Source organism: Thermus igniterrae ATCC 700962, assembly GCF_000376265.1.
GTDB lineage: Bacteria > Deinococcota > Deinococci > Deinococcales > Thermaceae > Thermus > Thermus igniterrae.
Genome location: NZ_AQWU01000069.1, coordinates 1 through 85808, shown reverse-complemented (window position 1 = coordinate 85808; position 85808 = coordinate 1). Strand labels below are relative to the sequence as shown.

General features: G+C 68.7%; 86 protein-coding genes and 2 pseudogenes. 56 read left to right on the top strand and 32 right to left on the bottom strand.

Annotated features, from left to right (window positions below):
• Positions 1-885, bottom strand: an 885-nt coding sequence (cobT, locus tag B128_RS12365) for a nicotinate-nucleotide--dimethylbenzimidazole phosphoribosyltransferase (protein WP_040683610.1), incomplete at its 3' end; no start/stop codon positions are given.
• Between the two features lie 20 nt (positions 886-905).
• Between cobT and B128_RS0109560 the strand changes: the two genes are divergently transcribed.
• The 10 genes from B128_RS0109560 to B128_RS0109515 all read left to right on the top strand — a co-directional run bounded on the left by B128_RS0109560 (position 906) and on the right by B128_RS0109515 (position 9108).
• A complete protein-coding gene (locus B128_RS0109560; RefSeq protein WP_018112050.1) occupies positions 906-1418 on the top strand; it encodes a histidine phosphatase family protein in 513 nt (170 codons plus the stop codon).
• Complete coding sequence (gene cbiB, locus B128_RS0109555; protein WP_018112049.1) at positions 1415-2260, top strand: adenosylcobinamide-phosphate synthase CbiB; 846 nt, start codon at positions 1415-1417, stop codon at positions 2258-2260. Before B128_RS0109560 ends, cbiB begins: the two co-directional genes overlap by 4 nt.
• Before the next feature lie 57 nt (positions 2261-2317).
• The gene (locus B128_RS0109550; protein ID WP_018112048.1) at positions 2318-3310 is read left to right on the top strand and encodes a pyridoxal phosphate-dependent aminotransferase; all 993 of its coding nucleotides are present in this window, start codon (positions 2318-2320) and stop codon (positions 3308-3310) included.
• A gap of 4 nt (positions 3311-3314) precedes the next feature.
• Positions 3315-3644 (top strand): nucleotidyltransferase domain-containing protein, encoded by a 330-nt coding sequence (locus B128_RS0109545; protein ID WP_018112047.1) that lies wholly within the window; start codon positions 3315-3317, stop codon positions 3642-3644.
• Positions 3619-4002, top strand: a complete 384-nt coding sequence (locus B128_RS0109540) for a HEPN domain-containing protein (protein WP_018112046.1) — start codon at positions 3619-3621, stop codon at positions 4000-4002. Before B128_RS0109545 ends, B128_RS0109540 begins: the two co-directional genes overlap by 26 nt.
• The gene (locus B128_RS0109535) at positions 3992-5902 is read left to right on the top strand and encodes a cobyric acid synthase (protein ID WP_018112045.1); all 1911 of its coding nucleotides are present in this window, start codon (positions 3992-3994) and stop codon (positions 5900-5902) included. The genes B128_RS0109540 and B128_RS0109535 overlap by 11 nt, the downstream gene beginning before the upstream one ends.
• A 78-nt stretch (positions 5903-5980) precedes the next feature.
• On the top strand, positions 5981-7141 hold the full coding sequence (locus B128_RS0109530; protein WP_018112044.1) for an acyl-CoA dehydrogenase family protein: 1161 nt from the start codon (positions 5981-5983) through the stop codon (positions 7139-7141).
• Complete coding sequence (locus B128_RS0109525) at positions 7138-8118, top strand: phosphotransferase family protein (RefSeq protein WP_018112043.1); 981 nt, start codon at positions 7138-7140, stop codon at positions 8116-8118. Before B128_RS0109530 ends, B128_RS0109525 begins: the two co-directional genes overlap by 4 nt.
• Complete coding sequence (locus B128_RS0109520; protein ID WP_026175159.1) at positions 8111-8461, top strand: DUF6285 domain-containing protein; 351 nt, start codon at positions 8111-8113, stop codon at positions 8459-8461. The genes B128_RS0109525 and B128_RS0109520 overlap by 8 nt, the downstream gene beginning before the upstream one ends.
• Positions 8458-9108 (top strand): histidine phosphatase family protein, encoded by a 651-nt coding sequence (locus B128_RS0109515; protein WP_018112041.1) that lies wholly within the window; start codon positions 8458-8460, stop codon positions 9106-9108. Before B128_RS0109520 ends, B128_RS0109515 begins: the two co-directional genes overlap by 4 nt.
• A gap of 177 nt (positions 9109-9285) precedes the next feature.
• On the opposite strand, the gene B128_RS0109510 is transcribed toward B128_RS0109515, so the two are convergent.
• A complete protein-coding gene (locus B128_RS0109510) occupies positions 9286-9732 on the bottom strand; it encodes a c-type cytochrome (protein WP_026175158.1) in 447 nt (148 codons plus the stop codon).
• A 206-nt stretch (positions 9733-9938) separates the two neighbouring features.
• On the opposite strand from B128_RS0109510, the gene B128_RS0109505 reads away from it, so the two are divergent.
• The 6 genes from B128_RS0109505 to B128_RS0109480 are packed head-to-tail and all read left to right on the top strand — an operon-like array spanning position 9939 to position 16289.
• Positions 9939-11216: an ABC transporter substrate-binding protein gene (locus B128_RS0109505; protein ID WP_018112039.1), complete on the top strand. Its 1278-nt coding sequence runs from the start codon at positions 9939-9941 to the stop codon at positions 11214-11216.
• On the top strand, positions 11217-12080 hold the full coding sequence (locus B128_RS0109500) for an ABC transporter permease subunit (protein ID WP_018112038.1): 864 nt from the start codon (positions 11217-11219) through the stop codon (positions 12078-12080).
• Positions 12077-13147: a branched-chain amino acid ABC transporter permease gene (locus B128_RS0109495; protein WP_018112037.1), complete on the top strand. Its 1071-nt coding sequence runs from the start codon at positions 12077-12079 to the stop codon at positions 13145-13147. The genes B128_RS0109500 and B128_RS0109495 overlap by 4 nt, the downstream gene beginning before the upstream one ends.
• Positions 13144-14802 carry an AMP-binding protein gene (locus B128_RS0109490; protein WP_018112036.1) on the top strand — a complete coding sequence of 553 codons (1659 nt, stop codon included), beginning with the start codon at positions 13144-13146 and terminating at the stop codon, positions 14800-14802. The genes B128_RS0109495 and B128_RS0109490 overlap by 4 nt, the downstream gene beginning before the upstream one ends.
• Positions 14789-15553, top strand: coding sequence for an ABC transporter ATP-binding protein (locus B128_RS0109485; protein WP_018112035.1), 765 nt, complete (start codon positions 14789-14791; stop codon positions 15551-15553). The genes B128_RS0109490 and B128_RS0109485 overlap by 14 nt, the downstream gene beginning before the upstream one ends.
• Positions 15546-16289 carry an ABC transporter ATP-binding protein gene (locus B128_RS0109480; RefSeq protein WP_018112034.1) on the top strand — a complete coding sequence of 248 codons (744 nt, stop codon included), beginning with the start codon at positions 15546-15548 and terminating at the stop codon, positions 16287-16289. Before B128_RS0109485 ends, B128_RS0109480 begins: the two co-directional genes overlap by 8 nt.
• Here the strand turns inward: B128_RS0109480 and B128_RS0109475 are convergent.
• From B128_RS0109475 to B128_RS0109440, 8 genes are read right to left on the bottom strand one after another with little or no spacing between them, the layout of a single operon-like run.
• Positions 16286-17848, bottom strand: a complete 1563-nt coding sequence (locus B128_RS0109475; RefSeq protein ID WP_018112033.1) for a thiamine pyrophosphate-dependent enzyme — start codon at positions 17846-17848, stop codon at positions 16286-16288. The genes B128_RS0109480 and B128_RS0109475 overlap by 4 nt on opposite strands.
• A gap of 8 nt (positions 17849-17856) precedes the next feature.
• Complete coding sequence (locus B128_RS0109470; RefSeq protein WP_018112032.1) at positions 17857-18615, bottom strand: SDR family oxidoreductase; 759 nt, start codon at positions 18613-18615, stop codon at positions 17857-17859.
• Positions 18615-20222, bottom strand: a complete 1608-nt coding sequence (locus tag B128_RS0109465) for a long-chain fatty acid--CoA ligase (RefSeq protein ID WP_018112031.1) — start codon at positions 20220-20222, stop codon at positions 18615-18617. The genes B128_RS0109470 and B128_RS0109465 overlap by 1 nt, the downstream gene beginning before the upstream one ends.
• 33 nt (positions 20223-20255) lie before the next feature.
• Entirely contained in the window at positions 20256-20609 is a 354-nt protein-coding gene (locus tag B128_RS0109460; RefSeq protein WP_018112030.1) for a PaaI family thioesterase, read from the bottom strand.
• Positions 20606-21073, bottom strand: a complete 468-nt coding sequence (locus B128_RS0109455) for a MaoC family dehydratase (protein WP_018112029.1) — start codon at positions 21071-21073, stop codon at positions 20606-20608. Before B128_RS0109455 ends, B128_RS0109460 begins: the two co-directional genes overlap by 4 nt.
• Positions 21073-21843: an SDR family NAD(P)-dependent oxidoreductase gene (locus tag B128_RS12360; RefSeq protein ID WP_018112028.1), complete on the bottom strand. Its 771-nt coding sequence runs from the start codon at positions 21841-21843 to the stop codon at positions 21073-21075. The genes B128_RS0109455 and B128_RS12360 overlap by 1 nt, the downstream gene beginning before the upstream one ends.
• A 28-nt stretch (positions 21844-21871) precedes the next feature.
• On the bottom strand, positions 21872-23008 hold the full coding sequence (locus tag B128_RS0109445; protein ID WP_018112027.1) for an acyl-CoA dehydrogenase family protein: 1137 nt from the start codon (positions 23006-23008) through the stop codon (positions 21872-21874).
• On the bottom strand, positions 22995-23570 hold the full coding sequence (locus B128_RS0109440) for a TetR/AcrR family transcriptional regulator (protein ID WP_018112026.1): 576 nt from the start codon (positions 23568-23570) through the stop codon (positions 22995-22997). Before B128_RS0109440 ends, B128_RS0109445 begins: the two co-directional genes overlap by 14 nt.
• Positions 23571-23664: 94 nt before the next feature.
• On the opposite strand from B128_RS0109440, the gene B128_RS0109435 reads away from it, so the two are divergent.
• Positions 23665-24354 carry a gamma-glutamyl-gamma-aminobutyrate hydrolase family protein gene (locus B128_RS0109435; protein WP_018112025.1) on the top strand — a complete coding sequence of 230 codons (690 nt, stop codon included), beginning with the start codon at positions 23665-23667 and terminating at the stop codon, positions 24352-24354.
• Here the strand turns inward: B128_RS0109435 and lysA are convergent.
• The gene (gene lysA / locus B128_RS0109430; protein ID WP_018112024.1) at positions 24351-25514 is read right to left on the bottom strand and encodes a diaminopimelate decarboxylase; all 1164 of its coding nucleotides are present in this window, start codon (positions 25512-25514) and stop codon (positions 24351-24353) included. The genes B128_RS0109435 and lysA overlap by 4 nt on opposite strands.
• Before the next feature lie 32 nt (positions 25515-25546).
• Between lysA and nagA the strand changes: the two genes are divergently transcribed.
• Positions 25547-26623, top strand: a complete 1077-nt coding sequence (gene nagA, locus B128_RS0109425) for an N-acetylglucosamine-6-phosphate deacetylase (protein WP_018112023.1) — start codon at positions 25547-25549, stop codon at positions 26621-26623.
• On the opposite strand, the gene nikC is transcribed toward nagA, so the two are convergent.
• The 4 genes from nikC to B128_RS0109405 form a co-directional block, all read right to left on the bottom strand.
• Positions 26620-27444, bottom strand: a complete 825-nt coding sequence (gene nikC, locus B128_RS0109420) for a nickel transporter permease (protein WP_018112022.1) — start codon at positions 27442-27444, stop codon at positions 26620-26622. The genes nagA and nikC overlap by 4 nt on opposite strands.
• Positions 27437-28444, bottom strand: coding sequence for an ABC transporter permease (locus B128_RS0109415; RefSeq protein ID WP_018112021.1), 1008 nt, complete (start codon positions 28442-28444; stop codon positions 27437-27439). The genes nikC and B128_RS0109415 overlap by 8 nt, the downstream gene beginning before the upstream one ends.
• Positions 28445-28493: 49 nt before the next feature.
• The gene (locus tag B128_RS0109410; protein WP_026175157.1) at positions 28494-30056 is read right to left on the bottom strand and encodes an ABC transporter substrate-binding protein; all 1563 of its coding nucleotides are present in this window, start codon (positions 30054-30056) and stop codon (positions 28494-28496) included.
• Between the two features lie 75 nt (positions 30057-30131).
• Complete coding sequence (locus tag B128_RS0109405) at positions 30132-30923, bottom strand: SDR family NAD(P)-dependent oxidoreductase (RefSeq protein ID WP_018112019.1); 792 nt, start codon at positions 30921-30923, stop codon at positions 30132-30134.
• 99 nt (positions 30924-31022) lie between these two features.
• On the opposite strand from B128_RS0109405, the gene B128_RS0109400 reads away from it, so the two are divergent.
• The 12 genes from B128_RS0109400 (at position 31023) to B128_RS0109330 (ending at position 48882) form a co-directional block, all read left to right on the top strand.
• Positions 31023-32447 carry a CoA-acylating methylmalonate-semialdehyde dehydrogenase gene (locus B128_RS0109400; RefSeq protein WP_018112018.1) on the top strand — a complete coding sequence of 475 codons (1425 nt, stop codon included), beginning with the start codon at positions 31023-31025 and terminating at the stop codon, positions 32445-32447.
• A gap of 4 nt (positions 32448-32451) precedes the next feature.
• Positions 32452-33609, top strand: coding sequence for a M20 family metallopeptidase (locus tag B128_RS0109395; protein WP_018112017.1), 1158 nt, complete (start codon positions 32452-32454; stop codon positions 33607-33609).
• A 31-nt stretch (positions 33610-33640) separates the two neighbouring features.
• A complete protein-coding gene (locus B128_RS0109390; RefSeq protein ID WP_018112016.1) occupies positions 33641-35119 on the top strand; it encodes an ABC transporter substrate-binding protein in 1479 nt (492 codons plus the stop codon).
• Positions 35120-36055, top strand: coding sequence for an ABC transporter permease (locus tag B128_RS0109385; RefSeq protein ID WP_018112015.1), 936 nt, complete (start codon positions 35120-35122; stop codon positions 36053-36055).
• Positions 36048-36845: an ABC transporter permease gene (locus B128_RS0109380; RefSeq protein ID WP_018112014.1), complete on the top strand. Its 798-nt coding sequence runs from the start codon at positions 36048-36050 to the stop codon at positions 36843-36845. The genes B128_RS0109385 and B128_RS0109380 overlap by 8 nt, the downstream gene beginning before the upstream one ends.
• A 17-nt stretch (positions 36846-36862) precedes the next feature.
• Positions 36863-38248, top strand: a complete 1386-nt coding sequence (locus B128_RS0109375) for an endo alpha-1,4 polygalactosaminidase (protein WP_156822419.1) — start codon at positions 36863-36865, stop codon at positions 38246-38248.
• 376 nt (positions 38249-38624) lie between these two features.
• On the top strand, positions 38625-40691 hold the full coding sequence (locus B128_RS0109370) for a dockerin type I repeat-containing protein (protein WP_245537241.1): 2067 nt from the start codon (positions 38625-38627) through the stop codon (positions 40689-40691).
• A 782-nt stretch (positions 40692-41473) separates the two neighbouring features.
• On the top strand, positions 41474-43423 hold the full coding sequence (locus B128_RS0109350; protein ID WP_020397795.1) for a hypothetical protein: 1950 nt from the start codon (positions 41474-41476) through the stop codon (positions 43421-43423).
• A 4-nt stretch (positions 43424-43427) separates the two neighbouring features.
• Entirely contained in the window at positions 43428-45539 is a 2112-nt protein-coding gene (locus tag B128_RS0109345) for an Agd3-related carbohydrate-binding protein (RefSeq protein ID WP_018112009.1), read from the top strand.
• Positions 45520-46941, top strand: a complete 1422-nt coding sequence (gene pelF, locus B128_RS0109340; RefSeq protein ID WP_018112008.1) for a GT4 family glycosyltransferase PelF — start codon at positions 45520-45522, stop codon at positions 46939-46941. Before B128_RS0109345 ends, pelF begins: the two co-directional genes overlap by 20 nt.
• Entirely contained in the window at positions 46938-48200 is a 1263-nt protein-coding gene (locus tag B128_RS0109335) for a hypothetical protein (RefSeq protein ID WP_018112007.1), read from the top strand. The genes pelF and B128_RS0109335 overlap by 4 nt, the downstream gene beginning before the upstream one ends.
• The gene (locus B128_RS0109330; RefSeq protein ID WP_018112006.1) at positions 48181-48882 is read left to right on the top strand and encodes a hypothetical protein; all 702 of its coding nucleotides are present in this window, start codon (positions 48181-48183) and stop codon (positions 48880-48882) included. The genes B128_RS0109335 and B128_RS0109330 overlap by 20 nt, the downstream gene beginning before the upstream one ends.
• Here B128_RS0109330 and B128_RS0109325 read toward each other — a convergent pair.
• Positions 48863-49660, bottom strand: a complete 798-nt coding sequence (locus tag B128_RS0109325) for a glycoside hydrolase family 191 protein (RefSeq protein ID WP_018112005.1) — start codon at positions 49658-49660, stop codon at positions 48863-48865. The two genes, B128_RS0109330 and B128_RS0109325, sit on opposite strands and share 20 nt — an antisense overlap.
• A 383-nt stretch (positions 49661-50043) precedes the next feature.
• On the opposite strand from B128_RS0109325, the gene B128_RS0109320 reads away from it, so the two are divergent.
• The 10 genes from B128_RS0109320 to B128_RS0109275 are packed head-to-tail and all read left to right on the top strand — an operon-like array spanning position 50044 to position 58135.
• On the top strand, positions 50044-50853 hold the full coding sequence (locus tag B128_RS0109320; RefSeq protein ID WP_026175156.1) for a cyclase family protein: 810 nt from the start codon (positions 50044-50046) through the stop codon (positions 50851-50853).
• Positions 50847-51395: a peroxidase-related enzyme gene (locus tag B128_RS0109315; protein WP_018112003.1), complete on the top strand. Its 549-nt coding sequence runs from the start codon at positions 50847-50849 to the stop codon at positions 51393-51395. The genes B128_RS0109320 and B128_RS0109315 overlap by 7 nt, the downstream gene beginning before the upstream one ends.
• On the top strand, positions 51392-52165 hold the full coding sequence (locus tag B128_RS0109310; protein WP_018112002.1) for an ABC transporter ATP-binding protein: 774 nt from the start codon (positions 51392-51394) through the stop codon (positions 52163-52165). Before B128_RS0109315 ends, B128_RS0109310 begins: the two co-directional genes overlap by 4 nt.
• Positions 52152-52925: an ABC transporter permease gene (locus B128_RS0109305; protein WP_018112001.1), complete on the top strand. Its 774-nt coding sequence runs from the start codon at positions 52152-52154 to the stop codon at positions 52923-52925. Before B128_RS0109310 ends, B128_RS0109305 begins: the two co-directional genes overlap by 14 nt.
• Positions 52922-53911: an ABC transporter substrate-binding protein gene (locus tag B128_RS0109300; RefSeq protein ID WP_018112000.1), complete on the top strand. Its 990-nt coding sequence runs from the start codon at positions 52922-52924 to the stop codon at positions 53909-53911. The genes B128_RS0109305 and B128_RS0109300 overlap by 4 nt, the downstream gene beginning before the upstream one ends.
• A 25-nt stretch (positions 53912-53936) precedes the next feature.
• The gene (locus tag B128_RS0109295; RefSeq protein WP_018111999.1) at positions 53937-54896 is read left to right on the top strand and encodes a TRAP transporter substrate-binding protein; all 960 of its coding nucleotides are present in this window, start codon (positions 53937-53939) and stop codon (positions 54894-54896) included.
• A complete protein-coding gene (locus B128_RS0109290; RefSeq protein ID WP_018111998.1) occupies positions 54893-55378 on the top strand; it encodes a TRAP transporter small permease in 486 nt (161 codons plus the stop codon). Before B128_RS0109295 ends, B128_RS0109290 begins: the two co-directional genes overlap by 4 nt.
• Positions 55375-56676, top strand: a complete 1302-nt coding sequence (locus B128_RS0109285; RefSeq protein ID WP_018111997.1) for a TRAP transporter large permease — start codon at positions 55375-55377, stop codon at positions 56674-56676. The genes B128_RS0109290 and B128_RS0109285 overlap by 4 nt, the downstream gene beginning before the upstream one ends.
• Entirely contained in the window at positions 56677-57366 is a 690-nt protein-coding gene (locus tag B128_RS0109280; protein ID WP_018111996.1) for an MBL fold metallo-hydrolase, read from the top strand.
• A 16-nt stretch (positions 57367-57382) separates the two neighbouring features.
• Positions 57383-58135, top strand: coding sequence for a LamB/YcsF family protein (locus tag B128_RS0109275; protein ID WP_018111995.1), 753 nt, complete (start codon positions 57383-57385; stop codon positions 58133-58135).
• 5 nt (positions 58136-58140) lie between these two features.
• Here the strand turns inward: B128_RS0109275 and B128_RS0109270 are convergent, their stop codons facing one another.
• The 7 genes from B128_RS0109270 to B128_RS0109240 form a co-directional block, all read right to left on the bottom strand.
• Positions 58141-59124, bottom strand: a complete 984-nt coding sequence (locus tag B128_RS0109270; protein ID WP_018111994.1) for a TAXI family TRAP transporter solute-binding subunit — start codon at positions 59122-59124, stop codon at positions 58141-58143.
• 64 nt (positions 59125-59188) lie between these two features.
• On the bottom strand, positions 59189-59962 hold the full coding sequence (locus tag B128_RS0109265; protein ID WP_018111993.1) for an NAD(P)-dependent oxidoreductase: 774 nt from the start codon (positions 59960-59962) through the stop codon (positions 59189-59191).
• A gap of 1 nt (position 59963) precedes the next feature.
• The gene (locus B128_RS0109260) at positions 59964-60626 is read right to left on the bottom strand and encodes a 4-carboxy-4-hydroxy-2-oxoadipate aldolase/oxaloacetate decarboxylase (RefSeq protein WP_018111992.1); all 663 of its coding nucleotides are present in this window, start codon (positions 60624-60626) and stop codon (positions 59964-59966) included.
• Positions 60623-61333: a PIG-L deacetylase family protein gene (locus B128_RS0109255; protein ID WP_018111991.1), complete on the bottom strand. Its 711-nt coding sequence runs from the start codon at positions 61331-61333 to the stop codon at positions 60623-60625. Before B128_RS0109255 ends, B128_RS0109260 begins: the two co-directional genes overlap by 4 nt.
• Entirely contained in the window at positions 61330-62241 is a 912-nt protein-coding gene (locus B128_RS0109250; RefSeq protein ID WP_018111990.1) for a DUF6282 family protein, read from the bottom strand. Before B128_RS0109250 ends, B128_RS0109255 begins: the two co-directional genes overlap by 4 nt.
• Entirely contained in the window at positions 62238-62894 is a 657-nt protein-coding gene (locus B128_RS0109245) for a GntR family transcriptional regulator (RefSeq protein WP_018111989.1), read from the bottom strand. The genes B128_RS0109250 and B128_RS0109245 overlap by 4 nt, the downstream gene beginning before the upstream one ends.
• Positions 62895-62896: 2 nt before the next feature.
• Positions 62897-63886: a catechol 2,3-dioxygenase gene (locus B128_RS0109240; RefSeq protein ID WP_018111988.1), complete on the bottom strand. Its 990-nt coding sequence runs from the start codon at positions 63884-63886 to the stop codon at positions 62897-62899.
• A gap of 147 nt (positions 63887-64033) precedes the next feature.
• Here B128_RS0109240 and B128_RS0109235 point away from each other — a divergent pair, with 147 nt between their 5' ends.
• Genes B128_RS0109235 through B128_RS0109215 form a run of 5 tightly spaced genes read left to right on the top strand, consistent with a single transcriptional unit; the run spans position 64034 to position 69945 of the window.
• Complete coding sequence (locus tag B128_RS0109235) at positions 64034-65497, top strand: aldehyde dehydrogenase (RefSeq protein ID WP_040683609.1); 1464 nt, start codon at positions 64034-64036, stop codon at positions 65495-65497.
• Positions 65498-65509: 12 nt separating this feature from the next.
• Positions 65510-66709: an amino acid ABC transporter substrate-binding protein gene (locus B128_RS0109230; protein WP_018111986.1), complete on the top strand. Its 1200-nt coding sequence runs from the start codon at positions 65510-65512 to the stop codon at positions 66707-66709.
• Positions 66710-66714: 5 nt separating this feature from the next.
• Positions 66715-67590, top strand: coding sequence for a branched-chain amino acid ABC transporter permease (locus tag B128_RS0109225; protein ID WP_018111985.1), 876 nt, complete (start codon positions 66715-66717; stop codon positions 67588-67590).
• Entirely contained in the window at positions 67587-69254 is a 1668-nt protein-coding gene (locus tag B128_RS0109220; protein ID WP_018111984.1) for a branched-chain amino acid ABC transporter ATP-binding protein/permease, read from the top strand. Before B128_RS0109225 ends, B128_RS0109220 begins: the two co-directional genes overlap by 4 nt.
• Positions 69247-69945 carry an ABC transporter ATP-binding protein gene (locus B128_RS0109215; protein ID WP_018111983.1) on the top strand — a complete coding sequence of 233 codons (699 nt, stop codon included), beginning with the start codon at positions 69247-69249 and terminating at the stop codon, positions 69943-69945. The genes B128_RS0109220 and B128_RS0109215 overlap by 8 nt, the downstream gene beginning before the upstream one ends.
• Here the strand turns inward: B128_RS0109215 and B128_RS12885 are convergent.
• The 8 genes from B128_RS12885 to B128_RS0109175 are packed head-to-tail and all read right to left on the bottom strand — an operon-like array spanning position 69942 to position 76052.
• Positions 69942-70118 carry a tautomerase family protein gene (locus tag B128_RS12885; protein ID WP_018111982.1) on the bottom strand — a complete coding sequence of 59 codons (177 nt, stop codon included), beginning with the start codon at positions 70116-70118 and terminating at the stop codon, positions 69942-69944. The two genes, B128_RS0109215 and B128_RS12885, sit on opposite strands and share 4 nt — an antisense overlap.
• A 10-nt stretch (positions 70119-70128) precedes the next feature.
• Positions 70129-70905 (bottom strand): 2-keto-4-pentenoate hydratase, encoded by a 777-nt coding sequence (locus B128_RS0109205; RefSeq protein ID WP_026175155.1) that lies wholly within the window; start codon positions 70903-70905, stop codon positions 70129-70131.
• A 2-nt stretch (positions 70906-70907) separates the two neighbouring features.
• The gene (locus B128_RS0109200) at positions 70908-72416 is read right to left on the bottom strand and encodes an aldehyde dehydrogenase (RefSeq protein ID WP_018111980.1); all 1509 of its coding nucleotides are present in this window, start codon (positions 72414-72416) and stop codon (positions 70908-70910) included.
• A gap of 9 nt (positions 72417-72425) precedes the next feature.
• The gene (locus B128_RS0109195) at positions 72426-73136 is read right to left on the bottom strand and encodes a 2-keto-4-pentenoate hydratase (RefSeq protein WP_018111979.1); all 711 of its coding nucleotides are present in this window, start codon (positions 73134-73136) and stop codon (positions 72426-72428) included.
• Positions 73133-73327 (bottom strand): tautomerase family protein, encoded by a 195-nt coding sequence (locus B128_RS0109190; protein ID WP_018111978.1) that lies wholly within the window; start codon positions 73325-73327, stop codon positions 73133-73135. The genes B128_RS0109195 and B128_RS0109190 overlap by 4 nt, the downstream gene beginning before the upstream one ends.
• Positions 73328-73336: 9 nt before the next feature.
• A complete protein-coding gene (gene dmpG / locus B128_RS0109185; protein ID WP_018111977.1) occupies positions 73337-74380 on the bottom strand; it encodes a 4-hydroxy-2-oxovalerate aldolase in 1044 nt (347 codons plus the stop codon).
• On the bottom strand, positions 74377-75297 hold the full coding sequence (locus B128_RS0109180; RefSeq protein WP_018111976.1) for an acetaldehyde dehydrogenase (acetylating): 921 nt from the start codon (positions 75295-75297) through the stop codon (positions 74377-74379). Before B128_RS0109180 ends, dmpG begins: the two co-directional genes overlap by 4 nt.
• Positions 75270-76052, bottom strand: coding sequence for an IclR family transcriptional regulator (locus tag B128_RS0109175; RefSeq protein ID WP_018111975.1), 783 nt, complete (start codon positions 76050-76052; stop codon positions 75270-75272). Before B128_RS0109175 ends, B128_RS0109180 begins: the two co-directional genes overlap by 28 nt.
• Positions 76053-76248: 196 nt before the next feature.
• Here B128_RS0109175 and B128_RS0109170 point away from each other — a divergent pair, with 196 nt between their 5' ends.
• From B128_RS0109170 to B128_RS0109125, 11 genes and pseudogenes are all read left to right on the top strand, one after another.
• Positions 76249-76635, top strand: coding sequence for a carboxymuconolactone decarboxylase family protein (locus B128_RS0109170; RefSeq protein ID WP_018111974.1), 387 nt, complete (start codon positions 76249-76251; stop codon positions 76633-76635).
• A complete protein-coding gene (locus B128_RS0109165; RefSeq protein WP_018111973.1) occupies positions 76635-77606 on the top strand; it encodes a catechol 2,3-dioxygenase in 972 nt (323 codons plus the stop codon). The genes B128_RS0109170 and B128_RS0109165 overlap by 1 nt, the downstream gene beginning before the upstream one ends.
• A 103-nt stretch (positions 77607-77709) precedes the next feature.
• A complete protein-coding gene (locus B128_RS0109160; protein ID WP_018111972.1) occupies positions 77710-78900 on the top strand; it encodes an ABC transporter substrate-binding protein in 1191 nt (396 codons plus the stop codon).
• A gap of 5 nt (positions 78901-78905) precedes the next feature.
• Complete coding sequence (locus tag B128_RS0109155; protein WP_018111971.1) at positions 78906-79769, top strand: branched-chain amino acid ABC transporter permease; 864 nt, start codon at positions 78906-78908, stop codon at positions 79767-79769.
• Positions 79766-80719 (top strand): branched-chain amino acid ABC transporter permease, encoded by a 954-nt coding sequence (locus B128_RS0109150; protein WP_018111970.1) that lies wholly within the window; start codon positions 79766-79768, stop codon positions 80717-80719. Before B128_RS0109155 ends, B128_RS0109150 begins: the two co-directional genes overlap by 4 nt.
• Positions 80700-81206 (top strand): annotated as a pseudogene (locus B128_RS13465) (ABC transporter ATP-binding protein); the annotation flags it as partial. The gene B128_RS0109150 and the pseudogene B128_RS13465, both read left to right, overlap by 20 nt.
• 87 nt (positions 81207-81293) lie before the next feature.
• Positions 81294-82172 (top strand): ABC transporter ATP-binding protein, encoded by an 879-nt coding sequence (locus B128_RS13460; RefSeq protein WP_425425105.1) that lies wholly within the window; start codon positions 81294-81296, stop codon positions 82170-82172.
• A 12-nt stretch (positions 82173-82184) separates the two neighbouring features.
• On the top strand, positions 82185-83522 hold the full coding sequence (locus B128_RS0109140) for an aromatic ring-hydroxylating dioxygenase subunit alpha (protein WP_018111968.1): 1338 nt from the start codon (positions 82185-82187) through the stop codon (positions 83520-83522).
• A gap of 10 nt (positions 83523-83532) precedes the next feature.
• Positions 83533-84045, top strand: a complete 513-nt coding sequence (locus B128_RS0109135) for an aromatic-ring-hydroxylating dioxygenase subunit beta (protein WP_018111967.1) — start codon at positions 83533-83535, stop codon at positions 84043-84045.
• Between the two features lie 8 nt (positions 84046-84053).
• Positions 84054-84308, top strand: coding sequence for a hypothetical protein (locus B128_RS0109130; protein WP_018111966.1), 255 nt, complete (start codon positions 84054-84056; stop codon positions 84306-84308).
• Positions 84301-85497 carry a 4-hydroxybenzoate 3-monooxygenase gene (locus B128_RS0109125; RefSeq protein ID WP_018111965.1) on the top strand — a complete coding sequence of 399 codons (1197 nt, stop codon included), beginning with the start codon at positions 84301-84303 and terminating at the stop codon, positions 85495-85497. The genes B128_RS0109130 and B128_RS0109125 overlap by 8 nt, the downstream gene beginning before the upstream one ends.
• Before the next feature lie 91 nt (positions 85498-85588).
• Here the strand turns inward: B128_RS0109125 and B128_RS12355 are convergent.
• Positions 85589-85808 (bottom strand): annotated as a pseudogene (locus tag B128_RS12355) (transposase); the annotation flags it as partial.

Sequence of the window (85808 nt, the reverse complement as noted above, 5' to 3'; positions counted from 1 at the left end):
GGGCCAGAGGCCTAAGGCCTCGAGGACGGCCCGGTGCCCAGGCTCCCGGGAGAGGTGGCCGGCGAAGAGGTGCTCCCGCACCCCGGGCTCCAGCCTCCAGGCCAAAAGGGCTCCCGCGGAGACGGGAAAGCCGTCCAGCACCAGGGGAAGCCCCGCCCGGTACCCCTCCAGGTAGACCCCGGCGATGGCCACAAGCTCAAGCCCTCCCACCTCCGCCGCCACCCCCAGGGGGTCCAGCCCCGGCTGGAGACGGGCCAGGGCCCGGGCCACCGCCTCCCGTTTGCGCCTCAGGCCCTCTTCCCCTATCCCCGTACCCCGGCCCACCACCGCTTCCGGAGGAAGGCCCAGGAGGGCGGCGGTGAGGGCAGCGGCCGCGGTGGTGTTGCCGATGCCCATGTCCCCAGCGGCCAGCAGGGTAGCCCCCTCCTCCACGGCCTGCCGGGCCGCCTCACGGCCCGCCTCCAGGGCCCTTTCTGCCTCCTCCCGGGACATGGCGGGCTCCGCCGCCAGGTTCCCCGTGCCCTCCCGCACCTTGCGCCTCAAGAGCCTGGGGTGCTCGGGAAGCTCCCCCTTCACCCCCACGTCCAGCACCAGGACCCGGCAGTCCGCCACCAGGGCGAACTGGTTGATGGCCGCCCCACCCCGGAGGAAGTTGAGCACCATCTGCCGGGTGACCTCCTGGGGGTAGGCGGAAACCCCTTCGGCCACCACCCCGTGGTCGGCGGCGGCCACCACCACCGCCCCGGGGCCCAGCTCGGGCTTCAGCCGGCCCTGGATTCCTGCCAGCCGCAAGGCCACCTCCTCCAGGCGGCCCAGGGACCGGGGAGGCTTGGTGAGCTGCCCCATGCGCTCCTCAGCCTGGCGCAGCACCTCTTCCCGCAGCATGGGCATAGCATATAGGGCAGATGGAGCTCTGGCTGGTGCGCCACGGGGAGACCCTCTGGAACCGGGAGGGGAGGCTCTTGGGGTGGACCGACCTCCCCCTCACCCCCCTGGGGGAGGCCCAGGCCAGGGCCCTGAGGGGAAAACTCCCTCCCCTTCCCGCCTACAGCTCCGACCTAAGGCGCGCCCTGAGGACGGCGGAGCTGGCAGGCTTCCAAGCGGTGGCCACCCCGGCCCTGAGGGAGATCCACTTCGGCCTCCTGGAGGGCGCCTCCTGGGAGGGGCTGGAGCCCCTTTACAAGGAGGCCATGCTCCGGTTCCAGGGCTTTGCCCCCCCTGGGGGGGAGGCCCTCGAGGCCTTCCAGGAACGGGTATTTGGCTTCCTAGAAAGCCTGAAAACCCCCGCCGTCCTCTTCACCCACGGGGGGGTGGTGCGGGCTGCCCTCAGGGCCCTGGGGGAGGATGGGCTCATCCCCTTAGGAAGCGCCGTGGCCCTGGACTGGCCCCACAGGGTCCTGGACCACTTCCAGCCATGAGCCTCCTCCCGGCCCTCCTCCTGGACGCCCTCTTGGGCGAGCCCCCGGCCCGCTTCCACCCTGTGGTCCTCATGGGGCGGTACCTGGCCTGGGCCTGGCCCCGGGTGCGGGGGTTCTGGTCCGGGGCCCTGTACTGGACCCTGGGGGCCTGCCTCTTCACCCTTCCTGCCCTCTGGCTGGACCTTCTCCTCCGCCCCCTGGCCCTGGGATGGCTTCTCCTGGGGGTACTCCTCAAGCCCCTCTTCAGCCTGAGGATGCTCCTCTGGGAGGTGTGGGCGGTGGAACGGGCCCTCGAGGAGGACTTGCAAGGGGCCCGGCAACGCCTGAAGAACCTGGTGAGCCGGTCCACGGAGGACCTCTCCCCCGAGGAGGTGCGGGAAGCCGCCCTGGAGAGCCTGGCGGAAAACCTCTGCGACAGCGCCATCGCTCCCTTCCTCTACTACGCCCTCCTGGGCCTTCCCGGGGCCGCCCTGTACCGCTACGCCAACACCGCCGACGCCATGTGGGGGTATCCGGAGCATGGGAAGCGGGGAACCTTCGCCGCCCGGGCCGACGACCTCCTGAACTGGCTTCCCGCCCGCCTCACCGGCCTCCTCCTCTGCCCCGTGGGGCTTTGGCCAAGGCTTTTGGAGGAGGCCCGCAAGACCCCTTCCCCCAACGGCGGCTTCCCCATGGCCGCCCTGGCCCTGCGCCTGGGGGTGCGCCTGAGGAAACGGGGAGTTTACGCCCTGAACCCCGGGGCCCCCTCCCCCACCCCCAGGGAGACCGCACGGGCCCTTTGGCGCGTGGGGGGGCTGGGGTATGGTCTGGGCCTTCTGCTGACTGCCCTTGGGCGGGGGTAGCCCCTTTATGGCCCGGGCCAAGGTTTCCCCAAAAAAGCGCCCATAGGATGTGGGGAAATGATTGACGACGTGCTCAAGCCCATCCATGGAGGCCCGGACGGGGGTCCCGAGCCCCTTTACGACTTTTCCACCAACGCCAACGCCCTAGGCCCCAACCCCGTCATCCTGGCCCACCTGCGCCGCGCGGACCCCAGCCGCTACCCTGACCCCCTCTACCGCCGCCTACGCCAGGCCCTGGCCGAGGCCCACGGGGTGGCCCCGGAACAGGTGGCGGTGGGCACGGGCACCAGCGAGCTCATCCACCGCCTGGCCCGCTGGAACTACCTGCGGGGGCCCATCCTCCTCCTGCCCCCCACCTTCAGCGAGTACGCCCGGGCCGCCCGGGCCCTGGACCTGCCCCTGTGGGAAGCCCGGAACCCGGAGGAGTTCCTGCACCTACTCCCCAGGAGCTCCCTGGCCTTCCTCTGCGTACCCAACAACCCCACGGGGGAGGTCTACCCCTTCCTGGAGGAGGCCAGCCGAAGGGCAGGGGGAGCCTTGGTCCTGGACCTGGCCTACCACGACCTGATGGAAGACCCCCCACCCCTTCCCCAAAGGGCCTGGCGGCTCTACAGCCCCAACAAGGCCCACGGCCTCACCGGGGTGCGGGCCGGGTACCTGGTGGCCCCCTTAGACCTCACCCACTTTCAGCACCTGGCTCCCTCCTGGCCGGTCTCCGTCTACGGGGAGGCCCTTCTCCTAGGCCACCTGGACCCAGAGGCCAGGGCCTGGCTGGCGGAAAGCCGAAGCACCCTCCACCGCCTGCGCCGGCTTCTGGCCCAAGGGCTTAGGGGGCTTGGCCTCGAGGTGCGGGAAAGCCCGGCCAACTTCCTCCTGGTGCGGGTGGGAGAGGCCACGGCCGTGGCCCGGGCCCTGCGGGAAAGGGGGATCAGGGTACGGGACGCCACCAGCTTTGGCCTGCCCCAGTGGCTTAGGCTTTCCGCCCAGCCCGAAGAGGCCATCCAGGTCCTCATAGAGGCCCTGGAGGCGGTGCTGGCCCGGGTAGACTGAGAGGGTGGAGGCGGGGCTTCTGGCCTACCTGGAGGAGGCGGCGCGTCGGCTGAAGGGGGCTTTGGACCTCGAGGCCCTCTACCCCTTTGGCTCCCACGCCCGGGGCACCGCGGACCGCCGCTCGGACCTGGACCTCCTGGTGGTGGCCCGCACGGACCTGCCGCCTTTGGCCCGCATCGGCCTGGTGCTGGAACTCCTCCACGATGCTCCCCTGCCCGTAGAGGCCCTGGTCCTCACCCCGGAGGAGCTGGCCGAGCGCCGGGAACTGCCCTTCCTCCAGGGTGTCCTGCGGGAGGCAAGGCCCATCTATGAGCGAGGAAAAACGCCGGCTTGAGGGAAAACGCTGGCTCCTCCAGGGGGAAGGGGTCCTCCTGGAAGCGGGAAAATACGCCCAGGCGGCCTTCCTTGCCCAGCAAGCGGGAGAAAAGGCCCTGAAGGGTCTTTGGGTCACCCTGGGACTGGATCCCTGGGGGCACAGCCTGGCCCGGTTCATCCGCAAGCTACCTGGGGAGGTGGGAGCACGGCTCTTCCCCCTCCTCCCCGTGGCCCTGGCCCTGGACAAGCTCTACATCCCTACCCGTTACCCGGATGCCCTCCCCGGCCTTACCCCCAAGGAGGCCTATACCCGGGAGGAGGCAGCAGAGGCCCGGACGCTTCTGGAGGCCATCCAGGAGGTGCTCCGTGAGGGGTAAGGCCCTGGCGGTCTGGGGTACGGGGAGCGGGGTGGGGAAAAGCCTCCTTACCGCGGGCCTCCTGCGCCACTTCCGCCGGCTTGGGCTGCGGGTGGCCCCCTTCAAGGCCCAGAACATGTCCAACCACGCCCGGGTGGTGGCTGGGGGGGAGGTGGCCAGCGCCCAGTGGCTCCAGGCCCTGGCGGCGGGGGTGGAGCCTGACCCCCGCATGAACCCCATCCTGGTGAAGCCCTTCGGGGAGAGGGGGGCCCAGGTGGTGCGCCTGGGGCGGGTGGACCCCTTCCTCTCCCGGCTTCCCTGGCGCGAACGCAGGCCCCACCTGGAGGCCCCCGTGCGCCAGGCCTTGGAGAGCCTCCTGGCGGAGTACGAGCTGGTGGTGATAGAGGGGGCGGGAAGCCCGGTGGAGCGGAACCTCTGGCCCGACCTCCCCAACCTGCAGGTGGCGGAGTGGGCGGGGGCCAAGGCCATTTTGGTGGCGGACGTGGACCAGGGAGGGGCCCTGGGGGCCCTCTTCGGCACCTGGGCCCTTCTGGAAGGGCACCGGGAGCGGCTTCTGGGCTTCGTCTTCAACAAGTTCCGCGGGGACCTTGCCCTCCTCACCCCGGCCTATCCCCTTCTGGAGGCCTGGACCGGGGTGCCCGTGCTGGGAACCCTGCCCATGCTTCCCCTGGAGTTTCCCGAGGAGGACGGGTTCCGCCACCAGCCCCGGGTTGGCGAGGGGCCCAAGGTGGCCATCCTCTGCTACCCCCATGCCTCCAACCTGGACGAGTTCTGGCCACTGGCCGAGCTGGCCCGCCCCGTCTATGCCCGGACCCCCGAGGAGGCGGAGGGGGCTGAGCTCCTCATCCTCCCGGGAAGCCGGCTACCCGCCCGGGACCTCCCCTGGCTTGGGCGCTTCCTCCCCCTCCTGAGGCGGCACCTGGGGGAGGGCCGGCCGGTGCTGGCCGTGTGCGGTGGGGCGGAGATGCTGGCCCAAGGCCTCCTGGACGAGGAGGGGGTGGAGGAAAGGGGGGAGTTCCCTGGCCTAGGCCTCCTCCCCTTCCGGGTGCGCATGGAGCGGGAGAAGACGGTGCGGCGCACCCGGGTGGGGTTCGCGGGGCTTTGGGGCTTCTGGGGGCGGCTCAATGGCCTCGAGGTGGAGGGGTACGAGATCCACCACGGCCAGGGCCTGCCCCTGGTGCACCAGGAGGGAAGCCTCCTGGCCACCTGGCTCCACGGCCTCCTGGAAAACCCCGGGGTGCAAAGGGCCCTCTTCGGCCGGGAGGCCCGGGGGCTGGAAGGAGCCCTGGAGGAGCTGGCCGACGCGGTGGAGGCTCACCTGGACCTCAGGCCGGTGCACCGGAGCCTGGGCCTTGCGGGAGGCCAGGCCAGTCCCAAGCCCCTGGGCCTCCCCGACCCCTCCCCTCCCCCGGGCCTGGTCCTCCTCCTGGGAGGAGCCAGAAGCGGCAAGAGCCGCTTTGCCCAGCGCCTGGCCGGGCCCTTCGCCACCCTCATCGCCACCGCCGAGGCCAAGGACGAGGAGATGGCGGAGCGGATCGCCCGGCACCAAAGGGAGCGCCCCCCCACCTGGGAGACCCTGGAGGAGCCGGTGGACCTGGTGGGGGCCCTGCGGGCGGCCCGGCACGCCACGGTGGTGGTGGACTGCCTCACCCTCTGGGTCTCCAACCTTTTGGAGCGGGGGCTGGACCCCCTCGAGGCCGCCGAGGGGTTCCTCGAGGCCGTCCGGAAAAGCGGCAAGCGGGTGATCCTGGTCTCCAACGAGGTGGGAATGGGCATCGTCCCCGCCAATCCTTTGGCCCGCCGGTACCGGGACCTTCTGGGGGGGGTGAACGCCCGCCTGGGCGAGGAGGCGGAGGCGGTCTACCTCCTGGTGGCGGGCATACCCGTGCGGCTCCGGTAAGGCCGAGCCGCCTTGCCTGCTACGTGCTAACCTGAGGCCGTGGCCCAAACCGAGTTCGGCCCCTAGGGGAGGTGGGAAATGGACTTCCATCTGGACCGGGAGACGGAGGCGCTTAGGGAGCGGGTTCGGGCCTTCATAGAGGAGGCCGTCATCCCCCGGGAACAGGAGGCCGCCCGGCACCTGGAAGGCCTCGAGGCCCTCACCCTGGAGCTCCAGAGGGAGGCCAAGGCCCGGGGGCTTTTCCTTCCCCACATGCCCAAGGCGCTGGGGGGGCTCGGCCTCAGCTGGACCCAGCTGGCCGTCATCCTGGAGGAAGCGGGCAGAAGCCTCCTCGGCCCAAGGGCCCTGAACGCCGCAGCCCCCGATGAGGGCAACATGCACCTCCTCCACCAGGTGGCCACCCCCGAGCAGAAGCGCCGCTACCTCTACCCCCTTTTGGAAGGGGAGATCCGCAGTGCCTTTGCCATGACCGAACCCATGGGGGCGGGCGCAGACCCTTCCCTCCTCAAGGCCACCGCCCGGCGCAAGGGCAGGGGTTTCGTGCTGGAGGGGCGGAAGTGGTACACCACCGGGGCCCGGGGGGCCGCTTTCTTCATCGTTCTGGCCCGGGCCGAGGAGGGACCCACCATGTTCCTGGTGGACCGGGAGAACCCCGGCCTCAAGCTGGTGCGCACCATCCCCACCATGGACCACTGGTCCCTGGGGGGCCACGGGGAACTCCTCCTGGAAGGGTGCGAGGTGCCGGAGGAGGCGGTGCTGGGGGAGGTGGGCAGGGGGTTTGACTATGCCGAGCTTCGCCTGGACCCCGCCCGCCTCACCCACTGCATGCGCTGGCTGGGGGTGGGGGTGAGGGCCACGGAACTGGCCCAGGAGTACGCCCTGAGGCGGGACTCCTTCGGGAAAAAGCTGGCCGAGCACCAGGGGGTGCAGTTCATGATCGCCGACAGCCACATTGAGCTCCACGCGGCCCGCCTCATGGTCTGGCACGCCGCCTGGAAGCTGGACCAGGGGGAGCGCATCCGCCACGAGGCCTCCATGGCCAAGGTCTTCGTGGCCGAGGCGGTGGGCCGGGCCGTGGACCGGGCGGTGCAGATCACGGGTGGCCTGGGCATCAGCGAGGACATACCCCTTTCCATCTTCTACCGGGAGGTGCGGCCCTTCCGTATCTACGACGGGCCCAGCGAGGTGCACCGGGCCTCGGTGGGCAAGCGGGCCCTCTTTAAGGGACTGAGGCCATGAAGGAGGCCCTGGAAGCCTTCCTCAAAGCCCTCCTTGGCCCGGGGGAGGTGGTGGCCCTAAGGCGGCTCACGGGAGGGGCCTCCAAGGAGGCCTGGGCCGTGGACTACCAGGGACCGGAGGGCATGCGTCCCCTCTTCCTGCGCCGGGCTGGGGGCGGGGTGATCTACCACGGTACCCTGCCCTTGGAAAAGGAGTTCCGCCTCCTGGAGCTGGCCCACCGCCATGGGGTGCCGGTGCCCCGCCCCGTGGGCTATCTGGCCGAAGTGGAGGGGCGGGAGGCCTTCCTCATGGAACGCCTGGAAGGGGAGTCCATCGGGACCCGGGTGGTCCGGCGTCCCGAGCTGGCCCGGGCCCGGGCCACCCTGCCCCTGGCCATGGCCGAAGCCCTGGCCAGGATCCACGCCATCCCCCTGGAGGCGGTGGACTTCCTGCCTAGGCCGGGGGACCAGGAGCCCTGGCAGGCGGCCCTGGCCTCTGCCTACCAGGACCTGGACGCCTTAGAAGAGCCCCACCCCGCCCTGGAGTGGGGCCTGCGCTGGCTGGCCGACCACCCGCCCCGGCCCCTGCCCCGGGTCCTGGTCCACGGGGACTTCCGCATCGGCAACCTCCTGGTGGACCAGGGGGGCTTGGTGGCCGTGCTGGACTGGGAGTTTGCCCACATCGGGGACCCCCGGGAGGACCTGGCCTGGCCCCTGGTGCGGGCCTGGCGCTTTGGGGAAGACGGCAGGCGGCTGGGGGGTGTTGGGGAGGTGGCCCCCTTCCTGGAGCGCTACAACGCCCTCACCGGCATGGGGATCGGGGAGGAGGAGCTCTTCTGGTGGGAGGTCCTGGGCAACATCCGCTGGGGGCTTGGGGCCCTGAACCAGGCAAGGCGGCACCTGAGGGGGGAGGAGCGGAGCGTGGAGCTGGCCATCCTGGGCCGGCTGGCGGCGGAGATGGAGTACGAGATCCTTTACCTCTTGGAGCGCCATGGATAGGCCGAATTTGGCAGAGATCCTGGAGGCGGTGGCGGAGTTTCTGGAGCGGGAGGCCCTGCCCCACCTGGCAGAGCCTCGGACCCGCTTCTTGGCCCTGGTGGCCCTCAACGCCCTGGGGGTGGCCCGCCGGGAAGTCCTGGAGGGGGAAGCCCTGGTCCGGGAGGACCTCGAGGCCCTGAAGAAGCTCCTAGGAAGAGAAGGGGCGCGGGAGGAGCTTCTGGCCGAGCTTTCCCAGCGCATCCGCCAAGGAACCCCTCCTCCCGGGACCTTCCCCTTCCTCAAGGCCCATGTGCGGCGCAAACTCCTCATAGCGAACCCCAAGTACCTGGAGCGGTACCCGTGAGGAGGCGGCTCTTCCTCCTGCGCCACGGCGAGGTGGACTACTTCCCCGGGGGGCGGCCCGTGCCCCCGGAGGGGGTGGGGCTCACCGAGAGGGGCCGGGCCCAGGCCGAGGCGGTGCGCTCGCTTCTGCTGGGGGTGCCCATAGACCGGGCGGTGCACACCGGGCTACGGCGAACCCGAGAGACCGCGGAAATCGTCCTGCGGGGGAGGGAGGTGCCCTTGGAGGCCTGGCCTGAGTTCCAGGAAATCCGGCCGGGCCGGCTTAAGGACCTGGAGAATCCCGAGGAGGCCTTCCGTAGGGCCTTCCGGCCCTATAGCCTCGAGGACCGCTTCCTGGGCGGGGAGCCCTACGGGGAGTTTCTGGAGCGGGTCCTAGCCGCCTACCGGCGCCTCCTGGACGAGCCCTGGGACACCCTCCTCCTGGTGGCCCACGGCGGGGTCGTGCGAGCCATTCTCTCCTATGCCCTCCTGGGGGAAGGGCGGCTCCTGGGAGGCCTCGAGGTCCATCCCTGCGGCCTCTCCGTCCTGGACATTGGGGAGCCCACCCTGTTGCGGGTGCATAACCTCACCGCCTACGACCTCCTTCCCCAAAACCGGCGAAGCACCATGGAGGAGCTGTGGGAGGCGTGGCGTGTGGGGAGGGGTTAGTTCCTTAGCGCAGGATTTGCCTGGGGATGGTTGGGGAAGCAGGGGTCAGAGGGCATTACTTGTGTTTATTTTCACGATTAAATCTGCTTGTGCTAAAAGTCTCACCAAAAGGGCACAGTCCCCAAAGTCCGGGCGCAAAACACGACCCGGTCCCCTCCCCAGCCCAGGCCAACAACCCTAAAGCCCAAGGGCCCGCCGCATGGCGTAGACCCTGTCCGGGGTCAGGTTCTGGGCCCGTTCCCTCTTCACCTCCTCCGGGGTGAAGGGCTTGAAGCCGGCGGGAGGCTTATTGCCGAGGCTGGTGGCCAAGTAGTTCAGAATGGAGGCGATCTGATTGTCCTTGAGCTGGGGGCCCCATGGGGGCATGGCCGCGTTGTAGACCTGCCCCTTTACCCGGATCTCCCCCTGTAGGCCGAAAAGCACCACGCGGATCAGGTAGGCCCGCCCATCCTTCCTGGCCAGGATTTCCTGCACGTGGCCCGCCAGCGGGGGAAAGGCGCCTGGCATCCCTTGGCCGTTGGCTTGATGACACGTGGCACAGTACTGGTTGTAAAGGGCCTGGCCGCTTTGCCCCATGGCCAACCCCCCAAGGAGGGCCAACAGCGCCACTCCCAGCTTGTACATGGCTACCCCCAGGGACATTTTAGCGGAACCCCATGGTCCCCCGGACCAAAAGGCACCTAAACCCTTGACAGGCTGACGCGCAGGGGTTAGCCTGGTACCAACCGACTGGTCAGTAACAACCCAGGTCGTCCTTTGCGTCCCCCCTTCGACATGGGCCCAGCAGGTGGGCGTTCCAAGAAGAAAGGAGGCTGAGGCGAATGGTTCGGATGGCGGCTTTGGTCCTGGGGCTAGTCCTGGGAGGGGGTAGCCTGGCCCAGGTTCTGCGCATCGGCGTGGTGGGCCCCATGGCCTTCGTGCAGGGGGAGCACACCTGGTACGGGGCCACCCTGGCGGCGGAGGAACTCAACCGGGCCGGGGGGGTGCTGGTGGGCAACCAGCGCTACCGGATTGAACTGGTGCGGGTGGACACCAACGAGATGACCAGCGTTACCGATGCCGCTACCGCGGTGGAGAGGGCCATCACCGCCCAGCGGGTGGACTTCCTCATCGGGGGCTTCCGCAGCGAGGCCGTGCTGGCCATGACCGAGGTGGCCGCGGACTACAAGAAGCCCTTCATCATCACCGGGGCTGCCCTGGATGGCATCCTGGCCGGCCGGGTGGACCGCAACTACGAGCGCTTCAAGTACCTCTTCCGGGTGAGCCCCACCAAGTCCAGCGACCTGGCCCGCACCTCCCTCCTCCTCCTGGGGGAGGTGATCCAGGCGGTGCGGCGCGACCTTAGGATTGAGCGGCCCAAGGTGGCCATCCTGGCGGAGCGGGCCGCCTGGGCTGACCCCCTGGTGGAGACGGCCAGCCGGCTCATCGCCGCCCCCCCACCCCAGGGGTACGGGGCCGAGGTGGCAGGCACCTGGCGACCCTCGGCCACGGCCACCGACGTCACCCCCGAGCTCACCGCCATCCAGCGGGCCGGAGCCCAGGTGATCTTCACCGTGCTCTCCGGCCCCGTGGGGGTACCCTTCGGACGGGACTGGGGCCGGCTGAAGATCCCCGCCGCCGCCGTGGGCATCAACGTGGAGGCGCAGCAGGAGACCTGGCTCAAGGCCACGGACAACCTGGGGGCCTACGTGGCCACCCTGAACACCCTGGCCCCGGCCGTGGCCATCACCCCCAAGACCATTCCCTTTATCACCAACTTCCAGGCCCGCTTCAAGCAGTTCCCCATCTACACCGCCAGCGGGGCCTACGGGGCACTTTACATCCTGGCCGAGGCCCTGAACCGGGCGGGCACCACCGCGGCGGATGCGGTGGTGCGGGCCCTCGAGGCCACCGACTACACGGGTCCCGCGGGGCGCATCGTCTTTGACAAAACCCACGACGTCACCTGGGGCCCCGGGTACACCACGGGGCTTGGGGTGCAGTGGGTGGAGGGCCGGATGCAGGCCTTCTGGCCGCGGAACTGGCGGGTGGGGGACCGGGTGGTGAGCTACGCGGGGGTGCGGCCCTACCAGCTTCCCCCCTGGGTGGTGGAGGCCTGGAGGCGGTAGATGCTCTCCGCCATCCTGGTCAATGGCCTGGTCCTGAGTGGCATCTACGGCATGCTGGCCCTGGGGTTCGCCCTCACCTACGGGGTGGCCCGCATCCTGAACCTGGCCCACACCGCCTTCTACATGGCGGCCGCCTACGGGCTCTTCTTCTTCCTGGGGCGGATGGGCTTTGCCCCCGCCGCCCTGCTGGCCTCCTTGCTGGTGCTTCTCATCGCCCTGGCGGCCTACAAGCTCCTTCTGGAACCCCTGCGGGAGCACGAGGCCACGGTCCTCATCGTCACCATTGCCCTGGCCCTTCTCCTGCAGGAGGCGGTGCTCCTCCTCTTCGGGGCGCACTTCCGCTCCGTGCCCGCCCTCCTGCCGGGGTTCGTGGAGGTCTTCGGGGTGCGGGTGGCCCAGCAGGCCCTTTTGGCCCTCCTCTTCGCTGGGGTGGTGCTCCTCCTGGCCTGGGCCCTCCTCAAGGGGACGCGGCTTGGCCTGGGAATCCGGGCGGCGGCCCAGGACCAGGAGGCGGCGGAGCTGGTGGGCATCAGCCTCTCCCGGGCGGGGAACTGGGCGGTAGGGCTTGGGGCCTTCCTGGCCGCCCTGGCCGGGCTGGCGGTGGCCCCCATGGCCACCCTCGAGCCCCACATGTGGAACGCCCCCCTGCTGGTGGTCCTGGCCGCGGTGGTCCTGGGGGGGCTGGGGAGCCTGCCCGGGGCGCTTTTGGGGGCGGTGGTCCTGGCCTTCGCCGAGGTGACGGTGGTGAACCTGGTGCCGGGCGGGGCCTTTTTGCGCACGGCGGTGGCCCTTCTCATCCTGGTGCTGGTCCTGGTCTTCCGGCCTGAGGGACTCTTTGGGACGGCCTTCGCGGAGGAGCGATGACGAGTCCCTTGCGCATCTGGTCCCTTCCCTGGGCCCTGCGCTACCTGAAGCACGAGGTCCTGGCCCTGCCGGGGCGTACCGCGGCGCTCCTCTTTGTCCTCTTCCTCCTCCTCTTCCCCCTCTTCAGCCAGGACCCCTACCTCCTCAGGGTCCTCACCCTCACCGCCCTCTTCGCCCTATATGCCGCAAGCTGGGACCTGCTTTCCGGGTACACCGGCCAGGTGAGCCTGGGGCACGCCTTCTTCTTTGGCCTGGCCGGCTACGCCTCCGCCATCCTGGGCCGGGAGCTGGGCCTTCCCCCGGCCCTCACCATCCCCTCGGGGGCCCTCCTGGCCACCCTGGCGGGGGTCCTGGTGGGCCTCCCCTCCTTGCGGCTTCGGGGGCCCTACCTCTCCCTGGTCACCCTGGCCTTCCCCATCATCGCCACGGGGCTCATCTTCCTCTTTCCCCGCTTCACTGGCGGGGAGCTTGGCCTTTCGGGCCTTCCCCGCCTAGGGCAGAGCCGGCTGGAGGAGTACTACCTGGTGGTGGGGATCTTCCTCCTTTCGGTCCTCTTCCTGTGGAAGCTGGCGGGCTCGAGGGTGGGCCTCTTCTTCCACGCCATCCGGGAGGACGAGGTGGCGGTGCGCATGGTGGGGGTGAACACCGTGCGCTACAAGCTCCTGGCCTTCGCAGTGAGTGCCTTCTTCGCGGGGCTTTCTGGGGGGCTCCACGCCCACTACCTGCGGGTGGCGGGGCCGGACAGCCTCTCCCTTTTCAACTCCATCCAGCCGGTGATCTGGTCCGTCTTTGGCGGCATCGCCACCATCTACGGCCCGGTGGCGGGGACCTTTCTCCTCTTTCCCTTCCTGGAGGCCCTGCGGGTGGCCGAGGAGCTCCGCATGCTGGCCTTCGCCCTCCTCATCCTCCTGGTCATGCGCTTCCTGCCCCAGGGGGTGGTCCGGGGGGTCCTGGAGCGGCTGGAGGAGGAGTGCCCCCGGTGCAAGGTGAAAAACGCCTTCACCCGCAAGGCCTGCCGGGCCTGCGGCGTGCCACTCCACCTGGAGGCTAGGGAGGTCAAGCCATGACCCAGACCCTCTACTGGCAAAGGCCCTGGCTCCGCTTCTACCCCCCCGGAACCCCCGAGGGGGTGGAGGTGCCCGAGGGGAGCGTGGGGGAAAAGGTGGCCGAGGCCTTCGGGGCTAGGGCGAAAGAGGTGGCCCTCATCTACTACGGGCGGGCCTACCGCTACGGGGAGCTTCTGGAGGGCATCCAGCGCTTCGCTGGGGGGCTTAGGGGCCTGGGGCTCAAGCCAGGAGACCGGGTGGGGCTCTACCTGGCCAACAGCCCCCAGTTCGCCATAGCCTACCTGGGCATCCTCTGGGCCGGGGGGGTGGTGGTGCCCGTAAGCCCCCTTTACACCTCCCACGAGCTCCGCCACCAGCTCACGGACTCGGGGGCCCGCTTCCTGGTGGTGCAGGATGCCCTCCTGGAGAACGCCCTGAAGGCGGGGGCAAGCCTGGAGGGGGTGATCGTGGCCTCCCCCAGGGAGGCCCTGCCCTCCTGGCAGCGGCTTTTCGTGCGCCCCCTGCCCGTACCCCAGGCGCCGGGCATCCTCCCCTTCGCCCACCTCCTGCGGGCCGCCCCGGCGGCCCCCGAGGCCCGGGGGGGCGAGGACCTGGCCGCCCTGCCCTACACGGGGGGGACCACAGGCCTGCCCAAGGGGGTGGAGATCACCCACCGGAACATCCTGGCCGCCCACCGCATGGTCCAGAGCCTGAACCCCTTCACCCAGAGGAGCACCATCCTGGCCTTCCTGCCCTTCTACCACATCTACGGCCAGGTGGTCCTCCTCCTGGGGGGGCTCCTCTCGGGGGCCCGGCTGGTGGTCTTCTCCACCCCGGACCCCGACTGGATCCTCGAGGCCATGGTGCGCTACCGGGCCACCCACTTCTTCGGCGTCCCCTCCCTCTACGAGGTCCTGCGGGATCACCCCAAGAGCCACTGGGTGGACTGGAGGCGGCTTCAGGTGGTGGTGAGCGGGGCCGACACCCTGCACGAGGCCACGGCGGAGGCCTTTGCCAGGCGCACGGGCCGGGAGATCGCCGAGGGGTACGGGATGACGGAGACCACCTCGGTGAGCCACATCAACCCCCGGGACCGGGTCAAGCGGGGTTCCTTCGGCATCCCCCTCCCCGGCATCCAGGCCCTGGTAGTGGACCCCGATACCCTGGAGCCGGTGCCCGTGGGGGAGGTGGGGGAGCTGGCCCTGGCCGGGCCCAACGTGACCCGGGGGTACTGGCGGCGGGAGGAGGAGAACGCCCGGAGCTTCTTCACCCAAAAGGGGGTGCGTTTCTTCCGCACCGGCGACCTGGTGCGCATGGACGAGGAGGGGTACTTCCACTTCTACGACCGGGCCAAGGACATGATCAAGTACAAGGGCCGGCCGGTCTTCCCCCGGGAGATTGAGGAGGTTCTGCGGGGCCACCCCCTGGTGAAGGCCGCGGGGGTGGTGGGGGTGCCCGACCCCAGGGTGGGAGCCTACCCCAAGGCCTACGTGGTCCTGGAGCCCGAGGCCCGGGGCAAGGTGACGGAGGAGGACCTCCTGGCCTTCCTGGCGGAGAGGCTTGCCCCCTACAAGCTTCCCAAGGAGATTGAGTTCCGGGGCGAGCTCCCCAAGACCGACGTGGGCAAGGTCTCCCGAAGGGAGCTGAGGGAGGAGGTGGAGGGTGGGGCTGCTTGAGGCCCATGGGCTTTCCAAGCGCTTTGGGGGCCTCCAGGCCCTCTACAAGGTGGACCTGAGGGTGGAGGAGCGGGAGATCGTGGGCCTCATCGGCCCCAACGGGGCGGGCAAAACCACCCTCCTGCGGCTCCTCCTGGGCATCCACCGCCCGGACGAGGGCCGGGTGGTCTTCAAGGGGCAGGAGATCACCCACCTGCCCACCTGGGAGCGGGTGGAACTGGGCTTGGCCGCCACCTTCCAAAACCCCAGGCCCCTAAGGCGCCTGCCGGTGATCGCCAACGTGCTGGTGGCCGCCTACGGCCCCCGGGGAGGGAGGAAGGGGGACTGGGTGAAGCGGGCCGAGGCCCGGGCCCTGGACGCCCTGGAGTTCGTGGGCATCGCCGACAAGGCCAAGGAGCCCGCCTCGGTGCTCTCCCAGGGGGAGCTGAAGCGGCTGGAGATCGCCCGGGCCCTGGCCACGGAGCCCGAGCTCCTCATCCTGGACGAGCCCTTTGCCGGCCTTACCCCGGTGGAGACCGAGCTTCTGGCCAAGTCCCTGGCCCGCCTGCGGAAGGGAGGGCGGTTCGGCCGGCTCCACAGCGAGGGGTGCGCCATGGTGATCATTGAGCACAAGCTCTCCGAGCTCTTCAAGATTGCCGACCGGGTGGTGGTGCTCAACTTCGGCGAGGTACTGGCCGAGGGGACGCCGGAGGCCATAGCCCAGGACCCGCGGGTGATGGAGGCCTACCTGGGGGAGGGGGCCTATGCTTGAGGTGAAGGGGCTTTCCCTCCTCTACGGCAAGGCCCAGATCCTCTTCGGGGTAGACCTGGAGGTGCGGGAAGGGGAGCTGGTCTGCCTGGTGGGGCCCAACGGGGCGGGCAAGACCAGCTTCCTCCGGGCCATCTCCGGGCTGGTGCGCCTCGAGGCCTGGCTCCACCGGGGCACCAAGGCGGGGGACATCCGGCTTACGGGGGAGGTGCGCTTCCTGGGGCAACGGATAGACGGCCTACTCCCCCACCAGATCGCCCGGCTGGGCCTGGTGCTCTGCCCGGAAAGGCGGCGCCCCTTCAAGGAGCTCACCGTGGAGGAAAACCTCCTGGCGGGAGGGCTTCTCCTGCCCAAAGGAGAGGTGAAGCGGCAGCTTGGCTTTGTCTACGAGCTCTTCCCCCGGCTGGCGGAAAGGCGGGGGCAACGGGCCGGCAACCTCTCCGGGGGCGAGCAACAAATGCTGGCTATCGGCCGGGCCCTCATGGGCCGTCCCCGGCTGCTGGCCATCGACGAGCCCTCCACCGGCTTAGCCCCCAAGGTGCGGGCCCTTGTCTTTGAGCAGATCGCCCGCATCCGCCAGGAGGGGATCACCGTGCTCCTGGTGGAGCAGGAGGCCGCCCGGGCCCTGGCCCTGGCCGACCGGGCCTACGTGCTCTCCAATGGCCGCCTGGTGCGCCAGGGGCCGGCGGCAAGCCTGCTAGAGGACCCCCAGTTCCAGCGCACCTACCTTGGCCTCTAGAAGACGGGAACCGGGGTGGGGTCCAGGAGGACCTCCAGGAGGAAAGGCCCCCGGGAAAGCTCCGAAAGGGCCTCTTCCAGCTCCGCCTGGGTCCCCACCCGCCGGGCTTCTACCCCGAAGGCCTGGGCCAGGAGGGCGAAGTCCACCCCCGTAAGGGCTAGGCCCGGGACCTCCGCCCCCCGCCCCGGGTAGAGACCTTCGGCCAGCCCCTTGAGGATGCCGTAGCCCCGGTTGTTGAGGACCACGAAGACCACGTCTAAGCCCTCCTCCCGGGCAGTGTAGAGGGCCTGGGGGGCAAAGAGAAAGGACCCATCCCCCACCAGGGCGGCCGCGGCCTCCCCCGCCAAAGCCGCCCCCACCGCGGCCGCCGGGGCGTAGCCCAGGCCTCCGCTGGCGGCGTGCAGGTACCCTCCCCCCTCCCGCCTCAGGGCCCGGCGGAAGGGGGGGCTTAGGGAGATGGCCTCGTCCACCAGGAAGCGGCCCGACAGGGCCTCGGCCAGCCGGGCCACCGCGTAGAGGGGGTTCAGGCCCAAAGGCCCCTCAGCCGGAGGCAGGGAGGGCGGAGGCAAGGGAAGAAGGGACCCCTCCCTGGGGACCACCCCCTGGGCCAGGCGGCGGAGGGCCTCGGCCACGTCCCCCAGGTAGACCTCCTGGGCCTCGGCCTTGGCCGCCTCCCAGGGGTCGTCGGTGAGGAGGAGGACCCGGGTGCCCTGGGGCACGGGGGAAGCGGGGGAGTAGGGATAGCGGAGGAAGCAGGGCGCCCCCACCACCAGGACCAGGTCGTAGGGGGCCAGGAGGGCCTGCAGGCGGGCCGCCACCGGGGGCAGGACGCCGCGGTAGAGGGGGTGGTGGGTGGGAAAGGGGTGCCGGGGGCTGATGGGGTCGGAGAAGACTGGGGCCTTAAGGGCCTCGGCTAGGGCCAGGGCGGCCCGGCGGGCGCCCGGGGTGTCCGCCCCCGCCCCCAGGACCAGAGCCGGGTGCTGCGCCTGGGAAAGGGCTTCTGCCAGCCCCTCCAGCCCCTGGGGAGGGCCGGGAGGGTGCAGGGCCTTGAACCTGGGGGGCGGGGCCTCCTCCTCCCAGAGGTCCATGGGGAAGACCACCACCACCGGCCCCCTCGGGGGGGTGAGGGCCAGGTGGTAGGCCCTCTCCAGGGCCTCGGGCACGTCCTCAGCCCGCTCCACGGCCAAAGCGGCCTTGGCCACGGGTCTAGCCATCTCCACCAGGGGCCCGGCCAGGAGGGGCTCATGGAAAAGGTGGCGCCGGTCCTGCTGGCCCACGGTGACCAGGAGGGGGGATCGGTTCTTCCAGGCGGTGTACAGGGCCCCCATGGCGTTGCCCAGGCCGGGGGCCGCGTGGAGATTCACCATGGCCGGCCTGCCGCCCGCCTGGGCGTAGCCGTCGGCCATGGCCACCACCACCCCCTCGTGGAGGCCGAGGACGTACCGGGCGGTGCCCTCGAGGCCCAGGAGGAAGGGAAGCTCGGTGGAACCGGGGTTGCCGAAGACCAGGGAGAAGCCCCGCTCCCGAAGCCAGAGGTGGGCGCTTTCCCGGGCCCGCATCCTGCCCCCTAGAGGGCCGTGGCCCCCCCGTCCACGGGGAGGATGGCCCCGGTGATGTAGTCCGAGGCGGGGCTAGCGAGGAAGAGCACCGCCCCCCCCAGCTCCCCCGGCTGCCCGGGGCGGCCCAGGGGGAGGGTGGCCTTCAGGTAGGCCTCCGCCCGGGGGAGGACCTTCTCCGTCATGCGGGTGGGGAAGAAACCCGGGGCCAGGGCGTTGACCCGGATGCCCCACCGCCCCCACTTCACGGCCAGGTCCCGGGTGAGGGCGATGAGCCCCCCCTTGGAGGCGGAGTAGCCCACCGCGTCCAGGACCTCGGGGAACTCCCCCTTGAGCCCGGCCACCGAGGCGATGTGGAGAATTTTGCCGTAGCCCCGCTCCTTCATGCGCCGGGCCGCGGCCCGGCTGGCCAGGAAGGCCCCCACCAGGTTCACCTCCAGGACCTCCCGCACCTTCTCCGTGGGCATCTCCAGGCTGGGGGCTCCCCAGCTGATGCCGGCGGCGTTCACCAGGATGGAAAGGGGGCCAAGCTCACGCTCCACCTCCTCCACCACCGCCTCCAGCCGGGCCTCGTCCCGCACATCCCCCTCCAGGTAGAGGGCCTCCCCCAGCACCTTGCGGGCCTCCTCAAAGAAGGCCGCCCGCCGGGCCAGCACGGCCACCTTGGCCCCCGCCTCCCTCAGGGCCAGGGCGGCCTCGAGACCAAGCCCCCGGGACCCCCCGGTCACCAGGGCCACCCGGCCGTCCAAGCGAAACTTTTCCAGAAACATCAGACACCTCCCTGAAAGAAGTCCTTGTACTGCTCCCTCAGAGCCCGCTTGAGGAACTTTCCGGCGCTGGTCCTGGGGATCTCCTCCACGAAGACGTAGGCATCGGGAAGCTGCCACCTGGCAAATCCCGCCTGGAGGAGGTGGGCCTGGAGCTCCTCCTCCGAAGGCCTCTCCCCCCGGGGCACCACCACGGCCAGGGGACGCTCCTGCCACCTGGGGTGGGGGATGGCCACCACCGCCGCCTCCTTCACCTGGGGGTGGCCCATGAGGGCGTTCTCCAGGTCCACGCTGGAGATCCACTCCCCCCCGGATTTGATGAGGTCCTTGAGGCGGTCCTTGATCTCCAGATAGCCCTCCTCATCCCAGACGGCGATGTCCCCGGTGCGGAACCAGCCGTCCCCCGTGAGGGCAGTGCGGCTGGCCTCCGCGTTCTGGTAGTAGCCCGCAGTGATCCAGGGGCCTTTAAGCTGGACCTCCCCCATGGTCCTGCCATCCTTGGGCACGGGCCGTCCCTCCTCGTCCGCCACCCGCAGGCGGATGAGGGGGATGGGCAACCCCGTTTTGGCCTTTAGGGAGATTTTCTCCTCCTCCGAGAGGCCCTGGAGGTGGCTCTTGAGGAAGTTCTGCACCACCACCGGGGAGGTCTCGGTGAGGCCGTAGCCCTGGCGCACCTCCACCCCCATGGCCTCAAAGCGGGCAATGAGGCTCCGGGGGGCCGCCGAGCCCCCCACCACCAGGCGCTTTAGGGTCCTGAGGCGGTGGCCGGTGGCCTCCAGGTGGTCGGCCAGGGCCAGCCAGACCGTGGGCACCCCGGCGGTGAAGGTAACCCCCTCCGCGTCAAAGAGCTCCACCAAGGAGGCGGGGTCTAGCTTGGGCCCAGGCAGGACCTGCTTGGCCCCCACCAGGGTGGCGGCGTAGGGCAGGCACCAGGCGTTCACGTGGAACATGGGCACCACCGGCAGGACCACGTCCGCCTCCGAGAGGGCGGTGCCGTCCGTGAGGTTGGCCGCCAGGCTGTGGAGGACCAGGGCCCGGTGGCTGTAGACCACCCCCTTGGGCAGGCCGGTGGTCCCGGTGGTGTAGGCCATGCCGCAGGCGGCCCGCTCGGGCACCCGCACGGGGTCCAGCTCCTCCCCCAACAGGGCCTCGTAGGCCAGGTACCCCTCGGGGGCGGTTTGGTCCATGACCACGTAGTGGGCCACGGTCCTGAGCTCGGGCCTTAAGGCCTCCACCAGGGGGAGGAGCTGGGGGTCAAAGAGGAGGACCCTGTCCTCCGCGTGGTTCAGGATGTAGGCGATCTCCTTGGGGGAAAGGCGGGGGTTGGCGGTGTGGAGCACCGCCCCCATGCCGGGCACGGCGAAATAGGCCTCCAGGTGGCGGAAGTGGTTGAAGCCCAGGGTGGCCACCCGGTCCCCCACCCCCACGCCCAGGGCGCGGAGCCCCCCCATGAGCCGGCGGGCCCGGCGGTGGACCTCCGCGTAGGTGGTGCGGTGCACCTCCCCCGTGTGGAGGCGGGAAACCACCTCCTTCCTGGGGAAAAGCTCCGACGCCCTTTCCAGGAAGTCCCAGAGGTTGAGCTCCTCCGCCATCATGGTGCTCGGGAACATCTTGGCCTCCTTGAGGTTGAACCCAGTATACTCTCAGCCCACCCGGTAGAAGACCCCCTTGGCGTAGGCCACCCGCTCCTCCCCCAGCCAGGCCTCCCCTACGGCGTGGAAAAGCCGGTTCCCCGCGTGGATGACCCTTCCCCGGGCCAAAAGCACCCCCTCCCGCACCGGGCGCAGGTAGCTCACGGAAAGCTCCGCGGTCACCACCCGCACGCCAAGCCCCTCCACCGCCTGGCCCAGGGCGCTGTCCAGAAGGGCCGCCAGGATGCCCCCGTGGACCAGCCCCTGGCCCTGGAGAAACTCCTCCCGCACGGGAAGGCGGAGCTCCGCCTCGCCCCCCTCCCGCCGCAGGACCTCCGCCTGGAACCAGCGGGCGAAGGGGCTCATGCCCCACCCGCTTCCGCAGGAACAGGCCGCCTGCGGATCATGGTCACGAACTCCCCCTCCTGCACCACCTCGCCCCGCTGGTTCAGCACCCGCACCCGTTGCACCACCACCCCGCGGTCGGGCTTGGAGGTCTCGTGCTTCTCCAGGATCTCGCTCTCCCCCCGCACGGTGTCCCCGATGAAGACGGGCTTGAGGAACTTGTAGTTGCGGATCTCCATCCAGGCGATCACCGTGCCCTCAAAGTGCCCTGAGCGCTGGCGCAGGCCGGTGAGCATGGAGAGCACCAGAAGCCCGTGGGCGATGCGCTGGCCGAAGGGAGTGGTCTTGGCGAACTCCGCGTCGGTGTGGATGGGGTTGTAGTCCCCCGAAACCCCGGCGAAGTTCACCACGTCCGCCTCCGTCACGGTACGGGCTGGGGTCTGGAACCGCTGGCCGACCTCAAAGTCCTCGAAGTACATGGGCATCACACCACCTCCTTGCCACCAAACCCCGGGGGAAGCCCCGGGGGTCCCACAATGGAACGGCCCCCGTCCACGAAAAGGGCCTGGCCGGTGATGAAGCTGGCCTCATCGGAAAGGAGGAAAAGGGCCGCCTGGGCCACCTCCCAAGGCCGCCCCGAGCGCTTGAGGGGGGAGGCCTCCACCTCCTGGGCCCAGGACCACGGGGGAAGCCCCGCGGTCATGCGGGTTTCAATGAGGCCGGGCACCAGGGCGTTCACCCGGATTCCCTTCCGGGCCAGCTCCAGGGCCAGGGTGCGTACCAGGCCCACCACTCCCATCTTGCTGGCCGCGTAGTGGGCCACGCCCAGGGCCCCCAGGGCGGCCACCGAGCCGGTGAGGACCAGGCTGCCCCCCGCCATCACCTCCCCAGCCTTCTTGGCCACCAGGAAGCTTCCCGTGAGGTTGACCCTGAGGACCTCCTCCCACGCCTCCAGGGACATCTTCCAGAGGAGGCGGGAGCGGGCCACCCCGGCGAAGTGGGCCACCCCGTCCAGACGGCCGAACTCCTCCAGGGCTTCGGCGAAGGCCTTCTCCACCCCTTCAGGGTCAGCCACGTCCGCAGGGACGGCCAGGGCCTCCGCGTCAAGGGCTCCCACCGCTTCCGCCAGGGGGTCGGCCTCGAGGTCCACCCCCACCAGCCGAGCCCCCTCCTTTGCGAAGAGCTCCAAAGCCGCCCGCCCAATCCCGTGGGCCGCCCCCGTGACCAGGATGACCTTGCCCTCTAGCCGTCCCATGAGCGCATCCGATGCCCGGCCTCCTGCTTCAGGCAAACCCCTTCATCCCCGTGAGGTGCGCCCCGATGATGAGCCGCTGCACCTCGCTGGTGCCCTCGTAGAGGGTGAGGATGCGGGCATCCCGGTAAAGCCGGGCCACCTCGTACTCCTCCAGGAAGCCGTACCCCCCGTGGACCTGGATGGCCCGGTAGGCCACCCGGTTGGCGGCCTCGGAGGCGTAGAGCTTGGCCAGACTGGCCTCCAGGGTGTACCGCTCCCCCTTCTGCTTCTTCCAGGCCGCCTGGTAGGTGAGGAGGCGGCTGGCCTCGAGGTCCAGCTTCATCTCCGCCAGATGGCCTTGGACGAGCTGGAAGGAGGCCACAGGACGGCCAAACTGCTCCCGCTCCCGGGTGTACCGCAAGGAGAGGTCCAGGGCCCGCTGCATAAGCCCCACCGCCCCCGCCGCCAGGGAGATGCGCCCGGTATCCAGGGTGGCCATGGCAATGCGGAAGCCCTCCCCTTCGCGTCCCAGCACCCGATCCTCGGGCACCCGCACCCCGTCCAGGAAGACCACCCCGGTGTCCGCCGCCCGAAGGCCCAGCTTGCCCTTCAGGGGCTGGGTCCTCACCCCGTCCCCCCGTTCCACCAAAAAGCAGGTGATGCCCCGGGCCCCGGCCTGGGGATCGGTCTTGGCGAAGATGAGGAAGACCTCGGCCACGTTGGCGTGGGAGATGAAGGTCTTCTGCCCCTCCAGCACGTAAAAGGCCCCGTCCCGATGGGCCCTGGTCCGAAGGCTTGCCGCATCCGAGCCCGAACCCGGCTCCGTGAGGCCGAAGGCCCCGAGGATCTCTCCCCGGGCCAGCCTGGGAACGTAGCGCCGCTTCTGCGCCTCCTTGCCAAAGGTGAGGAGGGGGGTGAGGACCAGGCTCTGCTGCACGGAGAGGATAGAGCGAAGGGAGGAAACCCCTCCAAGCTCCTCCAGGAGGGCGATGTAGGCCCAAAAGTCCAGGCCCGCCCCCCCTAGCGCCTCGGGGACGAAGACCCCCAAAAACCCCAGCTCCGCCATCCGCTCCACCAGGGGCCAGGGGAAGGCCTCCTTGGCCTCGTACTCCCAGAGAAGAGGCCGTGCCTCTTCCAAAAACCGCCGGGCCAGCTCGCGGATCTCCCTGTGCTCAGGTACTTCCATCTTCAAGCCCCCTCAGGATCAGGTCAAAGTACCCCCGGGCCACCTCCTCAGCCCGCATGGGCCCCCCGGGGCGGAACCAGCGGATCATCCAGTTGAGCATGGAAAGCACCGCCCGTCCCGCCAAGGCCACGTCCACGGGGCGGAAGACCCCCTGGGCCATCCCCCGCCGCAGGATTTCCCGCAGGTTAGCCTCGTGCCGGTCCCGCAGGGCCACGGTCCTGGCGCGGTTTTCCGGGGAGAGGCTCTTGATGCCTTGGAGCATGGTGACGAAGAAGGCGTAGTTCTCCTCAAAGAAGCGGGCGTGGGCCTCCATGAACTGGCGGAGGGCCTCCCGGGGGTCCTCGGTCCCGAGGGCCTTCTCCCCTGCCCTGAGGAGGCCCTCCAGGGCCAGGAGGCTGATCTCGGCCAGGATCTCCTCCTTGCTGCGGAAGTGGTGGTACAAAGCCGCCTTGGAAAGGCCCAGGGCCTGGGCAATGTCCTGAACGCTGGTGGCCTCGTAGCCCTTCTCGGTGAAGAGCTTTGCGGCCTCCTCCAGGATGCGGTCGCGGGTGGTGGTCACCATGGCTCACCGACCGGTCGGTAAGCACACCATACCCTCATCCCACCCCTCCCGTCAAGGAGGCAGGTCCCGGAGCCGTCTGGACTAGACTGAGGCAATGCGCCGCATTGGGGTGGCCACCCAGTCCCGCCTGAGCGAGGGCGTCATGAGGGCAAGGTTTTGGGGCGTGCTGGAGCCCTACCTGGAAACCCTGGCCGCCCAGGGCCTGGCCTATGTCCTCCTGCCCCCGCAACCCCCAGAGGCCCTGGAGCGCATCCTGCCCCATCTGGACGGCCTCCTCCTGCCCGGGGGCGGGGACCTGGACCCCCTCCTCTACGGGGAAGAGCCCCATCCCAGGTTGGGGGAGGTGAGCCCGGAACGGGATGGCCACGAGCTTTTCCTGGCCCGGTACGCCGCCAGCCAAGGCCTCCCCACCCTGGGGGTCTGCCGGGGTCTGCAGGTGATGAACGTGGCCCTGGGGGGAAGCCTCTACCAGGACCTCGAGGCCCAAGGGCCCAACAGGGTACAGCACTTCCAAAAAAGCCCTCCTCCGGCCCTGGCCCACACCGTGCGCCAGGTGGGACCAAGCCCGCTGAACACCCTCTTCCCCGAAACCTTCCGGGTCAACTCCTATCACCACCAGGGGATCAAGGCCTTGGGCCAGGGACTGAAGCCGCTAGCCGCGGCCCCAGACGGTTTGGTGGAAGCCGTGGCCCTGGAGGGACACCCCTTCTTCCTGGGGGTGCAGTGGCACCCGGAGCTCTTGCGGGAGCACTGGGGCCTCTTTGGCCTCCTGAAGCAGGCCTAGCCCTCATTTGCCCAGAGGCTTTCTAGTGCATCCCTCTCCCGCAACACCTCCCACCCCTCCCCCGTCCAGAGGAGCTCCTTGGGCCTGGGGGTGTCCAGGTAGGTGAGGGCCATGCTCCCCCCGTAGGCCCCGGCCTGCAGGAGGGCGAGGGCATCCCCCTCCTTGGGCACGGGAAGGCGCACGCCCCGGGCCAGCACGTCCCCCGCCTCGCAGGCGGGGCCTGCCAGGTCAAACTCCCCTTCCGCTTGGGAAGCGTATAGGGGCAGGACCGGGTGGCGGGCGCCATACAGGGCGGGGCGGAGCAGGGCAGTCATCCCCCCGTCCAGGAGGAGGTAGCGCCGCCGGGTCTCCTTCAGGCCCACCACCCGCACCACCAGCACCCCGGCCTCGGCCAGGAGGAAGCGGCCCGGCTCCAGCCAGACCTGGGCGCCGTACAGGCGGGCAAGCGCCTGCATGGGGTGGGAGAGGGCCTCGAGGTCCAGCCCCAAGCCAAACCCACCCCCAAGGTCCAGCACCGCCACCGGCCCCACCTGGGGGAAGAGGGCCTCCAGCACCCGGTAGCCCTGGAGGAAGTCCTCCACCCTGTCCAGGGCCGAGCCCAAGTGAAGGTGGAGCCCCAAAAACCCAAGCCCCCGCTGGCGAATGGCCTGCACAAGCCCCGGCACCGCCTCGGGCAGGACGCCAAACTGGCTCTCCCCCCTGCCCGTGGCCAGGTGGCCGTGGGTGCGCACGGGAAGGTCCGGGTTCACCCGGAGGAGGACCCGGGCCTGGGGCAGGTGGCGGGCCACCCGCAAAATGTCCCCCTCCGAGTCCAGGACCACCACCGGCGAACGTTCCCGCAGGGCCAAAAGGGCCTCCACGGGTTTCACCGGGCCATTCCAGACCACTTCCTCGGGTCCAAACCCCGCCCGGTAGGCCCGCAAAACCTCGCCCAAGGAGACCGCTTCCGCCCCCAGGCCCAAACCCCGAAGCCGGCGGAGCAGGCCCAGGCGTGGGTTGGCCTTTAGGGCGTAGAGGAGGCGGGCGAAGGGGAAGGCCCGCCGCATGCGGGCCACCTGGACCACCACCCGGGTCCAGTCGTAGGCGTAAAAGGGGGTGGACTGGTCCGGGAGAAGCCTCCGCAGGGCCTCTAAGAACCTGGGGTCTAGAGAAGGCTCCATTCCCTTAGCCTAGGGGATAGGCTAGCGAAAGGATGGCCGGGGTGCTAGAAGGCCTGCTTCTCCTCCCCCAAGGATGGATGCGGGGCCGCATCCGCTTCACCGAGCGCATAGAGGCCCTGGAGGAAGCCCCTGTGGAAGGCCCCCTCATCCTCCCCGGCTTCCTGGACCTCCACGTGCATGGGGGCGGAGGATACGAGGTAATGGCCGGCAGGGAGGGCGTGGAGGGCACCGCCGCCTTCCACCTCCGCCACGGCACCACCGGCCTCCTCCCCACCACCCTCACCGCACCCCTACCCCACCTGGAAAGCGCCCTCCTGGCCATCCAGGAGGCCATGAAAGGCCCCCTGGGCGAGGCCATCCTGGGCGCCCATCTGGAAGGCCCCTTCCTCAACCCCAAGCGCCTGGGGGCCCAGCCCCCCTTCCCCCTTCCCCCAGACCCGGAGGTGGCCCAGCGCCTCCTCTCCCTCGCCCCCGTGCGCGTCCTCACCCTGGCCCCCGAGCTCCCCGGGGCCCTGGACCTCATCCGCCTCCTGGCCGAGAGGGGAGTCCGGGTCCAGCTGGGCCACACCGCCGCCACCTACGGGGAGGCCCTGGCCGCCCTGGAGGCGGGGGCCTCCGGCTTCACCCACCTCTACAACGCCATGACCGGCCTGCACCACCGGGAGCCCGGGGTGGTGGGCCTGGCCCTGGAGCGGGGAGCGTGGGCGGAGCTCATCCCCGATGGCCTCCACGTGCACCCCGCCGTCCTCCGGCTGGCCCTCAGGGCCATCCCCGGGCTCTACTTCGTCACGGACGCGGTGGCGGCCGCGGGCATGCCCGACGGGGAGTATCCCCTGGGGGAGGGGCGGGTGGTCAAGCGGGGGGAGGGGGTGTGGCGGGGGGATTCCCTGGCGGGGAGTGCCCTCACCATGGACGAGGCCCTGCGGCGGCTGGTGGCCTGGGGGGTTTCCCTGGAGGAGGCGGCCTGGCGGCTCAGCCTCTACCCCGCCCGCTACCTGGGCCTTCCCGACCGGGGGGAGATCGCCGTGGGCAAGCGGGCGGACCTGGTGGTGCTGGACGAAGACCTGCGGGTCCAGGCCGTCTACCTGGGGGGGAGGCGGGTGGGCTAGCGCCCCCTGGGGTCCAACACGTCCCTCAGCCCATCCCCCAGGAGGTTGAAGGCCAGCACGGCGAGAAGGATGCCCACCGCGGGTGCGGTGGCCGCCCAGGGGGCCTCGGCCATGTAGTTGCGGGTCTCGGCCACCATGGCCCCCCACTCCGGGGTAGGGGGCTGGGCTCCAAAGCCGATAAAGGAAAGGCCCGCCGCCGTTAGGATGGCCGCCCCCACCTCGTAGCTGGCCTGGACTAGAACAGGGGTGAGGGCGTTGGGCAACAGGTGGCGCAGGAGGATGCGGCCTGAACCCGCCCCCAGGGCCCTGGCCGCCTCCACAAACTCTCGCTCCCTCAGGGCCAGGACCTGGGCCCGAACCAGGCGGGCGTAGATGGGCCAGGTGACCAGGGCCACGGCGATCACCGTGTTCACCAGGTTGGGCCCCAGGGCGGCGGCGATGGCCATGGCCAAAATGAGGGAAGGAAAGGCAAAAAAGATGTCGGTGAGCCGCATGAGGAGGTTGTCCCACCTCCCCCCAAGCCCCCCCGCCAGCAGGCCCACCGCCGTACCCAGGAGGCTGGCCAGGAAGACCACCCCAAAGCCAACCCCCAGGCTGATGCGGGCCCCATGGACCACCCGGGCCCAGACGTCCCGCCCCAGCTGGTCCGTGCCCAAGGGGTGCTCAGGGCTAGGGGGTTTCAGGCGCTCCAGGAGGTTTTGCTCCAGGGGGTCCTTGGCCAAGGAAGGCCCGAGGAGGGCAAGGAGAAGAAGGGCAAGGAGAAGCCCCAACCCCAGGACCGCCCCGGGGTTGCGGAAGAAGCGGCGCAGGAGCTTACGCATAGCGGATCCTCGGGTCCAAGAGGGCGTAGAAGAGGTCCACCAGGAGGTTCAGGAGGGAGTAGACCAGCCCCACCAAAAGGGTCACCCCCATGACCGCCGGGAAGTCCAGGCTGGTGGCCGACTGGGTGACGTACCGCCCCAATCCCGGCCAGGAGAAGATGGTCTCCGTGAGCACGGCCCCGGAGAGCAACCCCCCCATGAGCCCACCCAGAAGGGTGAGGACAGGGAGGGCCGCGTTTTTAAGGGCGTGCCGGAAGACCACCTGCCTCTCGGCAAGACCCTTGGCCCAGGCGGTACGGATGTAGTCCTGGGAGAGCACCTCCAGCATGGCCGCCCGCACCATGCGGGCCAGGAGGGCGGCAGAGGCTGAGCCCAGGACGAAGGCGGGCAGGACCAGGTGGTGGAGGGCATCGCGGAAGGCCACCCAGTCCCGGGCCAGGAGGGCATCCAAGGTGACCATGCCGGTCACCGGGGGTGGGGGGATGAGATAGGGGTCCAGCCGGCCAGGTCCGGGAAGTAGCCCCAGCTTCCGGTGGAGCAACTCCAGGAGGAGGATGGCCAGGAAGAAGACCGGGGTGGAGCCCAGGAGCAGGGCCATGAGGCGCACCAGCAAGTCCGGGGCGCGGTTTTGCCGCAAGGCGGCCCAGATCCCGGCGGGCAGGCCCAAGCAAACGGCGACCAAAAAGGCCGCCAAGGAGAGCTCCAGGGTGGCGGGGAAGAACTCCTTAAGGTCTTCCGCCACGGGGCGGCCCGTGCGCAAGGAGCGCCCCAGGTCCAGTTGTAAAAGCCGTTGCAGGTAGAGGCCGTACTGCACCAGGAGGGGCTTGTCCAAGCCGTAGCGCTCCCGGAACTCCCGGATCTGCTCCTCACGAGCATTTTCGCCTAGGGCGGCCACCGCCGGGTCAATGGGGATGACCTGGGCGATGACAAAGGTGACGAAGGTGATCCCTACCCCCACGAAGAGGACCAAAAAAAGCCTTTTCAGGATATAGGCGCCCATAGGAAAAGCCCGCGGCAGGAGGCCACGGGCTTCACTATACCCCAAAGGCCTAGGGCTGCTTGCCCACCTGCCACAGGGGAACGGACATCATGGGGTTCTTCAGGAACCCCTCCACTTTGGCGGAGAGGCCTATGGGAAGGGCAGGCTGGTAGAGGACCACATAGGGCCCCTCCCGCAGGACCTTCTCGGTGAGGATTTTGTAGAGGGCCCTGCGCTTTTCGGGATCGGCCTCGAGGGCCGCCTGCCGGGCCAGCTTGGCCGCCACCTCGTCATTGTAGCTGTTGCGCCAGGCCAGGGAGCGGGCACCAAAATCCGACCAGGGGGTGGCGTTGCCATCGGGGTCGGGGAAGTCGGGGCTCCAGCCCGCCAGGACCATCTGGTGGTTCTGGGCCCGGTAGGTGGCCAGAAGCTCGGCGTTGGCGATGGTGCGGATCCTGGCCCGCAGGCCGGCCTTGGCCATGTCGGCCTGGAGCTTAGCGGCCACGTCCGGGCAGGGGACCCCACCGCCACAGATACCGGTGCTGGCCAGAAGCTCAAACTCCAGCCCCTGGGGGTAGCCCGCCTCCGCCAGGAGCCTCCTGGCCCGTTCGGGGTCGTACCGGTAGGGCGTCGTGGGGTTGTGGCCGAGGAGGCCCTTGGGGATGAAGGTCTGGACCTTGATGGCGTTGCCCTGCAAAAGCCCCTGGACCAGCTCGTCCTGGTTCACCGCCCAGCGCACCGCCTCCCGCACCTTGGGGTTGGCAAAGGGGCTTCCTGCCTTCATGTTCATGGCCAGGTACTGGAGGCGCAGGGTCTCGGCCCGCACCACCTTGAAGCGGGGGTTGGCGGCGATGGCCCGCAGGGCCTCAGGGGTGAGCCCCTCGGCGATGTCTATTTCGCCGGACTCCAGGGCCGTACGGAGCACCGCCGGCTCCTGGATGTAGCGCAGGACCACCCGCTGGACCTTGGGCTTAACCCGGGCGTGGGGGTTGGCCTCGAGGATCACCTGGTTCCCCCGGTCCCAGCGCACCAAGCGGTAAGGCCCGGAGCCCGCGGAGTTGTTGGTGAGGAAGTCCTTGCCGAAGTCGCCTCCCTTGGCGTTCTTTTGGGCCTCCTCCGAGTCCACGATGCCCCCGATGGTGAAGGTGAGGATGGAGAGGAAGGACTGGGGGGAGGCGGTCTTGGGGATGCGCACCTCCACGGTATAGGGGTCCAGGGCCTTGGTGGCGCCAGGCTTGAGCTGGGCGATGTCGGTGAAGAGGAAGGAGCCCGGGCCCTTCAAGGCCAGGGCCCGCTCAAAGCTGAAGACCACGTCCTTGGCCGTTACCTCCCGCCCCGTGGAGAACTTGCTTCCCCGACGGAGCTTGAAGGTGAGGACCCAGTCCGTGGTCCCACGCTCCACCCGCCAGCTCTCGGCCAGGCCCGGGCGGAGGGTGGAAAGGTCGTTGCCCTCAAAGCGCACCAGGGTCTCATAGAGATTGTCGGCGATCATCACCCCGGTGAACTCGTAAACCACCTGCGGGTCCAGGGTGATGAGGTCCGTCCAGTCCCCGCCATAGACCAGGACCTGGGTCCGGTCCTGGGCAAAGGCCAACCCCAAAAGCATCGCAAACCCCAAAAGCCAACGCCGCATACCGCCTCCTCTCCGGGTTGAAGACCCTTGTGGCCAATCCTACGTTTTCCCCAGAAGCAGGGTCAAGACCTAGGCTCAAAGGGGTGGGGTGAACCGCCCGTCCACCGCCGTCCACCCTCCGTCCACCAGGAAAAGGGTGCCGGTGACGTAGCTGGAAGCGGGGGAGGCCAGGTAGACCACGGCCATGGCCACCTCCTCGGGCTTCCCCCAGCGGCCTAGGGCCGTCTTCCCTGCATACGCCCGGTACCAGTCGGGATGGGCCTTGATGGGAGCGGTGAGGGGGGTCTCAATGGGCCCCGGGGCCACGGCGTTGGCCCTGACCCCGTAGGGCCCAAGCTCCGCGGCCAGGGCGCGGATAAGCTGCAGGATTCCCGCCTTGGTGGCGGCATAGACCCCCTGGCCCGGCTCCACCACCAGGGCCCGGATGGAGGCGAAGGCGATGAGGCTACCCCCACCCTGGGCCCGCATGGCCCTGCCCCCGGCCTGGAGGAGACGGAGGGTACCCTTCAGGTTTAGGTCCACCACCCGGTCCACCTCCTCCTCGGTGTAGTCCAGGAGGGGCTTGCGCACGTTGATGGCCGGGGTGGAGACCAGGGTGTCCAGGCGGCCGTGGGCCTGCACCACCCCCTCCACCAGGCGGGCCGCGGCCTCCTTGTCCCCCAGGTCCATGGGGTGGGCCTCCGCCTGGCCCCCGGCCTCCAGGATGGCCTTCAAGGCCTCCTCCAAGCCCTTCTCGTCCCGGTCCGCCAGCACCACCCTGGCCCCGAAGGCGGCCAGGGCCTCGGCCGAGGCCCGGCCGATCCCCGAGGCCGCCCCCACCACCAGGGCCACCTGGCCCCTGAGGTCAAAAAGGCTCCGGTAGTCCATAGACTTTGCCCCCATACTACGCCCCCCCACTCCAGGTGCAAAGGCCCGGCTTGCAATCCCCAGTCCTCAGGAGGAAGATGGGGACCAAAGGAGGAAAGCATGCTCAAAAACCTCATGGGTGGCACCTGGCGGGAGGCTTCCCGGCCCACCCTGCCCGTCTACAACCCCGCCACCGGGGAGGTGCTGGAGGAGGTGCCCCTGTGCGGGGAGGAAGAGGTGGCGGAGGCGGTGGCCGCGGCGGAAAGGGCCTTCACCACCTGGAGCCGCACCCCGCTTCTAGAGCGGGTCCGGCTCATGTTCCGCTTCAAGGAGCTTTTGGAGGGGCACTTTGAGGAGCTGGCCCGCCTGGTCACCCTCCACCACGGCAAGACCCTGGAGGAGGCCCGGGGAGAGGTGCGGCGGGGCATTGAGGTGGTGGACTTTGCCCTCTCCGCCCCCACCCTCCTCCAGGGCCGCACCCTGCGGGAGGTGAACCCTGGGATAGACCAAAACCTCTTCCACTACCCCCTGGGCGTGGTGGCCGGCATCCCCCCCTTCAACTTCCCGGTGATGATCCCCCTCTGGATGTTCCCCATCGCCGTGGTGGCGGGGAACACCTTCGTCCTCAAACCCTCGGAGCGCACCCCCCTGGGAGCGGTGCGCCTGACGGAGCTCTTCCTGGAGGCGGGCTTCCCCGAAGGGGTCCTCAACCTGGTCCACGGGGGGAAGGAGGCGGCGGAGGCCCTGGCGGCCCACCCCGGGGTGAAGGCGGTGCAGTTCGTGGGCTCGGAAGGGGTGGCCCGCCGCATCTACGCCCTGGCCGCCCAGCACGGCAAACGGGTCTCCGCCGCCGGGGGGGCCAAGAACCACCTTATCGTCCTCCCCGACGCCGACCTGGACCTGGCCATCCCCGCCATCCTCAACTCCGCCTTCGGCAACGCCGGGGAAAGGTGCCTGGCGGGGAGCGTGGCCGTGGGGGTGGGGGCGGTGGGGGAAGAACTTCTGGAGCGGGTGGTGGAGGCGGCCCGGAGGCTTAAGGTGGGCCCGGGCTGGGAGGAGGGCGTGCAGGTGGGCCCCCTGATCCGGGAGGAACACCGCAAGAAGGTGGTGGGCTACATCCAAAGGGGCCTCGAGGAGGGGGCCAGGCTGGCCCTGGACGGGAGGGGCGTGGAGGGCCCGGGCTTCTTCCTGGGCCCCACAGTCCTGGACCGGGTCTCCCCGGGGATGGCCGTGGGGCGGGAGGAGATCTTCGGCCCGGTCCTGGGGGTAAGCCGCGTGGGGACCCTGGAGGAGGCCATCGCCCAGGCCAACGCCGTTCCCTACGGCAACATGGCCTGCCTTTTCACCGCCAGCGGCCGGGCGGCCCGGGAGTTCCGGGAAAGGGTCCAGGCGGGCATGGTGGGGGTGAACGTGGGCGTGGCCCAGCCCTTCGCCTTCTACCCCTTCTCCGGCTGGCGGAACTCCTTCTTCGGCGACCTCCACCCCCACGGGCCCGATGCCTTCCTCTTCTACACCCAAAGAAAGGTGGTGGTGGAAAGGTGGTGAGGGGATGAGCCGCGCCCTCCTGGCGGCGGAGGCGGTGGAGGCTAAGGAGGTCATGGCCCTGGCCCAGGCCCTGGTGCGGATCCCCAGCCACTACCCGGGGCCGGGGGAGGAAGGGGTGGTGGCCTTCCTGGAAGAGTACCTGCGGGCAAGGGGCCTAGCCCCCTTTCGGCAAGGGGTGGCCCCGGGAAGGCCCAACCTGGTGGCGGACCTGGGGGAAGGGAAAGGGGGGCTTATCCTCGAGGGCCACACGGACGTGGTCACCCCCGGGGAGGAGGCCCTCTGGACCCATCCCCCCTACGCCGGGGTGGTGGAAGGAGGGCGCCTCTACGGCCGGGGAGCCTGCGACATGAAGGGAGGCCTGGCCGCCCTGGTGGGGGCCCTTTTGGCGGTGAAGCGGGTCCTGGGAAAGCCCAGGCGCCCCCTGCGCCTGGCCGCCCTGGTGGACGAGGAGGGAATGATGCAGGGGGTCAAGACCTTCGTGCAAGGGGGCCTGGCCCGGGGTTTCCGGGGAGCGGTGGTGGCCGAGCCCGAGGAGATGGAGGCCTGCCTCTGGCAGAAGGGAGCCCTGCGCCTCAGGCTCCGCTTCCCCGGGCGCATGGCCCACGGGGCCATGCCCTACGCCGGGGACAACCCCATCCCCAAGGCGGCCCGCTTCCTGGTGGGGCTTGCGGAGCAGGAAGGCCGTTGGCAGGAGGCCTTCTCCCACCCCTATTTGGGCCTTCCCTACCTCACCCCCACCCGCTTCCTGGCCAGCGCCGGGGAGGGGCAGCTCAACGTGATCCCACCCTGGGCGGAGGTGGCCCTGGACGTGCGCACCGTGCCGGGGATGGACCACGACCATCTGGTAGCCGAGGTCCGCCGGCTTGCCGGGGTGGAGGTGGAGGTCCTCGAGGACCGCCCCCCCGTGGAAACCCCTCGGGAAGACCCCCTGGTCCAGGCGGCGGAGGAAGCCCTCCAACTCCTGGGCCTTCCCTTCCGCCTGGGCGGGGTGCCCGGGGCCACGGACGGCACCTTCCTAAGGGCCTGGGCCGGCCTGCCCGTGGTGGTCATGGGTCCGGGGAAGAAGACCCTTCCCCACCAGACGGACGAGTGGGTGGACCTGGAGGAGGTGGTTCAGGCGGCCCGGGTCTACGCCGCCTTGGCCGTGCTCTTCCTGGAGTAGGCGTGGTAAGTTTAGGCCAAAGGAGGTCCCCATGCGAAAGTGGCTGGCTTTGGTGCTGCTGTTGGGCCTAGCCCTGGCCCAGACCCGGGGCGGGGAGCTAAGGGTGGCCATCCTGGCCGAACCCCCGGTCCTGGACCCCACGGCTTCCACCAGCCAGGAGATTCCCCGGATGCTCTACGACAACGTCCTCCAGGGCCTGGTGAAGTTCAATGAGAAGGGGGAGATCGTGCCCGCCCTGGCGGAGCGCTGGCAGGGAAGCCCCACGAGCCTCACCTGGACCTTCTACCTGCGCAAGGGGGTACGCTTTCACAACGGGAGCCCCTTCACCGCCGAGGACGTGGTCTTCAAGTTCACCCGCGCCCGGGACCCCAAGTCCGGCCACACCCACCCCGAGTACTACCAGGACATCCAAAGCGTGGAGGCCAAGGACCCCTACACCGTGGTCTTCCGCCTGCGCCAGCCCAACCAGGACTTCCTCTTCAACCTGGCCCGCCCCGACTCCGTCATCGGGCCCAAAGGGCGGGTGGAGGAGCAGCGCACGAACCCCATCGGCACCGGACCCTTCCGCTTCGTGGCTTGGGAGCGGGGGGTGGGGGTGCGGTTGGAGCGCTTTGACGGCTATTACGAGCCCGGCCTTCCCTACCTGGACCGGGTCTTCTTCCGCTTCCTCCCCGACCCGAACGCCCAGCTCGCCGCCCTCCGGGCCGGGGACATCCACGTGATCGGCCTGGGGGTGAGCCCGGAAAACGCCCTGGTGTTGCAGCGGGACCCCGCCTTCAAGGTGGTCACGGGCTTCACCACCACGGAGATCACCGTGGGCATGAACAACAGCCGCCCCCCCTTCAACGACCTCCGGGTGCGCCGGGCCATGCAGCACGCCGTGGACAAGAAGGCCCTGGTGGAGGGGGTGATGCTGGGCTATGGCACCCCCATCGGCAGCCACCGCTCGCCGGGAGAGCGGTGCTACGAAGACCTCTCCGGCTTCTACCCCTACGACCCCGCCCGGGCCCGGGCCCTTTTGCAGGAGGCGGGGTACGGGCCCAATAACCCCTTGCGCTTCACCTTCACCTTGGCGGCCCCTTACCCCTATGAGCGGCGGCTCGGGGAGGCCATCGCCGCCCAGCTGGGCCAGATCGGGGTCCAGGCCCGGCTGGAGGTGGTGGAGTGGGCCACCTGGCTTTCCCGGGTCTTCCGCGGGGCGGACTACCAGATGACCATCATCGGCCACTCCGAGCCCCACGACATCGGGATATACGCCAACCCGAGCTACTACTTCCGCTACGACTCCCCTCGCTTCCGGGAGCTTTACACCCAGTACCTGCGCACCCCCGACCCCAACCGGGCCTGTGAGCTCATGAAGGAAATGCAACGCCTCCTGGCCCAGGACGCGGTGAACGTCTGGGTGATGAACGCCCCCTACATCGCCGCCATGCGCCGGGAGGTGATGGGCTGGTGGCAGAACCAGCCCACCCCGAGCCTCAACGTGACCCGGGTCTACCTGGCGCGCTAGATGCGGGGCTTCCTCTTAAGGCGCCTCCTCCTCGCCCTGGCCACCCTTTGGCTTGCCGCCACCTTGGTCTTCGCCTCCCTCCTCCTCCTGCCTGGGGATCCGGTGCAGGCCATCCTGGGCCTCGAGGCCTCCCCCGAGGCCCGGGCGGCCCTGGAGAGGTCCTTGGGTCTGGACAAGCCCCCCCTGGCGCGCTACCTGGACTGGCTCGGGGGGCTTGCCCGCATGGACCTGGGGGAGTCCATCCGCTACGGCAAGCCCGTGGCGGAACTCCTAGAGGAGCGGCTTTCCCTGTCCTTGGCCCTGGTCTTCCTGGGGCTTTTGGGGGCCTTGGCCTTGGCCCTCCCCTTGGCGCTCCTTGCGGTGCGCTTTCCCCCTTTGGACCTTGCCCTAAGCGGCCTTGTGACCGTCCTGCAGTCCCTCCCCACGTTCTTTTTGGGGGTGGTCTTCCTTTACCTCTTCGCCGTCCATCTCCCGCTCCTGCCCGCAAGCGGCTTCCCGGGCTGGGCGAGCCCCAGGGAGGCCCTCCGCCACCTCCTCCTCCCCGCCCTCACCCTGGCCCTTTCCCGGGCCGCCATCCTGTTCCGCATGGCCCGGGCGAGCCTCCTGGAGGTGCTTTCCCAGGACTACATCCGCACCGCCCGGGCCAAGGGGGTGCCGGAGCCTTCCGTCCTCCTCAAGCACGCCCTGAAGCCGGCAAGCCTTCCCCTGGTCACCCTGCTCGGCCTCGAGGGGGGCTTCCTCCTCACGGGGGCGGTGGTGGTGGAGGCGGTCTTCGCCCTGCCGGGCCTGGGGAGCCTGGCCCTCACCGCCCTGGAGGCCCGGGACTACCCCCTCCTCCAGGGCCTGGTCCTCACCATGGCGGCCCTCATCGTGCTCTTCAACGTCTTGGTGGACCTCCTCTACGGGCTTTTGGACCCGAGGGTGGAGTATGCGTAGCCCAAGCCTCCTCCTGGGGTGCCTCCTGGTGGGCCTCTTCCTCCTCCTGGCCCTCGCCTCCTTCCTCTACCCCGTGGACCCCAACGCCCCCGACTTCCTCCGCCGCCTGAGCCCCCCTTCCCCCGAGCACCCCCTGGGCACCGACCCCTTGGGCCGGGACCTCCTGGCGAGGGTCCTCCACGGGGCCAAAAACGCCCTCTGGGTGGGCGGCATCGCCGTGGGGGTGGGGTTTACCCTGGGGGTGGCCTTGGGCCTTTTCGCCGGCTATTTGGCGGGGCCATGGGACGGGGCGCTTAGCCTCCTGATGGAGGCGCTTTACGCCCTCCCCGGGCTTCTCCTCGCCCTCCTCTTCGCCGCCCTCCTCGGGCCTGGGGCCCTGAGCAGCATGCTGGCCGTGGGGCTTTCCATGGTGCCCGCCTTCTTCCGCCTGGCCCGGGCCTACGCCTTAAGCCTCCGGAGCGCCCCGTTTGTGGAGGCGGCCGTGGCCTTGGGGGCCTCGAGGGGGCGGATCCTCCTCCGCCACCTCCTGCCGAACCTCCTCGGGCCCCTCCTCGTCCAGGCCAGCCTGGCCTTCGCCGCCGCCCTCCTGGCCGAGGCCGCCCTTTCCTACCTGGGCCTCGGCGTCCAGCCCCCCGCCCCGAGCCTGGGGCGGATGCTCCGGGAGGCGCAAAGCTTCCTGCCCCTCTCCCCTTTCCCCGCCTTGGTGCCGGGGCTCGCCCTCACCCTGGCGGTGCTCGGCTTCAACCTCTTGGGGGACGGGCTAAGGGACCGGCTGGACCCCAGGCGCTAAGGGGCTATAGTGAATCCATGCTCCGAATTTTGCTAGCCCTATTGACCCTGGGTGGATTGGCCTTGGCCCAAAGGGTGGTGGTGGCCCAAGCCCTGCCCCGCCCGCAAGGCCCCTGGGGCGTGGAAAGCTACCCGGGGCTTCCCGTCTATTCCCTTCGCCTCACCACCACGTACCCCCCCGAAACCGCCCGCTTTCCCGGGAGCTTCCAGGTGGCCTACGACGGCGAGGCCTTGTACGTGCTGGCCCGCCTGGAGCAGGAGGCGCCGCCCAAGGCGGAGCGGGGCCCGGACGACCCCGAGTGGTGGCAGGACGATACCCTCGAGGTCTTCCTGCGGTGGGACCCCTTTGACGAGGAGGCCCCGGACCTGCACCTGGCGGTGAACCCCAAGGGCGTGCGCTTCCGGCGCTACACCGCTCCCCTTTCCTACGAGGCCCGGACCGGGACGTTCCCGGGGGGGTGGTGGGCGGCCCTGCGCATCCCCTTCGGGGAAGCCCTTCCTCCCCCCAAGCCCGGGAGCCTGTGGCAACTCAAGGTGGGCCGCGGCCACCCGAGTGCCCAGGAGTACACCCTCTGGCCCATGGGGGGAAGCTTCCACTCCCCGGGCAATTACGGCTACCTGGTCTTCCTCCAGGCCCCGCAGGACCTCGAGGCCCTAACCGCAGAGGTGCGGGCCCGGGAAGCGGCCCTTCCCCCCATTCCAAGCCGCCTCCAAGGGCTTAAGCGCTGGGCGCTTTACTACGGGGGAGATCCCAAAACCCTTGCCCGCCTCCGGGCGTACGACCTGGTGGTCTTGGCCCGGGAAGCCCCCTTGGACCTGGTGCGAGGGCTCAAGGAGGGGGGAACGAAGGTGGTGGCCTACCTGCCCCTGGGGGTGGTTCCCCAAAAGGAGGCGGAAGCCCGAGGGTGGCAGCACGCCGCTTTGGGACCCAACCCCTACGCGCCGGACGCCCTCCTCATGGACCCTGCGTCCCCCGCTTGGCGGGCCTACGTGCGGGCCGAGGCGGCCCGGCTGCTCGCCTTGGGGTTTGAAGGCTTCTTCCTGGACGGGCTGGACCTGGCCGATCTTTACCCGGAGAAAATCCCCGCCCTAGCCGCCTTGGTGCGAGGCTTACGCCAGGCCGAACCCGGGGCCCTTTTCCTGCAACACCGGGGCTTCCGGGTCTTGCGGCGCACCGCCCGTTACCTAGATGGGGTCGTCTATTCGGGCCTCTCCCTGGACGCCGCCGGAAGGCCCAGCCTGGCCGACCCGAGCCCCGTCTGGCCCTTCCGAAGCCGGGGGCTTCCCGCCTTGAGCCTGGATGTGGCCCCAAGCCTCGAGGCCAAGGCTTGGGCGGAACAGCGCGCCCTGGAGCTTGGCTTCCTGCCCTACGTGGCCTTGGGCGGGCTGACGGAGTTCCCGTAGGAGGCTTAGGACCTTCCGTATAAAAGACTTAGGGCACTGGTAACCTTTGACCTAGGCCCAAAGTCGGAAGACAAGTTCCTCACCTCCTTCTAAGCTTGGGATAGCGGGGTGGAAGCAGAGATCCATGGATAATTGATGCCTTCTTCCCCCGCAGCGTGGCGGTTCTCCTTTCCCTCCTCTGGGGAGGTTTGGTCTGTTGTCTTCCATCCCGCTAAAGATTTTGGGTTCGTATTCAGGAGGTGCCATGAAAGAGCGTTGGCGTGCGGTATTAGGATTGGCCCTAGGCCTCTTGCTTGGGGCTTGCTCGCAACCCACGAGCCGGGCCCCGGAAACCTGGACCCTGGCGCTCCAGGGTGACGGCGCGCGGGGGGTCTTGGTGGAGGCCACCTTTGACCCCACAGCGTTGCGCTACGTGGGGGCGGAAGGCCCCTACGCCGCCGAGGCCTTCGCCGAAGCGGGGAGGGTCCGGGCGGCGGCGGTGGCCCCCAATGCGCCCTCGGGCCCCATCTTGGCGCTCAGCTTTGAGGTGCTTCGGCCTGGGGCACGGCCGGAGGTGCGGGTGGTGGAAACCTACCCCGAGGGGCGGACGGTAAGGCAAACCTGGGGGGCAGGCACCCTCCGGCCCCAGGCCCAGCTCCTGCCGCAATCCGCGGTACCAGGGATCGGCCAGGGGGATGCTGACCCCTCCTTCGTGCAAAACCCCTTGGGCGACCTGAATGGAAACGGGGCGGTAAACCTGGGGGATGGCGTTTTGCTCGCGGATCTTCTGGCCGGCAACCTCACGAACCCCACCCCTTACCAGCGCTACCACGGCGACCTCAACTCTAGCGGCACTCTAACGGGCCAAGATCTGGCCCTTCTGTTGCGGAAGATCGTGAACCCGGGTTTAGAACCTAACTTGGAGCTCGCCCCGCAGGACTTCACCCTGAGCCCTGGGGCGTCCGCCTATCTCCTCCTCAACAACTCCGGGAATGGCGCCCTTCCCACCGTGTCCTGCACCCACCCCCAAGGGATCGCCTTGACGGACGAAACCCCCCAGGGAGCCGCAGGCAAGGCCTACAAGGTGCAGGCCCAGAGCAACACCCTGGAAGGCAGCATTCAGTGCCAAGCCGGCGCCGCCGGCACCCGCACCGCCCGGGTCCACGCCCCCTACCCCAGCTTCACCTTGAACCTAGCCGCCCCGAGCACCAGCACCACCCCCGGGGGAACCGCCACCCTAGGTTTTAGCCTTACCCCGGTGAACGGCTTCACAGGCACCGTGAGCCTGAGCCTCCTGGACGCCCCCTCTGGAGTGAGCCTACCAAGCCCCTCCACGGTGAACCTGAGTGGCCCCTTCAGCGGTACCCTCACCCTTAGCGTAGGAAGCGGGGTGGCCCCGGGCACCTACACCCTGCGCCTCAAGGCGGAAAGCGGAAGCAACTCCCAAGAAAAACCTTTCGCCTTGGTGGTTCAGGAAAACCCCGGGTTTGACTTCTACCTAGACCAGAGCGCCCTCACCCTCCCCGTGGGAGGAACGGCAAGCCTACAAGCGTTCTTCTCCACCTACGGCGGCTTCAGCGGGAGCGTGAGCCTGGGGCTCACCGACACCAACGGCAACCCCACTCCCCTCACGCTAAGCCCGGCTAGCGCCACCCTGCCCGCAAGCAGCCCCGTGGCCTTGACCGTGCAGGCGGGAAGCGCCCCGGCTGGGGTTTACAACCTCCAAGTGCGGGCAACCGGGGGGAACCTCTCCCGCAGCCAACCCCTGAGCGTCACCCTTTACGACTTCACCGTGAGCGCAAACGACATCGCCGTAACACAAGGGGCTTCGGGTACAGGGAACGTCACCCTCAACCGCACCCACTTCTCTGGACCCGTGTCCTTGAGCCTGAGCGGGACCATCCTCGGCAACGGGAGCAACCAGGTGACCTACGCCTTCGCCGAAAACCCCACCACCAATGGCAACGTGGCCCTCGTCCTGAACGTGGGGCCCAACGTGCCCCCCGGCAACTACACCCTTACCCTCCAAGCCACAGGTGGCGGCCTCGCCCGGAGCCAGGCCTTTACCCTCACGGTTAACGCCGCCCCCAAGGCCCTCCAACCCACCCTCCTGGGCCGCACGGGCAACACCTACAGCGTGGGGGTGAACCTGGTGGGCACCACGGACGCCTACCGCGCCGCTCTCTTTAGCGTCACGCTACCCGCAGGCTTCAGCCTGAGCGCGGGCACGGGTGCCTTGACCTCAGGATGCACCCTGGACTTCGTTCAGGTATCCACGAGCCCCAACCAGTGGAACGTGGCCCTCGTGTGCAACAGCTCCTTCACCGGACCCGGCCAGCTCGCAGTCCTCACCGTCACGGGAACGGGCGGCGGAACCCTGAGCGTGGGGAACGTGGCGCTTACCAAGCCCGACTACACCGAGGACACCTCGGTGAGCGGAGGAAGCCTCACCCTGACCCCATGAAGGCAGCTTGGATGCGGGGTTTTCTCGTGCTTTTAGGGCTTACCTCTTATACCCAGCTTCCCCGGGTGCCTGGTCCCTCCTTCACCCTCTCAGGCCCCCTCCCCTCCACCCTCACCATTCCCCAAGGGGGGAACCAGGCCACCTGGATCACCCTCACGCCAGAAGAGAGTTTCGCCGGCTCGGTGCATCTCACCTTGGCCCACTGGGACGGCAGCTCTGCGCCCGGTTTCGCCCTGACCCCCTCCTCCGTGTGGCTTTCCGGCAACGCAGTCCACGAAACCCTGGGGGATTCTGCCCTAGACACGCTTGCGCCCAGAAGTTACGCCCTCAAGCTCCGGGCGCAAAGCGGCCACCTCGCCCAGGAAAAGGACCTCGGGGTTTTGGTCCTGTTGGCCCTTAAGCCAAGACTCCCGGGGCGGGGGGAGAACGGCTACTTCGTGGCCACCCACCTCGGCCAAACCCTCCGGCCCCACCAAGGAGCGGGGTTTCGCCTCGAGGTCCTCTTGGGTTTCACCCTTACCCTCAGCCCAGGAGCCCTCACCCAAGGAGGGCCTCGCCGACCTCCACCAGGTTTCCCGGAACCCGAATCTCTGGAACGCCTTGGTGGCCTGCGAAGCCACCCAAGCCTTCCAGGGTCCCGGTCAGGTGGGAGTGGTTGCCCTGAGAGGGTCGGGCGGGGACGTGCTCTCCCTAGAAGAAGGGATCCTGGTGCAAGCAGGCTCCTACGAAGAGGAATCCGTGGCTGTGGGTAGCCTTTCCCTCGGCCCCTAAGAGGTGCTCATATGGCAAAACGCCCCTACTTGCTCGTCCTTCTCCTCCTCGCCGCCTGCGGGGGTCCGCAAGGGACTCATGCCCCTTCTCCCGACACCCTGGTCCTGCGTGGCGAGGCCACGCGGGGTCTGCTTGTGGACATCACCTTTGACCCAAGCGCCCTCCGTTACCTGGGCCTGCAAAGCCCCCTCCTCACCGAGGTGTACCAGGAGGCGGGCCAGGTGCGCCTGGCAGGGGTTTCCTACCAAGCCCGCTCCGGCGAGGTGCTTCGGGTCCAGTTCCAGGTCCTTCGACCGGGGGCAAGACCCGAGGTCCGCGTTTTGGAAGCGGAAGCAACCCGGATCACCCCCTCCTGGGAAGGGGGAGGCCCGGCCCCCCAAGGCCAGCTGGCCTCTCAGGGCTACACCCCCCTTCCTGGCATAGCCCAGAACGAGGTGGAGGCCTCTTTTGCGCAAAACCCTTTGGGTGACCTGAACGGAAGCGGAGGGGTGAGCCTGTCGGACGCCCTCCTCCTCGCCGACCTCCTCACGGGTGCGGCCTCCCCCACCCCCTACCGCCGCTACCACGCCGACCTGGACTCCAGCGGCTACGCGGACGAGCAGGACCTAGTACGGCTTTTGCGCAAGGTGGTGAATCCGAACCTGGGGCCGGGCCTCGAGGTGGCGCCCCTGGCCCTTAACCTCAACCCCGGCGAAACCGCCCTGGTCCTGGTGGGCAACTCCGGGCACGGCACGCTTCCCCCCCTTACCTTCCAGGCGGCCGAGGGGCTCGTCGTCCAGGACACCACCCCTTCGGGTTACGCGGGCAAAGTCTACCGGGTTTCCGCCAACCAAAGCGTGAGCCAAGGGGCCATCCTCTTCAGCGCCGGGAGCGCGGGAAGCCGGGCCATCGCGGTGAACAGCACCGCCCCCGACTTCGTCCTAAGCCTTTCGGGCACCCCCACCGCCCCCGTGGGCGGCACCGCCCAGGCCACCCTCACCCTCACCCCCCTAAACGGCTTCACCGGACCCGTAAACCTGAGCCTGGTCAACCCGCCCTCGGGCATCCTCCTGAGCCCCACCCAGGTAAGCCTTGGCCCAAACCCCCTCACCCTTGCCCTCACCCTCGCCCTGGCCCCGAGCCTGAGTCCTCAGGACTACGCCCTCACCCTCCGGGCGGAAGGAGGAGGCCGGGTGCGGGAGGCAAGCTTCACCTTGAGGGCCACGGGCTTCACCCTAAGCGGGGATACCGCCCTAACCCTGCCCTGGGGCGGGTCAGGAAGCCTCCAGGTCAACGTAACGCCGCAAAACGGCTTCAACACCCCCTTGGACCTCACCCTCACCCGCCAGGACGGAACCCCTCCTCCTCCCGGCATCGCCCTCTCCGGCACCACCCTTCCGGCGAGCGGCGGACCCGTGGCCCTCCAGGTGCAAAACCCACCCCCCGGCACCTACCCCTTGCGCCTTCGGGCCACGCCCCAAGGGGGCGGCACCCCAGGGATCTGGGACTTCACCCTCACCGTCACCTACGCTTCCGAGTGGCGCATACTCCTCTCCTGGAACAACGCCGCCGACTTGGACCTCCACCTCTTCTACCCCGACAGCCCGGCGGCGAACCACATCTACTGGAACAACCCGGGCACCTGCCCCCCCACCGGCCCCGCCTGCCTGGAAGGGGATACCCCCCAAGGCCCCGGGCAGGAAACCCTCCGCTTCGCCTACCAAGGGGGAAGCTACCGCGTCTACGTCCACTGGTACTTCGGCGGGGGTAGTTGGAGCACCTCAGGGGCTCAGGTGCAGGTCTTTAACGCGGGCTACCCCGTGGCCAACTTCCCCGCCCCCACAAGCGGTGTCGGGTACAACACCTGGTGGCACGTCTTGACCTTGGACGCCAACGGGGTCCAGCAAGGAAGCGGGGTAGCGAGCATCCAGCCGCAGGGTCTGGGGCTAAGCCCCCTGAACCTGCCCCAGAAGGGAAGGTGAAGCCATGCGCCGCCTCGCCCTCCTTGCCCTCCTCCTCGCCGCCTGCAGCTTCCAAGGCCCGTCCTCCCAGGCACCCAAGGTGCAGGTGAAGGGCCCGCCCCTCGCCCCCCCGGCCTTGCCGGTGCTTCCAAGCCGCCCCTTGCCGGCCCTCGAGGGGCCCGTACCCCTCACGCTTCCCCTAAGGCCCCAGGCCCTTCCCGGGGCCAAGTACGAGGCCCGCATCCTGGTCCTGACCACCTCCACCGACCCCGAGCAAGCCCCCCACTTCGCCGCCGCCCAAGACATCCTGGAAACGTTTCTCATCCCCTACGAGGTGGTGAACGTGAGCCAGACGCCCTTCAGCCAGGTCCCCCTCACCAACCCCGACGGCACCGGGCGCTTCCAAGGGGTGATCCTGGCGGAGGGCCAGCTGGCCACCTGGTCCGACTCGGGACCCACCTACCACATGTCCGCGGACGACTGGAACCGCCTTTGGGCCTACGAGCGGGATTACGGCGTTCGGGAACTCGTCCTCTACACCTATCCCGGAACCTACCCCGAGGACCACTGCCTGAGCAACGTGGCCGGCTTCTTAACCCCAAGCCCCGCAGCCTACGACCCAAACGGCATAGACCTCGCCACGCAAAGCTACCCCCTCACCTTGACGCAAGAAGGCCAAACCCTCTTCCCGGACCTCACGGGCACCCTGCCCCTCCGGCACGCCTATGCCTACAAGGCGACGCTAAGCGGCACGTGCGCCGCCACCCCCCTTCTCACGGACGCCGATGGCAACCTCTTCGGCATCGTGCGCGCCACTGCTGACGGGCGGGAGCAACTCGTCCTCACCTTTGACCAAAGCCCCTACCTCGTCCACACCTGGCTCCTCGCCCCCGGGCTCATCCGCTGGCTCACCCGAGGGGTGTACGTGGGGGAGTACAGCCGCTACCTCAGGGTAGACGTGGACGACTGGTTCCTCTCCACCGAGGTCTCTGGGGATAGCTCCGGGGTGGGGAACACCCTCACCTTCCGCCTCAGCGGGGCCGAGGCCCAGGCCGTCGCCGCCAAGCAGGCGATCCTCCGCCAAACCTACCCCGTGGCTCAGGCCTTCACCCTGGACCTGGCTTTTAACGGCTGTGGGGCCGTCTTGGACCCCAACCCCAACGACAACCAAGACCCCTGCGACCCGTCCGAAACCCTGGCGCAAGAGCCCCTGAACTTGGCGGACGACCTGGTCCAGGCCAGCCAGGCCCTAAAGGACACCTTCCGCTTTTACAACCACTCCTACACCCACTGGGACATGGACTTCACCGACCTGGCCCAGGCGGAGCGCGAGATCGCCGAGAACAACCGGGTGGCGAGCCTCCTCGGCCTCCGCTACGAGCACACCGTGTTCAAAAGCGGCCAGTACTCCGGCTTTGGCTGGAAGGGACAAAACCCCTACGACTTCCCCCGCACGGACAACGGCCTTGGGGCCTCTAACCCCTTCTTCCTCCAGGCCCTTGCGGAGTACAAGGTGCGCTTCGCCAAGATCAACTGGTCGGTGGATAGCCAAAAGCCCCCCTGCCGCACCTGCGCCTACCCCCACCCCCTCGCCCCCGGGCTTTACCTGGTGGCGGACCGGCCCACTAACGTCTTTTACAACGTCACCACGGCGCAGGAAGCCCTAGCCGCCTACAACAGCGTTTATGGCCCGGGCGGCACTGACCCCTACTGGCCCCGCGACCTGACCTACGCGGAATACCTGCAGCAGGAAACGAACCTGGCGCTCTGGCACCTTTTCACCGACGGGGGAAGCCACTACTTCCACCAGGCCAACCTCCATGAGTACGCCCCGGGCAAGAACCTGGTCTTTGACTGGGTGGAAACCCTTGTGGCCAAGTACGCCACCTACACCGCCCTCCCCCTTCTCTCCCCCACCTGGGGGGAGTACGGGGAGCACGCCCTGAAGCGCTACCGCCACTACGAGGCGGTGCGGACGGGAAGCGTGAAGGCCCTGATTGACCCGGCCGCCCGCACCCTCACCCTCCAGGGCAAGCCCGTCTGGGTGACAGGCGTCCAAGGCCCCGCCTGCGAAGCCTACGCTGGCGTGAACCGCTGCTTTGTCGGAACGGGCACCTATGCCTTCCAAACGCCTTAGGGTTCTTTTCATCACCGAAGGGACCTACCCCTACGCCGTGGGCGGGGTAAGCCGCTGGTGCGAGCAGCTCCTTTTCGGCCTGGAAGGGGCCTTCACGGTGCTCGCCCTTTGGGGACCCCAGCAGACCAAGCCGGTCCTGCCCCTGCCTCCCGGCACCCCCTTGCGGACCCTTCACCTCTTCCGCCCGCCCCGGTCCTTCCCCTTCTCCCCCGCTCCCTTGCACGCCCTTCTTCCCGCCTTGGAAAAGCTCTTCTCCTTTCTGGAACTTGACCTCGCCAGCTTCCAAGAGGGGCTTTGGGAGCTTTTCCTTCTGCGCAAGCGCCACCTTCACGACCTCTTCCTCCATCCCAAGGTCCAAGGGCTCCTCAGCCAACGCCTCAGCCTCCTCCTTGGCCGCCCCCCCACCTTGGGGGAGGGGCTTGCCGTCTTGCACTGGCTGCGCGCCACCCTGCTTCCCCTCCTGGCTTTAGACCCCATTCCCGAGGTGGACCTGGTGCATGCCACCAGCGGGGGCCTGGCGGTCATTCCCGCTTGGCTCGTATCCCGGCACCTGGGGGTGCCCTTCCTCCTCACGGAGCACGGGGTTTTCCTGCGGGAGCGGTACCTGGCCTTCTCGGAAACCAACCCCTCTCCGGCGGAGCGCCTGGTCCAGGCCCGCTTCTACCACCTCACGAGCCGCTTGGCCTACCAGAAGGCCGATTTCATCACCACGGTGAGCCGCTTCAACCTGCGTTGGGAGGTGGAGCTGGGGGCTGACCCCAAGCGCATCCGGGTGGTGGCCAACGGCATAGATCCCGCCCAGTTCCCCGAGGCACCTCTCCGCCTGGAAGGCCCCCCCACCGCCGTCTGGGTGGGGCGGATTGACCCCTTGAAGGACCTCCTCACCCTGGTGGAAGCCTTCGGCAGGGTGCGGGAGGCGTCGCCGGAGGCCCGGCTCCTCCTCTTCGGCCCCGTGCCTCGAGGCAACGAGGGCTACGCCGCAAGCGTCAGGGCTCGCGTGGAAGAACTCGGCCTGGGAGCGAACGTGCGCTTCATGGGCCCGGCGAGCCCCGTGTACCAGGCTTACCGCCAGGGATGGGTGGGGGTTCTTTCCAGCATCTCCGAGGGCTTCCCCTACACGGTCATTGAAAACATGGCGGTGGGCCGCACCCTGGTGGGTACCCGGGTGGGAAGCGTGGGGGAAGTCTTGGAGGGGGTGGGCGAGGTGGTGCCCGCCATGGATCCCGAGGCGTTGGCGGAAGCCCTCTTAGGGTTTCTACAAAATCCCGAGCGGTGCCTGGAATTGGGCCAAAAGGCTCGGGAAAAGGTGCTCTCCCTTTACACCCTGGAGCGAATGCTGCGAGAGTTTTCCGCCATTTACGAGGGTCTAGCCCTGCGCAGGGCGGTGGAGGTGCCGGAGTGAGCGCCCGAGGAGAGTACCGCCCCCCCACCTTCCCACCCCCTCGTGCCCAAGCACTTCAGGACCTGGCCCGCACCCTCCAAGACCTCCTCGCCCAAGCGAGCGACCCCTACGAGCTTGCCGCCCACTTGGAGGTTTTGGGCTACAACCGCTACCGCGTGGAACGGCTCTTTGGGCTTACGAGCACCTTTGCCCTGGCCCAAGCCCTCTTCGCCCTGGCCCAGCGCGATTTTCGCCCCCGGGCAAAGGCCCCTAGGCCGCAAGGGGGCCTGGGGTTGCGGCACCTGGCGGTGGCCCTCACCCTGCTGGGTACCCTGGTGGCTTTTCAAGGCGCGGGGGAGGTGGGGTGGCTTCCCGCCCTTTTCCTCCTGGTCTGGAGCCAGCTCGCCGCCCGGGGAGCCCTCAAGGCGGTGGTGGAGCTCGGCCCGGGCGAGGTCCCAAGCGTCCACGCCGCCTTTGCCTGGCTGGGGGTCGTGGGCGTTTCCCTCACCGCCCCTTGGGATTTGGGCCCGGCCGCCTCCTGGAGCGTGGGCGTGGCCTGGGTGGCGGTGGGGGTCTTGACGCTTAAGGGCCTCGAGGGCAAGGCCACAGGGGTTGCCGCCGGCTTCCTCTTGGGGGCAATCGTACTCCGGATGGTGGGAACTTCTCCCCTTTGGGTGGGGCTTTTCCCCCTAACCTTCCTCCTTCGGGAAGTGGGGCTGCCCAAAGCGCACGGCCTCTTGTTCTTGTACCACGCCGCTCTAACCGAATGGGTCTACGCCGCATACGGCTTGGGGCAAGGCCTCGTGCTCTGGCGCCTCGTGGAAGGAGCAGGACAAGGGGCGCTTTTGGGCCTAGCCGCTTACCTGCTCGCCGCTTTGCTGATAGAGATGCGCCTGGCCGCCTTCGTGCAGGCCTTGGGCCAAACCCTTTGGCAAAAGGCGAGCCCGGAATCCCTCGTTCTTGCCATCCAACGCGCCTTCTGGACCTACGCCCTCACCGCCTCGGTCCCCACCTTGGTCCTTCTGCTGGCGCTTCCCTGGTCGGACGTTTACGGAAAGGCGCTCCTCGGCTTTGGCTTCTTGGGCTTCACGAGCGCCGTGGCCTTGGGCCTAAACGCTCTGGGGGGCATCCGGGCCAGCGCCTTCGCCTTGCTGGCAAGCGCCCTCCTCCTCCACCTGACGGAAAACCCCTTGATCCTGGGGGCCGTGGGGCTTTCCCTCCTCCTCTACTTCCTGGAGTACTTGCGCCACCCGGAGCGCTATGGCGTCTACCTTCTTTAAGCCCCTCGCCTTTTACTACGGCCAAGGAAGGCTTGCCGAGCTTCGGGCCTTCCGCCGCGTGGTCCTGCAGCCTTGGGCCTACACCCCAGAGGAGCTAGCGGCCCTAGCCCCCACCGAGCCCCTGGCCTACCTGAGCCTCGGGGAGGACCCGGGCCCCGAGGCGCCCTGGCAGCGGGGCCTGAACCCCCTTTGGAACACGAGGCTCGTGGACCCCACCCACCCAGCCTGGGTGGCCAAGGTGGTGGAAAGCGCCTTGCTTTACTTGGCCCGAGGCTTTCGCGGCCTCTTCCTAGACACCCTGGACCAAGGGGCGGCCACGAACCGGGAAGGCACCCTACGCCTTCTCTTGGAAATCCGCAGGGCGGTGGGGCCCTGCTTCCTCCTCGCCAACCGCGGCTTCGCCCTCCTGCCCCACCTGGCGGAACTCGTGGACGGCATCGTCTTTGAAGCCTTCTCCACCACGTGGGAAGGGGGCGGAAAGCCCCTTCCCCGGCCTGCCCTCCGCGCCAACGCCCGCTGGGCCCTGGTCCTTACCCAATACCCCTGGGAGCGGTACAGCCTAGACTACGCCCCAGACCCTAGGCTCGCCCGCTTCGCAAGGAAGCGGGCCCTGGCCTACGGGCTAACGCCGGTCCTCGCCCAGGAACGGTACCTTTTGAGCCTCACGGACACAAGGGGCTAATCCGATCCAAGTCCACCACGGTCACGTACGGCACAAACCTCTCCGCACGGGACTTCTCGCACGCCGCCCGCACGTTTTCCGGCCGGGTGGCGTAGTCCACCGTGAGAACCAGCTTGCCCGCATCCCGGATGGCGCGGGCGTGGGCGAGGCGTTCTTGGCAACCCGAGTCCGTACAGGGTTTGTCGGTGGCGTAGAAGAAGAGCTCCTCGAGGCCAATCCCATCTATGGCCGAGAGATATCCCGGCCGCATCCTGAGTTCCGGGGCGTTTTGGGGAAAGACCCAAAAGTCGGGCCTTTTGGCCTTGACATACTGGCTGATCCGCCCCAGGAGGGCCACCATCTTGGCCGCCAAGCTATCCCGGGTTTCTCCCGGGACCAAATTTAGGCTGATCCCCTCGTAGGCATCCACCAGGTCCAGGTAGATCCCTTTAAACCCCGCCGCAAAGGCCTTGTCCAGCCTAGGCCGCACCACTAGGTTCCACCAGCGCTCGTCCCAGTACTTGGCATACCACTCCCCACTCCAGCCTGGCACCGAGTTCAGGAGTAGATCGGGCGCATCCTTTTGGACCACCGAATACTCCGGCCGGTAGTTTTCCATCCCCCCGATCTCCATGTAGGCCAAGACGGGTTTTCCCTCGAGGGCGGCAAGATCATCGCCCGACCAAGGCGTCGCCCCGTCCTTGGTGAGGTCAATCACGTAAAGGTCGGCGGCTGCGGCTCCCAAGGCGGCGAGCCCCGAGGCCGGATAGCCCGTGAGCTGGTAGATCCAAGTACGCACGCTCGGCGCAGGACCAGGCGCAGGAGGTGGGCTTCCAGGAGGCTCAGGGGCCTCGCCCGTCCCGCGACAAGCGGCGAGGGCGAGGAGCAACAAGGTCAGCCAGAAGACCCCCCGTCCCCACCGCCTAAACCCCCCCTGGGGAAACCCCCATCGCCCCATTTGCTCTATGCTACCGCCCGTTCCTGAGCGCAGGGTGTTGGTTTCATGAGGGCCCACCCTTACGCATGCGGAGGTCCCCCGAAGGTTCAGGTGGTCATGGAATAGGGGTGAATTCCGCACTGCACCAGGCTCGGTCGGGGAAAGCGGGTAAAGGACAGGCCGGCAAGCCCTTGCCTACCTTTGCCGCCCCGTGGTAAGTTTATACGGCAAGAAAGGAGGCCAGCATGTGCGCGCCCTTGGTGATGGAAGAGGTGGCCCGCGCCCTTTCCCGCAGGGCTTTCCTGGGGATGGGCCTCGGGCTTTTGGCGGGTAAGGCCTTGGCGCAGGCGGAGGTCCAGGGCAAGGCCTTCAGCAAGGCGGTGGACCTCACCCACGAGCTCTCCCCGGAGATCCCCCTGTTTCCCGGGGCCGAGCCCATGCGCATCACCACCCTGGTTACGGTGCGGCAAAACGGCTACTACGGGAACCGCCTGGACCTTTGGGAGCACTCGGGCACCCACATGGACGCCCCTGCCCACTTCGCCGAAGGGGGCCTCACCGCGGAAAAACTCCCCATAAATACCCTCATCGCTCCCCTAGCCGTGATCCACATCCACGAGAAGGCCGCCCGCAACCCCGACGCCCAGGTGACCGTGGACGATATCCTGGCCTACGAGCGCCAGCATGGCCGCCTGCCCCGGGGGGCCTTCGTGGCCATGCACTCGGGATGGGAGGCCCGCTGGCGCAACCCCAAGGCCTTCCTCAACCAGGACGCCTCCGGCACCCTCCACTTCCCCGGCTTCTCCCCGGAGGCGGCGGCGTTCTTGGTGCGGGAGCGGGAGATCGTGGGGGTGGGGGTGGACACCCTCTCCCTGGACTTCGGCCCCTCCAGAGACTTCAAAGCCCACCTGGTCCTGCTGGGCGCAGGGAAGTACGGCCTGGAGAACCTGGCCAACCTGGCCCAGGTGCCCCCCTCGGGGGCCCTCCTCTTCGTGGGGGGGCCCAAGCACCGGGGGGCCTCGGGGGGGCCGGTGCGGACGGTGGCCGTATGGTGATCTCCTGGCTCCGGGTACCCCAGGAGGAGGAGCTTTCCCAGGAGGTGCGGGAGCTCTTCGCCCGCTTCCGGGAAAAGACGGGCTTTGTGCCCAACGTGGCCCGGGCCTTTGCCCTAAGCCCCCGCTTCCTCCTCTGGTTCCGCTACTACGACACCCTCATGCGGGGGGAAGGCCTCCTGAGCCGGGAGGAGAAGGAGGCCATGGCCATCGCCATAAGCGGGGAGAACCGTTGCGAGTACTGCGTGGCCAGCCACAAGCGCTACCTCAAGGACCTCATCCAAGACCCCATCCTCCCCGAGGTCCTGGCCGCCAACCCCCGCCGGGCGGAGATGCCCCCCAGGATGCGGGCCCTGGTGGCGTTTGCCCTGAAGGTCACCCACGGGCACCACCAGATGACCGAGGAGGACCTGAGGCCCCTGCGGGAGGTGGGGCTTTCCGACGAGGCCATCCTCGAGGCCACCGAGGTGGCGGCCATGTTCAACTTCACCAACCGCCTCCTCAACGCCCTGGGCTTCAAGCCCAACCCTGAGTACTACCCATGAGCTTCCTGGAGTTCCGTGGGGTCTCCGTGGCCTTTGGCCGCTACGTGGCCGTGGAGGGGGTGGGCCTGCGGCTGGCCCCTGGGGAGTTCGTGAGCCTAGTGGGCCCCACGGGATGCGGCAAGAGCACCCTGCTGAACGTGGCCGCAGGCCTCCTTACCCCCTCCGAAGGGGAGGTCTGGCTGGAAGGGCGGCCCCTCAAGGGCTTGAACCCGGTGGCGGGCTACCTCTTCCAGCAGGACGCCATCCTCCCCTGGAAGACCGCCCTGGACAACGTGGCCCTGCCCCTGGTCTTCCGGGGCCAGCCCTGGCGGGAGGCCCGGGAAAAGGCCCTGGTCTGGCTGGAAAAGGTGGGGCTCGGGCGCTTTCCCCACCACTACCCCCACCAGCTCTCCGGGGGGATGCGCAAGCGGGTAGGCCTGGCCCAGGTCCTGATCGCCAACCCCAGGCTCCTGCTCATGGACGAGCCCTTTGCCGCCCTGGACGTGCAGACGCGCCAACTCATGGAAAACGAGCTTCTGAGGCTGTGGCAGGAGGACCGGAAGACCGTGCTCTTCGTGACCCACGACCTGGAGGAGGCCATCGCCCTGGCGGACCGGGTGGTGGTGATGAGCGCCGGGCCCCGCTCCCGGCCCATCGGGGACTTCCCTATCCCCCTGCCCCGGCCCCGGGACGTGGCCGAGATCCGGCTCACCCCGGAGTTCCTACGCCTCCATCGGGAAATCTGGGACCTCCTCCGAGGGGAGGTGATGCGAGCCCATGCGGGGGCTTAGGGTCCGGCTCTGGCAACTCGGCCTCCTCCTGGGGTTTTTGGCCTGGTGGGAGTGGGCCTCGAGGACCGGCCGCATAGACCCCTTCTTCTTCTCCAAGCCCTCGGACATCGCCCTGCGCATCGCCCGCTGGTTCGGCACCGGGGAGATCTACCCCCACCTCTACATCACCACCCTGGAGATGCTCCTGGCCTTCTTCTTCGGCACCCTCCTGGGGGTGGCCCTGGGGCTATGGCTAGCCCTCGCCCCCAGCGTGGCGGCGGTGCTGGACCCCTACATCAAGGCCCTGAACGCCATACCCCGGGTGGTCCTCGCCCCCATCTTCACCCTCTGGTTCGGCCTAGGGGTCCTCTCCAAGGTGGCCCTGGGGGTGACCCTGGTCTTCTTCGTGGCCTTCTTCAACACCTACCAAGGGGTGAAGGAGGTGAGCCCCGTGGTCCTGCAAAACGCCAGGCTTCTGGGCGCCCGACGGAGCCACCTCCTGCGGCACGTCTATCTGCCCTCGGCAGCCAGCTGGATATTTTCCAGTCTTAGAACCTCCATCGGTTTCGCCGTGATTGGGGCCGTGGTGGGGGAGTACCTGGGCAGCGCCGCCGGCCTGGGCTACGTGATCGCCCAGGCCGAGGGGGTGTTTGACACCACGGGGGTGTTTGCGGGCATGGTGGTCCTCATGGCCTTCGTGCTGGCCTTGGATGCCCTGGTGGGCCGGGTAGAGCGGCGGCTCCTCGCCTGGCGCCCCAGGGCAGAGGGGGGTGAAGGATGAAGCGCGGATTGGTCTGGCTTTTGGTGGTGCTGTTGGCCATGGGCTTGGCCCAGAAACGGGTTGTCCTGGGGGTGGGGGGCAAGACCGCGGTGGTCTACCTGCCCCTCACCGTGGTGGAACGCCTGGGCTACTTCAAGGAGGAGGGCCTGGACGTGGTCATCCAGGACCTGGGGGCAGGGGCCCGGGCCCTCCAGGCCCTCATCGGGGGCAGCGTGGAGGTGGTCATGGGCTTCTACGACCACACCATCCAGATGCAGGCCCAGGGGCGGGACATCGTGGCCTTCGTGCAGGTGGGGCGCTACCCGGCCATCGTCCTGGGGGTGCGGGCGGACCTGGCGGACCAGGTGAAGACGGTGGCCGACCTCAAGGGGCGCAGGGTGGGGGTGACCGCCCCGGGAAGCTCCACCCACTTCTTCCTGAACTACCTCCTGGTGAAAAACGGCCTCAAGCCCACGGATGTCTCCGTCATCGGGGTCTCCGTGGGGGCGCAGGCGGTGGCGGCGGTGCAGAACAAACAGGTGGACGCCCTTTCCAACGTGGAGCCCGCCATCACCCTTCTGGAAGAACGGGGGCTCATCAAGGTCCTGGCCGACACCCGCTCCACCAAGGGGACGCGGGAGGTCCTGGGCGGGGAATACCCGGCGGCCGTCCTCTACACCACCCGGGCCTGGCTGGAGCGAAACCCCGACACCGCCCAGCGCCTGGTGAACGCCATGGTGCGGGGCCTCCGCTGGATGCAGGGCAAGACCCCCGAGGAGATCGCCGCCGTGCTCCCCGAGGAGTACTTCCTGGGGGACCGGGCCCTGTACCTCAAGGTCCTCAAAAACTCTCTGGAGGCCTTCTCCCCCACGGGGCGCTTCAGCGATACCGCCCCCTTGCGCCCCCTGGCGGTCCTCTCCGCCTTTGACCCCAACGTGGCCCGGGCGCCCATTGACCTCAAGCGCACCTACACCAACGAGTTTGTGAACCGGGTGCCCGGACAGTAAAATAATGCGAGGAGGTGAGATAAATATGCACAAGCTCGGGACGGCTTTGGCAGCATTTCTCCTGGCCGTAGCCCAGGCGCAAGCCTGGAACATGGCCACCCCCTACCCTCCGGCCAACTTCCACACCCAGAACATCCTGCAGTTCGTGAAGGAGGTGGAGGAAGCCACGGGGGGCCGGCTGAAGATCACCGTCCACCCCGGGGGCTCCCTCTTCCCCCACCCCCAGATCCTGCCCGCGGTGCGCAACGGCCAGGTGCAGCTGGGGGAGGTGCTCATGTCCCTCCTAGCCAACGAGAATCCCCTCTTTGAGCTGGACTCCATCCCCTTTGTGGCCACCAGCTACGAGGAGGCCCGTAGGCTCTACCAGGCCCAGCGGCCCGAGGTGGAAAAGTGGCTGGCAAGCCGGGGGGTGGTCTTCCTCTACGCGGTGCCCTGGCCGCCCCAGGGGCTTTACACCAAAAAGCCCGTGGCCAGCGCCCAAGACCTGCGGGGCATGCGCTTCCGCGCCTACAACCCCGCCACCGCCCGCCTGGCGGAACTGTTGGGCATGGCCCCGGTCCAGGTGGAGGCCGCGGACATCCCCCAGGCCTTCGCCACGGGCATCGTGGAGGCCATGATCACCTCCCCCGTCACCGGGGTGGACACCCAGGCCTGGGACTTTAGCCGCTACTTCCACGACCTCAAGGCCTGGATCCCCAAGAACATGGTGGTGATCGGCCGCAGGGCCTTTGAAAGCCTCTCCGCCCAGGACCGGGAGGCCCTCCTCAGGGCGGCGCGCCGGGCCGAGGAGCGGGGGTGGCGGCTCAGCCAGGAGCGGGAGGAAGTGGCCCTCCAGACCCTGGCCCAGCGGGGCATGCAGGTGGTCAAGCCCACGCCCCAGCTCATGGCGGACCTTAAGAAGGCCGGGGACACCATGATCCTGGACTGGCAGCGGAAGGTGGGGGCCACGGGGGCCCTGGTCTACCGGAAGTACCTGGGCCGATGAGCCTCCTCGGGCGGGTCCTCGAGGGCCTCTTCCGCCTGGCGGAGGGCCTGGCGGCCCTCATGGGCCTCTTCATCCTCCTGGTCATCCTGGCCCAGGTCCTGGGGCGCTACCTGGGCTTTGTGGTGCCCTCCGCCCTGGAGATGGCGGGCTTTGCCACTGCTGGACTCATCTTCCTCGGCCTCGCCCCCACCCTGCGGGCCGGGGGACACATCCGCGTGGGGCTTCTTCTGGAGCGGCTTTCCCCCAGGTCCAGGCCCTGGGTGGAGGGGCTGGCCCTGGGGCTGGGGTTTTTGGGGGCCCTCTACGCCACCCTCCAGGCCTGGCTCAAGGTGGGGGAAAGCTACCGCTACGGGGACCTGGCCCCGGGGCTTCTCGCCCTACCCCTCTGGCTCCCTCAGGGCTTTTTGGCCCTGGGGCTTTCCTTTTTCGCCCTGGCCCTCCTCGAGGCCTGGCTGAAGGCCCTGAAGGGGGTGGAAAGGTGAGCCTCCTGGAGGTGGGGCTTTTTCTCGTCCTCCTGCTTTTCCTCCTCCTGGGCCTAGGGGTCTACGTGGGCCTAGCCCTCATGCTGGTGGGCCTCGTGGGGCTTACCCTCTTCACCTCCGCCCCCCCGGGGCCCAACCTAGCCACCGCGCTTTGGACCAGCACCTCGGGCTGGAGCCTGGCCGCCCTGCCCCTCTTTGTGTGGATGGGGGAGATTCTCTACCGCTCCCGGCTGGCCCAGGGGCTTTTCGCCGGCCTCTCCCCCCTTCTCGCCCGCCTGCCCGGGGGACTTCTCCACGTGAACGTGGTGGCCAGCGCCCTCTTCGCCGCGGTCATCGGCTCCTCCGCGGCCACCACGGCCACCGTGGGCCGCTTCACCCTGCCCGAGCTTCTGCGCCGGGGCTACCCGCGCCCCCTGGCCCTGGGCTCCCTGGCCGGGGCAGGCACCCTGGGCTTCCTCATCCCCCCCAGCATCGTCATGATCGTCTACGGGGTGATGGCCGAGGTCTCCGTGGCCCGGCTCTTCATGGCCGGGGTGGTGCCGGGCCTCCTTCTGGCCCTCCTCTTCATGGCCCTGGTGGTCCTCCTGGCCTTCCTCCGCCGCCAGAGCCTACCCCAGGAACCCCCCATTCCCCTGGGCAAGGCCCTCAGGGGGCTTCTGGGGGTCTTCCCCGTTCTCTTCCTCATCGTCCTGGTGTTGGGCTCCATCTACCTGGGGGTGGCCACCCCCACGGAGGCCGCGGCCATCGGGGTGGCGGGGGCCCTTCTCCTTTCGGCCCTGAACCGGGAGCTTTCCCGGGAGCTTCTGTGGCAGAGCCTCCTGGGGGCGGTGCGCACCACCAGCATGATTGGCCTCATCCTGGCGGGAGCCGGGGTCCTCACCCTGGCCATGGGCTTCACCGGCATCCCTCGGGCCTTGGCGGGCTGGGCGGTGGAGGCGGGCATCACCCCCCTGGCCCTCATCTTCTTCCTCAGCCTGGTCTACATCGTCCTGGGCTGGTTCCTGGACGGCATCTCCATCGTGGTCCTCACCATCAGCGTCATCCTGCCGGTGGTCAAGGCCATCGGGGTGGACCCCCTGTGGTTTGGCATCTACCTGGTGATCATGGTGGAGCTGGCCCAGATCACGCCCCCAGTGGGCTTCAACCTTTTCGTGATCCAGTCCCTCACCGGGGAGGACCTCTTCCGCATCGCCCGCTACGCCCTGCCCTTCATGGGGGTCCTCCTCCTCATGGTGGCCCTCCTGGTAGCCTTCCCAGGCCTGGCCACCTGGCTCCCCCGCACCATGACGGGAGGATGAATGGAGGTCCTCCCCCTCCACACCGGCTTCCCCGCCCGGAGCCACCGGGGGTACCTGGGGCTTTCCGCCGCCTACCTGGTCCGGGGCGAGCGTACCCTTCTCTACGACACCCTGGGCTTTGGGGAGCGGGAGGGCCTCTACGCACGCCTTAAGGCCCTGGGGGTTTCCCCTGAGGAGGTGGCGCTGGTGGTGGTGAGCCACCTCCACTTTGACCATGCCGCCAACCTGGACCTCTTCCCCTGGGCGGAGGTGGTGATCCACCCCGCTGAGCTAGCCCACGCGGAGGCGGTGCAAAAGAACCCCTTGCGGGACCCCGCCTGCCTGTACACCCTCCTTCCCCTCCTAAAGGAGCACCGCCTCCATCTGGCCCAAGAGGGCAGGCTCCTCCCGGGCCTCTTCCTCCTCCACCTGCCGGGGCACACCCCGGGCCTCCTGGGCCTCCTGGTGGAGGGGGTGGGGGTGCTGGTGAGCGATGCCGTGAAGAGCCGCTTTGACCTGGAAGGCCCTCCAGCCCCTCCCTGCCTGGACCCCGCCTCCGCCCTGACAAGCCGGAAGCGCCTCATGGCCTTTGAGCGCCTCTTTCCCGGGCACGATGTCCCCTTGAGGCGGACCGAGAAGGGCTTTGTGGCCGAGGCCGAAGGGGAGCTACGCCTCCTTTGGGGAGGCCAGGAAGCCTGCCTTAGGCTATAGCCGAGGAGGTCCAAGCATGACCGTTGACCTGAACGCGGATGCCGGCGAGTCCTACGGGGCCTTCACCTACGGCCACGACCGGGAGGTCTTCCCCCTGGTGACCTCGGTGAACCTGGCCTGCGGCTTCCACGGGGGAAGCCCCGGCCGCATGCGGGAGGCCGTCCGCCTGGCCAAGGCCCACGGGGTGGCCGTGGGGGCCCACCCGGGTTTCCCCGACCTAGTGGGCTTCGGGCGCCGGGAAATGGCCCTCTCCCCCGAGGAGGTTTACGCGGATGTCCTCTACCAAATAGGGGCCCTCCACGCCTTCTTGAGGGCCGAGGGCCTCCCCCTGCACCACGTGAAGCCCCACGGGGCCCTCTACCTCAAGGCCTGCCGCCACCGGGAGACGGCCCGGGCCATCGCCGAGGCGGTGCGGACCTTTGACCCGGAGGTGCCCCTGGTGGTGCTTCCGGGAACCGTCTACGAGGAGGAGGCGCAAAAGGCGGGCCTCAGGGTGGTGCGGGAGGCCTTCCCCGAGCGGGCCTACCTGGGAAACGGCCAGCTGGCCCCCCGCCACCTGGAGGGCAGCTGGATCAGCGACCCCGAGGAGGCGGCGCGCAGGGCCTTGCGCATGGTCCTGGAGGGCAGGGTGGAGGCCCTGGATGGGGGCGAGGTGGCGGTGAGGGCGGAAACTCTCTGCATCCACGGGGACAACCCCAACGCCCCCCAGGTGGCCCGGGCGGTGCGGCGGGCCCTGGAGGAGGCAGGGGTGGAGGTGAGGGCCTTCTAGAAGGGCTAACGCCAGACGCCCCGCTCCCGGAAGTAGCGCACCGCCCCCTCGTGGTAGGGCACCTTACCTCCCCGGGAGCGCACGGCGTTCTCCAGGGTGGTATCCCTGGCGGGGGCCACCGCCGCGTGCAGGGTGGCCACGTTCTCAAACACCGCCTTTACCATGGCGTAGGCCACCTCCTCGGGGAGGCTGGCCGGGCAGACGAACACGTTCCAGAAGGTGAGGGTGGGCGTATCGTAGCGGGTGTTGTAGACCCCCTTGGGGATGACCCCGGTGTCCACCACCCCTGGGAAGCGGCGTTGCAGCACCTGCACCGGGGTGCTCTGGGGAGGCAGGGGGACCAGGAATAGGCGTTTGCCCTTGCGGGCCAGGCTTCCCGCCAGCTCCAGGATGCTCCCCGTGGGCAACCCCCCGGACCAGAAGAAGGCGTCCAGGTTGCCCTCCGAGAGCATCTGGGCGCTTTCTGCCACCCTGAGCCGCTCCCACTTGGCGAAGTGCACCCGGGGGTCAAAGCCCGGTATGGCAGCGGCCATGAGGGTCCGGGCCTCGTACTCAATGATGCCCCCGGCCACCTCGGTGGAGACCCGCTTGCCCCTGAGGTCCTGGAGCACCCGGATGCCGCTCTCCTCCGTGGTGACCACGTGGAAGTAGTTGGGGTACATGGTGAAGAGGATGCGCACGGGAGCGGGCTTGCCCTGGAAGCGCTCCTCCCCCTGATGGGCCATGAGCACGGCATCGGGAAGGGCCGTCCCGCAGTAGTAGACACCCCGGGCGGGGTCGGTCCGGTCGCGAAGGAGGAGGAGGTTCTCTATGGACCCCCCCGACTGCATGGCCTGGGCCTGAACCGCCCCACTTTTGTTCAGGATTTCGGCCACCGCCGTGCCGTAGTAGAAGTAGACCCCACCCACACCTCCCGTGCCGATAAGCACTTGGGGCTTCTGGGCCAAGCCCAGAGCCAGGAAAAGGCAAAGGCCAAGAAGGCGACTCACGTTCCACCTCCGGTTAAGCCAAAGCCTAACCGGAGGTGGGGGTCCGTGGCAAGGGGAGGCTCCCCTAGCCCTTTTCCGCAAGCCGGGCCAGGTGGGCCGCCGTGGCCCGGGTCAGGAGGGGCTCCACTCCGATGGCTTCCAAGAGCTCGGCGGCCGCCAACATCTCCTCCCGCCGCCGCTGGGCGTGGCGTAGGGTGCCCGCCACCAAGCGCTCCACCAAGGAAGCATCTGCCTCGGCCAGGGTTTTGGCGATGTTGGCCTTGAGTTCGTCCTCGAGGCCCAAGGCCCTGGCCGCGGCCAGGGCCTCCATCACCGCCGCGGCCATCCCCTTGAAAAAAACGCTCCGGAGGAGCTTCCTCACCGCTGCCCCCCCTGCCTCGGACCCCACCACCTCCACCTGGGCGCCCAAGGGACCCAGGGCCTCGGCGTAGGCCCAGGCCCCGGGACCCGCAGCCAGGGAAGGGGTGCGGATGCCCTTGCCCGGCACCGGGCTCATGAGGGCCACATCGGCGAAAAGGGCCCCCGTGGGAGCCAACAGCTCCGCCAGGCGCCGCTTGAGCCCCGGGCCTGCGGTGTTGAGGTCGGCGTAGACCCGCCCCGGTCCCAAGACCGGGGCCACCCGCTGGGCCACCTCCAGGGCCACCCGGGCCCAGTTGACGCTGAGGACCACGTCCGCCCCCTTGGCGGCTTCGGCCTCCCCCCAGGCCCGTACCACCCCGGGGACGTCCTTCTCCCCATCGGGGTCATACCCGACCACCACGGCCCCTGCCCGCAAGAGGTCCCGGGCAATCTCCGACCCCGCCTCGCCAAGGCCCAACACGGCCACACGAAGGGCCATCCTATCCCTCCCGACGCCTTGCCGCCTCGGCCAGGGCCTCCGCCACCTTGGGCCTCAGGCCATAGACGTCCACGGAGAGCTCCCCCTGGGCGAAACGCTCCCGCAGGGCCGCCTCCCGGGCGGCCCGGGCCCGGGCCGCCGCCAACACCTCCCGGGCCCTTTCCCGGCGCACCACCACCGCTCCGTCGCCGTCCAGGACGAGGATATCTCCCAAGCGGATTTCCACGCCTCCCACCCGCACCGGCGCCCCAATCTGGCCCAAAACCTCCCTCCTGGCCCCTCGAGGGCTCACCCATCGGGCCCATACCGGCAGGCCCAAGGCCGCCAGCTCCTCCGCGTCCCGCACTGCCCCATCCACCAGGAGGGCAGCCGCCCCCTGCGCCTTGGCCTGGATGGCGAGGAGCTCCCCCACCAAAGCCACGGGTTCCGGTTCCGGCATGGTAAAGACCAGAACCTCCCCAGGGCGTACCGCGGCCATGGCCGCATGGACGGTAAGGTTGTCCCCCTGGACACAGCCCACGGGCAGGGCGGGCCCTGCCACCCGGCTAGCGGGCACCAGCCGCTTTAGGGGCAGGTCCAGAAGCCCCTCCCGCCCCCCAGCCTCGTACACGGTGGCCACCCCCAACCGGGCCAGTTCCTCCAGCTCCTGAGGGCTCAGGCTCATAGGCTCCTCACCACCTGGGGCAACACCCGCTGAAAGGCCTCGGCCCGGGCGATATCCGGCCATCCCGAGATCCTCCGGGCATGGTTGGCCCGATGCTCGGCCCGCTCGGCGTAGTAGCGCTGCAGATACCCCTGGGAGGCAAACACCTGCATGGCGGCAAGCTTCTTCTCCCAAACCGGTGTGATGTCCAGGAAGAGGTCGGGCATAAAGCCGCACAGCTCGGGCTGGTGGGGCTCAAAGAGGAGGAATTCCGGCGGGCGCACCGTCCTGAAGGCGCTGGCTACCCCGGACCCTGTGGCCAGCTGCCGGGCACGTTCCGTGACCTCGTAGGCCACGGGGTGGTCGGGGTTGAAGGGGTCACGGGGGGTGTGGGTGATGAGGACGTCGGGGGCGAAGTCCACCAGGACCTCCACCAGGCGTTCCTGGGCCCCCTCGTCCACCCGCAGGGGGTAGTCGCCCAAGTCCAGGGGGAGGAAGTCCGCCCCCAGAATCTCCGCCGCCCGGCTCGCCTCCTGGTGCCGGATGGCCTTGACCCGCTCCAGGGTCTGGCCGGGTTCCTTCCAAAGCTCCCCCGACTCCCCCCGCTCCCCGTAGCTCAGGGCCACCACCAGGGCTTTCCCCCCCTGGGCCACGGTGAGGGCAATCGCCCCCCCGGCCCGCCACACGAAGTCCGCCGCGTGGGCGCTCACCACCAGTAGCCGCTTCACCTCACACCCCCTTCGGCCAAGCGCGTAGGGACGGTCACCGCCCAGTGGCGCACCTCGGCCTCGCTGAAGCCGGCTTCCAGAAGGCGGTCGGCGAAAAGGGCCAGGCCCTCCTCTACCGGGGGGTTGGAGGGCTGGCCCAGATCCGTGGAGAGGAAGTTCTGCTCCGGTGGGGTTTCCCGCAGGGCTTGGAAAAGCCGCTCCCAAGGGACCTTCCCCGTGAAAAAGGGGACGAAGCAACGCTCCAGGTAGGCCCCCCAGCCGGCGAGGAGGCGCTGCTCGGAGAGGGTCAGGTTCTGGGTGGGATAGTCCGGATGGGTGACCACCACCCAACGGACCCCCTCCTCAAGGGCCCCTTCCACCACCCTGAGGACCTCCTCCCGGGAAAGGTGGCCGGTGGCCAAAACCAGCCCGTGCCGGGCCACGGCTCGGAGCACGGCCCGCACCTCCGGCAACAGCCTGCCCGAGGGGTCCAGAACGCTTAGGGGCGGGGGGAGGAGCCCCGCCTCGCGAAACGCCGCCTGCAACCGGACCCATTGGGGCCGCTTTTCGGGGGGAAGCTCCTCCACCTCCCGGGCCTCGTTGGCAGCATCCACCGTGGGCAACCACACGAAACGCACCCCCGAGCGGGCCGCCACCTCCACGGCCACGGGGTTCAAACCGCCCACGGCGTGGTTCAGGACCACGCCCCCTAAGACCTCCACCCCGGGGACAGCCTGGCGCACCACCGCCGCCCGCTCCCCGGTGGGCACGAAGTGGGACTTCAGGAGGAAGCCCTTGAGGCCCAGCTCGCGAAACCGCCGGGCCAGGGTCAGGTCGTCGGTCTTGCGGGGGAGGAGGTCGGGCGCCACGTGCACGTGGAGGTCGTACCCTCCCTGCACCAGGGCCCAGGCGCGCGGGCTGGGACTCACGGCAACCCTCCTTGGGTCTGGCGCAGGGCGGCGGTGACGCCCTCCAGGTGGGCCCGCATGGCCCTCTCCGCCTCGGCCTCATCGTGGGCAGCCACCGCCTCCACGATGCGGCGGTGCTCCGCCAAGGACTGCTGGGCCCGCCCCGGCACCAGGATGGTGCGGAACTGGTGGCGCACCCCCTGGGCGCGGAGGGCCTCTATGAGGCGGGCGGCCGTGCGGTGGCCGGCGATGTCCACCAGGGTCTGGTGGAGGGTCCTGTTGAGCTCCGACATCCCCAGGAGGTCCCCTTCCGCCAGGCGGCGCTCCATCTCTCTAAGGATTCCCCGAAGCCGCTCTACGTCCGCCGCCGTGGCCTTCCTGGCGGCGTGGCGGGCCACCAGGCACTCCAGGGCCATGCGGGCCTCGAGGATCTCCAGGGCTTCTTCCTCCCCAATCGCCCGCACCCAGGCCCCCCGGTAGGGCTCGCTGTCCACCAAACCCTCCTGTTCCAAGCGGGCCAAGGCGGTGCGGATGGCGGCCCGACCCAGGCCGTAGCGTTCCGAAAGCTCTTTCTCCACCAGGCGTTGCCCGGGGAGGAGCTCCCCTTTCAAGATGGCCTCCCGCAACCGCAGGTAGGCGCTCTGCCCTTCCGTGCGCTTTTCCACCGCCGGCATCCTCATCCCTCGCCCGCCTCCACCGGGGGCACCCCGTAGGTGTGGAAGGTGGGAACGGTCTGCAGGCCCCAGGCCTGCCCCTTCTTGCGCTCCTCCTCGTTCCAACGGATGGGCTTCCAGTCGGGAGCGAGGAGCAACCTGGCCCCGGGGGAGGCGATTTCAAACCGGCACCCCCCGGGCTCGTACACGTAGAGGAAGAAGGTCTGCTGGATGGCGTGCTTGTGGGGCCCGGTCTCAATGAAGACCCCGTGCTCCAGGCAGATGTCCGCCGCCCGCAAGACCTCCTCCCGGGTGTCCACGGCATAGGTGAAGTGGTGGAGCCTGCCCCGGGCCCCCAGGTGGTCCTTGGTGACCGCCACATCGTAGGTCTTGTTGTTGCAGGTGAGCCAGGCCCCCTGCTCGCTCCCATCGCTGAAGACGATCTGCTCGGTCACCTTCATTCCCAAAACCTCCTCCATGAAGGCCCGCACCGACGTCACATCTGCGGCCAGGAGGTTGACGTGGTCCAGGCGCCGCAGGTTGGCTCCCCTACCGGGAAAGCGGGAGGCCTGGTTCTTCAGAGCCGGCCGGGTGGCCTCCGTGGGGGTGTACCAGCGGGTCTCGTAGTAGAGCTCCATGAGGTGCCCGTCCGGGGTACGGAAGCGGTAGGCGGGACCGTGGCCGAGGTCTCCCTCCGTCCACCCCTCGCCGAGACCCGAGGCCTCCAGGGCCCGCACCCGCCGGAGCAGGGCCTGAGGGCTTTTGGTGCGGAAGGCCACGTGGCCCAACCCTGGGCGCTTGCCCGCGGTGAGCTTCAGGGTGTGGAACTCGTAGTCGTCCCAGCCTCTGAGGTAGACCGAATCCCCCTCCTGGCCGCTCACCTCCAGGCCCATGACCTGGGTGAAGAAGTGGAGGCTGGCCTCGGGCTTGGGGGTGAGGAGCTCCAGGTGGGCCAGGTGGGCCAGGTCGCCGTAGGGCCAACGGGCGCATTCCTCGGGAAAGACCTTTTCCATGCCCCCTCCTGCCCCGAGGGTAGCAGATAGTCAACTTTTTTGTCAACAATCCTGTCCGATTAAACCGAACCTGGCTTTCGCCATAGCAGAACGCCCCCCTGGCTACCCCCGGCCAGCCTGCTCTACCCTGGCCCTGAGGAGGAAAACATGGTATCTGCACCCGCCCGAGTGCGGCTTTACATCGCAGGCCAGTGGCGCGAGGCTACCGGGGGACGCTCCTTCACCCGGGTCGGCCCCCTGGGGCAAGGGACCGCTTCCGAAGCGGCTGCGGCCAGCCTCGAGGACGCCCAGGCCGCAGTGGAGGCAGCGCAAACCGCCTTCACCACCTGGTCGGAAACCTCTCCAAGCGTGCGCCGGGACCTCCTGTGGAAGGCAGCCGAGGCCCTCGAGGCCAGGACCGAAGCCTTCGTGGAGGCCATGGTGGCGGAAACGGGGGCCACCCCTGGCTGGGCCCACCTCAACGTCCACCTGGCAGCGGGGATGTTCAAGGAGGCCGCCGCCCTCACCACCCAGATCACCGGGGAGGTCATCCCCTCCGACCGCCCCGGCACCCTGGCCTTTGCCGTGCGCCAGCCGGTGGGGGTGATCCTGAGCCTGGCCCCCTGGAACGCCCCGGTGATCCTGGGGGTGCGGGCCCTCGCCACCCCCTTGGCCTGCGGGAACACCGTGGTCTTCAAGGGCTCGGAGCTTTCCCCACGCACCCACGCCCTCATCGTGGAGGCCCTGGAGGAAGCCGGGCTCCCCGCCGGGGTGGTCAACTTCCTCACCACCGCCCCCGAGGAGGCCCCCAGGGTGGTGGAGGCCCTCATCGCCCACCCTGCGGTGCGCCGCGTCAACTTCACGGGTTCCACCCGTACCGGGCGCATCATCGCCGAGCTTTGTGGCCGGCATCTCAAGCCGGTGTTGCTGGAACTCGGGGGCAAGGCCCCAGCCATTGTGCTCAAGGACGCGGACCTCGAGGCCGCCGCCAGGGCCATCGCCTTCGGGGCTTTCGCCAACCAGGGCCAGATCTGCATGTCCACGGAGCGCGTGGTGGTGGAAGAGGCGGTGGCCGAGGCCTTGGTGGCCAAGCTGGCAGAACGGGCAGCCAACCTCCCCGTGGGCGATCCCCGGCAGGGGCAGGTGGCCCTGGGATGCCTGGTGGACCCCAAGGCGGCGGAGCGGGTAGCTGAGCTGGTGGAGGAGGCCCTCATGCTGGGGGCCAGGCTGGTGGTGGGAGGCAAGAAGGAGGGCCCTTTCTTCTGGCCCACGGTCCTGGACCAGGTAACCCCCAAGATGCGCATCTACCACGAGGAGTCCTTCGGCCCGGTGGTGGCGGTGGTCCGGGTACGGGATGAGGAGGAGGCCGTCCGCGTGGCCAACGATACCGAATATGGCCTCTCCGCCGCCATCTTCACCCAGGACATCGCCAAGGGCCTGCGGCTGGCCCGAAGGGTCCAGTCGGGCATCTGCCACATCAACGGGCCCACGGTGCACGACGAACCCCAAATGCCCTTTGGTGGCGTGAAGGCCTCCGGTTACGGCCGCTTCGGCGGACGGGCCGGGATCCAAGAGTTCACCGAGCTCCGTTGGATTACCGTGCAAACGGAACCCCTGCAGTACCCGTTCTAGGGAGGAAACGCCATGAAGACCCGTAGGTCCCTGCTCGTCCAAGGCATGGCCGCCGCCGCTAGCCTACTGTTGGCCGGCCGGGCCCAGGCTCGCACGGTGCGCATTGGCTACAGCATCTCCAAAACCGGCCCCTACGCCACGGGAGCGGGCATCACCACCTTGCCCAACTACCGCCTCTGGGTGGAGGAGGTAAACGCCGCCGGCGGCCTCAAGCTGGCCACGGGCCCCACCCGCATCGCCGTGGTGGAGTATGACGACCGCTCCAGCCCGGAAGAGACCATCCGCAACATAGAGCGCCTCATCACCCAGGACAGGGTGGACTTCGTTCTCCCCCCCTGGGGCACGGCCATGAACCTGGCGGTGGCCCCCGTCTTCGCCCGCCATGGCTATCCCCAGATCGCCGTCACCAATCTCAGCGAGAAAACGCCCGAACTGGTGCGCCGCTGGCCTAGCTACTTTTCCTTTCTGGGCCTACCCTCCCAGTACGCCGAGGCCCTGGCCCTCCTCCTGCGCAACCTGGCCGCGGCGGGGCGGATGGGGCGCCGGGTGGCGGTGGTCCACACCGATGACGAGTTCGGGCTAGAACTCTCCGGGGCCTTCCGGCGGGCAGCGCAAAAGGAGGGCCTGGAGCTCGTCTACTTCCAGGGCTACCCCGCGGGCTTCAGCGACTTCCAGTCCCTCCTCAACGCGGTGAAGGGACGAAGCCCCGATGCCTTCGTGGCCTTCAGCTACCCCGCGGAGACCCTGGCTCTCCCCGAAGCCGCGGCGGTGGTGGGGTTCAACCCCGCGGTCTTCTTCCTGGGCGTGGGCACCGCCTTTCCCATCTTCCGCCAGCGCTACGGGGCCAATGCCGAGGGCATCATGGGCCTGGGTGGGGTTGTGCCCAACCAGGCCTGGCGCACCTACCTGGAGCGTCACCGGGCGGTGACCAACCAGGAACCCGACCGCTGGGCCAGCCCCGTCACCTACGCCTCTTTGCAGGCGCTTCGCGCCGCCATAGAGAAGATTGGCAAGGTGGACCGCTTCCAGATCGTTCGCCTGCTGCGCCAGGAGACCTTTGACACCCTCCTGGGCCCCCTGCAGCTGGAGGGCAACGTCTTCCGGGGCAACTGGCTGATCGGCCAGTGGCAGGGAGGGGAGTTCGTGGCCCTGATGCCTGAGCGTCCCGGGGCCGTGGCCCCCAGGGTACCCAAGCCCTCCTGGAGCCGTTGAAGCCCATGCCCCTGCTGGATGCCCTGCTCACGGGGGCCATTGCGGGCGGGGTTTATGGCCTCCTGGCCCTAGGCCTCGCCCTGCAGTACGGGGTGGCCCGCATCCTCAACCTGGCTTACGGGGAGGCCGTGGCCCTGGCGGGCATCGCCACCGCCTTGCTCTACCAGGGCCTTACCCTAAGCCCCCTCGTGGCCCTAGTCGCCCTTCCGCCCCTTTTCGCCCTGGGCAACCTCCTCCTGCACCGCCTCCTCTTCCTGCCCTTGGTGGGGCGCACCCTGGCCCTGGATGGGGAAAACGAGGGGCGCCTCATCCTCCTCACCTTTGGCCTCTCCTTCCTCATCCAGGGGCTTTTGGCCGCCGAGCTGGGCGGGCGGCTTTTCAGCTACAGCTACCTGGGCCAGGGGGTATCCCTGGGCACCACCGCTGTGGCCCTCAACCGACTCTTAGCTTTTGGTGTGGCCCTGGCCCTGGTGGTCCTGGCCCATCTGGTCCTCACCCGCACCCGTCTGGGAATGGCGGCCCGGGCCCTGAGCCGGGAGCCTGAGGAAGCCCTATTGGTGGGCATCCCTGCCGTCCGGCTGAGCGCCTGGGCTTTCGCCCTTGGAGGAGGGGTGGGAGCGGCGGCCGGGGTTCTCCTCAGCATGTTCCACACCCTTACCCCCGCCTCGGGGCCCGAGCTTACCCTCAAGGCCTTGGTGGTGGTCATCCTGGGGGGCCTGGGCGGCGCCCCGGGGGCCCTTCTGGGAGGGGTGGCCCTAGGTTTGGCCGAGGCCCTGGTGACCCGCTTCGTCAACCCCGGGCTCAGCATGGCCGCGGTGTACGGGCTTTTCGTCCTGGCCGTCTTGTACCTGAGGGGCAACCGGGAGGTGGCCCGGCAATGAAGGTCTACCTCGCGGGCTTCCTTCTCCTTTTCCTGTCCCTCCCTTGGTGGGGCGGGGAGTATCTGCGCTCCCTAGGGCTTTCCGTGCTCCTCTACGCCGCCTTGGGCGCCGCCTGGGCCACCTTCACCGGACCGGCGCGGCACCTGAGCCTGGCCACCTCGGCCTTTTTCGGTACCGGGGTGTACACGGTGGCCCTCCTCCACGAGTTTGCCCCGTGGCCGGTATTGGTCGTTCTGGCCTTCGCCCTCGCCGCCTTCTTGGCCCTGGGGGTGGGTCTGGCCACCCTGAGGCTCCAGGGCATCTACTTCACCGTCTTCACCTACGGCCTGGCGGAGCTGGTGCGGCAGCTGGTGACCTGGGCGCAGCGCAACCTGGGGGGGTCGGTGGGAAGCTATGTGTTTGTGGAGGCCAGCCCCCTGGACCTGTACTACGCCTTGGCCCTGCTGGCCTTTTTGACCTTGGGGCTCGGCCACCTCTTCCTGCAAAGCCGTTTCGGTCTGGCCCTCCTAGCCCTGGGGGACGACGAGACCGCCGCCCGGCACGCGGGGGTCCGGGTGTTCGGCCTGAGGGTGGTGGTCTTCGCCGCCACCGCGGGGATCATGGGCGCCATAGGAGCCGTGGTCGCCCCCCGCTGGGTCTACGTGGACCCTGGCCTGGCCTTCAACCCCAACCTCTCCTTCCTCACCGCCATCACCGCCCTCCTAGGGGGGCTTCGGCACCCCTCGGGCGCCTTTTTGGCGGCCCCTCCCCTGGTCCTGGTCTATGACCTCCTGAGCGGGCCCTTCCCCCACCACGCCACCGCCCTCCTTGGACTATTCTTCATCCTCTTGGTGTACTTCCTGCCTCGAGGCCTCCTGGGCCTGTTCCGGGAACGGCCCCCCTCCTCTACCCTGCCCCAGCCAGGCCTCGAGGCCACCCCCCCACCCCTCCCCCAGGTGGGCCCGGAAACGGGTCCACTCCTGGAGGCAAGGGGCCTGCGTAAGGCCTTCGGCGGCCTGGTGGCCGTGGCGGGGCTCCACCTGGAGGTCCGCCCCGGGGAGACCGTGGGCCTGATAGGCCCCAACGGCTCGGGCAAGACCACCGCCTTGGGTCTCCTAGCAGGCACCCTCAGACCCGATGGCGGCCACATCTCCTTCCTGGGGCAGGAGACCACGGGCAAACCCCCTGAGTTCCTGGCCCAAAGGGGCCTGGCTCGCACCTTCCAGCAGGTGCGGCTATTCCCTTCCCTCACGGTCTACCAGCACGTCTACCTCCCCTTGAGCCTGCGCCGGGTCAAGGGGGCCGAAGAGGCCACCTGGGGCCTCCTCGAGGCCTTGGGCCTAAGGGAAAAGGCCCACCACCACCCCCAGGCCCTGACCTACCTGGACCAAAAACGCTTGGAACTGGCCCGCGCCCTAGCCCTCTCCCCCAAGCTCCTCCTCCTGGACGAATGGCTGGCAGGCCTGAACCCCTCAGAACTGCAGGAGGCCATCGCCTTGCTTCAAGCCCTCAAGGGACGGGGGATAACCCTGGTGGTGGTGGAGCACCTGATGCCCGCTGTCCGCGCCCTCTGCGACCGGGTCTACGTTCTCTCCTTCGGCGAGGTCATCGCCCATGGCACCCCAGCCGAGGTCCTGCGGCATCCCAAAGTGGTGGAGGTTTATCTGGGGGTGGAGCATGCTTGAAATCCACCAACTGGGGGTGAGCTACGGCGCCCATCGGGCCCTGGAAGGGGTGAACCTCTTCCTGGCCCCCGGGGAGGTGGTGGCGGTCCTGGGAGCCAATGGCGCAGGCAAGAGCTCCTTGCTCAAGGCCCTCCTGGGACTGGTCCCTGCCCGGGGCCAGGTATTCCTGGACGGAGAGGAGGTGACCCCCCTCATCCTGCAGGGTAGAACCGAGGCCTTGGCCGCCCGGGGCCTGGCCTTGGTGCCTGAACGGGGAGGCGTGTTCCGCAACCTCTCCCTGCGGGAAAACCTCCTCCTGGGCAGCTACCGGGGGGGTGATCCTCCCTGGGAGGAGATCCTAGCCCTCTTCCCCCACCTGGAAAAGCGCATGCCCCAGCGGGTGGGCTCCATGAGCGGGGGGGAACAACGCATGGTGGCCCTGGCCAGGGCCCTGGCCCAGCGGCCCCGTTACCTTCTCCTGGACGAGCCCACCCTGGGCCTAGCCCCCATCCTGGCCCGGAAGATCCTGGAAACCCTGCCCGCCTTCACCGCCAAAGGGGTGGGCGTGCTCTTGGTGGAGCAAAACGCCGGCCTGGCCCTGGGGGTGGCCCAGCGGGCCTACCTCCTGGAACAGGGGCACCTGGTGCGGGAAGGAACCCCCGAGGCGCTCCTCCGGGACCCCAGCGTGCGCCAGGCCTATCTGGGAGGTTAGTCCTCCTCCACCCCATCCCCCTGGGGGGCCTCCTCCAGCACCAGGACCCGCAGGCGCCCCGGAGGGGTGCCCAGCACCTCCTGGAAGATGGCCTCGGCCTCCTGGCGGAGGGCCTCCCGTTCCTCTGGGGTAAGGGGAGCCTTCCGGGATACCAGGATTTCCAGCATGGGCATGGCCAACCTCCTAGACAAAACGCAGGCTAAGGGTCCTTCCCCCGGTGGCCACCAGGGTGAAGAGGTCCCCCGGGCCCGCGGGCAACACCGGGGCCCAGGCCCCCGACATCACGATGTCCCCGGGTTCCAGGCCCACGCCGAAAGCAGCCAGGGCGTTGACCAGCCAGGCCACGGCCCTGGCCGGGTGGCCAAGGCAGGCCGCGCCCACGCCCTGGACCAGGGGCTCCCCGTTCTTGTGGAGGACCAGGGCCAGGGTGGTGAGGTCCTCCTCCAGGAGGCCCTTCTCCCAGGGGGCCACCACGAAGGCCCCGAAGGAGGCGTTGTCGGCGATGGTGTCCTCAATGCGGATCCGCCAGTCGCGGATACGGGAGTCCACGATCTCCAGGGCAAAGGCCACCGCCTCCGTGGCCGCCAGGACCTCCTGGGGTGTGACGTGGGGTCCCTGAAGGCGCCGCCCCATCAAAAAGGCTAGCTCCCCCTCCACCCGGGGCTGGAGGAAGAGCTCGTGGGGCACCTCCAGCCGCTCCCCCATCCCGAGAAAGCGGCTTGCCCACAGGTTGCCAAAGTCGGGTTGGTCCACCCCAAGCTGTTGCTGTACCGCCTTGGAGGTGAGCCCGATCTTCCGGCCCACCACCCTGTCCCCCTTGGCCTGCCGCAGGCGGCTCCAGGCCTCCTGCACCCTGTAGGCCGCCTCTATGCCGGCAAGGCCCCGCTCGGAAAGGGGTTCCACCGGCCTCTTCCCTTCCCAGGCGTTCTCCAACTCTTGGGCGAAGGCTTCCAGGTCCATGTTCATCGGTTGGCGATGCAGACGTTCTTGGTCTCGTAGTAGAACTCGTAGCCGTAGTGGCCACCCTCACGACCGATCCCCGACTGCTTGGCCCCACCAAAGGGTACCCGCAGGTCGCGCACGAACCAGTCGTTCACCCAGACCGTGCCCACCTCGAGGGCCTCGGAGACCCGGAGGACCTGGCCCACATCCCGGCTCTGGACGATGGCGTTGAGGCCGTAGGGGGTGTTGTTGGCCAGGGCAATGGCCTCCTCCTCGGTGTCAAAGGGCATCACCACCACCATGGGCCCGAAGATCTCCTCCTGGCAGACCCGGTCTGTGGGCTTCACGTCCACCACCACCGTGGGCTCCAGGAAATAGCCCTTGTCAAAGGGATGGGAGAGCTCAGGGCGTCTGCCCCCTGTGAGGATGGTGGCGGTCTCCCGGGCGATTTCCACGTAGGCCATCACCTTCTGCAGGTGCTCCTCGGCGATTAAGGCCCCCATCCGGGTCTCGGGGTCCAGGGGGTCCCCCACCTTCAGGGCCTTGGCCGCGGCCACCAGCTTTTCCAGAAAGGGCTCGTAGATGGAGCGTTGGACCAGAAGGCGGGACCCGGCCAGACACACCTCCCCCTGGTTGAAGAAGCTGGCCCGCAGGGTGACCTCCACCGCCCGGTCCAGATCGGCACTCTCAAAGATGAGATTGGGGGCCTTGCCCCCAAGCTCCATGGAGAGGCGCTTCAGGGAGTCGGCGGCGTTCTTCATGATGATTTTGCCGGTGGTGGTCTCCCCGGTGAAGGAGATGAGGCGCACCTCGGGGTGCCGGGTGAGGAGTTCCCCGGCGGAGTCCGGGCCAAACCCGTGGACCACGTTGAAGACCCCCGGGGGTAGCCCGGCCTCGTGGGCGCACCGGGCGAGGAGCCAAGCCCCCAAGGGGGTGAACTCCGCCGGTTTCAGGATGGCCGTGTTGCCGAAAGCTAGGGTGGGGCCGATCTTCCAGGTGGCCAGCATGGAGGGCATGTTCCAGGGGGTGATGAGGGCCGCCACCCCCACGGGGAAGCGGAGCACGTAGTTGACGTAGCCGTTCTCCATGGGGTAGGCCTCGGAGCCATGGGTCACGGCAAAGTCGGCGAAGAACTCTATGTTGTTGGCCATGCGCTCCACGTACCCCAGGCGGTTCTCGTGGATGGGCCGGCCCACGTCCAGGGTCTCCAGGACCTCAAAGACCGGCTTGTACTCCCGGATCTTCTCCGCAAAGCGCCGCAGGTAGGGCCTCCTTTGGCTGGGGGAGAGCCGGCTCCACTTCTGGAAGGCCTCCTTGGCGGCGGCCACCGCGGCCTCCACCTCCTTGGCCCGGCCCTCGGGGGCGGTACCGATCACCTCTGCGGTGGCGGGATAGACCACGGGGAAGCGGTTCTCCCCCGGTACGAACTCGCCCCCGATGTAATGGGCCACCTCCAAGGGGAGGTCAAAGGGAAAACCCAGGGCCTTAAGCCTTTCCAGCGTCTCCCGGTAGAGCTTGGGTTCCACCATACGTCCCTCCTACGTCACCCGGGCAAGGAGAAGAACCCCCTCGCCCCAAAGCTCCAGTACCCCCGGCCTCAAGGGGACGGCAGGGGCGGGGGAGCCGAGGAAGACCACCTGTCCTGCCCTCAGACCCCCCACCCGCTCCGCCAGCCAGGCAAGCCGGGCCCCCGGGTCCCCGAGGGCCTCGAGGGGGCCTTCCGCCACCTTCTCCCCGTTCAGGTAAAGGCGGAGGCTTCCCCTGGGGAGATGGGCAAGACGCCTCAGCCCTAGGAGAAACCCTCCTCCAGAGGTGTTGTCCGCCACCACCTCGGCCAGGGTGAAGCGGTACCCCTCCCACACGGAGTCCAGGATGTCCACGGCCAGGAAGAAGCCTCCCATGGCGGCATGGGCCTGGCCCACCCCAGCCCCAGGGGAAAGGTCGGCCTTGAGGACCACCGCCACCTCGGGCTCTGCCCGGGGCTGGAGGAAGCGGGCAAGGTGCACGCTCTCTAAAAGCATCTCCGGGTGCACCCGGCCCAGGATGGGCTCGGCGATGCCCATCTGCTGCTGTTTGGCCGGGGAGACCAGCCCCAGCTTGTAGCCCTTGAGGGGTCCGGGAAAGAGGGCCTCCTGGATGCGGTAGGCCTCCTCGAGGCCCACCCCCCAGTCCCGGCCCCCCTGGAGGAGACGGCCCGTGGCCCGGGCCTCGCGCACCGCCTCCAAAAGGGCCAGGGCCCCGGGGCTCATGCCCCCTCCCGGTCGGCCAGGAGCACCCCGCCCACGGCCCAGTTCTCCTTAGGAACCTCGTAGAGGATAAGGCGGACCTCTTCCTTATCCTCGCCCAAACGGCGGGCCACCATCTCCGTGAGCCTTTGGGCCAGCTCCCGCTTCTTCTCCAAAGGCCTGCCCTGCAACAGGGTCACCCGCAGCACCACCATACGCCCTCCCTAGTCTGCCAGGGCCCCGGACTCCTTCTCCTTGAGCTCCAGGGCCACCCGCAAAATCCAGTCCTCCTGCCCGGCCACCGCCTGCCGCCGGCCCAGCTCCAGCAGGATGGCCAAGGGGTCCACCCCCAGCTCCCGCCCGATGCGCTTGGCATGGAGGAGGAAGGTGGAGTAGACCCCCGCGTAGCCGATGGCCACGGAGTCCCGGTCCGGGTAGGGTTGGAAGTGCAGGATGGGGCCCATGACGTACTCTGCCGCATCCAACAGTTTGAAGACGTCCAGGCCCGGGTTAAGGCCCACCTTGTCCAAAACCGCGGCCAGCACCTCCGTAGCCGCGTTCCCCGCCCCCGCCCCGTAGCCCCTCAGCGTCCCGTCCACCCAGTCGGCTCCCGCAGCCAAGGCAGCCAGGGTGTTGCCTATGGCCAGGCCCAGGTTGTTGTGGGCGTGGAAGCCCACCTTGGCCCGGGTAAGCGCCCCCTTCAGGGCCCGCACCCGGGCGTAGGCCTCGCTGGGGAGCATGGCCCCGGCGGAGTCCACGATGTAGACCACGTCCGCCCCGTAGCCCTCCATCAAAAGGGCCTGCTCCGCCAGGAACTCCGGCGGGCGCATGTGGCTCATCATCAGGAAACCCACCGCCTCCAGGCCCATCTCCTTGGCCATGCCGAAGTGCTGCTCGGAGATGTCGGCCTCGGTGCACTGGGTGGCGATGCGCACCATCTGGATTCCCGCCGCCACCGCCTCCTTGAGCTCCTTGCGGGTGCCGATGCCGGGAAGCAGCAAGGCCGCCACCTTGGCCCTTTGCACCACCTCCCGCACCGCCCGGATGAGCTCCATCTCCTCGGTGCGGGAGAAGCCGTACTGCAGGGAGGACCCCCCGAGCCCGTCCCCGTGGGAGACCTCTATGGCGTACACCCCGGCCTCGTCCAGGGCCCTGGCGATGGCCCGGGCCTCCTCCGGGGTGTACTGGTGGCGGTGGGCGTGGGAGCCGTCCCGCAGGGTGGTATCCACCACCACCGGGGGCCTGGCCCCTTCCAGGCTCCAGCTCATGCCCGCACCTCCTCCGCGCTCCTGCCCAACAGGTGCTGGGCGAAGACCTCCCCCACCCGCCGGGCGGAGGCGGTCATGATGTCCAGGTTGCCGGCGTACCTGGGCAGGTAGTCCCCCGCCCCCTCCACCTCCAGGAGCATGGAGACCACGGTGCGCTCCCCCCAAGGGGTGGGCAGGCGTTCAAAGACGGGATCCGCCTTAAGCCGGTACCCGGGCACGTAGGCCTGCACCTCCGCCTCCATGGCCCGCACGCTGGCCACCACCGCCTCGCGGTCCGGGGGCTCTTCCGCGGGAATGACCCGCACGGTGTTGGTCATGAGGATGGGGGGCTCCGCCGGGTTCAAGATGATGATGGCCTTGCCCCTCTCCGCCCCCCCGATGGCCTCCAGGCCCCGGGCGGTAGTGAAGGTGAACTCATCGATGTTCTGCCGGGTCCCTGGCCCCGCCGAACGGGAGGCCACCGTGGAGACCATCTCCGCGTAGCGCAGGGGGGCCACCCGGTGCACGGCATGGACCAGGGGAATGGTGGCCTGCCCCCCACAGGTGATGAGGTTCACGTTGTCCTTGTCCAGGTGCTCCTTGAGGTTCACCGGGGGGACCACGTAGGGCCCCCGGGCCGCCGGGGTGAGGTCAATGGCGATCTTCCCCGCCTCGCGCAACAGCTTGGCGTGGCGCACGTGGGCCTTGGCGCTGGTGGCATCAAAGACGATGCGGATCTCCGGCCTCTCCAGGAGGTAGGCGATCCCCTCGGGGCTGGCTTCGAGGCCCAGGGCCCTGGCCCGGGCCAGCCCCTCGGAGGCCGGGTCTATGCCCACCACCGCCACCAGCTCCATGTGCCCCGGGCTCTTCAGGAGCTTGTACATCAGGTCCGTGCCGATGTTGCCAGACCCTAGGATCGCCACCTTGACCTTGTCCATGCCTCCTCCCCCATGTAGCCAAGCCGCTCGGAAACCTGCCGGGTCGCCTCCAGAACACTCCTCCGGTACTCCTCCTTCAATTGCTGGAACCGGTAAAAGGGCACGGAGAGGCTTAAGGCTGCCACCACCTCCCCCGTGTGGTCCCGGATGGGGGCGGCCACGCAACAGAGCTCCGGCACCACCTCCTCTATGTCGTAGGCGTACCCCCGTTCCCGCACCGCCTGGAGCTCCGTCCTGAGCTCGTCCAGGGTGGTGATGGTGTTGGGGGTAAAGGCGGGCATGCCGCGCTCGGCCATGATCCTCTCCACCTCCTCCCAGGGGCGGAAGGCCAGGAGCACTTTGCCCACGGCACTGCAGTGGGCGGGAAGCTCCACCCCCACCCCCGTGTTCACCACCCGCACCGCCCGGGTGCCCTCCAGCTTCTCCACGTACACCACCCGACCGCACTCCAACACCGCCAGGTGGGTGGTCTCCCCGAAGCGGGCCACCAGCTCCTCCATGGCCCTCCGGGCCTCCATGCGCCAGGAGCTGGTGGAAAGGAGCACCTGGGAAAGGGCCAGGATCCGCCACCCCAGCCGGTACCTTCCCTCCCGGGTCCGCTTCAAGAACCCGATCTGGACCAGGGTGGCCAGAAGGGCGTGGGCGCTGGACTTGGGGATGCCCAGGGCCTTAGCCACCTCGCTTACCCCCCACTCGGGATGCTCCCGGGTGAAGAGCTCCAACACCTCCCCCACCTTCTGCACCGTCCCCAGCATGGGCCTCACCTCCGAGGGTAGCGGGCCAGGATACCTTGGCCGATAGGTCTTTTCAGCATATCCGAACAGTCTGTTCCGTATAGGCGAACGCATGGCTTGCCTCGGGGGAAAACCCCCACCTAAGGTGAAGGGCAAACACCCGAGGCTTTCTGCCCTTCAGAAGGAGGTCAACACGGTGTCCAGTCTGCCCTTGAACATGCCCCCCGAGGAGTTGGAGCGCCTTAGAGAGCGCTACCGCGAGCTCATCGGCTTCGTGCCCCCCCGGATCCAGGCCCGCACCGACCTGCTGGCCCGCCTGGACCCCGAGACCCTGAGGATGCAAGAGGAGCTCCGCGCCCGACTCATGTACCCCCCTTGCTTTGACGTGAAGACGGCCCAGCTCATGCTCTTCGGCATGCTCCTCATGGACCTTTCCGACGCTGCCCGGCTCCATGCCATCGCCGCCCGCCGGGCCGGGGCCAGCTATGAGGAGCTCAACGCCGTGGTGGGGCTGGCCTTCCTCTTTAGGGGCCTACCCGCCGCCAACCGCGGGGCGGAGGTGATCCAGGAAATTCTGCGCATGGAGGAGGAAGGGAGGCTCTGATGGAAGGGTTTGACATCGTACAGCTGGCCCACGCGGAGATCTACAGCCCCAACCCCGAGGGGACCCTCTGGTTCTTCACCGAGCTTCTGGGCATGGAGGTAACGGCCCGGGAAGGCCAGTCCGTCTACCTGAGGGCCTACGAGGACTGGTACCACCACAGCCTCAAGATCACCGAGGCTAAGGAGGCCGGGCTGGGACACATCGCCTGGCGGGCCGCTTCCCCCGAGGCCCTGGAGCACCGGGTACAGGCCATTGAGGCCACGGGGCTCGGCCAGGGCTGGACGGAGGGTGACCTGGGCCACGGCCCCGCCTACCGCTTCCGCACCCCGGACGGGCACCTGATGGAGCTCCTCTTTGAGGTGGCCTACTACGAGGCGCCGCCGGAGAAGCGGAGCAAGCTGAAAAACCGCCCCTCCAAGCGCCCCCTAAGGGGCGTGCCCGTGCGTCGCATTGACCACGTGAATTGCCTCTGCGCCGAGGTTACCCCCAACCGCCGCTTCTTTGAGGAGGTCCTGGGCTTCCGGCTCCGGGAGCAGAAGGTGCGGGGCGAGGGGGAAGAGCTTGGGGCCTGGCTCTCGGTGAGCCCCTTAGTGCACGAGATCGGCCTCATGCGGGATGCCACGGGCTCTAAGGGCCGCTTCCACCACATCGCCTTCTGGTACGGGTACCCCCAGCACCTCATGGACCTGGCCGACCTGTGCATGGACTACGACGTGCGCATTGAGGCCGGCCCGGGCAAGCACGGCACCACCCAGGCCTACTTCATGTACGTCTTTGAGCCTGGGGGCACCCGGGTGGAGCTCTTTGGGGACACCGGCTACCTCATCTTTGACCCCACCTGGAAGACCGTGGTCTGGGATGTGACCAACGTGAACGACCTGGAAAAGAGCACCATCTGGTTCGGAGGGCAGTTGCCGGAGACCTTCTATACCTATGGCACCCCTCCGGTGCGGGAAAGGGCTGGGGTATAGAACGGGGGGCAACCCTAGGGGACTCTGGTTTGGTAGACACGATTGTTGACATTTTGGACGAAGATCTGCTAGGGTGGGGCCAAGAACCCAAAGGAGGACGAAAATGGGCAAGGTCAACCGGAGGCAGCTGGTCAAAGCAGGGCTTGGGCTTGCGGGGCTAGCGGTTTCCTCCCGCTTCTCCTTCGCCATCGCCCAGCGAGAGGAGCCCATCCGCATCGGGGTGGTGCTCTCCTACTCTGGCCCCTATGCGCGACTTGGGCAGGAGATCACCCGGGGCATGGAGCTCTACCTGGAAAGGGTGGACTACCAGGCGGGAGGGCGTCGGATCCAGCTCCTCAAGGAGGACGAGGAAGCCGACCCCGCCGTGGCCGTGCGGAAGGTGCGCAAGCTGGTGGAGCAGGACCGGGTACACCTCCTTGCGGGCATCATCCTTTCCTCCTCGGCCTACGGCATCCGGGACTATGTGCACGAGCGGCAGATCCCCTTGGTGGTGGCCAACGCCGCCGCCAACGGCATCACCCGGGAGCGCCGTAGCCCCTACATCTTCCGCACCTCCATCAGCGCCTGGCAGCAACACTACCCCATGGGCCCCTGGGTGGCCAGAAACGTGGGCAAGCGGGTCTTTCTGCTGGCCCTGGACTATGCCTTTGGCAAGGAGGCCACCGCCGCCTTCAAGGAGGGCTTCCTGGCCTCGGGGGGCGAGCCGGTAGCCGAGGTATACGTTCCCCTGGGGAGCACGGATTACAGCGCCGTGATCTCCCGCATCGCCGCCGCCCGGCCCGAGGCGGTGTTCGCCGTCCTTTCGGGTAGCGATGCGGTGATCTTCATGCGCCAGTTCGTCCAGTTCGGCCTGAACCGCACCGTGCAGCTGGCAGTGAGCGGGGAGGTCACGGACGAAAACGTCCTCGAGGCCATCGGGGACGCAGCCATCGGGGCCAAGAGCGGGGACCACTGGGTCTACACCCTCAACAACTCGGCCAACCGGGAGTTCATCCGCGCCTACCGCCAGAAGTACGGGGGCGTGCCCAACCACTTCGCCGTGCGGGGCTACGACGCCATGCAGTTCATCGTGGGGGCCCTGAACGACGTGCAGGGGGACGTGGGCAACAAAAGCCGCCTCCTCACCGCCTTCAAGAACGCCAAGATCATCAGTCCCCGGGGCTTCGTGCAGATTGACCCAGAGACCAACAACGCCACCCAGCACGTCTACGCCCGGGAGGTGGCGCGCATTGACGGCGTCCTCACCAACCGCCTCATCGCCGACCTGGGGGTAATCCGCGACCCCGGCAAGTAGCGGTCATGGCCCTCCTCCTCCTGACCCAGCTTCTCAACAGCCTGGCCTTCGCCATGCTCCTTTTCCTCCTGGCCCTGGGGCTTTCCCTCATCTTTGGGGTAGCCCGGGTGGTGAACCTGGCCCACGGGGCCTTCTACATGCTGGGGGCCTACCTGGGCCTGGTCCTGACCAACGCCCTGGGCAACTTCTGGCTGGCCCTCCTCCTGGTACCCCTGGGGGTAGGCCTCCTGGGGGTGGCGGTGGAGCGGTTCCTCCTCCGGGGGCTCCACGGCCGGGAGCTGGAGCAAGTGCTCCTCACCATCGGCCTGGGCTTCGTGATCGCCGACCTCCTGCGCGGGGTCTTCGGGGCGGCCATCCGTTCTGTGCCCCCACCCCCGGAGCTCTCGGGCCCCCTCTTCCTGGGGGCCTTCCTCTACCCCAAGTACCCCCTCTTCGTCCTGGGCCTGGGGGTGGCCCTCTTCCTGGCCGTGCGCCTGGTGCTGGCCCGGACCCCCTTCGGCATCCAGGTGCGGGCGGTGACCGCTGACCCGGACATGGCCAGTGCCCTGGCCGTGCCCCCGGCCCGGGTGAGCCTCCTTACCTTCGGGGTGGGGACGGCCCTAGCCGGCCTCGGCGGCGTGGTGGGGGCTCCCCTCATCGCCCTGGCCCCCGGTCTGGACGCCCAGATGACCCTCTTCGCCCTGATCGTGGTGGTGATCGGGGGGCTTGGACGGATAGAGGGCGCCTTCTGGGGCGCCCTCCTGGTGGGGGTGGTGGACGGGTTTGGGCGGCTTTTCCTCCCCCAGGCGGCCATGTTCCTCATCTTCGCCCTGATGGCCCTGGTCCTGGCCCTGAAGCCTGAGGGCCTCCTTGGACGGAGGGTCGCATGATGGCCTGGATACCGCAAAAGGCCCTGAAGGAATGGCGGCGAGGCCTCCCCTGGCTCATGCGAGGAGGGCTTTGGCTCCTCTTCCTGGCCCCCCTTTTGGTCCAGGGCTACACCCTCTACCTGGCCACCGAGGCCGCCCTCTTCGGCCTGGCAGCGGTGGCCCTGAGCTTTCTCCTGGGCCACGGGGGCATCCCCTCCCTGGGCCAGGCGGCCTTCCTGGGCCTTGGGGCCTACGCGGTAGGCCTCAGCCTGAAGGCCGGGCTCCCCCTGGCCCTGGGACTCCTGGTGGCCCCGGCGGTGGCGGCCCTCTACGCCCTTCTGACCGGCCTGCTCCTTTTCCGCACCCACGGCATCTTCGTCCTCATGCTCACCCTGGCCTTCGGGCAGATGGTCTACTCCGTGGCCCACAAGTGGAACGCGGTCACCGGCGGAGACGACGGGCTGAGCCTCCAGGGAACAGGCCTGAGCCCAACCCTCCTGCACCTGGGGGCCCTGGGCCTGCTGGTCCTCGCGGTGGCGGGCCTCCGCCTCCTCCTGCAAAGCCCCTATGGGAAGACCCTCGAGGCCATCCGCCAAAACGAGGAGAAGGTGCGCTCCTTGGGGGTGCCGGCCTTTTACTACAAGCTCTGGGCCTACGTCCTGACCGGGGCCCTCACCGGGCTGGCCGGAGCTGGGGTGGCCTTGCACCGCACCTTCGTCAGTCCCCACGACCTCTTCTGGCTCACCTCCGCCACCCTGATGGTCATGGTGCTCCTGGGGGGAAGCCGGGGGCTTTTCGGGGCGGCCTTCGGGGCCCTCCTGTACACCTTCGTCCAGGCCTGGGTCAGCTCCTTCACGGAGCTGTGGGGCCTTTTCGTGGGCGGCCTGCTCATCCTCACTGTCCTCTTCGCCCGCGAGGGGCTGTGGCCGCTTTTGGAACGCAAGCTGGGGGGTGGGCGTGGAAGCGCTTAGGGTGGAGAAGGTCAGCAAGGCCTTCGGGGGCATCCTGGCCCTGACGGGGATCCACCTTTCCGTCCAGCGGGGGGAACGCCGGGCGGTGATCGGCCCTAACGGGGCGGGAAAGAGCACGCTCTTCAAGGTCATCTCCGGGGAACTCAAGCCCGACCAGGGACGGGTCTTCCTGGGTGGCCGGGAGGTCACCGGCCTGCCCCAGGAGCGGGTGGCCCGCCTGGGCCTAGGCCGCACCTTCCAGCGCTCCAGCGTCCTGCCCGAGCTGGCGGTCTGGGAGAACGTGGCCCTGGCCCGGCAGGCCGCCACGGGGCAGAGCCGGGTCTTCCACCAGCCCCTGGCCACGGACGCCCGGGTGGAGGAGGTGCTGGAGCAAGTAGGCCTCTCCGGCCGGGCAGAGGACCCGGCGGGAGCCCTTTCCCACGGGGAAAAGCGCCAGCTGGAAATCGCCATGGCCCTGGTGCAAGACCCCCAGGTCCTCCTCCTGGACGAGCCCCTGGCGGGGCTTTCCGGGGCTGAGCGGGAGCGCATCGGGCAGCTGATCCTAGGCCTGGACCCGGGGATAACCGTCCTCCTGGTGGAGCACGACCTGGAGTACGCCCTACGCTTCGCCCACCGGGTGACCGTGCTTCACTACGGCCAGGTGGTAGCCGAGGGGGACCCCGAGGCCGTGCGGGAAAACCCCGAGGTGCAGGAGATCTACGTGGGGAGTGGGGGTGCCCTCGAGGCCCCCCCGGAGGACGCTTCCGGGGGGGCAGGCCAGGAGACGGTGCTGGAGGTGGAGGGCCTGGTGGCAGGCTACGGGGGAATGCGGGTCCTCAACGGCGTTCACCTCCGGGTGCGGCGGGGGGAGGTGGTGGCCCTCCTGGGCCGCAACGGCATGGGCAAGACCACCCTCCTTTGCACCTTGATGGGCCTCGTGCCCCTAAAGGGCGGCGAGGTACGCCTGGCCGGCAAGCCCCTCGGCCATCTTGCCGCCCACCGCCGGGCGGAGCTGGGCCTAGCCCTGGTGCCCCAGGGACGGCGCATGTTTGACGGCCTGAACGTGGAGGAGGAGCTGCGCCTAGCCGCCTGGGGGAGCCGCGGCCCCTGGACCGTGGAGCGGGTCCTCGAGGTCTTCCCCCGGCTGGCCGAGCGGCGCAAAAGCCCTTCCAAAGCCCTCTCCGGAGGGGAGCAGCAGATGGTGGCCATCGCCCGCGCCCTGTTGCGCAACCCCAGCCTGCTCCTCATGGACGAGCCCACCGAGGGGCTTTCCCCCCTCATGGTCCGGCAGGTGGCCGAGGTGGTGCGCACCCTGAAGCGGGAGGGAGAGACAGTGCTCCTGGCCGAGCAGAACGTCCAGATGGCCCTTTCGGTGGCCGACCGAGTCTACATCCTGGAGCACGGAGGCATCGTCTGGGAGGGAAGCCCCTGGGAGGCCACCGAGGCGGTACTCCACCGGTACTTGGGCGTGTAGGAGGTGGTGGCGATGGGAAGCGGCAAGACCGCAAAGGGCATGGAAAGGGTGCCCAGGCTCCTTCGGGAACTGGCCGAGGGCCTCGAGGAAGGCCTGGTGCCCGCGGGAATCCTCAACGACCCCGAGATCTTTGAGCTGGAGAAGGAGCGCATCTTCTCCCGTTCCTGGATCTACCTGGCCCACGCCTCGGAGGTGCCAAGCCCCGGGGACTACGTCCTCCGCTACATCCTCAATAACGCCTTTATCGTGGTACGGGGAGAGGACGGACAGGTACGTGCCTTCCTGGACATGTGCCGCCACCGGGGGATGCGGGTTTGCCGGGCGGAGGCGGGCAACGCCAGCCACTTCCGCTGCCCCTTCCACGGCTGGACCTACCGCAACGACGGGACCCTGGTGGGGGTACCCGCGGAGCGGGAAGCCTTCGGCGAGGGGTTCAACAAGGCGGAGTGGGGCCTGGTGCCCATCCCCAAGCTGGCGGAGTTTGACGGCCTCATCTTCGGCAACCTGGACCCCGAGGCCCCTTCCCTCGAGGCCTGGCTTGGAGACGCCCGCTGGTACCTGGAGCTGGTAACCAAGAGGAGCCCCCAGGGCCTGGAGGTCCTGGGCCCACCCCAGCGCTTCGTGGTGAACACCGACTGGAAGCTGGCCCTGGAGACCTTTATCAGCGACAGCTACCACACCCTCATGACCCACCGCTCCATGATTGAGCTGGGCATCGCCCCCCGGGACGCCAAGTACGCCATGTACGGGGAGCAGATCCACATCCCGGGCAAGGGGCACGGGACCATGGTGGTGGGTGGCCCCCCCGGGGCCAAGCTCCCCCCTTTCTGGGGCTACCCAGAGGAGATGATGGAGCGGGCCAGGACCTCCTACCCCACCCGGGAGCAGTGGGAGGTGGCGCGGGAAACCCGCATCTTCCTCATCACCCTCTTCCCCAACTTCTCCCTGCACAACCCCATCCGCAAACCCGACCACCGCTACCCCACACCCGTGCCCATGCTGACCTTCAGGGTCTGGCATCCCCTGGGCCCGGGACGCATAGAGATCTTCTCCTGGGGCATGGTGGAGAAGGACGCCCCCGAGTGGTTCAAGGAGAAGGCCCGCCACTCCTACCTGCGCTTCTTCGGCTCCTCGGGCACCTTTGAACAGGACGACACGGAGATCTGGTCCCACGTAGCCCAAAACGCTGGAAGCACCCTGGGCCGCCGGCTCCGCTTCAACTACCAGATGGGACAGAACGTGGCCCCCGACCCCAACTGGCCCGGGCCCGGGGTGGCCTATCCCATCAACTTCACCGACGAGAACCTGCGCAACTTCTACCGGCGTTACCTGGAGCTGATGCTGGGCTGAGGAGGGAAGCATGGACATCACCCGGGAAGTCCTGGAATTCCTCTACCGGGAAGCCGAACTCCTGGACGAGGGGCGCTACCGGGAGTGGCTCTCCCTCACCACCGAGGACGTCCTCTACCAGGTGCCCGTGCGCCTCACCCGGGAACGTCCTCCGGAGGGGGGCTACGGGGGGGTGAGCGAGCGGATGTTCCACCTGGACGAGGACCGCACCTCCTTAGAGATGCGGGTGGCCCGTCTGGAGACCGGCTTTGCCTGGGCGGAAGACCCGCCTTCCCGCCTGCGCCACTTTGTCACCAACGTACGGGTGGGAGAACCCAAGCCCACGGAGCGGGGAGAGGAGGTGGAGGTGCGCTCCAACCTGCTGGTCTTCCGCAGCCGCTGGGACCGGCCCGAGTACACCTTCCTGTCCGCCGAGCGGCGGGACCTCCTCCGCCGGGAAAACGGCACCTGGAAGCTGGCCCGAAGGGTGGTGATCCTGGACCAGAGCACCCTGCCCACCCACAACCTCAGCTTCTTCCTTTAGGAGGCCCAATGATCACCCTCACCAACGAGTTCACCACCGTGACCATAGAGAAGGTCCGTACCGGCAACGGGGAACGCCTTCGCATAAGCGCTCCAAGGTTGGGATACAGCATCGACCTGGACCCCCTGGAGCTGGAGGCCCTCACCTGGCAGACGGTGGAGACCTTCTCCCGCCTCCTCCACACCCCCTACGGCCCCGAGGAGGAGGGGGTGGAGGTGCGGCCCTTCTCGGACCTGGTCCTCTTCGGGGGAGAGAATGCGTAGGGTACAGGTGGCCATCGTGGGAGCCGGGCCTGCCGGCCTCCTCCTGGCCCACCTCCTGCGGCGGGCTGGGGTGGAGGCGGTGGTCCTCGAGGCCCGTAGCCGCGCCTATCTGGAAACCAGTCCCCACCGCATCCGGGCGGGCGTCCTGGAGTGGGGCACCAAGGAAATCGCCCTGCGGGCGGGGGTAGGGGAGCGAATGCTCCAAGAAGGGCTGGAGCACCGGGGGGTATACTTGGCCTTCCACGGGGAAGCCCTTCACCTGGACTTCCTCGCCCTTTCGGGGAAGACCATCTGGGTCTACGGCCAGCAGTACCTGGTGCGGGACATGATCCGCCACCACCTGGAGGCCGGGGGAGAAATCCTCTTTGAGCACGAGGTGGTGGGCCTGGAAGGCCTGGAGGAGGCCCCGGTGCTCCTCTACCGCACTCCCGAGGGGAGAGAAGGGCGCCTGGCCTCGGAGTTCGTCGTAGGGGCAGACGGCTCCCATAGCCTGGCCCGCCAGCACCTCCCTGGGGCCAGGGTCCAGCAAAAGACCTACCCTTTTGCCTGGCTGGGCATCCTGGCGGAGACCCCGCCCGCCGCCGAGGAGCTGATCTACGCCAGCCATCCCCGGGGCTTCGCCCTCTTCAGCATGCGCTCCCCCACCCTCTCGCGGAACTACCTGCAGGTGAGGCCAGACGAAAAGCTGGAAGCGTGGCCGGAGGAGCGCATCTGGGAGGAGCTCAACTGGCGCCTGGAAGGGGTGGCCGAGGTGAAGCCGGGGCCCCTTTTGGAAAAGAGCCTTACCCCCATGCGCTCCCTGGTGGTGGAGCCCATGCAGTACGGGCGCTTCTTCCTGGTGGGGGACGCCGCCCACGTGGTACCCCCCACGGGGGCCAAGGGGATGAACCTGGCCTTTTGCGATGTAGCCGTGCTCTGCCGGGCCCTTCTGGCCTACTACCAGGAGGGGGACTCTAGCCTCCTCAACCGCTACACCCAAGACGCCCTCCGCCACGTGTGGCAGGCGGAGCTCTTCTCCTACTGGATGACCACCCTCCTCCACACCCTGGAAGACCCCTTTGAAGAGGCCCTGCGCCAGGCCAAGCTGCGCCACCTTCGGGAAAGCCCCCACCTGCAACGCTTCCTGGCGGAAAACTACGTGGGCCTCTACACCAGCGGGCGGTACGCCGACACCCTTCTCCACGTTTGAGAAAGGCAAACCCGCATCTGGACAAAGCCGGGCCCGCCCGTTATCCTCAAACCCAAAGCCCCCTTTTCGGATATTCACCTGCGTACTCACCTCACGCCACCGCCCGCAACACCCGGGTGATGGGCAGACCCGCCTGCCCAAGAAGCTGGGCCACCACGCTCCAGGCCATCACCCAAGCTTCCACTTGCAGGGCCACCGCCTTCAGCCCCCGTACCCTCCCCACCGCCCCCACCAGCCCCATCGGCCCCTTCAGCAGACCAAAGACCGTCTCCAGCTCCCACCGCCGCCCCAAAAGCCTCCGGTACGCACCT

Excerpts from the sequence above, each read along its gene's own strand:
- B128_RS0109550 (WP_018112048.1), top strand. The coding sequence starts at position 2,318 with ATGATTGACGACGTGCTCAAGCCCATCCATGGAGGCCCGGACGGGGGT.
- B128_RS0109140 (WP_018111968.1), top strand. The coding sequence starts at position 82,185 with ATGGGAAGCGGCAAGACCGCAAAGGGCATGGAAAGGGTGCCCAGGCTC.
- B128_RS0109525 (WP_018112043.1), top strand. The coding sequence starts at position 7,138 with ATGAAGGAGGCCCTGGAAGCCTTCCTCAAAGCCCTCCTTGGCCCGGGG.
- B128_RS0109305 (WP_018112001.1), top strand. The coding sequence starts at position 52,152 with ATGCGGGGGCTTAGGGTCCGGCTCTGGCAACTCGGCCTCCTCCTGGGG.
- B128_RS0109130 (WP_018111966.1), top strand. The coding sequence starts at position 84,054 with ATGATCACCCTCACCAACGAGTTCACCACCGTGACCATAGAGAAGGTC.
- B128_RS0109490 (WP_018112036.1), top strand. The coding sequence starts at position 13,144 with ATGACCCAGACCCTCTACTGGCAAAGGCCCTGGCTCCGCTTCTACCCC.
- B128_RS0109310 (WP_018112002.1), top strand. The coding sequence starts at position 51,392 with ATGAGCTTCCTGGAGTTCCGTGGGGTCTCCGTGGCCTTTGGCCGCTAC.
- B128_RS0109150 (WP_018111970.1), top strand. The coding sequence starts at position 79,766 with ATGATGGCCTGGATACCGCAAAAGGCCCTGAAGGAATGGCGGCGAGGC.
- B128_RS0109240 (WP_018111988.1), bottom strand. The coding sequence starts at position 63,886 with ATGGAAAAGGTCTTTCCCGAGGAATGCGCCCGTTGGCCCTACGGCGAC.
- B128_RS0109500 (WP_018112038.1), top strand. The coding sequence starts at position 11,217 with ATGCTCTCCGCCATCCTGGTCAATGGCCTGGTCCTGAGTGGCATCTAC.
- B128_RS0109480 (WP_018112034.1), top strand. The coding sequence starts at position 15,546 with ATGCTTGAGGTGAAGGGGCTTTCCCTCCTCTACGGCAAGGCCCAGATC.
- B128_RS0109160 (WP_018111972.1), top strand. The coding sequence starts at position 77,710 with ATGGGCAAGGTCAACCGGAGGCAGCTGGTCAAAGCAGGGCTTGGGCTT.
- B128_RS0109170 (WP_018111974.1), top strand. The coding sequence starts at position 76,249 with ATGCCCCCCGAGGAGTTGGAGCGCCTTAGAGAGCGCTACCGCGAGCTC.
- B128_RS0109495 (WP_018112037.1), top strand. The coding sequence starts at position 12,077 with ATGACGAGTCCCTTGCGCATCTGGTCCCTTCCCTGGGCCCTGCGCTAC.
- dmpG (WP_018111977.1), bottom strand. The coding sequence starts at position 74,380 with ATGAGCTGGAGCCTGGAAGGGGCCAGGCCCCCGGTGGTGGTGGATACC.
- nikC (WP_018112022.1), bottom strand. The coding sequence starts at position 27,444 with ATGCGTAAGCTCCTGCGCCGCTTCTTCCGCAACCCCGGGGCGGTCCTG.
- B128_RS0109180 (WP_018111976.1), bottom strand. The coding sequence starts at position 75,297 with ATGGACAAGGTCAAGGTGGCGATCCTAGGGTCTGGCAACATCGGCACG.
- B128_RS0109390 (WP_018112016.1), top strand. The coding sequence starts at position 33,641 with ATGCGAAAGTGGCTGGCTTTGGTGCTGCTGTTGGGCCTAGCCCTGGCC.
- B128_RS0109330 (WP_018112006.1), top strand. The coding sequence starts at position 48,181 with ATGGCGTCTACCTTCTTTAAGCCCCTCGCCTTTTACTACGGCCAAGGA.
- B128_RS0109230 (WP_018111986.1), top strand. The coding sequence starts at position 65,510 with ATGAAGACCCGTAGGTCCCTGCTCGTCCAAGGCATGGCCGCCGCCGCT.
- B128_RS0109245 (WP_018111989.1), bottom strand. The coding sequence starts at position 62,894 with ATGCCGGCGGTGGAAAAGCGCACGGAAGGGCAGAGCGCCTACCTGCGG.
- B128_RS0109220 (WP_018111984.1), top strand. The coding sequence starts at position 67,587 with ATGAAGGTCTACCTCGCGGGCTTCCTTCTCCTTTTCCTGTCCCTCCCT.
- B128_RS0109235 (WP_040683609.1), top strand. The coding sequence starts at position 64,034 with ATGGTATCTGCACCCGCCCGAGTGCGGCTTTACATCGCAGGCCAGTGG.
- B128_RS0109375 (WP_156822419.1), top strand. The coding sequence starts at position 36,863 with ATGCTCCGAATTTTGCTAGCCCTATTGACCCTGGGTGGATTGGCCTTG.
- lysA (WP_018112024.1), bottom strand. The coding sequence starts at position 25,514 with ATGGAGCCTTCTCTAGACCCCAGGTTCTTAGAGGCCCTGCGGAGGCTT.
- B128_RS0109435 (WP_018112025.1), top strand. The coding sequence starts at position 23,665 with ATGCGCCGCATTGGGGTGGCCACCCAGTCCCGCCTGAGCGAGGGCGTC.
- B128_RS0109275 (WP_018111995.1), top strand. The coding sequence starts at position 57,383 with ATGACCGTTGACCTGAACGCGGATGCCGGCGAGTCCTACGGGGCCTTC.
- B128_RS0109455 (WP_018112029.1), bottom strand. The coding sequence starts at position 21,073 with ATGCCCATGTACTTCGAGGACTTTGAGGTCGGCCAGCGGTTCCAGACC.
- B128_RS0109195 (WP_018111979.1), bottom strand. The coding sequence starts at position 73,136 with ATGAGCCCCGGGGCCCTGGCCCTTTTGGAGGCGGTGCGCGAGGCCCGG.
- B128_RS0109260 (WP_018111992.1), bottom strand. The coding sequence starts at position 60,626 with ATGAGCCTGAGCCCTCAGGAGCTGGAGGAACTGGCCCGGTTGGGGGTG.
- B128_RS0109530 (WP_018112044.1), top strand. The coding sequence starts at position 5,981 with ATGGACTTCCATCTGGACCGGGAGACGGAGGCGCTTAGGGAGCGGGTT.
- B128_RS0109280 (WP_018111996.1), top strand. The coding sequence starts at position 56,677 with ATGGAGGTCCTCCCCCTCCACACCGGCTTCCCCGCCCGGAGCCACCGG.
- B128_RS0109290 (WP_018111998.1), top strand. The coding sequence starts at position 54,893 with ATGAGCCTCCTCGGGCGGGTCCTCGAGGGCCTCTTCCGCCTGGCGGAG.
- B128_RS0109135 (WP_018111967.1), top strand. The coding sequence starts at position 83,533 with ATGGACATCACCCGGGAAGTCCTGGAATTCCTCTACCGGGAAGCCGAA.
- B128_RS0109295 (WP_018111999.1), top strand. The coding sequence starts at position 53,937 with ATGCACAAGCTCGGGACGGCTTTGGCAGCATTTCTCCTGGCCGTAGCC.
- B128_RS0109350 (WP_020397795.1), top strand. The coding sequence starts at position 41,474 with ATGGCAAAACGCCCCTACTTGCTCGTCCTTCTCCTCCTCGCCGCCTGC.
- B128_RS0109225 (WP_018111985.1), top strand. The coding sequence starts at position 66,715 with ATGCCCCTGCTGGATGCCCTGCTCACGGGGGCCATTGCGGGCGGGGTT.
- B128_RS0109415 (WP_018112021.1), bottom strand. The coding sequence starts at position 28,444 with ATGGGCGCCTATATCCTGAAAAGGCTTTTTTTGGTCCTCTTCGTGGGG.
- B128_RS0109470 (WP_018112032.1), bottom strand. The coding sequence starts at position 18,615 with ATGTTTCTGGAAAAGTTTCGCTTGGACGGCCGGGTGGCCCTGGTGACC.
- B128_RS0109320 (WP_026175156.1), top strand. The coding sequence starts at position 50,044 with ATGTGCGCGCCCTTGGTGATGGAAGAGGTGGCCCGCGCCCTTTCCCGC.
- B128_RS0109440 (WP_018112026.1), bottom strand. The coding sequence starts at position 23,570 with ATGGTGACCACCACCCGCGACCGCATCCTGGAGGAGGCCGCAAAGCTC.
- B128_RS0109385 (WP_018112015.1), top strand. The coding sequence starts at position 35,120 with ATGCGGGGCTTCCTCTTAAGGCGCCTCCTCCTCGCCCTGGCCACCCTT.
- B128_RS0109125 (WP_018111965.1), top strand. The coding sequence starts at position 84,301 with ATGCGTAGGGTACAGGTGGCCATCGTGGGAGCCGGGCCTGCCGGCCTC.
- B128_RS0109410 (WP_026175157.1), bottom strand. The coding sequence starts at position 30,056 with ATGCGGCGTTGGCTTTTGGGGTTTGCGATGCTTTTGGGGTTGGCCTTT.
- B128_RS0109510 (WP_026175158.1), bottom strand. The coding sequence starts at position 9,732 with ATGTACAAGCTGGGAGTGGCGCTGTTGGCCCTCCTTGGGGGGTTGGCC.
- B128_RS0109465 (WP_018112031.1), bottom strand. The coding sequence starts at position 20,222 with ATGTTCCCGAGCACCATGATGGCGGAGGAGCTCAACCTCTGGGACTTC.
- B128_RS0109380 (WP_018112014.1), top strand. The coding sequence starts at position 36,048 with ATGCGTAGCCCAAGCCTCCTCCTGGGGTGCCTCCTGGTGGGCCTCTTC.
- B128_RS12885 (WP_018111982.1), bottom strand. The coding sequence starts at position 70,118 with ATGCCCATGCTGGAAATCCTGGTATCCCGGAAGGCTCCCCTTACCCCA.
- B128_RS0109445 (WP_018112027.1), bottom strand. The coding sequence starts at position 23,008 with ATGGAAGTACCTGAGCACAGGGAGATCCGCGAGCTGGCCCGGCGGTTT.
- B128_RS0109265 (WP_018111993.1), bottom strand. The coding sequence starts at position 59,962 with ATGGCCCTTCGTGTGGCCGTGTTGGGCCTTGGCGAGGCGGGGTCGGAG.
- B128_RS0109460 (WP_018112030.1), bottom strand. The coding sequence starts at position 20,609 with ATGAGCCCCTTCGCCCGCTGGTTCCAGGCGGAGGTCCTGCGGCGGGAG.
- B128_RS0109520 (WP_026175159.1), top strand. The coding sequence starts at position 8,111 with ATGGATAGGCCGAATTTGGCAGAGATCCTGGAGGCGGTGGCGGAGTTT.
- nagA (WP_018112023.1), top strand. The coding sequence starts at position 25,547 with ATGGCCGGGGTGCTAGAAGGCCTGCTTCTCCTCCCCCAAGGATGGATG.
- B128_RS0109540 (WP_018112046.1), top strand. The coding sequence starts at position 3,619 with ATGAGCGAGGAAAAACGCCGGCTTGAGGGAAAACGCTGGCTCCTCCAG.
- B128_RS12360 (WP_018112028.1), bottom strand. The coding sequence starts at position 21,843 with ATGGGACGGCTAGAGGGCAAGGTCATCCTGGTCACGGGGGCGGCCCAC.
- B128_RS0109175 (WP_018111975.1), bottom strand. The coding sequence starts at position 76,052 with ATGCTGGGGACGGTGCAGAAGGTGGGGGAGGTGTTGGAGCTCTTCACC.
- B128_RS0109475 (WP_018112033.1), bottom strand. The coding sequence starts at position 17,848 with ATGCGGGCCCGGGAAAGCGCCCACCTCTGGCTTCGGGAGCGGGGCTTC.
- B128_RS0109300 (WP_018112000.1), top strand. The coding sequence starts at position 52,922 with ATGAAGCGCGGATTGGTCTGGCTTTTGGTGGTGCTGTTGGCCATGGGC.
- B128_RS0109315 (WP_018112003.1), top strand. The coding sequence starts at position 50,847 with ATGGTGATCTCCTGGCTCCGGGTACCCCAGGAGGAGGAGCTTTCCCAG.
- B128_RS0109200 (WP_018111980.1), bottom strand. The coding sequence starts at position 72,416 with ATGGTGGAACCCAAGCTCTACCGGGAGACGCTGGAAAGGCTTAAGGCC.
- B128_RS0109165 (WP_018111973.1), top strand. The coding sequence starts at position 76,635 with ATGGAAGGGTTTGACATCGTACAGCTGGCCCACGCGGAGATCTACAGC.
- B128_RS0109215 (WP_018111983.1), top strand. The coding sequence starts at position 69,247 with ATGCTTGAAATCCACCAACTGGGGGTGAGCTACGGCGCCCATCGGGCC.
- cbiB (WP_018112049.1), top strand. The coding sequence starts at position 1,415 with ATGAGCCTCCTCCCGGCCCTCCTCCTGGACGCCCTCTTGGGCGAGCCC.
- pelF (WP_018112008.1), top strand. The coding sequence starts at position 45,520 with ATGCCTTCCAAACGCCTTAGGGTTCTTTTCATCACCGAAGGGACCTAC.
- B128_RS0109505 (WP_018112039.1), top strand. The coding sequence starts at position 9,939 with ATGGCGGCTTTGGTCCTGGGGCTAGTCCTGGGAGGGGGTAGCCTGGCC.
- B128_RS0109405 (WP_018112019.1), bottom strand. The coding sequence starts at position 30,923 with ATGGACTACCGGAGCCTTTTTGACCTCAGGGGCCAGGTGGCCCTGGTG.
- B128_RS0109400 (WP_018112018.1), top strand. The coding sequence starts at position 31,023 with ATGCTCAAAAACCTCATGGGTGGCACCTGGCGGGAGGCTTCCCGGCCC.
- B128_RS0109205 (WP_026175155.1), bottom strand. The coding sequence starts at position 70,905 with ATGGACCTGGAAGCCTTCGCCCAAGAGTTGGAGAACGCCTGGGAAGGG.
- B128_RS0109560 (WP_018112050.1), top strand. The coding sequence starts at position 906 with ATGGAGCTCTGGCTGGTGCGCCACGGGGAGACCCTCTGGAACCGGGAG.
- B128_RS0109395 (WP_018112017.1), top strand. The coding sequence starts at position 32,452 with ATGAGCCGCGCCCTCCTGGCGGCGGAGGCGGTGGAGGCTAAGGAGGTC.
- B128_RS0109345 (WP_018112009.1), top strand. The coding sequence starts at position 43,428 with ATGCGCCGCCTCGCCCTCCTTGCCCTCCTCCTCGCCGCCTGCAGCTTC.
- B128_RS0109190 (WP_018111978.1), bottom strand. The coding sequence starts at position 73,327 with ATGGTGGTGCTGCGGGTGACCCTGTTGCAGGGCAGGCCTTTGGAGAAG.
- B128_RS0109155 (WP_018111971.1), top strand. The coding sequence starts at position 78,906 with ATGGCCCTCCTCCTCCTGACCCAGCTTCTCAACAGCCTGGCCTTCGCC.